At 44.9% G+C, this 81452-nt stretch carries 91 protein-coding genes, 1 tRNA gene, 2 pseudogenes and 3 riboswitches (1 of these 97 only partly in view); of the genes and pseudogenes, 14 read left to right on the top strand and 80 right to left on the bottom strand.

What is annotated here, in order from left to right; translation table 11 throughout:
* Nucleotides 1-70: 70 nt before the first annotated feature.
* Complete coding sequence (gene budA, locus G6R30_RS02245; RefSeq protein WP_213821056.1) at nucleotides 71-778, bottom strand: acetolactate decarboxylase; 708 nt, start codon at nucleotides 776-778, stop codon at nucleotides 71-73.
* A 267-nt stretch (nucleotides 779-1045) separates the two neighbouring features.
* On the bottom strand, nucleotides 1046-1207 hold the full coding sequence (locus tag G6R30_RS02240) for a hypothetical protein (protein ID WP_213821054.1): 162 nt from the start codon (nucleotides 1205-1207) through the stop codon (nucleotides 1046-1048).
* Between the two features lie 121 nt (nucleotides 1208-1328).
* Between G6R30_RS02240 and G6R30_RS02235 the strand changes: the two genes are divergently transcribed.
* Nucleotides 1329-2879: a multicopper oxidase family protein gene (locus G6R30_RS02235; RefSeq protein WP_213821052.1), complete on the top strand. Its 1551-nt coding sequence runs from the start codon at nucleotides 1329-1331 to the stop codon at nucleotides 2877-2879.
* A 199-nt stretch (nucleotides 2880-3078) separates the two neighbouring features.
* Here the strand turns inward: G6R30_RS02235 and G6R30_RS02230 are convergent, their stop codons facing one another.
* Nucleotides 3079-4104, bottom strand: a complete 1026-nt coding sequence (locus tag G6R30_RS02230; protein ID WP_213821050.1) for a YdcF family protein — start codon at nucleotides 4102-4104, stop codon at nucleotides 3079-3081.
* Between the two features lie 209 nt (nucleotides 4105-4313).
* Here G6R30_RS02230 and G6R30_RS06320 point away from each other — a divergent pair.
* Both G6R30_RS06320 and G6R30_RS02225 read left to right on the top strand, forming a co-directional pair.
* Nucleotides 4314-4495 (top strand): annotated as a pseudogene (locus G6R30_RS06320) (ABC transporter ATP-binding protein); the annotation flags it as partial.
* A 120-nt stretch (nucleotides 4496-4615) separates the two neighbouring features.
* Nucleotides 4616-5365, top strand: coding sequence for a DUF1003 domain-containing protein (locus G6R30_RS02225; protein WP_213821048.1), 750 nt, complete (start codon nucleotides 4616-4618; stop codon nucleotides 5363-5365).
* A 208-nt stretch (nucleotides 5366-5573) separates the two neighbouring features.
* On the opposite strand, the gene G6R30_RS02220 is transcribed toward G6R30_RS02225, so the two are convergent.
* From G6R30_RS02220 to G6R30_RS02210, 3 genes are read right to left on the bottom strand one after another with little or no spacing between them, the layout of a single operon-like run.
* Complete coding sequence (locus tag G6R30_RS02220; protein ID WP_213821046.1) at nucleotides 5574-6419, bottom strand: alpha/beta hydrolase; 846 nt, start codon at nucleotides 6417-6419, stop codon at nucleotides 5574-5576.
* A complete protein-coding gene (locus tag G6R30_RS02215) occupies nucleotides 6416-6793 on the bottom strand; it encodes a DUF2255 family protein (RefSeq protein ID WP_213821044.1) in 378 nt (125 codons plus the stop codon). Before G6R30_RS02215 ends, G6R30_RS02220 begins: the two co-directional genes overlap by 4 nt.
* Before the next feature lie 47 nt (nucleotides 6794-6840).
* Entirely contained in the window at nucleotides 6841-7593 is a 753-nt protein-coding gene (locus tag G6R30_RS02210) for an SDR family oxidoreductase (protein WP_213821042.1), read from the bottom strand.
* 87 nt (nucleotides 7594-7680) lie between these two features.
* On the opposite strand from G6R30_RS02210, the gene G6R30_RS02205 reads away from it, so the two are divergent.
* On the top strand, nucleotides 7681-8118 hold the full coding sequence (locus G6R30_RS02205) for a MerR family transcriptional regulator (RefSeq protein WP_420798108.1): 438 nt from the start codon (nucleotides 7681-7683) through the stop codon (nucleotides 8116-8118).
* A 32-nt stretch (nucleotides 8119-8150) separates the two neighbouring features.
* Here the strand turns inward: G6R30_RS02205 and G6R30_RS02200 are convergent, their stop codons facing one another.
* The 11 genes from G6R30_RS02200 to G6R30_RS02150 form a co-directional block, all read right to left on the bottom strand.
* Nucleotides 8151-9182: a zinc-binding dehydrogenase gene (locus G6R30_RS02200; protein ID WP_213821040.1), complete on the bottom strand. Its 1032-nt coding sequence runs from the start codon at nucleotides 9180-9182 to the stop codon at nucleotides 8151-8153.
* Nucleotides 9183-9251: 69 nt separating this feature from the next.
* On the bottom strand, nucleotides 9252-9656 hold the full coding sequence (locus G6R30_RS02195; protein WP_213821038.1) for a cupin domain-containing protein: 405 nt from the start codon (nucleotides 9654-9656) through the stop codon (nucleotides 9252-9254).
* A gap of 2 nt (nucleotides 9657-9658) precedes the next feature.
* A complete protein-coding gene (locus G6R30_RS02190; RefSeq protein WP_213821036.1) occupies nucleotides 9659-9976 on the bottom strand; it encodes a carboxymuconolactone decarboxylase family protein in 318 nt (105 codons plus the stop codon).
* A gap of 187 nt (nucleotides 9977-10163) precedes the next feature.
* Nucleotides 10164-11003, bottom strand: a complete 840-nt coding sequence (locus G6R30_RS02185) for a DUF1129 domain-containing protein (RefSeq protein WP_213821035.1) — start codon at nucleotides 11001-11003, stop codon at nucleotides 10164-10166.
* Nucleotides 11004-11156: 153 nt separating this feature from the next.
* Entirely contained in the window at nucleotides 11157-12500 is a 1344-nt protein-coding gene (brnQ, locus tag G6R30_RS02180; RefSeq protein ID WP_213821033.1) for a branched-chain amino acid transport system II carrier protein, read from the bottom strand.
* 259 nt (nucleotides 12501-12759) lie between these two features.
* Nucleotides 12760-14097: a branched-chain amino acid transport system II carrier protein gene (gene brnQ / locus G6R30_RS02175; RefSeq protein ID WP_213821031.1), complete on the bottom strand. Its 1338-nt coding sequence runs from the start codon at nucleotides 14095-14097 to the stop codon at nucleotides 12760-12762.
* A 289-nt stretch (nucleotides 14098-14386) separates the two neighbouring features.
* The gene (thiT, locus tag G6R30_RS02170) at nucleotides 14387-14956 is read right to left on the bottom strand and encodes an energy-coupled thiamine transporter ThiT (RefSeq protein ID WP_213821030.1); all 570 of its coding nucleotides are present in this window, start codon (nucleotides 14954-14956) and stop codon (nucleotides 14387-14389) included.
* Nucleotides 14957-15031: 75 nt separating this feature from the next.
* Nucleotides 15032-15129, bottom strand: a riboswitch (TPP riboswitch).
* Nucleotides 15130-15194: 65 nt separating this feature from the next.
* Complete coding sequence (locus G6R30_RS02165) at nucleotides 15195-15842, bottom strand: TetR/AcrR family transcriptional regulator (protein WP_213821028.1); 648 nt, start codon at nucleotides 15840-15842, stop codon at nucleotides 15195-15197.
* A gap of 33 nt (nucleotides 15843-15875) precedes the next feature.
* A complete protein-coding gene (locus tag G6R30_RS02160; RefSeq protein ID WP_213821026.1) occupies nucleotides 15876-16973 on the bottom strand; it encodes an ABC transporter permease in 1098 nt (365 codons plus the stop codon).
* Nucleotides 16970-17692: an ABC transporter ATP-binding protein gene (locus tag G6R30_RS02155; RefSeq protein ID WP_213821024.1), complete on the bottom strand. Its 723-nt coding sequence runs from the start codon at nucleotides 17690-17692 to the stop codon at nucleotides 16970-16972. The genes G6R30_RS02160 and G6R30_RS02155 overlap by 4 nt, the downstream gene beginning before the upstream one ends.
* A 119-nt stretch (nucleotides 17693-17811) precedes the next feature.
* Nucleotides 17812-18669 carry an alpha/beta hydrolase gene (locus tag G6R30_RS02150; protein ID WP_213821022.1) on the bottom strand — a complete coding sequence of 286 codons (858 nt, stop codon included), beginning with the start codon at nucleotides 18667-18669 and terminating at the stop codon, nucleotides 17812-17814.
* 256 nt (nucleotides 18670-18925) lie between these two features.
* Here G6R30_RS02150 and G6R30_RS02145 point away from each other — a divergent pair, with 256 nt between their 5' ends.
* Both G6R30_RS02145 and G6R30_RS02140 read left to right on the top strand, forming a co-directional pair.
* Complete coding sequence (locus tag G6R30_RS02145) at nucleotides 18926-20269, top strand: MFS transporter (RefSeq protein ID WP_213821020.1); 1344 nt, start codon at nucleotides 18926-18928, stop codon at nucleotides 20267-20269.
* A 91-nt stretch (nucleotides 20270-20360) separates the two neighbouring features.
* Nucleotides 20361-22046 carry a glycoside hydrolase family 13 protein gene (locus G6R30_RS02140; RefSeq protein ID WP_213821018.1) on the top strand — a complete coding sequence of 562 codons (1686 nt, stop codon included), beginning with the start codon at nucleotides 20361-20363 and terminating at the stop codon, nucleotides 22044-22046.
* Nucleotides 22047-22092: 46 nt separating this feature from the next.
* Here the strand turns inward: G6R30_RS02140 and G6R30_RS02135 are convergent, their stop codons facing one another.
* The 8 genes from G6R30_RS02135 to G6R30_RS02100 all read right to left on the bottom strand — a co-directional run bounded on the left by G6R30_RS02135 (nucleotide 22093) and on the right by G6R30_RS02100 (nucleotide 27872).
* The gene (locus tag G6R30_RS02135; protein ID WP_213821016.1) at nucleotides 22093-22485 is read right to left on the bottom strand and encodes a tautomerase family protein; all 393 of its coding nucleotides are present in this window, start codon (nucleotides 22483-22485) and stop codon (nucleotides 22093-22095) included.
* A gap of 69 nt (nucleotides 22486-22554) precedes the next feature.
* Nucleotides 22555-23022: a hydroxyethylthiazole kinase gene (locus tag G6R30_RS06260; RefSeq protein WP_213821014.1), complete on the bottom strand. Its 468-nt coding sequence runs from the start codon at nucleotides 23020-23022 to the stop codon at nucleotides 22555-22557.
* On the bottom strand, nucleotides 22994-23353 hold the full coding sequence (locus G6R30_RS06255; protein WP_213821012.1) for a hydroxyethylthiazole kinase: 360 nt from the start codon (nucleotides 23351-23353) through the stop codon (nucleotides 22994-22996). The genes G6R30_RS06260 and G6R30_RS06255 overlap by 29 nt, the downstream gene beginning before the upstream one ends.
* Entirely contained in the window at nucleotides 23350-24819 is a 1470-nt protein-coding gene (thiD, locus tag G6R30_RS06295) for a bifunctional hydroxymethylpyrimidine kinase/phosphomethylpyrimidine kinase (protein ID WP_213821010.1), read from the bottom strand. Before thiD ends, G6R30_RS06255 begins: the two co-directional genes overlap by 4 nt.
* The gene (locus G6R30_RS02115; RefSeq protein WP_213821008.1) at nucleotides 24816-25121 is read right to left on the bottom strand and encodes a hypothetical protein; all 306 of its coding nucleotides are present in this window, start codon (nucleotides 25119-25121) and stop codon (nucleotides 24816-24818) included. Before G6R30_RS02115 ends, thiD begins: the two co-directional genes overlap by 4 nt.
* Before the next feature lie 118 nt (nucleotides 25122-25239).
* A complete protein-coding gene (locus tag G6R30_RS02110) occupies nucleotides 25240-25905 on the bottom strand; it encodes an energy-coupling factor transporter transmembrane component T family protein (RefSeq protein ID WP_213821006.1) in 666 nt (221 codons plus the stop codon).
* On the bottom strand, nucleotides 25902-27296 hold the full coding sequence (locus G6R30_RS02105; RefSeq protein ID WP_213821004.1) for an ABC transporter ATP-binding protein: 1395 nt from the start codon (nucleotides 27294-27296) through the stop codon (nucleotides 25902-25904). The genes G6R30_RS02110 and G6R30_RS02105 overlap by 4 nt, the downstream gene beginning before the upstream one ends.
* 9 nt (nucleotides 27297-27305) lie before the next feature.
* Nucleotides 27306-27872, bottom strand: a complete 567-nt coding sequence (locus G6R30_RS02100; protein ID WP_213821002.1) for an ECF transporter S component — start codon at nucleotides 27870-27872, stop codon at nucleotides 27306-27308.
* 94 nt (nucleotides 27873-27966) lie between these two features.
* A riboswitch (TPP riboswitch) is annotated at nucleotides 27967-28056 on the bottom strand.
* Between the two features lie 128 nt (nucleotides 28057-28184).
* On the opposite strand from G6R30_RS02100, the gene G6R30_RS02095 reads away from it, so the two are divergent.
* Nucleotides 28185-28625, top strand: a complete 441-nt coding sequence (locus G6R30_RS02095) for a MarR family winged helix-turn-helix transcriptional regulator (protein ID WP_213821000.1) — start codon at nucleotides 28185-28187, stop codon at nucleotides 28623-28625.
* Between the two features lie 30 nt (nucleotides 28626-28655).
* Here the strand turns inward: G6R30_RS02095 and G6R30_RS02090 are convergent, their stop codons facing one another.
* The 5 genes from G6R30_RS02090 to G6R30_RS02070 form a co-directional block, all read right to left on the bottom strand.
* Complete coding sequence (locus tag G6R30_RS02090; RefSeq protein WP_213820998.1) at nucleotides 28656-30002, bottom strand: MFS transporter; 1347 nt, start codon at nucleotides 30000-30002, stop codon at nucleotides 28656-28658.
* Between the two features lie 275 nt (nucleotides 30003-30277).
* Nucleotides 30278-31798, bottom strand: a complete 1521-nt coding sequence (locus G6R30_RS02085) for a PH domain-containing protein (RefSeq protein WP_213820996.1) — start codon at nucleotides 31796-31798, stop codon at nucleotides 30278-30280.
* Nucleotides 31788-32258: a PH domain-containing protein gene (locus tag G6R30_RS02080; protein WP_213820994.1), complete on the bottom strand. Its 471-nt coding sequence runs from the start codon at nucleotides 32256-32258 to the stop codon at nucleotides 31788-31790. Before G6R30_RS02080 ends, G6R30_RS02085 begins: the two co-directional genes overlap by 11 nt.
* A gap of 83 nt (nucleotides 32259-32341) precedes the next feature.
* On the bottom strand, nucleotides 32342-33118 hold the full coding sequence (locus tag G6R30_RS02075) for a pyrroline-5-carboxylate reductase family protein (protein WP_213820992.1): 777 nt from the start codon (nucleotides 33116-33118) through the stop codon (nucleotides 32342-32344).
* A gap of 102 nt (nucleotides 33119-33220) precedes the next feature.
* Nucleotides 33221-34561 carry an amino acid permease gene (locus G6R30_RS02070; protein ID WP_213820990.1) on the bottom strand — a complete coding sequence of 447 codons (1341 nt, stop codon included), beginning with the start codon at nucleotides 34559-34561 and terminating at the stop codon, nucleotides 33221-33223.
* Nucleotides 34562-34666: 105 nt separating this feature from the next.
* Here G6R30_RS02070 and G6R30_RS02065 point away from each other — a divergent pair, with 105 nt between their 5' ends.
* Nucleotides 34667-35560 (top strand): LysR family transcriptional regulator, encoded by an 894-nt coding sequence (locus G6R30_RS02065; protein ID WP_213820988.1) that lies wholly within the window; start codon nucleotides 34667-34669, stop codon nucleotides 35558-35560.
* A gap of 39 nt (nucleotides 35561-35599) precedes the next feature.
* Here the strand turns inward: G6R30_RS02065 and G6R30_RS02060 are convergent, their stop codons facing one another.
* The 20 genes from G6R30_RS02060 to G6R30_RS01965 form a co-directional block, all read right to left on the bottom strand.
* The gene (locus G6R30_RS02060; protein WP_213820986.1) at nucleotides 35600-36121 is read right to left on the bottom strand and encodes an HdeD family acid-resistance protein; all 522 of its coding nucleotides are present in this window, start codon (nucleotides 36119-36121) and stop codon (nucleotides 35600-35602) included.
* 159 nt (nucleotides 36122-36280) lie between these two features.
* Entirely contained in the window at nucleotides 36281-37621 is a 1341-nt protein-coding gene (locus G6R30_RS02055) for an FAD-dependent oxidoreductase (RefSeq protein WP_213820984.1), read from the bottom strand.
* Between the two features lie 143 nt (nucleotides 37622-37764).
* A complete protein-coding gene (locus G6R30_RS02050; protein ID WP_010690891.1) occupies nucleotides 37765-38040 on the bottom strand; it encodes an HU family DNA-binding protein in 276 nt (91 codons plus the stop codon).
* A 181-nt stretch (nucleotides 38041-38221) separates the two neighbouring features.
* Nucleotides 38222-39532 (bottom strand): ribosome biogenesis GTPase Der, encoded by a 1311-nt coding sequence (der, locus tag G6R30_RS02045; protein WP_213820982.1) that lies wholly within the window; start codon nucleotides 39530-39532, stop codon nucleotides 38222-38224.
* Nucleotides 39533-39590: 58 nt separating this feature from the next.
* Nucleotides 39591-40781, bottom strand: a complete 1191-nt coding sequence (rpsA, locus tag G6R30_RS02040) for a 30S ribosomal protein S1 (RefSeq protein WP_213820980.1) — start codon at nucleotides 40779-40781, stop codon at nucleotides 39591-39593.
* 199 nt (nucleotides 40782-40980) lie between these two features.
* Complete coding sequence (gene cmk / locus G6R30_RS02035; RefSeq protein WP_213820978.1) at nucleotides 40981-41661, bottom strand: (d)CMP kinase; 681 nt, start codon at nucleotides 41659-41661, stop codon at nucleotides 40981-40983.
* A gap of 20 nt (nucleotides 41662-41681) precedes the next feature.
* Nucleotides 41682-42185: a peptidoglycan-binding protein LysM gene (locus G6R30_RS02030; RefSeq protein ID WP_213820976.1), complete on the bottom strand. Its 504-nt coding sequence runs from the start codon at nucleotides 42183-42185 to the stop codon at nucleotides 41682-41684.
* A gap of 70 nt (nucleotides 42186-42255) precedes the next feature.
* Nucleotides 42256-42843 (bottom strand): ECF transporter S component, encoded by a 588-nt coding sequence (locus tag G6R30_RS02025; RefSeq protein ID WP_213820974.1) that lies wholly within the window; start codon nucleotides 42841-42843, stop codon nucleotides 42256-42258.
* An 81-nt stretch (nucleotides 42844-42924) separates the two neighbouring features.
* A riboswitch (FMN riboswitch) is annotated at nucleotides 42925-43058 on the bottom strand.
* Between the two features lie 82 nt (nucleotides 43059-43140).
* Nucleotides 43141-43893, bottom strand: a complete 753-nt coding sequence (locus G6R30_RS02020; RefSeq protein ID WP_213820972.1) for a pseudouridine synthase — start codon at nucleotides 43891-43893, stop codon at nucleotides 43141-43143.
* 2 nt (nucleotides 43894-43895) lie between these two features.
* Nucleotides 43896-44603: an SMC-Scp complex subunit ScpB gene (scpB, locus tag G6R30_RS02015; protein WP_238476766.1), complete on the bottom strand. Its 708-nt coding sequence runs from the start codon at nucleotides 44601-44603 to the stop codon at nucleotides 43896-43898.
* On the bottom strand, nucleotides 44590-45390 hold the full coding sequence (locus G6R30_RS02010; protein WP_238476765.1) for a segregation and condensation protein A: 801 nt from the start codon (nucleotides 45388-45390) through the stop codon (nucleotides 44590-44592). Before G6R30_RS02010 ends, scpB begins: the two co-directional genes overlap by 14 nt.
* Nucleotides 45347-45703 carry a riboflavin biosynthesis protein RibT gene (locus G6R30_RS02005; RefSeq protein ID WP_213820970.1) on the bottom strand — a complete coding sequence of 119 codons (357 nt, stop codon included), beginning with the start codon at nucleotides 45701-45703 and terminating at the stop codon, nucleotides 45347-45349. The genes G6R30_RS02010 and G6R30_RS02005 overlap by 44 nt, the downstream gene beginning before the upstream one ends.
* Before the next feature lie 8 nt (nucleotides 45704-45711).
* On the bottom strand, nucleotides 45712-46599 hold the full coding sequence (xerD, locus tag G6R30_RS02000; RefSeq protein WP_213820968.1) for a site-specific tyrosine recombinase XerD: 888 nt from the start codon (nucleotides 46597-46599) through the stop codon (nucleotides 45712-45714).
* Entirely contained in the window at nucleotides 46596-47486 is an 891-nt protein-coding gene (locus G6R30_RS01995) for a CvfB family protein (protein ID WP_213820966.1), read from the bottom strand. The genes xerD and G6R30_RS01995 overlap by 4 nt, the downstream gene beginning before the upstream one ends.
* Nucleotides 47487-47563: 77 nt before the next feature.
* Nucleotides 47564-48010 carry a GatB/YqeY domain-containing protein gene (locus tag G6R30_RS01990; protein ID WP_213820964.1) on the bottom strand — a complete coding sequence of 149 codons (447 nt, stop codon included), beginning with the start codon at nucleotides 48008-48010 and terminating at the stop codon, nucleotides 47564-47566.
* 92 nt (nucleotides 48011-48102) lie between these two features.
* Nucleotides 48103-48291 (bottom strand): 30S ribosomal protein S21, encoded by a 189-nt coding sequence (rpsU, locus tag G6R30_RS01985; RefSeq protein ID WP_010690912.1) that lies wholly within the window; start codon nucleotides 48289-48291, stop codon nucleotides 48103-48105.
* Between the two features lie 154 nt (nucleotides 48292-48445).
* A complete protein-coding gene (locus G6R30_RS01980) occupies nucleotides 48446-48793 on the bottom strand; it encodes an MmcQ/YjbR family DNA-binding protein (protein WP_213820962.1) in 348 nt (115 codons plus the stop codon).
* Between the two features lie 12 nt (nucleotides 48794-48805).
* Nucleotides 48806-50032 (bottom strand): MFS transporter, encoded by a 1227-nt coding sequence (locus G6R30_RS01975; RefSeq protein WP_213820960.1) that lies wholly within the window; start codon nucleotides 50030-50032, stop codon nucleotides 48806-48808.
* A gap of 98 nt (nucleotides 50033-50130) precedes the next feature.
* On the bottom strand, nucleotides 50131-50772 hold the full coding sequence (locus tag G6R30_RS01970) for a DUF6198 family protein (RefSeq protein WP_213820958.1): 642 nt from the start codon (nucleotides 50770-50772) through the stop codon (nucleotides 50131-50133).
* 82 nt (nucleotides 50773-50854) lie between these two features.
* Complete coding sequence (locus G6R30_RS01965) at nucleotides 50855-51271, bottom strand: MarR family winged helix-turn-helix transcriptional regulator (protein WP_213820956.1); 417 nt, start codon at nucleotides 51269-51271, stop codon at nucleotides 50855-50857.
* 56 nt (nucleotides 51272-51327) lie between these two features.
* On the opposite strand from G6R30_RS01965, the gene G6R30_RS01960 reads away from it, so the two are divergent.
* The gene (locus G6R30_RS01960) at nucleotides 51328-51756 is read left to right on the top strand and encodes a GNAT family N-acetyltransferase (protein ID WP_213821061.1); all 429 of its coding nucleotides are present in this window, start codon (nucleotides 51328-51330) and stop codon (nucleotides 51754-51756) included.
* 40 nt (nucleotides 51757-51796) lie between these two features.
* Here the strand turns inward: G6R30_RS01960 and G6R30_RS01955 are convergent, their stop codons facing one another.
* The 3 genes from G6R30_RS01955 to hisS form a co-directional block, all read right to left on the bottom strand.
* Nucleotides 51797-52663: a YitT family protein gene (locus G6R30_RS01955; RefSeq protein ID WP_213820954.1), complete on the bottom strand. Its 867-nt coding sequence runs from the start codon at nucleotides 52661-52663 to the stop codon at nucleotides 51797-51799.
* Between the two features lie 261 nt (nucleotides 52664-52924).
* Complete coding sequence (gene aspS, locus G6R30_RS01950; protein ID WP_213820952.1) at nucleotides 52925-54709, bottom strand: aspartate--tRNA ligase; 1785 nt, start codon at nucleotides 54707-54709, stop codon at nucleotides 52925-52927.
* A complete protein-coding gene (hisS, locus tag G6R30_RS01945; RefSeq protein WP_213820950.1) occupies nucleotides 54709-56016 on the bottom strand; it encodes a histidine--tRNA ligase in 1308 nt (435 codons plus the stop codon). Before hisS ends, aspS begins: the two co-directional genes overlap by 1 nt.
* Before the next feature lie 406 nt (nucleotides 56017-56422).
* Here hisS and G6R30_RS01940 point away from each other — a divergent pair, with 406 nt between their 5' ends.
* The gene (locus G6R30_RS01940) at nucleotides 56423-57538 is read left to right on the top strand and encodes an SLC13 family permease (RefSeq protein ID WP_213820948.1); all 1116 of its coding nucleotides are present in this window, start codon (nucleotides 56423-56425) and stop codon (nucleotides 57536-57538) included.
* A gap of 37 nt (nucleotides 57539-57575) precedes the next feature.
* On the opposite strand, the gene G6R30_RS01935 is transcribed toward G6R30_RS01940, so the two are convergent.
* The 4 genes from G6R30_RS01935 to G6R30_RS01920 form a co-directional block, all read right to left on the bottom strand.
* Complete coding sequence (locus G6R30_RS01935) at nucleotides 57576-58163, bottom strand: uracil-DNA glycosylase family protein (protein WP_213820946.1); 588 nt, start codon at nucleotides 58161-58163, stop codon at nucleotides 57576-57578.
* A gap of 17 nt (nucleotides 58164-58180) precedes the next feature.
* The gene (locus G6R30_RS01930) at nucleotides 58181-59155 is read right to left on the bottom strand and encodes an amidohydrolase family protein (protein ID WP_213820944.1); all 975 of its coding nucleotides are present in this window, start codon (nucleotides 59153-59155) and stop codon (nucleotides 58181-58183) included.
* Nucleotides 59156-59263: 108 nt separating this feature from the next.
* Complete coding sequence (locus tag G6R30_RS01925; RefSeq protein ID WP_213820942.1) at nucleotides 59264-59449, bottom strand: hypothetical protein; 186 nt, start codon at nucleotides 59447-59449, stop codon at nucleotides 59264-59266.
* Between the two features lie 20 nt (nucleotides 59450-59469).
* Nucleotides 59470-59967, bottom strand: coding sequence for a YbhB/YbcL family Raf kinase inhibitor-like protein (locus G6R30_RS01920; RefSeq protein ID WP_213820940.1), 498 nt, complete (start codon nucleotides 59965-59967; stop codon nucleotides 59470-59472).
* Between the two features lie 139 nt (nucleotides 59968-60106).
* Here G6R30_RS01920 and G6R30_RS06250 point away from each other — a divergent pair, with 139 nt between their 5' ends.
* Complete coding sequence (locus G6R30_RS06250) at nucleotides 60107-60238, top strand: hypothetical protein (RefSeq protein WP_274381099.1); 132 nt, start codon at nucleotides 60107-60109, stop codon at nucleotides 60236-60238.
* Between the two features lie 273 nt (nucleotides 60239-60511).
* Entirely contained in the window at nucleotides 60512-60772 is a 261-nt protein-coding gene (locus tag G6R30_RS01915; RefSeq protein ID WP_213820938.1) for a hypothetical protein, read from the top strand.
* A 173-nt stretch (nucleotides 60773-60945) separates the two neighbouring features.
* Here G6R30_RS01915 and G6R30_RS01910 read toward each other — a convergent pair whose 3' ends face one another.
* The 12 genes from G6R30_RS01910 to G6R30_RS01855 all read right to left on the bottom strand — a co-directional run bounded on the left by G6R30_RS01910 (nucleotide 60946) and on the right by G6R30_RS01855 (nucleotide 68070).
* On the bottom strand, nucleotides 60946-61146 hold the full coding sequence (locus G6R30_RS01910) for a hypothetical protein (RefSeq protein WP_213820936.1): 201 nt from the start codon (nucleotides 61144-61146) through the stop codon (nucleotides 60946-60948).
* Nucleotides 61147-61499: 353 nt separating this feature from the next.
* The gene (locus G6R30_RS01905; protein ID WP_213820934.1) at nucleotides 61500-62633 is read right to left on the bottom strand and encodes a tyrosine-type recombinase/integrase; all 1134 of its coding nucleotides are present in this window, start codon (nucleotides 62631-62633) and stop codon (nucleotides 61500-61502) included.
* A 125-nt stretch (nucleotides 62634-62758) separates the two neighbouring features.
* Entirely contained in the window at nucleotides 62759-63229 is a 471-nt protein-coding gene (locus tag G6R30_RS01900; RefSeq protein ID WP_338018321.1) for a hypothetical protein, read from the bottom strand.
* Between the two features lie 215 nt (nucleotides 63230-63444).
* Nucleotides 63445-64872, bottom strand: coding sequence for a DUF5906 domain-containing protein (locus G6R30_RS01895; protein WP_213820932.1), 1428 nt, complete (start codon nucleotides 64870-64872; stop codon nucleotides 63445-63447).
* Nucleotides 64865-65653 carry a bifunctional DNA primase/polymerase gene (locus G6R30_RS01890; protein WP_274381100.1) on the bottom strand — a complete coding sequence of 263 codons (789 nt, stop codon included), beginning with the start codon at nucleotides 65651-65653 and terminating at the stop codon, nucleotides 64865-64867. The genes G6R30_RS01895 and G6R30_RS01890 overlap by 8 nt, the downstream gene beginning before the upstream one ends.
* 32 nt (nucleotides 65654-65685) lie before the next feature.
* Entirely contained in the window at nucleotides 65686-66009 is a 324-nt protein-coding gene (locus G6R30_RS01885) for a hypothetical protein (protein ID WP_213820928.1), read from the bottom strand.
* Nucleotides 66002-66187, bottom strand: coding sequence for a hypothetical protein (locus tag G6R30_RS01880; protein ID WP_213820926.1), 186 nt, complete (start codon nucleotides 66185-66187; stop codon nucleotides 66002-66004). Before G6R30_RS01880 ends, G6R30_RS01885 begins: the two co-directional genes overlap by 8 nt.
* A complete protein-coding gene (locus tag G6R30_RS01875) occupies nucleotides 66174-66434 on the bottom strand; it encodes a hypothetical protein (RefSeq protein WP_213820924.1) in 261 nt (86 codons plus the stop codon). Before G6R30_RS01875 ends, G6R30_RS01880 begins: the two co-directional genes overlap by 14 nt.
* Nucleotides 66427-66612 (bottom strand): hypothetical protein, encoded by a 186-nt coding sequence (locus tag G6R30_RS01870; protein WP_213820922.1) that lies wholly within the window; start codon nucleotides 66610-66612, stop codon nucleotides 66427-66429. The genes G6R30_RS01875 and G6R30_RS01870 overlap by 8 nt, the downstream gene beginning before the upstream one ends.
* Nucleotides 66613-66631: 19 nt before the next feature.
* Entirely contained in the window at nucleotides 66632-67240 is a 609-nt protein-coding gene (locus G6R30_RS01865) for a Rha family transcriptional regulator (RefSeq protein WP_213820920.1), read from the bottom strand.
* A 49-nt stretch (nucleotides 67241-67289) separates the two neighbouring features.
* Nucleotides 67290-67511 carry a hypothetical protein gene (locus G6R30_RS01860; RefSeq protein ID WP_114636129.1) on the bottom strand — a complete coding sequence of 74 codons (222 nt, stop codon included), beginning with the start codon at nucleotides 67509-67511 and terminating at the stop codon, nucleotides 67290-67292.
* A 364-nt stretch (nucleotides 67512-67875) separates the two neighbouring features.
* The gene (locus tag G6R30_RS01855) at nucleotides 67876-68070 is read right to left on the bottom strand and encodes a helix-turn-helix domain-containing protein (RefSeq protein ID WP_213820916.1); all 195 of its coding nucleotides are present in this window, start codon (nucleotides 68068-68070) and stop codon (nucleotides 67876-67878) included.
* A 150-nt stretch (nucleotides 68071-68220) separates the two neighbouring features.
* Here G6R30_RS01855 and G6R30_RS01850 point away from each other — a divergent pair, with 150 nt between their 5' ends.
* Nucleotides 68221-68868 carry a helix-turn-helix transcriptional regulator gene (locus tag G6R30_RS01850; RefSeq protein WP_213820914.1) on the top strand — a complete coding sequence of 216 codons (648 nt, stop codon included), beginning with the start codon at nucleotides 68221-68223 and terminating at the stop codon, nucleotides 68866-68868.
* Between the two features lie 107 nt (nucleotides 68869-68975).
* The gene (locus G6R30_RS01845) at nucleotides 68976-69710 is read left to right on the top strand and encodes a class I SAM-dependent methyltransferase (protein WP_213820912.1); all 735 of its coding nucleotides are present in this window, start codon (nucleotides 68976-68978) and stop codon (nucleotides 69708-69710) included.
* 249 nt (nucleotides 69711-69959) lie between these two features.
* On the opposite strand, the gene G6R30_RS01840 is transcribed toward G6R30_RS01845, so the two are convergent.
* The 11 genes and pseudogenes from G6R30_RS01840 to typA form a co-directional block, all read right to left on the bottom strand.
* Nucleotides 69960-70550, bottom strand: coding sequence for a hypothetical protein (locus G6R30_RS01840; RefSeq protein ID WP_213820910.1), 591 nt, complete (start codon nucleotides 70548-70550; stop codon nucleotides 69960-69962).
* Between the two features lie 542 nt (nucleotides 70551-71092).
* Nucleotides 71093-71662 (bottom strand): hypothetical protein, encoded by a 570-nt coding sequence (locus G6R30_RS01835; RefSeq protein ID WP_213820908.1) that lies wholly within the window; start codon nucleotides 71660-71662, stop codon nucleotides 71093-71095.
* Nucleotides 71643-71837, bottom strand: a complete 195-nt coding sequence (locus G6R30_RS01830) for a hypothetical protein (RefSeq protein WP_213820906.1) — start codon at nucleotides 71835-71837, stop codon at nucleotides 71643-71645. The genes G6R30_RS01835 and G6R30_RS01830 overlap by 20 nt, the downstream gene beginning before the upstream one ends.
* A gap of 646 nt (nucleotides 71838-72483) precedes the next feature.
* Nucleotides 72484-72756, bottom strand: a pseudogene (locus G6R30_RS01825) (site-specific integrase); the annotation flags it as partial.
* 7 nt (nucleotides 72757-72763) lie between these two features.
* Nucleotides 72764-73594 (bottom strand): GIY-YIG nuclease family protein, encoded by an 831-nt coding sequence (locus tag G6R30_RS01820; protein WP_213820905.1) that lies wholly within the window; start codon nucleotides 73592-73594, stop codon nucleotides 72764-72766.
* A 129-nt stretch (nucleotides 73595-73723) separates the two neighbouring features.
* Nucleotides 73724-74932: a restriction endonuclease subunit S gene (locus tag G6R30_RS01815; RefSeq protein ID WP_213820903.1), complete on the bottom strand. Its 1209-nt coding sequence runs from the start codon at nucleotides 74930-74932 to the stop codon at nucleotides 73724-73726.
* Complete coding sequence (locus G6R30_RS01810) at nucleotides 74925-76517, bottom strand: type I restriction-modification system subunit M (RefSeq protein ID WP_213820901.1); 1593 nt, start codon at nucleotides 76515-76517, stop codon at nucleotides 74925-74927. Before G6R30_RS01810 ends, G6R30_RS01815 begins: the two co-directional genes overlap by 8 nt.
* Nucleotides 76518-76544: 27 nt before the next feature.
* Complete coding sequence (locus tag G6R30_RS01805; RefSeq protein ID WP_213820899.1) at nucleotides 76545-79517, bottom strand: type I restriction endonuclease subunit R; 2973 nt, start codon at nucleotides 79515-79517, stop codon at nucleotides 76545-76547.
* A gap of 432 nt (nucleotides 79518-79949) precedes the next feature.
* Nucleotides 79950-80300, bottom strand: coding sequence for a hypothetical protein (locus G6R30_RS01800; RefSeq protein WP_213820897.1), 351 nt, complete (start codon nucleotides 80298-80300; stop codon nucleotides 79950-79952).
* Between the two features lie 472 nt (nucleotides 80301-80772).
* A tRNA-Ser gene (locus G6R30_RS01795) sits at nucleotides 80773-80862 on the bottom strand.
* Nucleotides 80863-80914: 52 nt separating this feature from the next.
* On the bottom strand, nucleotides 80915-81452 hold the final stretch of the coding sequence (gene typA, locus G6R30_RS01790; RefSeq protein WP_213820895.1) for a translational GTPase TypA. The gene runs 1304 nt beyond the window's last position; only the last 538 of its 1842 coding nucleotides appear in the window; its start codon lies beyond the right edge, outside the window; its stop codon occupies nucleotides 80915-80917.

Raw genomic sequence — 81452 nt, 5'->3', positions numbered from 1 at the left:
GTCTTGAGATAATTATACAGTGGACGATGCATAAAATCTGTCCATTTTATCAGCATACGAGCACTTTTTATTATGATTCAGCGGCATGGATAACCTGACTCAAATGGTCAAGATGACTGAGATCAGCCTTTTTATAATCTCGATTATTGACTGGTAATTTGACGTTCAGAGCATCTAAAATTTGGATGGATACTTCAACGTTCTTCAATTGGCTATCTAAAACATGCCCGCCAAAGTCCTTTTGATCAGATAAGAAATGCATGTGAAAGCCAGGTACACCAACGCCTTCATACAAACTTGGCGTATAGTAGCCAACCATGGTGCCCGAAACGTTATCTTGATTGAAAATCATTTGTTTTTTCGCAATTTCACCGAGTCCTGGATATGGCTTTTCAGATTTTTGAGCGGAACGTGTCTGTACATGCTGAAAGTCACCAGTGATCTTAACGGATAAAAACAAGTTCTGACTGCCGACTGCCTGAAGAATGTCACTTGATAAGTCCTCAAAAGACTGATTCTCATATTGACCAAGCACTTGGTATGCTGCTTGATGAACATCACCAAAGACAACGGGAAAGTCATCAGCGACTTCTTGCACTTGACCCTTACCATTGACTTGGTATGCTTTGCCATCCAAGAGAATTAATTCACCATCAACACCTGCACCCGTCCCAATGCCGGTATTGCCAGCTTTCAGCATGTCCTTAGCCGTGACAAAGCCGTCTAACAGGCTCTCAACAAGCATTTGCATGGTGCCAAATTGTGTAATTGATGACATGACTTTCTCCTTTTTTCAACGAACTTTCTGATGGTTGATTTTAGGCTTTTTAAAGCAAAAATTCAATCTTTATTTTCACCTGAATGCATCGTTTCATAAAATTGAAGAAGCGGTTCTTAAGCCAGTTGGTCAATTGTTTGATGCTGATTGGACATGCTGCCTTTCCTTCTTATTCAAAAAAACCAGTAGTGCGACAAGAGAATGTTCAATTAGAAAAACTGGCGATCACCTGTCAGCTATTATCGTTTGATTCGCAATGACTGAGTCTTAACAACCCTTCTTATTGAAAATCAACGCGTAGACTGAATTGGCGAGCATACCAAATCCCATCACGTACATGGCGAGCATATCCTGCATGCTGGCAACCAGATAAATGGTGCAAATCCAAACAATGGCCATAATGAAATGATAAATCCGATTAAGTGACATAAGACTCCCCTTTATTTTCATATTACGAATATTTCGATTCGCTGACTAAAATTATCATAGCACAAATTCGTGCAAGATTAGAACAATTCTTGTATACTGACGGTAATAGAGGAGGAATATGATGACACAATCGAAAAAGCCGATCTATACAGACTATTTTTTTAACGAATCAGCCTATGACTACCATGATGGTGGTTACGTCCCTTTGGAGAAATACGATTCACCAACCATGCCACTTAACATTCCGGCAATCCTAAAGCCGGATAAGGAAACCGATACCGACGTTTGGTTGACCGTCCATGCACAACCTGGTGAAACCCAGATTGTACCTGGTCCAAAGACCAAGACCTGGGGCTACAACCAAAGTCTCCTTGGCCAAACCATCGTCTTTAAGAGTGGCAAGACCTACCACGTGACGCTGAAGAACAGCCTGCCTGAACTAACGACTTTCCACTGGCACGGTTTGGACGTTCCCGGTCCCTTCATCGATGGTGGCTGCCACGCCCCCGTATATCCTGAACAAGATAAGGAAATCACCTTCAAAGTCGACCAACCAGCCGCCACGACCTGGCTACACGCCCACCCATGTCCATTAACTGGCTGGGATGTCTGGCACGGACTCGCTGCCATGGCCTATGTGACAGACGAACACGAGGAAAGCTTACCGATCCCTCACAACTACGGCGTTGATGATATTCCCGTTGTCTTGCAAGACCGCCGATTCCATGAGGATAACCAGTGGGATTACGATGCCGACTACGATCCTGATGGAACCGCTGGTCCAACGGCCATGTTGAATGGAACCGTTAATCCAGAATTCGACGTCACGACCCAGAAGCTGCGCCTTCGTTTCTTAGACGGTTCCAACCGTCGCGAATGGCGTTTGCACCTTTCCGATGACTTGGTCATGACCCAAATCGCTTCGGACGGTGGCCTCTTACCAGAACCCGTCCAAATGACGAAATTCATGATTACCTGTGCCGAACGTGCCGAGTTCATCATTGACTTTAAGGACTACAAGCCTGGTGACCAAGTCAGCCTTTACTCAGACGAGATGCCAATCCTGACTTTTAACATCAAGGACTTGGCTAAGAATGACAGAGCCATTCCGGAACATTTGGCCGACACGCCATACGCCGATCCAGAACCAAATGCCCCAGTTCACCAAGTGGTGATGTCTGGAACGGATGAAGAGGTCATGTTAAACGGTAAGAAGTTTGGTATGATGCGGATTGATGACCGTCAAGAACTTGGCAAAGTCGAGTACTGGGATATCACGAACACCAACGATTGCTGCGGTGGGATGCTTCACCCTTACCACATGCACGGTGGTTCCTTCCAAATTGTTTCACGTAACGGTGAAGCTCCTTATCCGAACGAGCTAGGTTATAAGGATACGGTCTCAGTTAACCCTGGTGAAACCGTTCGAATCAAAATGAAGTTTAATTACGAAGGTGTCTTCATGTACCACTGTCACATCATCGAACACGAAGACGGCGGCATGATGGCCCAAATGCAAGTTTGGACCAAGGAAGAGCCTGAGAAGAAGTACGACTTGATGGCCATGGATACGTTAATGAACGCCCTTGCTGAAGAACGCGGCTGCAAAGTTAGCGAACTAAAGATTTCAAGCCTCGAATCATACAAGAAGATGGGCATGGACATGTGTTAATGGCCAATAGCCAATCTTAAAAAGCACGCCGAGAAAAATTTCTCAACGTGCTTTTTTGTGTGCTATTTTTTTTATTTGTGGTTTTCATACTTCCCAGTCATGGCTCTTCCCCTGACCGGAACGTAAGGAGGCAAGTGAACGATTCATGTGTCCAACATTTGCCCTTGACTGAGAATGGAGACGTTTTTCCGATAGCTTATCAAATAAAAATCAATGCACTCAACAAGACCATTAGCCCCGCCATGATCAGGTGGAAACGCTTGTGGTTGAGCAAAATCGCAATGTATTCGCGGATTAACGCGTTTGGCAGGAAGTAGGAAGAGGTCTTGGCACCAATCCCGTTAATGTCCAAGCCAACCAAGCGTGCGTAGCCTGCAGCCCGGAAAACGTGGTAATCGTTCGTCGCAAAGATCCCCTTTTTCAGGTCGAAGCCATGTTCATCCAACAGTTGCTTTGAAAAGAGCATGTTTTCATAAGTATTCTTGGATTGATCGTCAACCAAAATTTTATCTTCAGGAACACCCTGTTCAAGCGCGTAAGCCTTCATGGCAACACCCTCGGCAAGCTTTTCATCACCACCCTGTCCACTGGACATAACAATGGTGAGCATCCTGCCCGTCTGGTTAAACTGATTCTTTTGCAGATCAATGGCAGCTTGAATTCGGGAGCCCAGTAGTGGTGATACCTTGGTTCCGCCAATCAGTCCTGAACCTAAAACGATGGCGTATTCCTGGTCGGATTTTGGTCGGAAGACTTTGGTAATGACAAAGGACGTTAAGAAAGTCAGCACCCAAAAGACAAGATAAAGAACAAATAGAATTGAAATGTTCTGTAAAAAGGCAATTGGCTTCGAATTTGGCCAACAGGAATTTAACAGACGAAAGCCAGCTGGCACCGCAATTAAAAGAATACCAATAACCAAAGTCAACACGTTACCAAGTGAATGGCTTTCACGCCGCCAAACAATCAACCCGTTAAAGATAAAGAGATAGGCTGATGCCACGATAAGCAGAATGATTGGGATGGCAATCAGGGCCAGCAAAATTAAGTAAGCACTTTCCAAGACTGGCTGGTTAATCGCGATCATCGCAAGGCTCAGCGTCACAAAGTAGACAATTAAGGTAAGATTAGCCACCATTCCGCATAGTAAGCGGTAACGATTTTTTTGAATCAAACGGTGGGAAACATAGGTTAGGATGGCCGATAAAATCAAAGCAAAAATCATGGTCCAGCCACCTGGCTAAATAAACGAGACATAAACAGCTCCTTATTTCTTCGTAAGTCCATTATAAAGCATCGCTACCCCAATGATAACCATTGGTCAAAAAAAGATGGGCACCGGTCAAAGCATTCTAGAACCTTTCCTCGATTTCGTCTATAAGACGGTCAAGTATACTATATTGAAAGCAAGAGGACGGAATAGGAGGAAACGCATTGAATCAACCAAACATTCCCGGCCAAATCGAAGTTCGTGGCGGCCGAGTCCAGAATTAAAAAACATTAATGTCGATATTCCCCTCAACCAGTTCGTTACCATCTCTGGCCGATTGGGATCAGGTAAATCTCTCTGGCGATGGGCATTTTATTTTCCGAGGGGTTCCAGACGCTACTTAGAGGAGCATTTTAAGAAATTTGGACTTTTTTAATGAGAAACGTTCAATATTGATTGAGTTAGCGCTATAATAACTCGTAAACGTGTCGAATATGACTTTCGGCAAAAATGAAGGAGAGCCATCATGTCAGAAGAACAAACGGATCTGTTTAAGTGCTTAATCGACCAGGCGGAGTATGACTTTGCCGGTGGGGCCTTTTTGCATGAATTGGATCCTGAAACAAAAAAGTTGATTCTCGCGGATAATCCACAGGCATCGGATCAGAGCTTTATCTGCTCGGAACACTTGGTCAAGTACCGTTTGCAAAAGCTTGATAAGATGATCCAAGAGGATAAGAAAAAGAACAAGCAAATTCATCAAAAGATGCATCGCGTGCTTGAAAACGATAATTACAAGATTGTCGATGTTGGAAAAAAGCTTGAAAACACTTACACCCTTGGTCAAAAAATAGCAGATGGTGTCGCCCGTTTCGGTGGTTCCTGGCCCTTCGTCATTTCCTTTGTGGCCATTATGGTCGGTTGGATTATCATTAACGTGACCCATGTATTTGGCGCGAACTTCGACCCCTTCCCCTTCATTCTTTTGAACCTTTTCCTTTCCATGGTAGCGGCCATTCAAGCGCCCTTAATCATGATGGCACAGAACCGTGCCTCGGATTATGATCGGATGGAATCACGAAACGATTATCACGTGAATGAAAAATCAGAGGAAGAGATTCGCCTCCTTCATGCAAAAGTCGATCACTTGATCCAACAGGATCAGCCAAACACCATGCAAATTCAAAAGATGCAGATGGAAATGCTGGCCTCCATCAATGAACAACTCGCCTTGATGGTCAAAGAAGAAGACGCCAGAAAAAGCGAAACAAAGTAAGAAAAAAAGTCCGAACACTTCGATGGTGTTCGGACTTTTTTAGATTCATGAAAATTTTAGTACCTTCCCTTTATGCTGGATTTCACTTCAGGTTCTTTTACATGATTAGCATAGACCCTGGAGTGCACTTCAAGGCAAGGAGAAATTTTAAATTCATCAAAAAAACAGCCATTACGATGTAATGACTGCTTCGATTCGCTTGATTACGCTATTCCGTCAAGAATTGCTTTAACAACTCGTTGACTTCTTGATTCTCGTGTAACTTAGAGTGTTGGGCGTTCTTACCCGAAATCAACTTCTCCTGGTAGGTACTTGGTGATTGAACAAAGTACTTCAGCGACTTGGAAGAATTGTTTGGTACCGTCGAATCGGACTGAGTCGAGCCCGTACTGTTCCCGTAGATGTTGAGCACCTTCGTCGAGTTGTTTTGATAGTACTTTTCCAATCCCGCTAAGGCCTTGAAGGAGTCGGTTTCCTGACTTGGCTGTCCCTGTTCGTTCAATGACGAGAAAGCCGCCTCTTGACGGTTCAAACCGTTAAAATGACCAGCAATGTCAATCTCACGCTTAACCGCTGGCAACTGGCTACTCTGCTGCACATGATTCTTCAGATAGTAGACAATCGCCATGTTTCCCATCGAATGACCAATCAGGTTGACGGACTTGATGCCCTGCTCATGAAGTTGTTTCATGATAGTCGTCACCCACTGGTTCGTCTTGGCAAAGTCCGTATTACTATTATCGTTAAACTGAACCAGGTAAATCGGGTTCTTGTCACCCGCCTTGGCCTGACTTGAAAAGTCGACCTTGCCACTCTTTGAAACCGTAACGTTAATGGTACGGTTGGAGACCTTTTCCTTCATCAGGTAATTGTTCATCGACTTTTCAGCATTGCGTGACGAACCATAGCCGTGGAAGAACACGGTTGCTTCCGTTGGCTTGGGTTCATTGCTTTTCGCTTGGTTCTGCTGCTTTTGATAGAGTATTCCTACCAAAGCAAGCACTACGACAAGAATTGGAATCAAGATGAGTAAGATTCTTTTATATTTTTTCATTTATTATCTTTCGGTTGAATTTCAACAGTTGCCTGACGTGGTTGCTCAGCAATCATTGGCGCAACGTATGGGGATGGTGCGTATGTTGCCTGGTAGGCATCGTCGATTTTGCTTAGCAAGGGCGCATCGTTAATCGACTGGAAAGTCACGTTAAATTCCTGCCCAGCCGCTTGAATAATCCCCTCTTTATTGGCCATCGCGCTTTGATACCAAGAAGACTTCTTGCCGTTATAAGCACGAACGAACAAACGATTGTCCACAACAACTTCCCAAATCCAGGTTGGGGTTCCCGCAATCCCGTTTGCACGGAATGGTGCGATGTACAAGTCATCGGCTTGGTTAATGCGATTCAGTGTTTCGGTTGTCCAGTTCATTTGAACTTCCTTTCAAGAATAACCTGAAATAACAAGGCAATCGAAATTTAAATTTCTTGCTTCCGTGGACGAATAATCATCTCGTTAACATCCACATGTTCTGGTTGATCGACCATGTAGGCAACGGCGTTTGCAATGTCTTCTGCACGTAGTGAGTAATCCGCATCATTACCGAATGACTCAGATAAATTCTTTTCAATGGCGTCGTTACCAATTGAATGAATTAGTTCTGTATTCGTTTCACCTGGTGAAATGATGGCCGAACGAATCCCGTTCTGATTTTCTTCTTGCCGCAATGTTTCCATAATGGCACGCACGCCAAACTTTGATGCGGAGTAGGCGGCCCCGGCAGGCATGACGACGTGTCCGACAACCGAAGAAGTCGAAATAACCAGGCCACTCTGCTGTTTTTGCATTTGTGGTAACACAGCCTTGATACCGTTTAGTACACCAATCAAATTCGTGTCAAAGATACGCTTCCAAACCGAGATATCATAATTTGGATCTGACAATTGTCCAAGTGGCATCACACCCGCGTTATTAAAGAGTACATCGGCGCGACCAAAGTCCGCAATCGCCTGATCAATCACCGCTTGCACTTCTTGCGGTTGTGAAACATCCGCAGCCAAGTACTTCAAGTTTTCTGGATAAGCCACTTCCTTCGCAATTTCTTCTAAGCGTTCTTCCCGTCGACCGGAAATAAGGACTTTTGCCCCTTCTTGATTTAACTTCAGAGCCGTTGCACGGCCCATTCCGGAAGTTGCCCCCATAATAACCACAACTTTATTTTTAATTGCCATCAAAATATCTCGTTTCTTTTTCCATTAAATCTGTTAATATTATCTATAATAAACCCTAAAGTTGACTTTAGGTAAAGGGGTAATGACATGAAAATGACTATTGGTGAAGTATCAAAGAAATCAGGTCTGTCGATTTCAACGATTCGCTACTATGACAAGGAAGGATTGTTCCCTGATTTACAACGAACATCGGGTATTCGACAGTTTTCTGAACAAGAAATCAATGCCCTTGAGGTGATTGAATGTCTGAAAAAGTCCGGCCTCTCCATTCTCGAAATCCGACAATTTATGGATTGGACGACAGAAGGGGCAAAGACTTTTGCCAACCGGAAAGCGCTCTTTGAGCAACAAAAAATCGAAGTCGAACAGCAAATGGCTGAACTAAAACGCGTTTCGAACCTACTGAACTATAAATGTTGGTATTATGATGAAGCAATGAAACGCGGTTCTGAGAAAGAAGTTCGAGCCATCCCCTTCGATGAATTACCAAAGGCAATCCAAGAAGACTTTCCATTTGAACATTAAAAAAAGCGCCGATGGCGCTTTTTTTTAGTGCTTTAGAAGACCAACAAGGACTTGATTGCTTCGCGTTTGTCCATTGCTTCATAGGCCTTTTGGATATCCTTCAATTCGAATTGCTTCGTGAAGACTTTTCCAGGGTTAATCCGGCCATCCAAGACAGCTTGCAACAAAAGCTCGCGGTCATAAGTCGTCACGGCGGCAATACCACCACGTAGGCCAATGTTCTTCCAGAATAGGTTATTTGTGTTCATCATTGGGTCTTGTGGAATACCCACGCGACCAACAACGGCACCTGGACGACCTAACTGAACGGCAGTGGCAACCGCCTGTTCAGAACCGACACACTCCAAAACGGCGTCGGCACCAGCACCAGTCAATTCCATGACGTGGTCAATGGCCGCTTGGTCACGTTCTTCCACGATATCCGTTGCGCCAAATTCCTTACCAAGTGCTTGGCGATCAGCGTGACGAGACATCAAGATGATTCGCTTGGCACCACGCAACTTAGCTGAAATCACACCAGCCAAACCAACGGCTCCGTCACCCATGACAACAGCTGTGTCACCTTCCTTCACTTCGGCAGTCGCTGCGGCGTGGTAACCAGTGGCCATAATGTCTGACAAAGTCATGAAGGACTTCAATTGATCGTCCGTATAATCTTCTGGTTGTCCAGGAATCTTAACCAGGGCCCAATCGGCATTCTTAAAGCCGATGTATTCGGCTTGGTAACCAGTCGAACCACCCTTATTTGGATCCAGGCAGTCGCCATCAAAGCCGGCCAAGCAAGCTTGACACTTACCACATCCGTGGGTAAATGGCGCGATGACAAAGTCACCGAGCTTGACATTTGTCACTTCCGAACCAACTTCTTCGACGATTCCAATAGCTTCGTGACCAACCTGTGAACCGGATTCGCGCTTTGAAATGCCACGGTAAAACCACAAATCGGAACCACAAACGGATGCTCGAACCGTCTTAATCACGGCATCCTTTGGTCCTTGAACCGTTGGCTTTTCAACTTCTTGCATCTCAACCTGTCCAGGTTTAACAAAAACAGCTGCTTTCATGAATACTGCCTCCTTCTTTTCTTATATCCATTATGGACGTTTCATTGTCTCTTGTAAAACAACAGCCAATTACAACTTCGAATATTCCTCATCACTCACGGGTTCCAACCATTCTGGTGTTCCTGTGGTAATGGCGATGTGCTCAAACCAGGAATCAGCCTTTGCTCCATGCCAGTGCTTAATGCCGTCTTTTGTCACGATGACATCGCCCTGCTTTAAGGATTGGGCTGCTTTTCCTTCTTCCTGGTACCAACCTTCACCATCGGTCACCAGTAGAATCTGGTACCCGTCGTGATGGATGTGCCAGTTATTTCGAGCACCTGGCTCAAAGGTCACCGTACCAACCGAAACCTTTTCGTCCGGGCTTGTGGCTAGGGCCTTCAAAAAGGTATCACCCTCAAAAAATTTTCCATAGGGGTTGGCAATGCCCTTGCCAAAGATGCCACCTTTTTCCAATTCGTTAAATTTTGTCATACTTATTCACCATATACTTTCTTCAAAAGATTAAAAGAAGACCTACCCTTTGGCCAACCAGTGTAGAAGGCCAGTTGAGTAATCAAGGCTGCCATTTCTTTTTCGCTAACGCCGTTTTCTTTCGCACGGCCCATGTGGTGCTCCAACTGCTCAAAGGCACCCATCGCCATAAGCGCTGAGACCGTCGCCATGCTACGAGTCTTGGGGCTCAACGTATCATCCGCCCAAACCTCGCCAAACAAAACATCGTCGTTATACCTGGCAAAGTCAGGAGCAATCTTACCCAAGCGATCGCGTCCAGCCGTTACTTTTTCACTCATCATCAGCCTTCTAATGAAAATCCACTCTTTTTCAACTAAAACAATATCAGTCTAAACCCTCGAGTGCACTCGAGGTCAAGAATAAATACATTTTTCTTGCTACGAACATTTAATATCAATAACCAGCAGCCTATCTTTTCATATAAATAAAAAAACGAACATCCAACGATGTTCGTTTTTTTAATAATTAATCATGATCATTTAGCTTTTTAATCACTCGCCATGACACTAACCAAAAAATCAACAAGCCAAAGCCGAGCAGGATCGCAAGACCTAACTTCCCAAGTTTCGTTGCCATCATGCCTTCCATAAAGGGCAACCGGCTACCAATCCCAATCACTGCCTGAAAGAGAATGTAGTAATAAATTGGCCGATTAATGACCTCACTAGTCCTGGCATTCTTTTGATAAATCGCTAAAACAATCAATATCAGCACAATGGTTGCAATACCCACCCAACCATCAAACGAGAGTCGAAGAGCGGTTTTGAGCCAAAAAGAAATGGCAAAGGCAGGAAAAACCAAAATGATTCCGGCTATAGTGCTTAAGACAAGCTTCGCCCAGTTGGCCACCCTTATTTTTTGGAAACGATAAACCGCAGCGTCGATCGTCCAAGCGACGATACAAGCAGCGACGGTTAAATACAGGCCCGCCATCATGTAGGCACCGAGATCAACGACTTTGCCAGGAACAGAGATGGCAGGAATGAAGGCGATGGCCAGATAACCGAAAAAGACGTAAAAGAGCAGTTTAGCAAAGGATTCCCAGTGAATTGGCAGCTTTTTTAGTAGGACTGCAGCAGCCGCCTGCGGGTTCTTACCAAGGTAGTCGGCAGCCGACTGGCCATTCTTTTGCGCCTTCAAAATGTCCTGCAGGCTCTTTAACAAAAGCTCCTCCACTGCCTGTTCATCCTTTAACCAGGAAGTGGTGCGAGCGTAAAGCAAAAAATCATCGTAAAATTTTTGATTTTTTTCGCTCAGACCAGCTCGTAATTCGTTGTTGCGTTCAATCAGTTCGTTGATAGTCATTTGTTTTCCCATTTTGCTAGAAGATTTCAGCAGAGCAACCTTCTTTATTTCTTCTGTTTAGTTTAGCGAAAGCAGGCACTTCTGTAAAGCAAAGGCAGAAAAAAAGCCGTCCTGTTTGGAGACGACTTTTATAGCTAATACTTATAAGTGAACTTACTTACCAAACTCTTCTTTCTTCAAGAACTTCCACAGCAGTGCCAAAACAAGACCAACCAATGCTGGCAAGACCCATCCGAAACCTTCTGCAGCTAACGGCAGGTGTGACGTGTAGCCCTTGACCACGTTTGCAGCCCAAGCTTGGCTAGCCAATGGTGAAGCGGCCAAAGCATCCAAGAAAGCGGGTACTGTTACCGCAGCCATGACCCATCGATACATCAAGGCGTCTTGCTTCACCCACTTGTTGGCAACACCAAGCAGCGTCAAAGCCAAAGCAAAAGGATAAAGCAGCATCAAAACTGGCGCTGACCAGGCGATGATGTTGGTCAATCCGGCATTGGCCGTTACAAAGGAACCAAGTGCGATGACACGCAACCACCAGAGGTAAGAAACCTTTGGAAAGACACGGTGCAAATCTTGGGCAAAGGAAACGAAGAGCCCCATAGCCGTTGTAAAGACAGCCAGGGTCACGATAACACTAGTTGCCAAAACGCCGACATTACCAGCGTAATGAGTCACGATTTCTGAAAAAGCCGTTCCCCCATTCGCTGCCGCCTGCATGGTTCCGAGGGATGAAACACCGAGTAAGACCGTGGCGACATAGATTAACGACTCCATCACGATGGCGACCAAACCGGACTTTGCCAAGACTTTTGAAACGTTTGAGCCAGTGAAACCGAGTGCTCGAACCGCATAAACAACCGAAACGGCCAAGGCTAGCAAAGCCAAGCCATCCATTGTGTTATAGCCATCCAAAACCCCTTGGAAGGCAGGTTGGTGCTGATAGGAAGCAGCCACCTTTTGGCTCAAATCCCCCATTGGCATGACCAAGGCGAGCACTAGTACCAGCGCCAGCAAGGCCAAAAAGATTGGATTCAGATACTTGCCGACCCATTTCATCAAGTTGGATTGCTTGACCGTCAAAAGGTAGGCAAGCCCAAAGAACAAGGCCGAAAAGACCAGCATGGCGAGCTGTTGATCAGCTGCTGGCAACAAGGGGGCAACCCCCATGGCAAAAGCCGTTGCCGCCGTACGTGGCGTACCAAAAAGAGGGCCGATGGTAAAGTGGATGGCGACCAGCACAACCGTTCCAAACCAGGGAGCGACCGGCTTGGCAATATCGTAGACCGACTTTGAATCAGTCAGTGACACCGCAAGCATTGCCAAAAATGGTAAGAGTGCTCCCGTTAATAGGAAGCCAAGAACGGCTGGCAGCCAGTTATGACCAGAAAGCTGTCCAAGTTGGACCGGAAAGATCAGGTTACCGGCACCAAAGAACATGCCGAAGATGAGCGAAGCGACTAACAAGAGTTGCTTCGTTGATAATTTTTGCTTTTCCATTTGAAAAACTCCTTTATTTTTGTCAGCATAAGTTTTCGCCAATAAAAAAACCAGCTACGAAATTCGCAGCTGGTTTCAAACACATTCACTCAGCCGCCTACCCGATGATGGATAGGCAGCCCAAAAGATCAGCACCTATCCCTATGGAATAATAATGCTGATAATAATGGCTTGGTTGTTTTGGAATGAATGGGTCATTTGCTTACTCACTTAATTTGATAACTTTATTAAAACATGATGAGAAAATAATGTCAACATTTCAATCTTTTTTCTTTTGAATCCAGGCAATCAAAGTGGCGACCATGGCGCCAATAATCGCTGGCACTACCCAACCAAATCCTTGGGCAGCCAATGGAATTAGACCGTGATAAACACTAGCCACGGCCGCTACCCCATTCGTTTCTTTAAGTGGCGAAGCTAAAAGCCCATCTAAGAAGGCAGGAATGGCAATGAAGCCCACCACCGACCGGTACATCAGGGACGATTGCTTTACCCACTTGTTTAACACGGCCAGAATGGTCAGGGCCAAAGCAAAGGGATAAATGACCATCAGAGCAGGCGTCGAAAAGGCAATGATCTTTGTTAAGCCGGCGTTAGCCGTGATAAAGGAACCAATGGTAATCACTCGCAGCCAAGTCTTATAAGAAATTTTTGGGAATACCCGGTGTAAATCCTGTGAAAAAGAAGCCGAGAGGCCCATGGCCGTTGTGATGACGGCTAAGGTCACAATAACACCAGTCAAAATAATGCCGACATTACCCGTGTAGTGCACGATAATGGCGGATAGCGCCGTTCCCCCGTTGTCTGCCACTTTTAGGATGCCCAGTGAAGAAACACCAAGCAAGGCTGTGGCCACATAGATGAAAGACTCGAGCAAAATAGCGAAAAGGCCTGACTTTGCCAGAAGTTTGGGTACCTGATTTTCAGAAAAGCCCATGTTTTGAACGGCGTAAACAACCGAAACCGCAAAGGCCAACAGGGCCAAACAATCCATCGTGTTATAGCCCTCTAAAATCCCTTGAAAAGTCGCCGCCGATTGATAGGCACCCGTCACTGGCTGCTGCAAACTCCCCATCGGGAAAATGAGCGCCAGTAACAAGATAACTGCAATCAAAATCAAGAAAATGGGATTGAGGTACTGACCGACCCACTTCATGAGGTTGGATTCTTGCATCGTCAGTCGATAAACCAGCCAGAAGAAGAGTGCTGAGAAAATCACCATGGCCAACTGTTGATAGCCTGCCGGAACTAAGGGTGCCAGGCCCATGGCAAAGGCCGTGGCCGCCGTACGAGGCGTCGCAAATAATGGTCCAAGGGAGAAATGAACCGCAATGACCATCACGGTCGCAAACCAGGGAGCAACGGGTTTTGCAATATCAAAAACCGACGTTGATTTGGTTAAGGCCATCCCAAGCATCGCCAAGAATGGCAGGATGGCCCCCGTTAGCAGAAATCCTGCAACGGCTTGCCAAACATGGCCACCAGCTAACTGCCCTAATTGGACCGGGAAAATCAAGTTCCCCGCCCCAAAAAAGAGGCCGAAAATCAGTGACGTGATCAATAATAAGTCTTTTTTACTCGCTCGTTTTTCTTCCATCCGAAAACTCCTCATCCATAAACTTGACGACATTTGACCAAACAAAAAGCCGGCTGCAGAAGCAACCGGCTTTGTCATTTGACTCGCTCAGCTGCCCATCCATGATTTGGATAGGCAGGCCAAAAATCAGCTCCCTATCCTAGTGGATAACGACGCTGACGACGACGGCTAAATTCAAAGTCAAATTCTTGTTCATGGTCTTTCTCATTTCATTTGATAATCTTATTAAAGCAAAATGAGAGTTCCCTGTCAAGTAAGACCATCCAAGTGTTGGGACAATGAGCAAAGCTTAGGCAACCGTCACCATTTTTGGATAAACCCGAGCGATGATCAACAGCACAACGGCCGAAGCAATAAAGGATGGCAACATGTAGGAACCATTATAGAAAATCGAATAAAGCCAAACGCTTTCCCCCTTTGGTGCATACTGGCCAAAGAAAATAACGGCTGACAAGAGGTGGGCAAGGAAGCGCAAGAAGGAGCCGATGAAGACGCCAATCGTTAACCAAAGCCCAGCAAGGCCCAGCTTTTTTGCTGTAAAGGCCTTTTTGACCATTGGCACTGTCAGCGCAGTGAACCCAACTACGGTAAAGGCCAAGGGATAATCCATAAAGGCCTGAACAGGCGTTAAAATATAGGCCCCTAAGATAAGCTTGATCATACCAAAGAGGAAGCCCACGGTTAAGCCGCCCTTATAGCCATAGCGGTAAGCAATGATCATAGTGGGCACCATCTGGAATGAAATCGACCCTCCTTCGCCCCAGAGGCGCAGTGACCAGAAGCTCAAGACCACTGATAAGGCGGTGAAAAGCGCCACTTCGGTGATGAATCGTAAGTTTTGCGACTTTGTGTTCTGCATGTTTTCTCTCCTTTTATCTGCATGCTGGACCACAAAAAAACAACGTTCCGGAACAGCAAAAGCGAACGAAACGTTGTTTGTCTTTTCTGTTTTCCCTACGCGTGCGTTAACACAACAGGTTCGAAGAGTCGGCTTACGCCTCTCAGCTCAAATGAGCACCCCTAAACGGACGTTATTAATTTGTTGCCTTTATTATAGCCAGTCTGAACTGACTTTGACAAGGACTTTTTTCAAGACTTTAATCTGAATGCTGGTAAACAGCATTGACAATTACGTCTGTCATAGCCAGGATACGCTGTTCGACTGCTTCCTCGGACATTTTCAGGTGGAGCCGTTGGGTTTCCAAGAAGAGAAGAAGAAGTTGTGAGCCCACCAAGCGAAGGATGTCAACGCCTGACAAAGTTGCCTTTGGACCGGCGACTTTTTCAAGGATTTGAGTCAGCGACTGAAATTTATCTAAGAATACGGTTTGCAGACGCGCGATTAGCTGATCATCGACCATCACTTGTGAAAACAAGATGGTCAAGACATTGCCATTGGCGCAAATAAATTCAAAGCGATCCTTCAAAGCAAAGGCAATCAATTGTTCAAAGGAGTTCTTCCCCGCTTCTTGATTTAATTTTTGAATGAAGTGTTCCCCATACTGGGGCAAAAGATTTTCACTGGCAATGGCTAAAATTTGTTCAAGCAAGCCTTCCTTGTTGCTAAAGTATTTAAAAATAACCGCTTGACTCACGCCGGCTTCCTTTGCGACTGAAGCCGTCGAGGTGCTGGCATAACCCTGGTTGGCAAACAATTGAATGGCGGCACCCAAGACCTTTACTTGAGCGGGTGTCATTTTTTTATCATTCGTTAAGGCTAAAAAGTCCTGTACGATTTGATCCATAATAACGATCCTTTTTTAAATATTGTCTTTTAATTATACCTTACGATAACGACGCAAGCCAAAGATGTTCAGACCCGTTAAGGCAACCAAGAAGAAAACAAGGGCAAAGATTGGCCAAAGAATGGCTGAAAGGCCTTGCCCCTGCAAAACAACGGCATTCATGGCATCGGCTGCATACTTCATTGGCAAGATGTTACCAATTGCCTGGGCCCAAGAGGCCATCGAATCAAAGGGAATGATGCCAGAGAAAATCATCTGTGGCACAACAACGATTGGAATAAACTGGATCATTTGGAATTCCGATGCTGCCAAAGTCGAAACCAGCAAACCAAGTGCCAGTGCCACCATAGCCAACAAGACATTAATCAGGAACAAAAGCCAAACTGACCCAAGCACTTCAACGTGTAAGAGCGTAATGGTAAAGGTGACGATGACGGCTGTCTGTAGAACCGCAATCAAGGCATAAGACAGCATGTACCCAAAGACAATCTCTGAACGACGAACCGGTGTTGCTAGCAAGCGTGATAAGGTCCCCTTTGTCCGTTCTTTAAGCAATGAAATACCCGATATTAAGAAGACAAACATGAAGACGAAGAAGCCCATGAAGATTGGCATAATCGTATCAAAGAAGCTCGTGTCCTGATCACCGTAATTATACTTTTCAGATAAGAAGACACTGCTTTGTGCCGCTGCTTGCTGGCCATTTTGTGCCGCTAAGGTAACGTTTTGTTTAGTCATCGCGGCGACTTTGTTCTTGGTAAAAGTACCATTGACAGCCTGGCGAACCATGGCCGTCTTTGAGGCATCGGTATTGGCATAACGGATTTGATACTGATTCTCACCGGTTTGGGTTAAGACAGCATCGACTTTCTTGTCCTTTAAAGCCACTTTCGCCTTCTTTTCCGAAACATAGTTTTTTGTTTGAACATGACTTGTTTGGTTCAGGCTATCTGAAACAACCTGCTCAACGCGGACGGTTCCAATTTCAACTGATGGTGTCGAATTAATGGTAAAGACGTAGTTCAAGAGCGACAAAATCAAGACGGGGGCCAAAAACATCAAGGCCAAGGTCCGCTTATCTCGCATCATTTCCATCAAAATTCGTTTGGCAATCGCCAGTGTTCTTGTCATGACAGTTCCTCCTCTGCCTTTAAGAAGACATCTTCAATGCTTGGCACCCCGTATTGTGCTTCGAGCTTCTTCGGTGCATCATTGGCAATCACGTGTCCACCCATCAAGAGTGCGACACGGTCAACGAGTTCTGCTTCATCCATCACGTGTGTCGTGACTAAGATGGCGTGGCCCTCCTCTTTCATCTTATGAAGTTCCGCCCAAATTTGTCGACGGAGGGCTGGATCAATCCCGACGGTCGGTTCATCCAAAACAAGTAAAAGTGGGTTGCCCAAAAGCGCAATGGCCAATGAGAGCCGCCGCTTCATTCCACCCGAAAAGCCAAAAACATATTGATCAAGTGCTTTGCCGAGGGAAACGACTTCGGCGACACGATTGATTTCCTCATCAAGCCCTTCTTTTGAAATACCGTGCATTTCAGCAAAGAACTTTAAGTTGGCACGAGCAGTCAACGATTCGTATAGCGCATCGGATTGCGCCATGTAACCCATCTTCCCCAGCAACTGGCGCTGTGGCATAACTTCACCAAAAACGTAAGCTGTTCCAGCATCCGCCTTTTCAACACCAAGCGTCACGTTAATAACCGTTGATTTTCCCGCACCAGAAGGGCCGAGCAAGCCAAGGATCTCACCTCGGCCGAGGGAAAGGTCAACGTCTTTTAAGACTTTTAATTTGCCGAATGACTTGGCCACCTTTTCCAATGAGATAATTTTTTCCATAATGGACTCCTTTTTTAATTAAAGTGAGTGATTAGTCACTCACTAATATACACCGACTTTTTTATTTGTCAATAAAAACAATAAAAAAAAAGACGGCACAACGTCCGTCTTCTTGATGGTTACTTTGTTAAAAAGGCGAGCATGGCCGCATCGACTTCTTTATTTTCATGCAGCTTTGAATGCTGGCCATCAGCACCCGTAATCAACTTTTCTTGATAAGTTGACGGTTGTTGAACAAAATACTTCAACGACTTCGAGGAATTGTTGTAAACCGTTGTATCGTTTTGTCCGGATCCCTGGGAATTCCCGTAAATGTTGAGTACCTGGATCGCGTGACTTTGATAATAGTCTCTTAGTGGTAAGAGGCGGTTAAAGTAAGCACTTGCTGTCATCGGTTGGCCGTTGTCATAAAGCGCACTATTGGATTCTTTTTCCGAGACCATTAAGCCGTTATAGGTTCCGGCAAGGTCAATCTGCTTTTTAACAACGGGCAGCGTTTGATCATCCGCCTTGGCCGTTTTCATCAGATAGTAAGCAATGGCCATGTTTCCCATTGAATGGCCGACAAGGTTGACTTGATCGACCCCCTCTTTTTTCAGATTGGTCATAATGGTCTTCACCCAATCAGCCGTTTTATCAAAGTCCTGGTTCTTATTTTGATTAAATTGAACCAAAATCAAGGGATTCTTGTCTTTTTCGGTAATCTGCCGGCCCATGGTTACTTCGCCATCCTCAGAGACCGTCACATCCATCCGTCGGTTGGAATAGCCATTGTCAACAAGATACTGCGCCATTGATTTCTCGGCGTTTCGAGATGAGCCGTAGCCATGAAAGAAAACGGTCGCCGTCTTGCCTGACACCTGCGCCTTATTGTTGGGTGCTTGCTGGTGGGCAGAAAGCGACTCAAAGACTGCATAAGCAATCAACGCAAGGAAAACAAGGATCAGAATGGTCATTAAATGACTGTGTTTTTTCATGAAAAACCTCTTTTTCTACTTTCTCTACTGTTCATTATAACCCTTTTAGCAAAAAGCCGTTTGTGACAGCTATGAGGATGTTCCCCGTGATTTTGTTGCTTTTCAATGGGGCATTACAGTCATAAATGTCTCTTAACTACCAGTTAGGACAATTTTTTCCGGTAATCGTTCCTTCTCCTTGCCTTGTGAAAAGAAAGCGCTTACCTTAAGCCTGTACCAAGCAGACATTTCGTCGTAACAATCCATGAGGTGAATCATGACAAAAGAAAAAACAAACCCGTCGAAAAATCATTTACCGACGCTCTCCCAAAAGCAAATCTTCTTAATGACCTTTGGCTACTTTGGCACACAAATCGCCTTTGCCATGCAAACCGGTACGATGGGGCGAATCTTTCAAACCGTCGGGGCCGACCCAAACCGATTAGGTTTCTTCTTTATTCTTCCCCCACTAGCTGGTTTAATCACACAGCCCTTAGTCGGCTATTTTTCAGATAAGACTTGGCATCCCCGCTTTGGCCGCCGCCTTCCCTACTTGATTTTAGGGAGCCTGGTTGCCATGGTCGTTATGTTCCTATTACCCAACGCTGGTTCCTTTGGCTTTGGCTATGGGTCAACAGCAGCCCTGATTTTTGCGGCCGTGACCGTTTTGTTTATCGATCTTGCCTGTAACGTGGCGCAACAGCCCTTTAAAATGATCATTCCAGACATGGCCAATGAGAAACAGGCCCAAACCCTCTGGTCCCTGCAAAACGTTTGGGGTTCATTGGGGGCCTTAACCGCCTTTGGTGCACCCTTTCTCTTAACGGCCGTCGGTTTTGCAAACACCGCAAAAGTCGGAGAGGTTCCCGTCTCCGTCCGTGTTTCTTTTTACTTAGCAGCGCTCATTTTGGGCCTTTCGACCCTCTTCACCATTCAAACGGTTAAGGAGTACAGCCCAAAAGAAATGGCGATCTTCCACGAAAAAGCACCGGATGCCAAGTCAGAAAAAAGAACTTTTTGGGCCAACTTAAAAAGCGCACCAACCGTCTTTTGGTGGCTCGGTCTTGCCGCTTTCTTTGTTTGGATGGCAATTCCTTATATGTGGACTTACTCAACCGGTGCCCTAGCTGAACAAATTTGGCAGACCAAGAATCCGACGTCGGCGGCCTATCAAGCGGCTGGTAATTGGTTCGGACTGCTCCAGGCCATTTACTGCGCCGTCGCCATTATCTTTGGCCTCCTCTTTACCAAATTAACGAAGCGTCTTCGTCGCCCTATCTACACCATTTCCTTATTGCTTGGCGCCTTTGGCTTTTTATTGATCGCCATCGGTCACAGCAAAGCACTGTCCATTCTCGCCTTCGTTCTTTTTGGCATTGCTTGGATTGCCATCATCACCATCCCCTTCACCATTCTGACCAATGCCTTAGATGGCCAACACAATGGCGCACTACTTGGCTTTTACAACTGCTTCATCTGTCTCCCACAGATGATCGCTTCTTCCCTTTCCTTTTTCATTCTGCCAGCCCTTGGCGGTTCCATGGCCAACATGTTTTACCTCTGTGCCATTTTCTTTACCATCGGATCCTTGACGATTTGGTTGGTCAAAGACGAGCACTAAGCGGTAGACCTCAAGTCAAATCTCCGATATAATGGCAAGCAATTGCCTTAGAACAAAGCCGAAAATTCATCAAGTAATGGAGGATTTATTCATGACTGAAAATCAAATTAAATGGTGGCAAAAAGCCGTCGTTTACCAAATCTACCCCCGCTCCTTCCAAGACGCCAACCAGGACGGTATTGGTGACTTGAAGGGAATCATTTCCCGCTTGGACTACGTCAAGAAGCTGGGTGCCGATGTGATCTGGCTAAACCCAATTTACGCAACACCAAACGCCGACAACGGTTACGACATCTCTGACTACGAGGCCATCAACCCCGAATTCGGTACGATGGAAGAATTCGAAACGCTTTTGGGTGAAGCACACGCCCGTGGCATTAAGATTGTCATGGACTTGGTGGTCAACCACTCGTCTTCAGAACACAAGTGGTTCATCGAATCACGTTCTTCAAAGGACAGCGACAAGCGCGACTTTTATATTTGGCGTGATCCAGTTGATGGTCATGAACCAAATAACTGGGGATCATTCTTCTCAGGTTCAACTTGGAAGTTTGACGAGACGACTGGTCAGTACTACCTGCACCTCTTTGCCGAAGGTCAGCCTGATTTGAACTGGGAAAATCCTGAAGTTCGTCAGTCCGTCTTTGACATGATGAACCGCTGGGTCGACAAGGGAATCGACGGTTTCCGCATGGACGTGATCTCCCTTTTGTCAAAGCCTGAAGGCTTGCCTGATGGACCTGTTTCAAAGGATGCTCACTTCGCCAACTCAAACGACATGGTCGCAAACGGCCCACACATTCACGAATACATTCATGAAATGCGTGAAAAAGTCTTGAACAACGCCGATATCATGACGGTTGGAGAAGCTTCCAACGTTGATATCGAAAACGCCAAGCGTTATGCAGCAAAGGACGGTTCCGAGCTGAACATGGTCTTCCAGTTCGAGCACATGGAACTGGACAACAATCCAAACCCTGCACTAGGACGTTGGGATGATGCCCCACTTCCTTTGACAAAGTTGAAGGCCAACTTGACGAAGTGGCAAAACGAGCTTGAAAACGTTGCCTGGAACTCACTCTACTGGCAAAACCACGACCAGTCACGTGCTGTTTCTCGCTTTGGTTCTGATGCTCCTGAATTCCGAGTTAAGTCCGCCAAGATGCTGGCAACGATGCTTCACTTTATGCAAGGTACGCCATACATCTACCAGGGTGAAGAAATTGGAATGACCAACGCCAACAACTTTGGCTGGGACGACTACGACGATATCGAAATCAAGAATGCCCGCAAGTACCTCGTACAACGCGATGGTCTCTTGGATGATGATACGATGCTTCGCTACGTTCACTACAAGGGTCGTGACAACGCTCGTACGCCAATGCAGTGGACGGATGGTGAAAACGCCGGATTTACAACTGGAACACCTTGGTTGAAGCTAAACGACAACTTTGACAAAATCAACGTTGACCAGGCTTTGGCTGATGAAGGTTCCATCTTCTACCACTACCAAAAGCTGATTCAATTCCGACATGATTTAGATATCGTGACAACTGGTCACTACGAAGTGCTCGACTTGAATGATGACGAAGTCTACGCCTACAAGCGTGTCCTTGATGACGAAGAACTTTTGGTCATCAACTCATTTGCAGAAGATGCCATTGTTCGTGACTATAACGTACCGGAAGATGCCGAACTGCTCATCTCTAACTACAAGGACGACGCGGGCAAGGATCTTCGCCCTTACGAATCAAAGGTTTACCGAATTAATAAGTAAGAAAAAAAGCCGCTCAGCTTATCACTGAGTGGCTTTTTATATACTCTTACAATTCTCCATTCAAGAAGTGGTTCTTTCCCTTACCGAAGGACCAGTCTTCGGCATGGTTGGTGACAAATGAGATGATGACGTCTTCTGGACGAACCCCTGCCTTTTCTTCCAATACGGCAACCAATTGCTTAGTAAAAGCCTTCTTAGCTGGCATTGGTCGTGGCGTCGACAAAATCGTAAAGAACAACGCCTTGGCTGTTCGTTCGTAACCCAACCCAACGTCTTGGAAGTTCAATTCGTAGTCTTCGTGCTGCGTCACAATTTGGAAGCGGTCACGGTCTGGCAAAGACAATGTTTCCTTGGCAACGTCAAAGGACAATTGCATCAAATTCTTGATTTCTTCAGGCTTGTATTGACCCTTAATCATATCGATTTTCATTAATGGCATGGTGTGCTCCTTTTGATTTTCCTAATTAACTCTAGGTTATCACAAGTACGATTGGGCAAACATAAAATTTTATGAACGCGCTAGCTCTACTTTTCGGATATGGGCAAAGTCCAATAACTCCTGATCAGATAAATTGGTCAGTTTATCCATCAATGCCATCTTGAAAGAAGCTGGTCCTTGAACCTTATCTTCTTCCATAACTAAGTCTGCAGCAACCGGAAGAATTGCTGCCACCTTTACCAATTCCTCAATCATCGTACAATGTGCTAATCCAAGAGCTAAAATACCATCCAAAGCATCCCCCATTCCAACGTTTTTTGCTAAAAACGGATGACCATTGGTAATTTGAAAAACTTGTTGGCCATCTCTAATAGTGTCGACTTTTCCTGAAATAACGACCCAGGCCTTCGATTGCGCAGCAAATTTTAAAGCTGTTTTCACACTATCAGCTTCACTGGTTGAATCAATTCCAAGATGAGACTGCTCACCAGTCAATAATGCAGCAATTTCACTCAAGTTGCCTCGAATCACTTGCATTGAAACTTTCTCTAAAAGTTTCCCTTGCCTGCGCCTTCCTTAAAGGAGATGCTCCTACCCCTACTGGATCAAAGACAATTGGTTTACCATGTTGGTTGGCCGTTTGGCCAAGCTGAATAAGGCGCTGATGACTAGATTTGGTAATGGTGCCCATGTTCAAGTCAATCGCAGCAGAAAGTGGCACTAAATTGGCATCATCTTGGTAATCCTCCGCAATCAGCGGTGAACCGCCTAGGTATGAAATCACATCGGCCACCAGCTGTTCAGTTACGTGATTACCGTTCATGATCACCATGGCGGGCTTTGTTTGAATATCTTCTAAAATGCTCATGTTGCTTCTCCATGTTTAATTAATTTTTTGACAGTTTCGATTAAATGATCACTATTAGTAATCGCTGAGATGACTGCCAGGCCATCCGCACCAGCTGAATAAACAGCTACTGCATTCTCTTCGTTGATTCCACCAATGGCAATGACCGGCACCTTGACTTGATTCTTGATGGCTTTCAAGCCTTCCAAGCCAATTGCTGGCTTAGCATCGGTTTTCGTTGTCGTCTCGTAAACTGGCCCGACGCCGATATAGGTAATCTGTGCTAAGTCTTTTTTACTCTTTTCTAATTCCTGCATAGTTGAAATCGACAAGCCAATTAAAAGCTCAGGAGCTCTTTCTACAATCGCTTCAACAGAAGTATCGTCTTGTCCGACATGCACCCCGTCCGCCTTTGATAAAATCGCTAAGTCCACGTCATCATCAATAAAGAGGAGAACCCCATATGCTGCACAAAGTCCTTTTAGCTTTCTAGCAATTTCAAGGCGCTTTTCAAAGTCAACTCGCTTCTCCCCTTTTTCGCGATACTGAACGACAGTCATCCCCGCCTGGCAGGCTTCTTCGACAAGGCCTAAAAGCTTCTGTTCATCATATTGAACATTCCCTAGTCCAATGACCAATTGCCGACTCAGTGATTCCCCTGTCAATGACTCACGCACTTTTTCAGGATTCTTCCAAAGGCCATGGTTGAGCGAACCATGGCCATGGCCAGTAAACAATGGTTGAGGTAAGATAGCATTCATATAGTCATTAGCAGCAATAATCGCTGATTTCAAGGAACAGCCTTTAGCCAATAAAGAAATGATGGCTGCAGAGAGTGTATCACCCGTTCCATGCTTGCGTGCCGTATTGACTTTTTCACCTGTTAACACGAAAGTTTCAGAGCCTAATAAAGCAAAATTGTATACTTTCTCTCCGGCAAGATGACCACCCTTAACCAGTACATTGGGCACACCGAGGGCTTGGATCTTCGACGCTGCCTTTTTCATCTCTTCCAAGTTCCCAATCGACATTCCCGACAGAAGTTCGGCTTCGGGAATGTTTGGCGTTACAAGTAATGCTCGCTTGAGCAAATCCTCCTTCATTGTCCTGACGCCATCTTCGTCAAGAAGCGGCGCACCACCTTTGGCCACCATGACTGGATCGACAACCAAGTTCTTAATCTTATACCGCGAAACGTTTTTAGCTACTTCTTTAACCCGTCGTTCATCAAAAAGCGCACCGGTCTTAGCTGCCCGAATTTCAAAGTCAGCCATGATCGACTCAAACTGAGCCCGTACGACCGATTCATCAGCTGGGTAAGCTCCCTGCACACCGAGTGTGTTTTGTGCAGTAAGTCCAACAACAACGCAGGTTGAAAAGACTTCAAAGGCTTGCATCGTCTTCATATCGGCTTGCAATCCTGCCCCACCACCAGAATCAGAACCAGCTATAGTCAAAACCGTTGGATACTGTCTTTTCTCACTCATGCTTTTTCCTCGATTGACTGTGCAAAGAAATCATTTTCAAACTGAACGCTTTGGTAAAAAGCAGTTAACCCACGCGTCTGTTCCTCTTCACTGACTTGTTCAGCTTGTTCTTCCAGAACTTTCATGAAATCAACGGTCAGTTGTCCATCCGTTTTCTTATAAAAGTCAAACCATGGATAGTAAGGATTACCCAAAAAGGTTGGCATAGCATCCTGCATAATTTTCTTAAACTGTTCAATAAAAATCATTTTCTTTTCCTCTTCTTGAATTTCTGTAATTAAAAACGCCCCTGGCTGTGCCAAGAGCATTCTAAAATGAGCATTTGTACTCAGACTACTCCCGACGGCCGTTCTAACGGTTTCCGGTTCAATGGGTATAATCTCAGCACAAGGCACCCCAGTCGTGATTTTGTTTTGAAAACTAATATGGTAAATAGCTCATTGCAACACTTACTATTGCAATGAGCGCAATCCAGTAAAAGCCAATTTTCTTAAATGGATACTGCTGATAAGCACTTCGCTTTGCTCCTTCTTGAAAGCCGTGAGCCGTCATGGCCATCGCCAGCGATTCAGACCATTGGATGGCTTGAATCAGAGCTTTAAAATATAAGGTCGGCTGATACCAGCGAAGGGTCACCCCACGCATTTGGCTGGCCGCTTGGATATTTTGAAAGGCCTGTTTGAACCGTGGCATAAAGTTCAAAGCAGCAAGCATTCCATAAATAAAGGTGTTTGATAAATGCAGATTTTGCTGAAGTGATTGAAGTAAAACCGCTTCCTTTGTCCCGTTTACCAGCCAAGCACCAAGGAAGATTAAGACGATAACACGTGATCCCATAACAAGGCCGGTGTGTAATCGCATGGCTAAGTCTCCCTGTGCATAGAGATAAAAGGACCAAAAGGATCCAAAACTTGGAATGATGGCAACCAACCAGTAAGTGCCATAACGTTTCCATGCAATTTTTCGATAAATGACCAACGCATTAAAGCAAAGCAGCAAGATCAAATTAAAGGACAGGGAATTTGTCAGCACGATTTCAAGTGAAAGGAAAAGTGCTAAAAACAAACGTTGACTGGCGTTCATCATATGGCAACGACCTCCTCATCCACAAACTCTCCGTTCTGAAGAGTCAAGTGTCGATTCACCAAACTTGCGAGTTGATCAACCTGGTGTGAAACCACCAGTAACGTGATGTTCAGATTGTCTTTTACCTCTGTCATTAGCGCTAAGACGGCACGAACTGATTCGCTATCTAAACCAGCAAGTGGCTCATCCAATAAGAGTACTGGACTTGCCATCACCACCATCAGCAACAGCTGCAGCTTCTTTTGCTGTCCACCAGATAGCGTGTAAACTGAACGATTCGAAAGGCCATCCAATCCAAGTGTCGAAATGACTTTTGAGACTTTTTCATCCGTCCAGTACAGTTTTTGATAACTCTGTTGCCGAACCTGCTGAATCTCTTCTTCCACCGTTATGTTTATAAACTGATCCAGTGAATTCTGGAAGAGCATGGTCACCTGACGATAGTAATCCTTTTTCTTCCACTTAGAAAAGTCATGTCCAAGATAAGTCATGGACCCGTCCGCCTTTAAAAGTCGCGCGAGCACTTTCAAAAAGGACGATTTACCAGAACCATTGGGCCCCGTCACCAATGTCCATTCACCTGCAGTAATTGCCAGTTCTACTTGATGAATCAAATGCCGCTGATCATTTTCAATCGCAACATTTTTTAAATCAAACAAAACAGGACGATTTTGCTTCTTTTGAATTCGAACTTCTTTTCTTTCCTTCTTCTTTGGCCACTGTTCTTTCTCAACTGGTTCGAAGTGACCTGAAGCAAAAGAATAAAAGGCAGTAATCTTATCTAGATAACCATGGTCATCGTGATCAGAAACCAAAATGGCATAACCTTCCTTGGCAAGTGATGCAAGAAGCCCCTGCAGGTCCGCACGTGATGCTTGGTCGACTGCTGCAAATGGTTCATCTAGCAAAAGATACTTGGCTCCAGTTAAGAGCACCTCGGCAAGGGCGACTTTTTGTAGTTCGCCACCTGACAGTTCCGATAACAAACGCTTTCTAAAGTCTGAAAGGCCCACACGTTCTAACACCTCATCAATTTTTTCAGACATCTGTTTAGGGTCAACTGATAGATTTTCCAAGGTAAAAGCAAATTCCTCTTCCACGGTTTGCATGACAAACTGTTCTCTTGGATTTTGAAAAAGTAATCCGACTTGCTTGGCTCGATCATTGGCCTTTTCTTCTGCCAAAAGGCAGCCATTAATTGAAGAAGAACCAGAAATTTTGCCACCATACTGTGGGTAAATACCGGCCAAAGTTTTTAGCAAAGAAGACTTTCCACAGCCCGATGGCCCCATTAACAAGACGAAGTCTCCTGACTCAAGGCTAATCGAAAAGTCAGAGAAGAGCTGCTTTTCACGATAGGAAAACGAGAGATTTTTAACCATAAGTGGCATGACAACCTCCTAGTCAGTGTGCGTTTGCATGAACTTTGAACGGTCTAATAGCTTTTCAATCCCCTTCACCAAAACACCTGAGAAGAAGAAAATCGAAAGGTAGCGGACGACAAAGAGTACAACTAACATTCCAAAGTGATAATGACCATATCCTGAATGGAAGAACTGCCAAACAAAGGTAACAACCGTCCCCGTCAAAGTCGATAGCCAGAGGCTAGTTGACCCTTTCTTATAGCCAGTCAGCGTAAATCCGAGTTCTGATCCGGCTCCTTGAACCATACCAGAAATCAAAGTCGCTGCTCCCCAATAGCCACCGAGAAACATTTCGCCAGCAGCACCAATCATTTCAGCTAGCAATGCGGTTCCTGGCTTCTTTAAAAGATAGGCAGCCAAGGGACCAGCCATCATCCAAACGCCGATGGTTAGTTCACCGGCGAAGGCTTGCAACCCAATCACGGTCAGGCCACCTGAAATAATCTGATACAGCGGGTCCATCAAAAAATAGATGACCGAGAAAATAATCCCAATCAATGCCAACAAAATGGCGTCCCGTAATTTCCACTGTGTATTCTTCATGCTTATCCTCCTTTTTTGTCAGGGGGAACCATTGACAACACTTGCCAATAAAAAAATCACTCGTTTGGACGGAATCCAGCACGAATGATCTCAAAAAAGCTTGTGCGAAACTCCCTACGCTGGTATTAACCAACAGGTTCAATGGGTCTTATCTCAACCGAAAACGGTACCCCAGTTCTATATGCAATTAAATACAAGCAAACTATAGCAAGAAGTTAGCAAACAAACAAGTTTTTATTCTAAAATGACTTGAAAATAAAATCAATAAATCTTATATTGTAAGTATACTTATCGGACAAAAGGAGTCCAATCATGCCATCCAAAGATTTAATTACCGCCTTCCAAGAATCGACTTCGCAGGACTTTTTTGCTCTCTATACGGACTGGCATCGCCAAATGAAGCGGCAATTACGTCCCCTTCATTTGACACACCCACAAGTGCAAGTGTTGGCTGCCCTTCAGGCACTCACGTTTGAAGAAGAAGAAATTACACAAGTCATGGTCGCAAAAAAAGCTAACATCGATCCGATGACAGCTTCTGCAATTATCACAAAGCTTGCGCGGGAAGATTTGATTGACCGCTTCCCTGGTAAGAAAAAACTGCGAACAAAGGCTTTGCGGATTAACGAAAATGGACAAGAACAACTGAGCCAAGCCTTGGCCCTTTTGCATGACTTTGAAAAAGACTACTGGAAAGACCAAAATCCCAACCGCCAAGCATTGATTCAAGCGGTTAAAAAAGATTTCAATTAAAAGAGCTAAGCCTTCGCTTAGCTCTTTTCTTTATTGATTCGTTTGGTTGGCCGCCACTTCCACAGCACGTAATTGCTTTTCCTTATAAACCAAGGCAATGAGCAAAGCGATGGCGAAAACGGCAGCTGCATAAATGACATTCGAGCCCATCTGCCAACCATACTGGTTAACCAAAAGCCCAATTAAAGCAGTGGCAATCGTTTCACCAAAGATGTACTGAAAGAAGCCCATAAAGCCAGTGGACAGGCCCAGTGCATAGTTTGGAACGGCTTCGTTAACCATTAATCCAACGAGTGAAAGTGGCGTATAGATCAACGTCCCCATCAAGAAGAGAACGATCACCAAAAGCAGCTGGTTCTCTGAAGTAAAGTAAAGGACCAAGCATGCGAGCATGCCAATTGAAGAAATCAAGCAGATGAGTGCCCGGCGGCCGTTTAACAGGTCGGACAAGGCGCCCAACGCAATCACACCTGGCACGGCCGACAATTCAAAGATACCAACAAACCACTTGGCCCAAGTGACAGAAAATCCCTTTGTTGGCAGGTAAGAAGGGATCCATGACAAGATGCCATAACGAACGATGTAAATCGACATCGAAGTCAGGGTCACTAACCAAACCACACGATTCAACAAGATGCTGTGCAAGAAAATTTCACCAAAATTCGGCCGGGTCTGCTGACTTGCTCGTACTCTTCCCTGCCCATCGACCTCCACGTAGCCCGTCAACGTGCCAATATCAGGCAAGCCCACACTCTCTGGCGTATCGGTGTTAATGAGCAGCATCAGTGTGGCAATCGTTGCGGAAACGAAAGAAGCAACAACGAAAACCATGGTTAAGGAACCAGCAAATAGAAAAGTCGCGACTTGAATCGATGCGACACAGAGGAAAGCACCGGCATTATGGGCAGAGGCCCAAATCGAAAAGATGGAGCCGCGGTGCTTCTTTGAAAACCAAAGGGAAATTTGCCGCTGACAGGCCGGTGCCCCCATCGATTGTGTCACCGCAATCAATAACATCAAAAGCAAAATCACAAAGAAATTCTGTGTAAACCCAATCAGCAAGTTGAAGAAAGCCGATAAGTAGAGGCCAATGGCCAAAAACCAGCGGGCATTCAAGCGATCAACGAGGGCGCCCATGAAAATCTTGGCGATTCCGTAGCCCAAACCAAAGGTCGATAGGATAAGACCAATTTGGCCCAGATCAAAGCCATAGGCCTTCATAATGTGTACCTGCTCGGTCGTAAAGACCAAACGAATAATGTAATAACCGATGTACGAAAAGGACGTTGCCAGTAATACACCGATTTGACGACGCTTGTAGGCGGCCAACTGCCCGCCCCTGACTGACTGCTGAACAGTCTTCTTCCATGCAAACATAATTTTTTCCTCATTTCTGATAGTCGAAAGAGGCTTGGGCTGGTCGATTGGATTGCTGACCGGCTGATAGCCCCTAAATGCTGAAGGGCCTTTCACCCTTAACCCTAATTAAATTTTAGATAGTATTTTAAAAATTGTCAAACATATTTCCGCCTAAATGACCGATATTTATTAAATGTAAGCATTATCATTTAATTTTTATTAAGTATGAAATTGCTAAAAGGATCAAAAAGTAAGAATTTTTTAGGGTAGATTCTCGATTCTTTTTAAAAAAATTATTTTCTTTGATACTCCTGATAAATGGCTTTGGCCTCTTTTAAGGGCAAATAACGGCATTCAACAGAAGAAACATCATTATCCGAGCGAATCAGAACCATCAGATGAGCCCGTTGATTTGATAAGGAAAGCCAAAAGGATTGCGAAAGCGTCATCGATTGAATACGATTCCATGGCACATAGACCGTTTTCTTATCAAACAAGTGGGCCGTCTGCATGACGAGCACCCGACCATCCAAAATGGTGGTCGTTCCCGTCACCTTTCCCTTGTAGAAACCAGCAGCAAACACCAGCGCTGACAACAAAATAGCGAGGAGAACAGTTATCGGATTGCAAAAAAAATACAGGGTCCAGCCCAGTAATAACCACAACCAGAGAAGCCCGTTACGGCCCATTGTTAACGATTGATACCAGTCCTTGGAGTGAATGTGTAGGTTTTTAGGCGCCACCAGCTCTGGTAAAAAGCGATGAGCAACGGAAGCGGCGGTTTTCATTTTGACCAGTGGTAATAACGTTGGTAAGCGCTTGGCCACTTCATCATCGCCATTTCGATCCGTGATGATTCGTAAACGAACGGTGGCCAATCCCAGTAAGTTTCGCCATATATTTTGTTCAATCTGCAGGCTTTGGATACGACTTTCTGAAAGTGACAGTGAGCGAACCTCGAAGAGTCCACGTTGAATGTGCAGGTGATGGCCCTCTTTTTTCACAGTAAAGCCGTAGTACAAAATCACGGTTTTGATAATGTTGAAGATAAAGAGGAGCAGCAAGAAAGCTAACACAAGCGCAATCACGATGACAATGCCAAGGGCCGTCATTTCTGAGAAAATCTTGGAATAAAGTTCCCCATTATGATCAATCCGCGAAATCAAACCAAAAACCAGGGCAAACTGCAAAAGCACTTCTGGTGCCGTAATCGCGTACAGGAAAAGCGAAAAAGTCGAGGCTCGGAAAGCACGTTTCTTCGGCTCTTCGTTCGCATCCGCAGCCGACTGAAACATGGCGTGTGGTTGCACTTCTTTTGCCAACTGATCAAAGTCATAGCGCTTCTTTTCGTCAGCAACCGCCACAATCTGCCGCAAATCATCCAGTGATTGAGTAGGATTTTGATGCTTTTGTTCCAATACCCAAGTCAACCAATTAGGAATCACTGGTAATTTGATTTGATTGGACCGTTCCCCACCATGACCAGCAGAATCAACGGAGATTTTTTCCAAACGGAAGGGTTTTAGGAAAAACCACTGAGACCGGTGAATGTTTTGTATTTTATCGTAGGGCAAGTGCCGCCAATGTTTATGAATAATTCCTGAGGTCAGAACCAACTCGTTTTCCGTCAACCAGTAGCGCTGCTTAGCAAAATCAAGGATTTCAAAGCCTGCCCAGAAAAAAGCGGCAATGAGCCACTGCCACCATGTAAGATGTAAAAAAGCCAACATCGAAATCACGGCAAGGATCAGGGTCTTACCATCCAACACCAGCTGCTCGATAAAAGCGAGTACGTGAAAATGTCTAGGCTTCACGGCGCGCCTCCTTAGCCAAAAGCATCACGCGATCTTTAAAAGCCTGTGCTTCTTCTGTTAAGAGTGCCTCGACTTCGTGGTGGGAACCACCGGTGACCAAGACGACTTTTTGAAGGTGGAAGAGTTGCAGCAATGGGCCCTGATCCAAATCGACGTTTTGAATACGGTCAATGGGGATGGCGATTAAACGACGAAAGAAAAAGCCCTTCTGAATTTCAACGCTGTGCTCGTTTACGCGGTAGTGGTAGACCGCATAGCGGTAGTGGACAAGAAAAAAGCCAAACACAACCGCCAGCAGGGCCAAAATCACGAGCAGGCTCATCAACCACTTTGGCATCGTCCACTTGAAAAAGAGCGGCAAAAGCCAATTCAAGGCGGCCAAGATAGCAGCGAGGGTCAGGGCCGAAATGACCTCCATCACATACCAGACGGTTTTCATTTGCTTGGGTAAGTTCTTCATCCTTATTATCTCTTTCTAATTCACACAAATAAAGCGCCACTACACGATCACTTTTCTTTAAAAATTATAAGTGCACTTATCTATTATCCCTTGTCAGCAGCCAAAATAGCCGCATGGACGGCATGTCGGAAACCGTGTTCATCAAGTGCTAGAACACCCTGAATGGTTGTCCCACCAGGCGATGTAATCTGCCCCTTCAGGTCCGCTGTTGAGCGATCCGATTCTTGTGCAAGCACCGCTGTTCCTCGAACAACCGAGGCGATCAAGCCGGCCGCTTTCTCACGATCCAAGCCCTTCGACACCGCGGCATCTTCCATTGCATCCATCAAAACGTCAATGAAGGCTGGTGAACAGCCGCCAACTACTCCGGCGATGCTTAATTGTTCCTCTTTGACGATTAAGACGTCTCCCAAGCTCTCTAAGAGTCCCTTTACCAAAGTCGTCTCTTCCTCCTCCCCTGCTTCAGAAAGCGCAAGGGCGATGGTTCCTGCATTAACAGCGACTGGAATATTGGGAATAAAGGGATAAATGGCATTCTGTGGTGCCACGGTTTTTAACGAAGCCGATGAAACGGCGGCTGCTGCAGAAAGGACAACGGTCTTGGCAGGTAGTCCCGCGGCAACTAAGTCCGCAAGGACCGAAACCGTCGCCTTAGCCGGAACCGTTAACATCAGCAAGTCGAGGTCGGCTGCGACAAAGTCCTTTTGTTCAGTAAAGGAGTCAATGCCCAATGCCTGCGCCTTTTTGGCATTTGACGTCTTGGCAACTACCGTTAAATCAGCCAATAAATCCTGACGTAGCATCCCTTGTACAAGAGCGGTCCCCATATGTCCTAATCCAACAACACCAACCTTCATCATGTACCTCCAAAAGAATTTCTTGTTATTATTTTAGCATAAATGCCTGATTGACTAAGGCAAACAGTAAAAAAGTCGATGACCAGCAGGCCATCGACTCTATTCTTATACTTTTTTGATATAGGCCAAAGCCGACATGACCAGCAGCCAGACAATCGCCAGGATTGTCGTGAACATCGTCGCCTTTGACAGCAACATCAGCACAAAGATCAAGGCTAAGAAAGCAATGGTCAGATAGTTGGAATTTGGCGCAAAGGGTAACTTAAATCCTGCTACGCGAGCGACTTTTCCAGCCTTCTCCTGCTTCTTATAAACCACGTGTGTGACCATTAGGGCCATGTAAATGATTAGGAAGGCAGCAGAAGCCGTTGATGAAATCAAGCTAAAGGCATCCGTTGGGAAGAAGTAGTTCACCACCACCGAAAGACCGACAATCAAAGTCGAGATATTGATGGCGTTTCGTGGAATCTGATTCTTATTCAATTGCCCGTAGCGAGACTTAGGACCAGCCAACGAATAAAGCATCCGACCCGTCGTAAAGAAGGCTGAGTTAATGGCCGAAGCCGCCGCCGTCAAAACAACGAAGTTAATCAAAGCCGCTGCTGACTGAACCCCAATACCAGAAAAGACCTGAACGAAGGGTGATTCACCAGCCATGTAGTTCGTCCATGGCTGAATGATCATGATGGCGGACAAAGCCCCAATGTAAAAGATCAAGATTCGAAAGACAATCGAATTAACTGCTCGTGGAATCGTTTGCAGTGGATCCTTGGTTTCTGCGGCCGTTACGCCGACAAATTCAACACCCAAAAAGGAGAAGAAAGCCATTTGGAAGGCTGCTAGCAACGTCTTACCATGGTTGGCAATCAGGCCGTGTGACCAAAGCGTCGAAAACTCCGTCTTTCCCATGTCCGTGTGCACTTGGCCAAAGGCCAAAATCAAGCCAGTCACGATCATGGCGATAATGGCCGTGACTTTGATCATTGAAAACCAGAACTCGGCCTCACCAAAGGCCTTCACGGCGATCACGTTGACAAGGTACAAAACGACCAGGAATAACAATTCCCATGGCCAGGTTGGCATGCTTGGGAACCAATAATGCATATAAGTTCCGATGGCCGTTAATTCGGTCATGGCAATGACAATCCAACCAATCCAATAGGTCCAGCCAAGCACAAAGCCGGCCTTTTTCCCTAAGTACTGAGTCATAAAATCAATGAAGACAGGCTTCGAATCATCTGAAATCAGCAATTCACCCAGCGCCCGCATCATCGCGAAGACAAAGAGACCCGTAATAATATAAACCAACAAAATTGCTGGTCCGGCCTTTTCAATCGACGAACCCGCTCCCAAAAAAAGACCAGTTCCGATTGTCCCACCGAGGGCGATCATGGCCACGTGTCGGTGCGATAGTGTACGGGCAAAGCCCTGTTGTTCTTCTGCCATACGATGACTCCTTTTCATTTCCTCTCTTGTAGTTTATACTGACTTTATAAATAAGTAAAACTAAACCTTTTCAATTTAAAGTGAAAATAATTCATCGAGGTTCCTATGAAAATCTTTACTTACCAAATCTTTGCCTCGGTTGCCGAAACCGCCTCTTTTAAAAAGACCGCCCAGCAGCTGCATATCACCCCTTCTGCCGTTTCTCACGCCATTGCCAGCATGGAAAACGAACTGGGCCTGCCACTGCTCATTCGCAACCGTTCCGAAATGGTCCTTTCGCAAGCAGGAAACGAATTGCTGCCAATGGTCGAGCGTCTGCTCAACGAAGATCGCCAGATTCATGCCCGTGCAGCCAAGATTGCCGGGCTGGCCGGCGGGACCCTTCGAATCGGCGCCATCTCTTCGGTATGTATCGCCTGGCTGCCAACCATCATTCGCCACTTTAAAAAGCAATATCCCGACGTGAGCATTACGATCGTCCAGGGGTCCTTTCGAGAAATCGAACAAGGTGTCACCCAAGGACGCATTGATTTAGGCTTCTCTGCCAATCAGAGCGGGCAACACGTGGATGCCCACTTCTTAATCGACGACGAAATCAAATGTCTCACACCAAAGGACTTTCGCCCGAAGAACGGCCATTCGATTTCGCAGTCCGATCTTTCAGGCCAACACTTTATTTTACAACGTGCCGACTATGATTCGGATACCAAAGTCGCCCTGGATGAATTAGATGTCAAACCACAGGCCATCAATTATTCCATCGATGATCAATCGATTCTTGCCATGGTGGAAGCCGACCTTGGCTGGGGAATTCTGCCGGATCTGGCCTTAACAAGGTTGTCCGGTGAAGTCAGTGCCTACCCCTTTGAAAAAGGCTATTTCCGACACCTCGGGCTCCTAACGAACTCCTCGGCGAAAAACGATCCACTTGTTCAGGCGATGAAAGCAGAAATTCTCAACTACATCGCTGAATTTCAAACAAAAAAAGCGTCCGTTTAAAACGGACGCTTTTCATTTGAAAAGATTCAACCGGTTATATTACCAAGCCCTGGCAATTAACAAAACACCGAAGGCAAAAAGATAAAAGGCAATCAGCAAAACCATCACCGTTGCAGCTAAAATTGGTGAGAATAGCAAAATCAAACCAAAGAGCAACGAAATTAACCCAAGCACAACGGTCCAAAAGGACTGCGCCTTCGTCAATGGGCGAACAAGTCGAGCCATGTAGATTTCAAAGATGGCATCCCAGATAAACCAAATGGCAAAGAAGACACCAATCACCGAAACACCGGCCACCCAGTGGAAAAGGAAGAGAACGGCGATAACCAGGTCCAATATAAAGGTGGCCAGCCACCAGCCAGAACTTGCCTGAGCCAATTGTCGATCCGTCCAGGCTTCATAACCCACGATAAAAGCATGAATCAAAGCTAAGAGACCAAATAGATAACTTAATGAAACCAAAGAAGCCAAGGGCTGATTCACCATCAGCAAGGCCATAATCACGAACAAAGCACCGACGGCCATTGTCCACCAATTGCGTTCATTTCGATTTTCTTGCATGCTAGCACCCCTTTTTTAACGATTAATGAACGATGGTCGAACTTCCTTCAAAAAAGCCTACCAAACGCTCATCTTTACCCTCATTGTAGTCTTCATTGGACCATTTGTTAAATCAAAAAAAGACCAGCATTTGTGCTGACCTTCCCTGTTTTCATTTACTTACTTTGCTGCCTTGGCAGCCGCTGCCATGGCAACGGAAGAAACGTAGTTAATTGGCTGCCCGAAGTTAGGCTGGAAGAAAAAGTCCGTCATGGCCAATTGGTCAATCGTCATCTTGTTCTCAATGGCTAGTGACACAACGTTTGCTGCCTGCGAGATGTCGTGCTTTGACAAGAAGGCGGCACCAACAATCCGCTTTGTCCCCTTCTCCCAAGTCAACGATGCCTGGACCGGCGTTGTGGACAACATAAAGTCTGGTCGGTAATCTTCTTTAATCGTCACCGTTTCGGCATCAACGCCCTTAGCAGCTGCGGCTTCAACCGTCAGACCGGTTGCTGCGTAGGCCAAGTCGTAAAGTTCCACGGCAGAAGTTGCTTGGGTTCCTTGGTAAGCAACCGTGTTCTTTTCGATGTTTTTACCAACAAGGACACCTTGGCGGACCGCATTGGTTGCCAATGGGATGTAGTCATAACGGCCCGTTGGATTGTAAAAGACCGTCGCCGCATCACCCGCCGCAAAGACACCAGAAACGGAGGTTTCCATGTATTCATTGGTTTCAATAGCACCGTTTGAAAGCATCTTAACCTGCCCCTTAAAGAGCACCGTGTTTGGTAAGAATCCAATGCCTAAGATGGCGATATCGGCTTCATAAGAGCCCTTATCCGTATTCACCTTGATGCCCTTGTCCGTTTCCTCAAATGATTCAACCATTTGGTTTAAGGCAAGCTGCACACCGTGTGCTTGATAGGCATCTTCAAAGACCCGTGAAAAGTCGGCTGACGTGTTCTTAGCCAAGACGCGGTCCAGGCCATCAATCAACGTCACCTGCTTGTCGTTTACAGACAACTGTTCGGCCAACTCAGCTCCGATATAACCCGCACCAATCACGATGGCTGACTTGATGTCGCCCGTGACCTTTTTCAAATCATTGGCATTATCCCAGTTTTTTGAATCAAAGACTTTGTCAGAGTAGATACCAGGCAAGTTCGGCTTAATCGCCTTTGAACCGGTTGTGATGACAAACTTATCGTAATCAGCAGCCTTCTTCTTGTTCGAGTCCAAGTCTTGGTATACCAAGTGCTTAGCAGCCAAATCGGCCTCCACCACTTCGGTTCCCATATGCATCGTAATGCCTTGGGCATTCAATGATTCGGGTGACTCATAAAACATCTTTTCTGGTGATGAAACATGATTACCAATCCAAAGCGCGATACCACATGAAAGGAAAGAAACCGTTTGGTTCTTTTCAAATACGTCGATCTCTGCGTCAGGATGTTCCGCCTTAATCTGCTTAGCGGCGAAAACGCCGGCGTGTGTTGCACCAATCACTGCTACTTTCATGAAAAACTCCTTTTGGTATGCTTTCATTACATTTGTTAATTTAATTATACAATCGTAACAAAGTTTGTCAACAACTTCACGAATATTCACAAGGGTTTTGTAAACAACAAAAAAAACACCCCGGAGGGTGTTTTTAGAAGGTTTTACTTAACTGCTTCCTTCAATGCCTTACCAGGCTTGAATGCAGGAACCTTTGATGCAGGAATTTGGATTTCTTCCTTCGTTTGTGGGTTGCGTCCCTTACGGGCTGCACGTTCACGAACTTCGAAGTTACCAAAGCCAATCAATTGAACCTTTTCGCCCTTCTTCAAAGCGTCTTCAATTGATGACAATACGGCTGCAACAGCCTTATCAGCATCCTTCTTAGTTAAACCAGTCTTCATTGCGACTGAGTCGATCAATTCTTGCTTGTTTGCCATTCCTAATCTCCTTGCAAAAAATTAATTTAGAATACCTGTCAACGTGACAACCGTTAGCAGGCTGGGAACGCTACCGTAGCAACTTCCATATGACAAGCTTAGCACAACTAAATTAAAATGTGTAGGAAAAAACGTGAATTTAATACTTGAAACCTGAATTTAATCGACTTCTAGAGCAAAATTACTTCCGCTGTCGGATAATTAGCTTGATTGGCGTACCTGAGAAGTCAAAAGCGGAGCGAATCTGATTTTCCAGGAAACGTTGATAAGAAAAGTGCATCAATTCAACGTCGTTGACAAAGACAACAATCGTTGGTGGTGCAACCGCGACTTGGGTCGCATAGTAAACACGCAGACGACGGCCGTTATCAGAAGGTGCTGGGTTGGTTGCCAAAGCATCCATCAACACATCGTTTAACATGGATGAAGAGATTCGCTTCTGGTGGTTTTCGTTAACCGAAAGAATCAAATCTGGCAAGCGATCCAAGCGTTGCTTGGTTTTCGCCGATACAAAGACAATTGGTGCATAATCCAAGAACTTAAAGCGATCACGAATGATGTTTTCAAAGTCTTGCATCGTGTGCGTGTCTTTTTCAATCGCGTCCCACTTGTTGACAACGATGACAAGGGCCTTTCCCGCATCGTGTGCATAACCAGCGACGTGCGTATCCTGCTCACGAATCCCCGTTTCGGCATCCAAGACCATCAAAACAACTTCGGAGTCGTCAATGGCCTTCATGGCACGCATAACGGAATACTTTTCCGTGTTTTCGTAAACTTTGCCTCGCTTACGAATACCGGCGGTATCGACCATGACAAACTCGTCGCCTTCCGCTGTCATAAAGCGCGTATCAATTGCGTCACGAGTCGTTCCCTCGACGTTTGACACGATCATTCGATCTTCACCCAAAATGGCGTTGACGATGGATGACTTGCCAACGTTTGGTCGACCAATGATGGAAAAACGCACGGCTTCATCATCTTGAACGGCCGCTTCATCAGGAAAATGCTTCACGACTTGGTCTAACACATCACCCAAGCCGATTCCGTGAGAACCAGAAACTGGGTACGGATCGCCTAATCCGAGTGAATAAAAGTCATAGATATCCGCCCGCATTTCGGGGTTATCGACTTTGTTAACCGCTAAAACAACTGGTTTGTCCGAACCATACAACAAGTTCGCAACCGCCTGGTCATCAGCAGTCAGCCCTTCACGGCCAGATACGACCATGACGATAACGTCAGCTTCATCAATGGCGACCTCGACCTGGCCACGGATTTCAGTCAGAAACGGCGCGTTCCCCATTTCCAATCCACCCGTATCAATGACGCGAAAGTCATAGTTCAACCATTCTGCTCGAGCATATAAACGGTCACGAGTCACTCCTGGCATGTCTTCGACAATGGCCATTCGTTCTCCAACGATTCGGTTAAAGAGCGTTGACTTACCGACATTTGGTCGGCCGACAACAGCTACAACTGGTGCTGCCATAATCTGCTCCTTTCTTTTCAATAAAAAAAGACTGGCAAGCCAGCCTTTTTATGTCATCTTACAACTTGTCGCCGAAGATGTCACCCAAAGTAGCGGCACCTTCATCGTCTTGTTGGTAAGCTGCAACATCGGCACGTGAAGCACCGTTTGAACCTTCGTGATCTTCACGCTTGTTAGCAGGCTTTTCTTCCAAAGCCTTCATTGACAATGAGATACGTTCTTCTTGTGGCTTAACGTCCAAGACCTGTACCTTCACCTTGTCACCTGACTTCAAAACGTCAGCTGGGTTTTCAACACGCTTGTGTGAAATTTGTGAAACGTGAACCAAACCTTCAATACCAGGGAAGATTTCAACGAATGCACCGAAGTCCTTGACACGCTTAACCGTTCCTTCAAGAACAGTACCAGCAGGTGCCTTTTCAGCAACTTCGTCCCATGGTCCAGGCTGTGTTGCCTTGATTGACAATGAGATGCGGCCACGTTCAGTGTCCAAGGCCAAAATCTTAACGTTAACCTTTTCACCCTTTGACAAAACGTCAGCTGGGTTCTTCACACGGTCGTGTGAGATTTCTGAAACGTGAACCAAACCATCAACGCCGCCCAAGTCAACAAAGGCACCGAAGTCAGTCAAACGAGCAACCGTTCCTTCAACAACTTCGCCAACGGCCAAGCGTGAGAAGGCTTCTTGCAACTTTTCAGCACGTTCTTGGGCTGCAACAGCCTTACGTGACAAGATCAAACGAGCCTTAGCAGGATCGATTTCGATCACTTCGGCCTTGATGTCTTGACCCTTGAATTGGTTCAAGTCAGAAACGAATCGTTCGGCAACCATAGAAGCTGGCACGAATCCACGGATTCCTGCAACGTCAACAATCAAACCACCGCGAACGGCGTTCAATACAGTGGCGTCAACAACGTCACCTTCAGCAAATGAGAGCTTTTCCCATGCCTTGCGTGCTTCCAAACGCTTCTTTGACAAGAGGTATGCAACCCCTTCCTTGTCAGACGTTACGTTCGAAACAACAACCGTTTCGATTGAGTCTCCGACCTTCAAGTCGTCGGCCAAGTTAACGCTACGGTCGTCAGAATACTCACGCGCTGGCACAACTCCTTCTTCTCCGGTATGCAAACCGATAACTGCTTGGTTATCGTTGTCGATGGCCAAAACTTCACCAGTTACGACATCGCCCACCTTAATTTGATCAGCACTTTCCAGAGCTGCTAGTAATTCGCTGTTAGTATCATTCATGACGTCAAACGTCCTCCTACATTTACACTTATAAGAGTATTTTATCAGAGCTCCCCCTTTTTTCCTAGTATTATTTAGAAAAAAATACAGAGCGCCCCTTCATCTTCTTTGCTTAAAAGACAAAAGAAAACGTAAACACACACTTATTACTACTATTTTAGCAGGAAAGCCCCGTTGACCGCAAGAAAAAAGCACCGGCTTATGCCTGGTGCTCTTCGATAATTTTTTTAATTTTTGCCACCACTTCATCAATACCGATGCCAGTCGTATCGACTTCAATCGCATCAGCCGCCTTGGTCAATGGTGAAATAGCGCGGTGTGAATCCTTATAATCGCGGGCCTTAATTTCATCCTTTAAGGTTTCAAGGTCGACTTTCATGCCCTTTTCCTTATTTTCCTTATAGCGACGAGCCGCACGCTCATCAACGGAAGCAATCAGAAAAATCTTGACCTGCGCATTTGGCAAAACGGTTGTCCCGATGTCACGACCGTCCATGATCACCGGGTTCTTTTCCGTCATGGCTCGTTGCTTTTCCACCATGTCGGAACGAACGGCGCCGTATGACGACACGAGGGAAACGTTGTTGGTTACCTCGGTTGACCGAATCGCTTCCGTCACCTCTTCACCGTTCAAGAAAACTTTTTGGACGGGTTGCCCTGGTTCAAAGTCGATTTGGATCGTTGGCAACAGAGCCGTAATCCCGGCCTCATCGCCATAAGAAAGACCCGCCTTCTTCGCCGCAACCGTCACTGCTCGATACATGGCCCCTGTGTCCACGTATACAAAGTGGAGCTGGCTAGCCAAAATCTTAGCAATGGTTGATTTACCAGCGGAAGCTGGGCCATCAATGGCAACTTGGAAAAAAGCGGGTTTTGTCATGATTCATTTACTACTTTCAATTACTTAATCTTCAATAATTGGCCTGCGTACTGTGAGTAGTTTTGAACCGTCAAACCAGGGTTCAAATTCACAATGTTAGCAGGTGAAGTATTGTGGGTAATGGCGAAGTTATACAGGGTTTGTCCTGCTGCCAAAACCGCCGTGTCGGCGTTGGCCGTTGCGGCTGCATCTTGGTTATCAGACGACGTTGCGGCCGTTGATGAGCTCATCGAATCAGACGATGACTGTGCCATCGCACTTGAATCAGAAGAAGCAGAAGATGATGCCTTTGCAGCACTCTTGCTACTTGATGATTTCGTGCTCGTTGCTGTCGTCGTTGACTTGGTCAACTTTGGCTGGTTCTTCACCATGCCATAAACTGGCGCTGATGCCAGCAAAAACATGGACAAGAAGACCAAGAAAACTAATAAACCACCGTAGTTCTTCTCTTCGCCTTGCTTCTTTTCTTTTTTAGGTCCGTCAAATCGGTTCTTTCGTGAAAGAACTGCACCTTCGTTATTCATTGGGTATGCCTCCAATTTCTTCGTATTTTTAGTCTAACACGAATCGGCCCACCCGTTTAATAACCTTTTCTTAAGGTCGCAACGTTTTCTTAAAAGGTGCCAATGCTTTGGCCACAGCCAGACTGGCAAGGGCCCAAACCAATCCCTCAATCAAGTTAAAGGGCAGCACCATTCCCCAAAGGTAAACACCGACCCCGATAAACTTGGCGATGTCAAAATGTGCCAAAGAGGAATAGAGCGGAATGCCCCATACCAGGTTGACAACAATGGCCACTACCGTCATGAAGGCGGTTGCCAATAGAAAGCCGATGACTTTTTTAATGATCGGACGGGCCGGCTTAATACCGGGTAGCTCAATCGTGATGGCATAGGCCAAAAGAAAGGCCCAGGCAACCAGAAAGTTCATCGGCATGCCAATGTAAGTGTTCACCCCCTCGTTAAACAAAACGAGTTTTAAGAGGGTTCGCACAACTAAGAGCAGGCTAGCTGATCCCAGACCGTACCAGCTAAAGGCTAAGAAGGCTGGCACGATGGAAAAGTCAATCTTTAAAAAGGATGCTGCCGGCAGAATCGCCACCTTAGGGAAGATGGTCAAAGCGAAAGAAATCGCCGTCAGTGCCGAGAGGATGGTCAACCTTTTTGTCGCGTGATTCGTCATTTTATACTCCTTTTTTGACCATAAAAAAATGGCCTTGATCTCACGCGGGGCAAAATAAAGGCCAGTCAAAAAAAGACTGTCTTTAAACTTCTTTATACCCGACTGTACGGTCGGCTCTGGATTCTCACCAAATCAGCTGCAAAAGCAGGTCGCGGGCTTATCAGTTAGACTGCATCACCGCCGGTTGGGATTTTCACCCGACCCCGAAGTTCTATTCAATTGAACGTTTTCTAGTTTAGCACAGGCAAATAAAAGTGCAAGAAAAAAAGGCATATTTATGCCCATTTGTACTCTTAACTACTTCCGACGAAGGTAACGGTAATCCCCGTTCTTTAGTCGCTTCACTTCATCGTGTGACAGGTCCCGGTAATCGCCGGCCTGCAAGCCCAACAAATCTAAGAAGGCATAACGGTCACGACGTAACTTGTCGACCGGATAGCCGACTTTTTGCAGCATATCCTTTACCTGGTGGTTGCGTCCTTCGTGGATCGTCAACGTGATAAAGGAAACCTTGCGGTCCTGATCGACTTTTTCAATGGCAACACGGGCCGGTGCGGTCTTCTTCCCATTCAGCATAATACCACGCTTTAAGGGTGCCAAATCAGCCAAGTTCGCAATGCCCTTGACCTTGGCCGTATAAACCTTGTCGACCTTGCCCTTCGGGTGCATGAGCTGGTTGGCCAATTCCCCATCGTTGGTCATGATCAAAGCGCCCGTCGTGTCATAGTCCAAGCGGCCCACGGGATAAACTCGGGCGTCAACATCGGTTAACAAATCAACCACCGTCTGCCGTCCTTTATCGTCGGATGCCGTTGTAACCACCCCACGTGGCTTGTTTAGGAGGTAATAGACCTTCTTTTCCGAGCCATCGAGTGGCACGCCGTCCACCTTGACTTCGTCGGCGGACGTTACCTTGGTCCCAAGCTTTGAAACTTGTTGCCCATTAACCGCCACACGCCCCTCTAAGATTAACTTCTCAGCTGCCCGTCGTGAGGCAATACCCGCTTGAGCAATGACTTTTTGTAAGCGTTCTTCCTTGCCTGCTGTCATGGTCAGCTCCTCTCATCCTTTTCTGCCGGCTCCTTTGAATGAGCCGCTTCTGTTGCTTTTGGTTCAGCCGTCGACTGATCTTCTGTCGACTGTTTTTCTGTCGACTGCACAGCAGCCGGCCTTTCCAATCGCTTATCACCATCTTCATCGATGTCATCAAAGAGCGCCAGCTCATCTTGTTGCTCATCTGACAAAATCACTTCTTGAATATCAGGCAGCTCCGGTAAATCCGCCAAAGAACCCAAACCAAAATAATCCAAAAAGTCCGGCGTCGTGCCATACAAAATTGGCCGGCCGACTTCTTCTTTTCGACCCACGCCCTCAATCAGTTGATGGAGTTGCAGCTTCTGCAAAGTGCCGGCTGAACGGACACCTCGGATCTGATCGATTTCAACACGGGTAATTGGCTGCTGATAGGCGACAATCACCAATGTTTCTAATTGTGGTTGTGTCAGCTTCGTGTTAACGGGTAAGTCGAAGTAAGAGGAAACCAGCTTTCCGAAGGCCGGTTTTGTCACCAGTACGTAACGTCCGTCCGCCGACCGGATGGTCAATGGCCCCTCGTTTTCGTTTAGCTTCTGCCACAACTCGTCAACAAGGCCCGGGATCGCCCCTTTTTCATATTCCGTTAGCTTTGCTAATTCTGCGGCCGACAGGCCATCTTCGCCCGCTACAAAGAGCAGGGCCTCAATTTGATCACTCGCGTTCATGCTTCACCGCTTTAATTAAAATTTCATCCTGTAAATCCGCTTGCCAAATGGTCAGCTTCTTTTCCTTTGACATTTCTAGTAAACCAAGAAAAGTCATGACCAAACGGTCAACGTAGAAAAGCCCGTCGAAAAGCTCCGTAAAAGTCAACGAGGCCTTTTCAGGCAAAGTCGATAGTTTGCGTTCAATCGTTTGAATGCCATCCCCAATCGTAAAGGATTCCGACCGAACCTGACGCGTCCTTGGCACCAGGTCTTGCTGGCGAACCAGCACATTGTTGAAAGCAAGCTGCAAATCGACTAAGGATAAGCCAGGCGCAAGGGCCAACTGCCGTTCTTCCTCTGGTAGCTCGTCGGTCAAAGCCGGCCGACCAAAGGATTGCATCCCCACTTCCTGACGCTCGTCAAAGAAAGTCGCCGCCTGCTGAAAACGCTGGTAGACCAGCAGGCGATTGATCAGCTCCTGCTTGGGATCCAAGCCCTCTTCATCCGTCAGTTCTTCTTCGACTTCGGGCTGTGGCAGCAAGTCGTTTGACTTGAGGCGAATCAGCTTGGCCGCCATCACCAAGTATTCCGCTGCCACATCCAGCTGCATCGCTTGCTGATCCTTGATGAAAGCCAAATACTGCTCCGTCACCTGGGCAATTGGCAGTCCCAAGATATCCATCTCGTGTTTTTTAATCAGGTGCAAGAGCAGGTCCAGTGGCCCCTCAAAGTCCGTGATTTTAATTGTTAAATCCGCTGGCTTAATAGTGCTTTCTCCACTTATCAATGGCAGTTTGGGTGTCAAAGGTCCCCATTAACGTCTTGTCCGGGTGTTGTTCCTGCAAATCGGACAACATTTGTGACTGGGTCGCCTTTTTAGGAGAACCCGGTGTCACAATCACACGACGTACCAAAATCACCTTGTCTTGATAAAACTCATAGCCTAAAAGGCCAGTAATCGGATCGTGTGGTTCGTCTTGAAAGAAATAAAGATAGAAATCATCTTCTTGATAAGTCGCCATGACTTCGTTTAGATGATTCATATCCTTTAGTTCAGGTACCAAAGAAAAAAGGCCCATAATGGTCTTTTCATCGTCTGGTCGAGGTTGAATTAACATATGCCCTCCTAAGCGCGGGGATGAAACTGGTCATAGACCTGAGTCAGCCGTCCCTTTGAAATATGGGTGTAAATCTGTGTGGTTGAAATATCCGAGTGGCCCAGTAGTTCCTGGACAACACGCAAATCAGCACCGTTTTCTAGAATGTGTGTGGCAAATGAATGCCGTAAGGTGTGGGGCGACACATCCTTGTGAATCCCTGCCTGAGCAACCAGCTGCTTGATTAAAAGCCAGACACCCTGTCTGGAAATGGGGCGACCGTGATCATTTAAAAAGATCTGGTCCGCCTTTTGCTTCTTTAACAGTTTTGGCCGACTGTCACGTAAGTAGGTGTTCAGCCAGTCGATGGCGACTTCGCCAACGGGGATGATTCGCTCCTTATCCCCTTTTCCAATCGTTTGAAGCAGGCCTAAATCAAGGTGCAAGTCATCAAGTGTCAGATTGACTAATTCCGAGACACGGAGCCCCGTCGCATACAAGAGTTCGAGCAGGGCTTTGTTTCGAATACCAAGTGTCGTTGTCAAATCAGGTACAGCAAGCAAGCGGTCGACCTCTTCAATGGTCAAAACGGCTGGTAAGTGCTGGGCCTTCTTGGGTGGTTTGATGGTTTGCATCGGATCGTGTGCGACCAAGCCCTCCTTTTTCAGATAGGCAAAGTACTTTCGCAAGGTCGTGACCATCCGGGCAATGGAAGAATTCGCACGTCCAGCTGCACGTAACTGGTTTAAAAAGGTCAAAATGACGAGATGGTCCACGTCATCCTTGCTCTTTTTTTGCTCCTCTAAGAAACGAGCAAAAGCGGTTAGGTCTTGCTGATAGGCCTTGACAGTGTTTTGGGACAGACCCCGTTCGACCTGAATCACCCGCAGGTAATCGGCCATGTCCGAGCTGATCATTCGCCCGCCAATCCTTTATCGGTTAAGCGAATCCCGTCATCCACTTGCTCAATCAGCCGTTCCTTATAAAGTCGTCCCAGCGCACGTTTGAACTGTGACTTAGAAAAGCCGAATTGCATCTTAATGGACTCGGGATCGGACTTATCATTAAATGGCAGGAAGTGTTCGGGCTTGCGCTTCAATTGGAGCAAGAGGAACTGTGCGTCCTCATCCATGACCTGATAAGCCAATGGCTTCAGTGACAGGTTAATGACCCCGTGCTCGTTAACTCCAAGGACACGGGCTTCGACGACCTCACCGAGGCGTGGTTCGATTTCGCGTTGGGATGGATGGATAAAGCCAAGGCAGTAGTTATCTGTCAAAACCAGTGTTCCAACCAGCTTATTGCGATAAACCGTCGCTTTGATTTTGTCACCCTTCTTAATGCCGGCACCCAAACGGGCCTGGCGCGATACAGCCTTGACGATGTCTTGCTGTGCGGGCTTTCCCCAGAGACGGCCCTTGTTATCTTCTTTAATCGTGAGAAGCAAGCGATCGCCCTTTTTAGGCCATAGATCGTGGATTGTTGGCAAATCATCAAGGGAAACGACGAGGTCCTTATTTGCTAAGCCAATGTCGACAAAGACACCCAAATCGGAACGGCCCTGCACGACTTTGCCCCAGGCGTACTGATCTTTTTGAATATCGGGTACAGCCTTGGTAATTTGCAGGCGGTGATCCTCGTTTTGGTAGGCAAAGCCGGTCACGTAGCCGCCAAGTTTCAGCGGCTTTTCCAGCTCGTCTTTATCAATTTCATAGGTGTGCCCACCGTCGACCTGCGCGTAAAAGTAGGCGTCGTTTTCGTCGGTTACCTTCGCCTTAATGATCTGGCCCAATCGTTCTTCCATGCTTTTCTCCAAACTTCCGATTCAATAAGTCAAAAAAGTGGGTTGCCCCACCTTCTCGTCTGACTCCTGTTCAACTATTAGTTCGCTAATGCTTGCTTGACCGTGTCAGCAACCACCTTACCATCGGCACGGCCCTTGGTTTGAGCAGAAACAATACCCATCACCTTACCCATGTCCTTTGGTGAATTCGCACCCGTCTTTTCAATGGCAGCGGCAACGACCTGCTTGATCTCTTCTTCTGTCATTTGAGCAGGTAAATACTTGGCCAAGACATCGAGTTCAGCCTGTGTGGCTTCGGCCAAGTCATCACGTCCGCCTTCTTTAAATTCAGCGATTGATTCCTTGCGCTGCTTCACTTCGCGGGACAAGACGCTGAGTTCTTCTTCTTCCGTCAAGTCATGTCCCACGTTAATCTGTTCGTTCATCACGGCGGACTTAATCTGACGGACAACGCCCAAAGTCTGCTTGTCCTTGGCCTTCATGGCCGTCTTCATGTCTTCTTGCACCTGTGCTAATAAGCTCATTTCACCCACTCCTTTTAGAAAGTTTCCATATAGTTATAGTTTACCACGAGGGCACAAAAAAAACGCCACAAAGTGGCGTTTTTACAAACGAATTAACGCTTGTTCTTCTTCTTGTTGCGCTTACGTGCAGCTTCAGACTTCAACTTACGTTCTACTGAAGGCTTTACGTAGAATTCGCGCTTTCGGTATTCTTGGAGAGTACCGTCCTTAGAAACACCACGCTTGAAACGGCGCAATGCATCATCCAAAGATTCATTCTTGCGAACAATAACCTTTGCCATGTCGATTCCCCTCCTTCCTGGCATCTTTTTTCGTCGAAACGATATGCACTTGAACCTTGTTATTATCTCAAGGCCCCATTCGAAAGTCAAGCAAAACTTCAGCTTTTCGCTGGAGTGAACCGTCCGGAAGAGAAACCGACAAGAACTTCTTTCATCACTTCGTCAAGGTCGCACTTTCCTCAATCATCTTTGCTAATTCTGCGGAAGTGACCGCTGTTTGATTCACTCGGACTGTATTCCAATGTTTCTTATTCATGTGATAACCGGGGAAAACACCCGCTAAATCACGCATCTCTTGCCCATGTTCCGGCGTCAATTTCAAATCAATGAGCAACTGCCCATCTTTTTCAAAAACCATGGCGATCATCTTGTGATTGCGCTTTTGCTTAATCACTGACCAGAGGATTTTTTCCTTGGAATTTCCACCGTTAAAAGGATAGTCGACATAGCCCTGACAATGAGCTAGGGTAAAATCAATCAGTTCTTCTCGAGTATAAGACATCTTGTTCCTTGTTTATGCGGCTTGGTGTGAATGACCAGCTTTTGTTGATTGACCATCGTTTTCATGCTTACCTGGTCGAAGCATGGCCAAAAGAATGACCACTGCCATTACCAGAATTAACAGGCCATACAAGCCAATCCCGGGGTTGGTTCCCTTCAATGGCGAAAACGCCCCCAGGAAGGAAACGATGGCTGGGGCAAAGGCCGTTCCAACGTTGCAGCCGACTAACAAAATCGAATTGGCCAGTCCATCAGCTGACTTTGGAATCCGATTATCAATCGTGTCAAAGACGTAGGTACCCGCCAACGGGTAAGCAAAGCCGATAATGGCAACGGCCAGTGTGAGCACCCACAAGTTTGTGGCGTAATTCATCAAAAGGGTTCCGATTACCATGCAGCCCAGGCCTGCCAGTAAAACATAACGGCGCAAGGCTTTGAAGGCGGTCCCAAACAAAAAGCCCATGGCCATTGAGGCCAGCGTATAGGCAGTGATGATGAAAGCAGCCGTCGTCCCGTCACCCATGTGGTTTGAAACGACAACCGAAGGGGTCAGCACGTTGACAATGGCCATGCCAATGGTCAAGGTGCCACAAAAGACCGAGGACCAAATAATTGGCCATGAGAGTTTTGGCTTGGCCTCATTTGCCTTCTTGGCCTTTTTTGAAAAGTGGTACTCCGGCACGACTTTCCAAAAGCCTGCCAATACCACGAGAATAAAGGCGTAAGCCAAAAAAGAAGTCTGCCAGGAGATATTCAATAAGAGACCGGCCAGCAAGTTAATGATGCAAATGCCGATTGGTTCAAAGGCCGAGCGTTCACCGAGCATCTGGGCCTGATCATCCCCTTCATAATAGAGGTTAATCAGGGTAATGGCCAGTGAATTGGTCATTCCAATTCCGATCCCAAAAACAATACGAGCTAACAAAACGAGCCAAAGGTTTGACAAAATGGCTGGGGCAATCCCTGCCAGCCCCATCAGCAGCATCCCGAGTCCAACGACTTTTTTAATGCCGAACTTAGCTGCGATTTGACTGGAAAAAAGTAAAATAATGAAGGCCGGGATTTGTTGAATCGTGGCCACCATGTTCACTAAGGTGCTTGGGTAATTGGAAAAGGCGCGCTGCATCGCTGGTAGCGCGGGTGAAATCGCTGTCCCCGAAGTAATAATCAGGGAAACAGCCAGAATCCAAAAACGGTGTAACGACGTCTTCGGGTCCCATTGTTGTCGATCTTTTGACATTGGGCACTCCTTTCAACTGTGTCTACACCCTTATTGTACCCCTCTTTTAAACAAGTGTTAAATGCTTCGCAAAGTCAAAAGTTCAGGTAAACAAGCGGCTAATAATGGCGAAAGGAAGGAAAGGCAAAGCGATTGAAAAAGGCAATGCACTCCCCGTTACAAAACAAAGCCAGCACCGTCCCAATCTGAATTCCAACAAAATGACCCGTCACAATAAAGGCCAAGAAAATGAGCAAAATGGCTGGCAAAAAGGCAAGCAATTGCCCCTTCCAAACATTGCCAGAAAAGAAGCGACTCGCCAAGATATCCGTCAAGTAATCCGTTGGGTACATCCACAGGTTGGCCCGTTGGTAGAAGGACGTACCGAGGCAGACAATGAGAATACCGAGTACGACAAGTATCAGTTGCCCCACCCCACCCGTGAAAAAGCGACGGAGAAAGAAAAAGGAAAGGGCAAAAGCATGGATGAGTTCACCAAAAAAGAAAACAAAGAGCACCGAACCAGCAACGTGCCGCCAAGACACAAGTGGTAAAAGAAAAATATTAGCGATAATGACCAAAAAACCAATCAGCATGATTGTGGCATTCAAAGGAGCGTGGAAGACCTGTGATAAACCGAGAGAAGCCGCCGTCCACATACCGTTTCCCGCACCAGAAATAATGCTCAACGCGTTACCAAAGGTCACGAGTAACAAACCAATAATAAAAAAGACGACTCGTGTTGTTTGCCGATTAATCATTGTTTTTTCACCATGTTGTTAACGTCCTTTCTCGTTTTTATAGCGTACACTTTAGTTGCATATGCAACATAACCCTGCTAAACTAGAGGCATTCGTCATCGACTTTGGCAAGTAACCGTCGCAGTTCTTTCTGCTCCGTCGTTGTCAACTTGGTCATTTTTTCGTGAATATATTCTTTTTCGATTTTTTCGAGGAATTGATAACTTTCCCGCCCCTTTTCAGTTGGGAACAGTTGCTTGGCCTTTCGATTGCCAGGCCCTGCGACTTTGTCAATGTAGCCCCGCTCGTCTAGCTTACGTAAGGCTCGGCTCAAGGTAGTTTTGTCGACCCGTACCAGTTCAGCAAGAGACGATTGCGTTAAGCCTTCGTTTTCGACAATTCGAATCAGGTACAAAAACAGGTTGTTTTCGAGCTGATACTTTTTGGCTGCCTGGTTCATTGACGTGGTGGCCGTGCGCGAAATGGCCCCCATTTGACGGAAAATTTCAAATTCAATCATCATTGTCCCCCACTGTTGTATTTGCAACATTAAGTATACAAGAAAGGTGCCCTGCCATTTGGCAAATCAAGCAATTAAACGAACTATCCGCAACCGACTTTTTCGCCATGGAAAAGCTGCGAATCGATACCTTCGTCGTCGAAAAAAAGCGACTTTACCATGACCTTGATGACATCGATTTAAAAGCCGACCACCTCAGCTATATTGAAAACGGGCAATGCCTGGCCTACGCCCGGATTTTTGAAAACGGGGATGCCATTCACTTTGGCCGAGTTGCCACGGCTCTTTCAGCCCGTGGTCAGGGCTATGGTGGCGAACTAGTCCGGCGTATTTTAGCTTTTTGTGCTGAAAAGTGGCCGGAGCGCCCCATCGAGATTGAAGCCCAAGAACAAGTCGTGGGTCTCTATGAAAAATTCGGCTTTCAAGCCGTTAGCCCCCTCTTCATACTCGAGGGAACACCCCACCAAAAAATGATTAAAAAATAAAAACGAGTCCAAGTAATCCTTGGACTCGTTTTTTTGAAAATTAAGGTTCTGGTTCAAAGAAACGGCCACCCGTGTGCTCGACTTTGGACTCGGAGTAAAAGGCATGGGGATCCACCTCGTGAATCGCCTCACGCAAATCACCCAGTTCGTGCTGGGTGACAACCGTCAAAAGAACGGCCTTATCCTTTCCCGTGTAGCCACCGTGAGCAGAATCAATAATGGTCACCCCACGGCGCATCTTTTGCTGAATGTGTTCACACATCATCTCAGGCTTGTTGGTCACAATCATCTCTTGGATTTGTTGTTGGCGGGTGTAGAAGACATCAATAAAGTGGGCCGACACCACGACACCAATAATCGAATACAAGGCGTACTGCCAACCGTAGGTCAAGCCTGCCCCAACCATAATCAATGCGTTAAAGGCCAAATTGACCGAGCCGACTTTGGTATGGAACTTCATTTTAAAGAGCATCCCGATGATGTCTAAGCCACCGGTTCCAACCCCAAAGCGCAAAGCCGTTCCAACGGCCATCCCGTTCAACGCACCACCAAACATGGCACAGATCAAAGGATCCGGTGTCAGCACAATCGATGTGGAAAAAACGGGCACGAACAGTGCCGATAAAATGACAGCCAAAGCCGTAAAGACTGCAAAGCGCTTGGAAAGTTTCAAAGCCGCAATCAGCAGAAGTGGCAAATTGGCCGCAGCGATTCCCCAAGAAACAGAGACACGGCCGTGGGTCAGGGTGTCAATTAGCTGGGCCAGTCCCGTGAAGCCAGAAGAATAGATGTGGCCGGGCTTCCAAAAATAGTTTAGGGCGATGGCCAAGATGACCCCGTATAAAACGGCCCCCATGAACTGGTGATAGTAATAGTGATCTAACTTTTTTTCGATTTTTGCAATCATTGTCTTGTGCTAAGTTAACTTGGGCGAAAAGCCTTTTGTCCCTAGCAGAGATTTGACCAAATGGCAGCCTGGTCCTTGGCTGATTCACGGGCGAACCGTGAACTACCCTTATATTCTAACAAGATTGGCTGAAATGTGGCCATAAAATTGCAAAATGTCGTCATTTTGTTTGAAATGTCACGCAGCAGCCAAATAAAAAACGCGCCCATTCGGTCGCTAGGACCGCCATGCACGCTTTTTTTCTTTTTTTAATAAGTCCACTTAGCCTTTCGAAACTTCTTCATCAGCTTCCAATCCCAGTTCAGCCAATTGCTTGGCATCAACGGGGGTTGGCGCTTCCGTCATTGGTTCGGTAGCCTTCGAGTTCTTAGGGAAGGCAATCACTTCACGAATGTTATCCTGTCCGGCCAAGAGCATGGCCAAGCGATCCAAACCAAGGGCGATCCCTCCCATTGGTGGGAAGCCGTATTCCATGGCTTCAAGCAAGAAACCAAAGGCTTCTTCTGCTTGTTCATGCGTAAAGTCCAAGGCACGCAACATCTTTTCTTGAATGTCCATGCGGTGAATACGGATGGAACCTGAACCCAATTCGTAACCGTTCAAGACCAAGTCGTAAGACTGGGCGTGGGCCTTGTGAGGATCTTCTCCCTCATTCAGGTAGTGCAAGTCCTCTTCGTTTGGCATCGTGAATGGATGGTGAGCGGCAATCCAACGATCAAAGTCTTCGGAATACTCAAACAATGGCCAATCAACGATCCAAGCAAAACGCCAAGGCGTCGTCGTATCAATCAGGTTCAATTCCTTGGCCGTCAAACGACGCAAGGCGTCAAGTGAGGCTGCCACAACATCGGCACGACCAGCACCAAAGAGCAAGAGGTCGCCGACTTTGGCATCGGTTGCAGCCAACAAGTCCTTGGCCGCCTTTTCGTCAAAGAACTTGGCGATTGGTCCGGTCAAACCGTCGTCGGCAACCTTCATCCAGGCCAGACCCTTGGCACCGAAACGTTCGATGTATTGGCCAAGCTTGTCGATGTCTTTACGTGAGTAGTGATCAGCAGCGCCAGGTACAGCCAAAGCCTTCACAACGCCCCCATCCTTAACAGCATTGGCGAAGACACCAAATTCAGAATCCTTGACAACGTCTGAAAGGTTTTTGATTTCAAATGGAATCCGCAAGTCTGGCTTGTCCGTTCCGAAGCGATCCATTGATTCTTGCCAAGTCAATCGCTCAATATCTTCTAACTTCAAGTCGAAGTTGACAACATCCTTCATGATTTGTTGAACCCAGTGACCGACAAGTTCTTGAATTTCTTTAGCATTCAAGAAAGAAGTCTCCAAGTCCAGCTGTGTAAATTCTGGCTGGCGGTCACCACGCAAATCCTCATCACGGAAACAGCGGGCAATCTGGAAGTAACGGTCAAAGCCAGCTCCCATCAGCAACTGCTTAAAGAGCTGTGGTGACTGTGGCAAGGCATAGAAAGAACCGGGATAGATACGCGATGGCACCAAATAATCACGGGCCCCTTCCGGTGTTGACTTAGCCAAGTATGGCGTTTCGATGTTAATAAAGTCGTGCTCTTCCATGAAACGGTAGGCAGAAGACATAATCTTTGAACGCACCCGCAAGTTGTGTTGCATTTGTGGGCGGCGCAGATCCAAATAGCGGTACTGAAGCTTCAGTTCTTCCCCAGCGTTCACATTATCTTCGATATCAAAGACAGGGGTCTTTGAATCGGCCAAGATTTCAGCCTTTGACACCTTCACTTCGATGCCACCCGACTTGATCTTGTCGTTTTTTTGTCCGTCCGCACGGGCTACGACTTGGCCTTCGATGGCCAAAACGAATTCGTTTCGAGCCTTCTGAGCGACTTCGAGAGCAGCGGCTTGATCAGCTGAAAAAGTCAACTGCACGATGCCTTCGCGATCACGCAAATCGACGAAGACCAATTCACCAAAATTACGGCGCTTCTGCACCCAACCAGCCAATTTCACTGTCTGACCGATGTACTTTTCGTCCACTAACCCTGCATAGGTTGTCCGTTCCATTATTCTGCCTCCTCTGCCACTAATTCAGCCATGACAGCTTCAATTTCTTCTTCAAGCTTTGCAATATTCATGGCCGCTTGCTTCCCAGTGACCATGTCTTTTACCTTCACCTGCTTAGTCTGGGCTTCTTCATCACCGATTGTGATCACGAAGCGAGCCTGACGACGGTTGGCCGCCTTGAACTGTGCCTTCACCGAGCGACCTGAAAAGTCCAAATCGGCCGAGAAGCCGAGGTCACGCAACTTCGTCGCCAACTCCAAGGTCAGCGCCTGATTGTCATCCCCAATGTGTGCCAAGTAAAAGTCCAATTGAGCCGGTGCCAGATTCAACTGATTTTGTGCCGTTAACAAGGCAATCAGACGTTCCACGCCAAGTCCAAAACCAATTCCCGGCGTTTCTGGCCCACCGAATTCTTCGACCAAACCTGAGTAACGACCACCACCAGCAATCGTTGCCGCCCCCTTCAAGTCGGGATCGGTCGTCATGACCTCAAAGATCGTATTATTGTAATAGTCAAGGCCACGAACCATTGATGAATCAATTTCATATTGGATTCCCAAGTCATCCAGATAGGCCTTCACGGCTTCAAAGTGAGCCTTTGATTCTTCTGACAAGTAGTCAAAGATCGTTGGTGCCCCTTCAACAATGGCCTGATCCTTTTGATCCTTTGAATCAAGCACCCGCAAGGGGTTCTTTTCCAAGCGCGTCTTAGAATCCTCGGATAGTTCGGCTTCGTGTGGCTTCAAGTAATCAATCAGGGCCTGGCGATAAGCGGCGCGTGATGCTTGGTCGCCCAAGGTATTCAGGGCGACTTTTAGATCCTTTAGTCCAAGGGAGGCCAAGAACTTCACAACCATCGTGATCACTTCGGCATCTAAGCTTGGCGCAGTCGAGCCAAAGGCTTCCACACCAATCTGATGGAATTGGCGGAAGCGGCCAGCCTGTGGCCGTTCGTAGCGAAACATTGGGCCCATGTAAAAGGCCTTATAGGGCTTTTCTTGTTCCGGGCCAAAGAGCTTGTTTTCAACAAAGGCACGGACAACACCGGCCGTCCCTTCAGGACGCAAAGCCATGTGACGGTCACCCTTGTCGGCAAAGTCATACATTTCCTTTGTCACGACATCAGAAGTATCCCCTGCTGAACGGGAGAAAAGGTCGAAGGACTCAAAGATGGGCGTCCGGATTTCCCCGTAACCGTAACGGGGAAAAATCATGCGTGCCTGCTGTTCAATCTTTTGCCATGCAAGAACGTTTTGCCCAAAAATATCGGCCGTTCCCTTTGGCTTTTGAAAAGTTGCTTTTGCCATGTGTTGTCATCGACGCCTCTGCGTCGCCTCCATCTAATTTATCGAGCAAATAACGAAAAAAGCGCCCTCAAGAAATGCTGTCTAACAACATCTCCTAAGGGCGCTTTGGCGCGGTACCACCTTACTTTCGTGTGCCGTGCACACGCTAGGTTTCCCTTAACGCGGGAAAACGGCTGGGTTAACAGCGCCTGTGTAGGTGTCTTGAGCAAAGCCTCGCCCGACTCTCAGCAGCCGTCGGGTCTCTTTTTCGAGGGGGTTTGCTCTTTCCCTACTCATCGGTTATTCGTTAATTTCATTTTAGCAGTTCCAAGGAGCATGTCAATAGGTATTCCTTTGGATTCGCCCCAACTTTCGTTATAATGAACCTAACAAAATTCACTTTTCAATCAATCAAAAGGAGGTCTTGATGAAGAAAATCATCCATCAATTAACGCGGGATGGCCTTTTCCTTTCGACCAGCATCCTCGTTCTCTTCTTTGCCTTACTCGGTCGTGTCCAATGGGCAAGTATCTCTTGGCCGACAGTCGAGTCACTACTTGCCTTGCTGGGCCTTGTCACACTCTTCCAATCGCTAGGCTTGATCGATGCCTTAGCTGACTTTTTCATTGAAAAGGCCAAGACGACCCGCTCACTCGTCTGCGCCCTCTACCTACTGACCTTCTTCTCGGCCATGGTGGTCACAAACGATGTCGCGATTTTAACCTTTTTGCCCCTTACCTTTGCCCTGGCCAAAAGAGTGCCTTTCCCGACTGTCAAAGTCGCCGCGGCAACTACCAGCTATGCCAACCTGGGATCGGCGATTTCGCCACTTGGAAACCCACAAAACATCTTTTTGTTGGCCCATTACCAAAAGGGCTTCGCTGAGCTGTTTTTACCCGGCACGTTGCTCCTTTTCTTAGCACTCTGTTCCCTTCCCTTTTTCATCAAAATGGTGCCAGAGAAAAGCATCCAACCGATTGAACAAAAGGCCCAGATTCGTCCGTTCAGCACCTTCGATCGTCTCCTTCTTTTTCTGGCGTCAATCCTTGTTTTGCTTAGCCTGCTGTCCCAATCGAACCTGCTTGGTGCACTGGCCATTGTTTTTTTATTGATCTTTCACTTCGATTCGACCGTCCTAAAAGCAATTGATTACGGCGTGGTCCTTTCGATTTTAAACTTTTTCTTGCTCGTCTCGGTCCTGATTGGCTTGCCCGTCGTGCACCAACTATTGCAAGAACTCGGTTCTGAAAAGCATTCCCTGTTCATGACCGCTACCCTATCGAGCCAGTTCATTTCAAACGTACCAGCGGCTGCGCTTCTAGCACCTGTCACCAAACAATTCACCGCTCTTTACCTCGGGGTTTCCATCGGTGGATTCGGTACTTTGCTTGCTTCCCTTGCCAACCTTTTGGCCTTCCGTCAGGTCAAAGAAAACGTCAAAGCAGGGGTTCAACGGGACTTTTTCATCGTTTTTACCCGCTATAACCTTTTTTTCTTAGTGTTTGGCATGCTACTTGCCCTTCTCTACTTAACCCTGACATAAAAAAAGCAGCGACATCGATCGCTGCTTTTTTGCTTGTTTAGTCCGTCGTTTTTTGTGGACCAAGAATGTCTCGAACTCGTTTTTGCAAAGCCGGAACAACTTCTTTCTCATACCAGGGATTCTTCGCTAACCAAATGTTATTTCGTGGTGATGGATGAACAATTGGAAAGTATGTTGGCCAGTATTCCTCGTAGTTCTTGATCGTGTCGGTAATCTTAGCAGAAGACTTAAGGTGCAGGTAATACTTCTGTGCATAAGAGCCAACTAGAATCGTCAACTGCCGATCGGCCATTCGATCAAGCAAGCGTGGATGCCATTTTTCGGCAATGCCCTTGCGAGGTGGCTCGTCGCCAGACTTGGCCTTGCCCGGATAGTAAAAGTCCATCGGAATAACGCCAATGTCCCCTGAATCGTAGAACTCTTCCTTACTGACTCCCAACCACTCACGGAGGCGGTCACCAGAGGCGTCATTCCACATAATCCCAGATTCCTGGACCTTCAAACCGGGGGCTTGACCAATGATCACAATTTTCGCCGTTTTCGGTGCAATAAAAATCGGATCCCAACCCTTTTTTGTATAGTCCTGATTCATTGGATCAGCTTTTATTTCATCATGAATCGTCATCCTTCTCCTTCTTCCTTTTAATTAATCAAGGCTGGATCAACGGCTTCAGCAGCGGCTTTGACCGCACGGTCCTTAAAATAGATCCGGTCTGCATTGTGATACAAGACATCCGCCAGCTCATCTTCTGAAAAAAGGTCACTGGCTGAAAGCCAGTTGGCTAAGTTCTCATACGAATTAAAAGTGGCCGACCATGGGGAATCCGTTCCCCAAATCAAGCGTTTAGGCCCTAACAACTCCTTGGCTATGGCAACGGCTTCGTGACACTTTGGATAAGGAAAGTCCGTCTCGCCAATAATGTCTTGGATTGCCGACAAATCAGTCGCAATATTTGGATGTGGCGCAAAGAGTTCCAGCGCCGCCCGCAGGCGATAAAGATGATCAGCAGCAGGAAAAGATAAATGGCAGACGACAAAGTCCATCAGCGGATAGCGAGCCGCTAAATTAGCGATGGCTTCCGGCTGATAGGAAATCTGTTCAGAAGATCCGTAGTCCACCGTCACGGTAAAACCAGGAAAGTCGGCTAAATAATGAAAAATCTGCCCGACTTTGGCATCGGTATCTAAGCGAAAGGGCTTTTCTGAATGGTAGCCGTGCAAGCCACCACCCTGCGAAATTTCGAACTTAATGGCACGAAAGCCAAGATCTTCGACATGCCGTTTCACGATGGCCAGCGCATGATCAGCAAATGGGTCAACCGAAAAGGCGGCAATGAAACGTTCTGGGTACTTTTTTACCATTTGATAGCTATAGTAATTTTGATAGCCATTTAAGGAGCCCTGCAGCAAAACGGCCTTTTCAACGTCTGCTTGATCCATTAATGACAGCGCCGCTTCGGCCGTAAAGGAATCGTCACCAGCGCCCTTTGGAACCAGCTGAATCACCGTTCCATCATCCCAGATGGCTTTTCCATCGCCGAGAGCGTTCAAGCGGCCCTTCCCGTTTAACCCGGCAATTGTTTTGACGAGATGTAAGTGTCCATCAATTTTCTTCATGACTTTCTCCAATCCTTTTCAAACCCAATTGTACACTTTCTGCTTGCCTCATCCTACTCGTTCCAGCAATTAAAAAGTCGAACCATTTAGTCCGACAAGTAAGTATACTTACATTAAGTAAGCGGCGTTATAAATCAATAGCAAAGCACCGAGAGCAAACAGAAGCGTCCCCCAGAGCAATTGTGAAATCACGGAACGATCGCCGAAATAAAGGCGCAGCAGTGGTGCTGTGCTTCCAAAAATCAAAACAATAATTCCTAAAATAACCAGTCCAAGTCCAACAATTGCGAGCATGGCCTTTCCTCCCTTTCTGTCTATGCTTTCGCCAAAACTGGAACCGCTGTTTGTGCTAAGACGTGTCCCTTCATGGCTTTTAGTAGATCGTTTAAGTAATAGCCTTCCGTTAAGTTCAGCTTCTCATCAAGTGCATAGACCGTTAACGTATAGTCGTGGTCCTTATCCGGTGGCATCGGTCCGCCATACCGGTACACGATGCGCTCGCTATAGTCTGGGTAGAACTTCGAAGCAAAGCTATTGCTGTCCTGGCAAATCGACTGATCCTGCCGACTTGCATCGGCTGGTATCGACGTAACCGGACCAAAGTTCGTTGCTAGCCAGTGAATGAATGGGAAGCCACAAACCGGCACGGCATCGTAATCGATGAAGGTGACAACCAAGTCCTTGGTTCCGGCTGGTAAATCACTGATCGAAATTGGTAACGAGCAAACTGGCACGCCCTCTTCTTTATCTTGGTCAGCAGCATATTTTCCGAACTGATCAGGCAGATAGCCATCAAATTGCTTAAGTTTCATGGAAAGCTCCTTTCCTTCTCTTCTATTCCATTCTAACAGCTTGAAAAAGAAAGTAAAACTGAGCAAGGGGCTGTTGCACGTTGCAAAAAGTGCTATGCTAATCGTAGAAATCAGAATGGTAATTTGTTAGGAGGTTTTCATGACAACAGAAGAGGAAAAAGAGGAAGAGAAGAAGGCCGACCAGTTAACGCCCTACCACAAGCCTTGGTTTATTTTAATTGCTGTCATCGCCGTTATTAGCATGATTGCCTACGTCGCCTTTTTAGCTTAAAAAATAGAAGTTGCTTAAAAAGCTGTTGCTAGAATGGTCGCAAAAAAATAAGACAAAAGTGCATAGCATTTAATCGATATAGCAAAAGGGTTCGCTCCAAGCAATATAAATCCTATAAAAGAGCCTAATTATTCAACTAATGTCGGGTATTGTAATTGATAAAGATTTTGTAAGTGAAAACGGACAGATAAACGAAGAATTATCTCACATTGTGATAGAAGATTTTTCCAAAGCTATTAAGTACATTTCGCACTTCATGAAGGGTATTAAACTATGATATTAAGAGAATATGATTGGGTAAAACTAAAAAATGGAAGCACTGGCGTCTTAGTCGATTTAGCCAACAAAGAACATGGTTATTTTATTATTGAGATAGATTGGCCTGGAAAGCCAGGTCACGTTATTGACTGGGATGGCATTTTTCCAAAAGACATCAAGAAGGTATTGACGCCCTACACTCCTTCTTTAGAGGCTGGTCAATACTGGTCCGACGAAGAGTTTTATGATTGCTTAATAGCCGATATGACGAAGTAGGCGTGATAAAATTAAAAGTAAAAAGGCCTCTATGTATTTCGTATTGGATATATTGATAAACTTAAATTGTTATAGCTACCGTACAACTTTCTTGACTGGTTATCGGAAAAGTCCCGGTCTTTTTTTATGCATAAAAAAAGCACTCACAAATAAATGAATGCTTGCATACTTTATTAAATAAATTCGATTGACTTCATATCTTTTGTATAAACCATGTGACCCGTATCGCCATCCTTTAATGTGATAGCATCTCCTGGTTCTTCGTTGTCACCATCAGGATTCCAACAGAAATACATTCCCGTAACAAAAGAACCATCTTTTTTAGTAATCTTAACATTCTTATCAAGATATTGATTTGGATTATCTACTTTCAAAATATTCTCCTATTAATCTAAGCAAACTAAGTATTATTTATAACTAATTATACATTTTTCATATTCTTACACAAAGTACTTATGATTTAAAAAGCCCTACTCATTCAAGTAAGGGCTTTTATTTTTTGGGTGACTATAAATTGCTATCGGCAATACACTATTGAAAAAGGTAAGGTTTTATATGGTTCTTGGATCTTAATATATAGATATTGCTTTTTCTGTCTTTTAGGAACAAAAAAGAGGATTGGAAGTTCATTCTTCCAATCCTCTTTTTATATCAAGGAGATAGCGGAATTCCAAAAAAGCCTGTCATATCAACGTTTTACGGGTTTTGTGTTAATTTATGTGTTATTTTATTCTAGTTTTGGGACGATACCATCAAGGACGCTTGCTGTTTTTTCGCTGGCCTCTTTGGTCACTTCACTATAAATATCTAGCGTAATGGAGGCGTCAGCATGACCTAGATAGGTTTGTGCTTGCTTAACGGTTGCACCACGTTCAAGAGCAAGAGTTGCCCACGTATGGCGTAGCCCATGAGGTGTTATCCCCTCAGCCACGTTGTAGCGTTTCTTAACGTCATCCATCCACTTTTTAGGCCTGGTCGGCTGTACAAAATGGCCTTCAGTATTAAAAACAAAGTCATTTGGCTTTTTATAACTACTTTCATCATAGTAGCTGGCTAGTACCCTGACCATGTCAGAGGCTATCTTAATTGTTCGATAGCTTGCAGACGACTTTGGATCTTTCAAATACCCTACACCGTGTAGGCCTCTCCCTATGGCTTGTTCTATGGTTATATAGCCACCATCAAAGTCTACATGCTTCCACTGTAAGGCTATTAGCTCCTCTGACCTCATACCAGTGAAAGCGGCCAGCCTAAGTAAAACATAAGCCTGCCTGTTAATCTGGCAATATTGGCTATCAAGCACCTCAACAAACCGCCTAAACTCTTCAAGGTTCATGGCCTTCTTTTTCTTCTTGGTTCGTCTCTCTCTTGGGAAGACAACTTTGGTAAATGGATCTACAGCTATCATGTCCAAACGTACGGCCATATCTACCACCTTACGAAAGTACAGCACCGGCTTTTTATACTTGATAAGTTTGGCCTGCATTGTGGTAAGATACTTCTGTAAAGCTATAGGGGTGATTTCATCTACTGGAGTATTACCCCATACAGGTAAAATGTGTATATCAAAGTAGCTTAGTACTTTGTTAAGCGAGCTTTCTTCTACAGTGCTTTGGTAACCATCTAGCCAAAGTTCATAGAGTGCTTTGACTGTTAGAACGGCCGGGCGCTCTTTTTTGTTGTACTCACTTTCTCCAGCCTTAAACAATACTTTTTCATTATTAAACCAGTCTCTTGCAACTTTCCGGGACAAGAAGCCACGCTTTTTGACTCTTGCTCTCGTACCGTCAGGATGTTTACCAAGATACCCTATTACCTCCCAAGTCTTCCCGTCCTTTGTATTCAATTCTTTTAATTGCATTGCTTACCTCCGATAGCGGGGATGCTATCAAAACAAGCAAAATAAAAGGCGTTGAAAGCTATAGCAATCTATAGACACTCAACACCTTTATATATTGCCACACCATCCCCCAACTAGTACATAGCCTAATTACTCATGCTATAAATACGTTCAGCTTCTTCAAGTTCTTCATCCGTAACTTTTAACCGTGCTTTGCGTATTTGCTGACGGTCATAGATAGCCCACTTTTCTGACTCTGTCAGTGGCTTTCTTGTTTTGTCGCCATTACTCAATCTGTCCACGTCATACCCCAACTGTTTGAGTAGGTCTCTAAATGTCTCCGCCTCTTCTTCGGCATAGATCGCTTTATTTTCGTGTAGCTTGGCATAGTATCTAAAAAAGTGTGCGCTTTGATAAAATTTGTTCATTAGCCACTTTTGGTAAAGGATAATACCAGCCATCACGGCCAATAAAATTGCTATAAAAATGTTCATCGTATTCCTTTCTTGCTTTGGGTCAAAATGTGCTGTTTTTTGTGTCAATTCGAAAATCGATGTATCCGTTGTGACTCTAGGCATACAAGCTCTTTGTGTCGTTTTGTGTCGGTTTTTCGCCACTTCTCTCCTCTATATATGTTTCTATTACCTCCCTCTCTCTTTATTCAATTACCTTTCTATATACTCAAAACCTAACACTTATAACACAAAATATAGTTAAGACTTAGAGTAACAAGGGTTTTCAGGTTTCAACTTTGGGCACATTCGTGGCACGTTGACGTCTCTTGAGGTCTCTTGCCAGTTTGCCTCTGACACGAAAACGTGCACAATCGCTCTTAAACGTACTTTTCGAGGTCTAAACCTAGCCAGCTAAATTGTGGATTATTTGAGTCTCCCTCTGGATGAAGGCGGGTTCGTGTCTCTAAATACCCATTTTGTGCCAATTTTGTGTCAAAACTCTTCTTACTCATTTTCGACTCGATTTTATTATCTCTAAGCCAATCTTCAAACCGTGAAAAAGCGACTCGCTTCGATATTCCGCCGGTATATCCTTCTTCTGTCTCTCGCCGTGCTTCTAGTAAGAAAGAGGCTACCAAGTCCTGACTGTTCGCCCAGTCCTTTGTTGTTTCTTCAATTTCATTACTAACCGTCAGCTTCATGTTAGCCTTGGCTGTTTGAAAGGCAGTAATGCACTCAATAGCAAAGCCTCCCAGCTCCTTGATTGCTTCGGACTCATTCCATAAGGTCGCCCGGTGTTTGGCCTCTTTCGGGTTGTCTCGTACCTTAGGGGCTACAACAGGCACTAAGTGCATGCGCTGGACTAAGGCAGAGCTAACCGATAGCTTAGGCTTGTTGTTGCTTGCAAAGATAAGTAAGGCGTACAGCTCAACACTAATTGAGTTAGATCCTTTACCCTCGACTTCTACCAAGTCGCCCCCTGATAGAGTTTTTAGAGCGTCTGGCATGTCGATACGGGTGTCGGGTATGTCTAGGTGGATATTAGCTAACTTGTTGATTAGGTCAACCGTCCCAAAGCGGGCGCTCTTGCCATTGCTACCGGTCAGCGTGTCGATGTCCTTGGCTGTGATGTTAGCCTGTCCGATAAGTGGCTTTACAATCTTATCCACAAAATAACTTTTACCACTGCCACCCGTTTCATCTAACAAAATTGTGATGGTGTTAAAGGTGTGCTGTTCGGGTATAAAGGCATAACCGATAATCTCCTTGAGATACTGCCAAGAGTTGCCGAATAGATAAGCACCCCATGCGTTAATATTGGGGGAGGTCTGCCCCGGCTGTGCTTCGATATTATGCCCGTTGATCAAGTAGTCTTCTTGTTGGTTGGCCACGATTTCGCCATTATTCAGCATATAAGTTCCATTTTTAAAGGCCACCCGGTCGGTCTTTTGTTTTTCAAAGGGGTTATAGCTTTTTTGCGCCTGCACTAGCACCGTCTTAGCCGTGTCTTCCATCTTGCGGACGGTATAAAATTGTTCCGCTTTGAGATATTGAAAAGCCACCCGCTTAGCTTGCTCTAATGCTCTGTTACGCTTGACCTGTTCCCAGTTAATACCGTTGTAGAGGTAATAATTCATATCATCCCCAAAAGGAACAACGGCCATAGGGTTATCTTTTAGGATCGTGTCAGCAAGTTTTAAATAGTTGACGGCGGTAGGCTTGCCGTCTTCATTGCAAATCAACCAGGCCGGCTTGTCAGTCCGTTCAGCTAAAAAGTTCTGTTCAAGTTGCTCTGTTTTACCCATGAAGTGCCTCCCTCTTTCGTTTTGCCTTAGCAATTTCACGCTTTAAAACGCTTGTATAGACCTTTTCCAACTCATCATAGCTAAGTGGTTCAAGGCTTCGGTCATTGGCTACCTCGGCAATCTCTAAGGCCTTGCGTGGGTGTAGCTGGTAAGACAGTAGCCAACCAATGAGGCTAGTCGCTTGGTCGTTTCGTTGTCCTGTATCAAAACCATTAGCAATCATTCCCCAGCGCTCCGCCACGCTATAGCGGGCATGGCGTTGGTTGTTTTGCTCCTTGCTGTTGGCTTTGTTTTGGTCTAATTCATCCACCCACTGCGGTTTATTCTGGAGTGTTTCCAGTTCGGTGGTTGCTTTGTACTCGTTGCCATCAATTACAGACGGGGCAACAATCACACCACCACTATTTAACAGGTCTAGGCCATCCATGGCGCTTATTAGTCGTTGCTTAGTCTCTTTATCTTCACACTTATAAAAAACGTGCCAGCCACCTCCTGCGGTATTTTCTAGGTAGGTGTTTGATATGGTGGCAAGGTCAACTCCTCGACTGTTCAAGAAGTCCTTTAGACTATGCAGGCCGTCTTTTCCATGTTGGTCAACGTCCACCACCACCAGAGGCGAACGGTCTAGGTCAATGCCCACATTACCGCCCTTGTATTGGGGATGCTCTGCTAACCATTCGGCCAACTCTTCCCAGTGATTAAAGCTATTCTTATAGCCACCGCCTTCACTGTTGTACTTAGTATTAGGTAAAGCCATGAACACATAAGCGCCAATGTTCATATAGGACTTAATCGCTTCTACTTTGTTGTTATTCATTCAAAGCGCTCCCTGTGTTGTTCTAGCCCCGCTACACGCTTCTGGTAGCTCCTAACGTTATTCTTCATCATGTTCAACGTATAAAAATACTCGTCACTGCTTACAATCTTGTACACGCCACCCTTTGCATTCCTCAAACTACCAACTAAACATCCTTGGTCTGCTAGGTGGCTTAGGATCGTGTATAACCGTCTTTCCGGTATTCCTACCTTCTTAGCCAATACAGGCACTTTAATAGCGTTCTCCTGTCCTTGGGGCAGTGCCATGTATACAGCTTTTTCTCGTGCTGTTAGTTGCTCTTGGTGTCGTGCGTTAGTCATTGTTAGCCTCCTCTTTCAGTCGCTCTAATAGCTCCACCAATCCCTTTTTATTGATTACCTTAAATGTGTGTCTATCCTCATCAATAGCGAATATAGGCGTATCAGATAGAGCGTTAAACTCTTTTAACTGATCAATAGTTAGTAATACCCCTGCGGTGTATTCTCTAATCATCGCCATTAACCGCCTTTCTAGCTTCTTCCGCCCTCTCGATTTCGTCATCTAGTGCGTTCAGTTCGCCAATTAACTCACTAACGGCCAAATCGAGTAGTTTAATCACTTTCTTTTGTGGTGTGGTCGTTGTGATTTTTCCAAGTTCATCAGATAATCTTTGGATATAGTCAGAAAACAGTAATAGTCGGCTTTGTGTTTCAAACGTTTCATCTACTAAATTTAATAAAATATCGTTGCTATTTTGTTTAGTCATTGATCAAGCCCCCCTCAACTTTCGCCACTTCTGGCGAATAGAAACCGTTTATTGTTACTGTTTGTGTGTTTTTCATGTTAAAATATAGCCAAATAGCCATTAAAAAAGGCGTTTTTTCCAAGTCATTCCCGTCGGTCGCCAAACTTTCAGGGGATGTCTTTTTTTGTGCCTTTTTCATGGTCTCTGGCTCTCCTTTCTTAAATATCAGCCAGTAGCTTCTTCTTGATGTCTTGGTAGTCGTTGCCGTCCAGAATAAACAGGGCAATGTTCTGCTTGACTCGTTCCAAGCGCTCCTTTTGGTCGTTGTCTAGTGCCTCTTCTGGGCTATTCACACCTTTAGCCTTTTTGAGTTGCTTGGGTGTCATCCCCGTGGCGTACTTATAGGCTAGTTGGTGGTAGTTACTATAAGCGTGGGGATCATCAGGTAACTCTGCCTTGATCGTATCGGCCAGTCCAATATTTGCCCGCTTATTGAGCTCTCGGCTTAGCTTTGCTTGGTCTAGTTCCTGCTTCATGCTGTAAAAAGCATTAACCAAAGCATCCTTAAAATCTAAAACTTGTTCGGTGTTTCTTAAGTAAGTAATAAGCACGGTTGCTTGTCGCTCGTTATACTTCCAAACTTTTTGTTTTTGCCCACTGTCCATAGCTCGGATTTCAAATCCGACCTTGCCAAACTTTTCAAGGCGTTCCTTATGTGTTCTTGTTAGTCGGTTAATACTGTCCAAATCAACCCCACTAAATTCAGCAATTACTTCCGCTGTTGTGTAAGGTTCATCTTTCAAACCCTTGTAATAAACCAATTCCATTCAGTCGCTCCTTTTATTTAGCGTTTTCAAATCGCTAAAATAACTTGTTTTAACTAAGCTGGTCTTTTGTCGTATCTTCCAAAGTAGCCAAGTCAGTTAGAACATTGCTAATCTTCGTTTGAGCCAGTCGCATAGATAGGATTAGCTCCTTATGGCTTGGTTCAAGTCCCGGCATTTTAGATCCGCCTAAAATAGTTTCAGCCTTGTGTAGTTCGTCTTGGTAATAACCAATCGAGCTAAGCACGTCCTTGGTGTAGTCCCTGTTATCCATGCTTATCATCCCCTCTTAAACCTTATTCTTTCGTGACCGCTTAGCTTCATTCTCTGCTACTGTGTAGCCCGCCACATAGCCAACTACTCCAATACATACCACTGTTACCAGCGTTGTCACAATATTCCAAAGCTCCATGTCATCCCCTCCTAATACCAGTTCTCAATCGCTTGGTCAATTTCGTTACGATCGTACCGTTTGCCAAAGTCTGTGACCTTTGCATGTACTCGCCCAGTGTCAATGAGGTGGCGCTTAAACGTCCCTTGGGCTATATTGCAATACTTGGCCGCTTGTTTCCAATTAAGCCACCTAGGCCACTCTGTGACTGTCTGTGTTGTTTGTTCCATGCTCTGCGCTTACCTCCTTACAGCTTTTGATATAACCACTCGTTAAGTGCGTTATAAGTCTTGTCGGTCACGTATTCGCCTGTTCCGTTTAAAACACGGTACAAGGTAAAGCGTGACAAGTTTGTCTGCTCTGCTAGGTCACTCACTTTTAAATTAAGTTCGCCCCGCTGTCTCTTAATGGCCTTGGCCATATCATTACTAATTACTGGCAATGTTGTGCCTCCTTATAAAAATTCAACAATTTGTTTAATAAACAAAATAAATATAGCACCGTCATCAATATAAATCAACAAAAAGTTTAATTTTAGATAAAAATATAATCATTTTGTTGTTATTAGCTATTTTTAATTTATAATTAAGCCATGAACAGAATTAAAGAATTAAGAAAAAATAAACATATAACCCAAGGAGAACTTGCGGACTACTTGGGTATTTCAACCCAAGCTATTTCACTTTACGAAAGAAACGAACGTGAACCAAAGCTAGCAACGTGGCAAAAACTTGCGGACTTCTTCGGAGTTGGTGTTGGATATTTACAAGGACTTACAGAAATTAGAGATACCCACAAAAGCGGAATGGGTAGTTTGGTAAGTGAAAGTGCTGAAGAAGCACTAGCAAACTTATCCAACTATGTAAATGAAGTAGGAACTGAACATTTTAGAGAAGAAATGGCGATAAACGGTGCCGAGGCGGACTCAAAGTCTCTTACCCCTTTTGTTAATTTGTACCAAGAACAGCAAAAAGATGAGTTTGAAGATGATTTTAGTTTAGACCAACATATAACGTCCCTAAGCCAACGAGCTGGAATAATGGAGATAATAAACAGCGTTTTTGAACTAGCTTACTTGCACACAGATAATTCTGATAAGGCTCTTAAAAAAATACGTGCATTAACAAGAGCAATGACTACTAACGTCCTTATGGCTGAGGGAGAACCCCGCGGACATGGTATGGATGAACTAGCACAACAAGCCAAAGAAAATATAAAAATACTTCTCAAAGAAAATTAATTTTGTACAAATAAAAAAAGCCCGCTTGGGGCTTACGTGATACAAAGCGCCTTGATTAGTAAGGCATGTTCTCCCCCTATTGGGGATGAAAGGATATTTTTAAAATAATGATTAAACAGCTAAAGAAAAAAGGCCTCGATGCACCTTTAGTACCATTCTTATATATTTTAGGGGGCATTCTTGCAATGGCCTACGGCATTGCCTTTCATAAATACTACGATGGTTACATGTGGACAATTTTATACGGCGTTCTGATGATTTTTGCAGGCGCTATCTTTATAAACACCTCCATTAGAGGCAAGCACAAGATATGGAATAGTATTTTATCCAAAATAACAATTGATCCTAATTCAAAGGTTCTTGACTTAGGTACTGGTCATGGAATGGTCTTGCTAATGTTCGCTAAACTTTTATCAGGTAATGGTCACGCTACAGGTATTGACTTGTGGCGCAACTCTGACCAGTCTGACAATAGCCTTCACAATACTCAAAATATTATTAAGCAACAGCACTTAACCCATATTGCTGACGTCAAAACGGCGAACATGATCAGCCTTCCTTTTGCAGATAAAAAGTATGACTATGTCGTATCAAGTTTAGCCATCCACAACATAAAGCCGGCTTCCGAAAGAGTACATGCACTAGAAGAAGCTGTACGTGTTCTTACTGACAATGGTTCTCTAATCATTGTAGACACTGGCCATCACAAAAAAGAGTACATAGACGTGCTCACTAGCTTGGGTCTTGAAGTCATAGAAGCTAAAACATACGGTGTATCTGGCTGGTGGACAGGTCCATGGATGCCCACCTATTCCATCATCGCAAAACGAGCCCATTCATAAACTATGTAATTAGCCTACTCAGACAAGTAGGCTTTTTATTTTGGGGATGTACACAAAACTACTTTTATCACTGTACCCTATTTGTAGTTTTTCGAAAAAATGCAGGCTTTTGCAGACAGTAGCAACTACTGCAACCGTTCTAACAATGTCGTTGTCGTTCTGAACGATAACGAATTGGCATAAAATCAACCGTTCCAACCACTGCTCTATTTTGGGAATCTGGTTTGTGACTTTTTAGGTGTGACCTTGTTAATCTTTTTCATACACCTTTTTACCATGTACTCTTATTGCTTCCGACCATTGCGCTTTAATGGCCTTGTCATGCGCTTTCTTTCTCTTTCCGTAAAGTGCATATAGATTATTTAATTGTCGGCCTATGCTACATATTTCATCCATTTTCTTATTGTAAGTAGCCCAGTGCATCCCTTTCGGCCGTTTTGGTGTATTGTACAATCTATAAGCTAGATCACAGGCTAATAGATGGCCTAAGCCCATATAACTGTTGTACAAACCTGGATCTAGGTTGTTAATAAGATTTAGCTGTTTATCGTGTAATGCCATAATTTTAGTGAAAGTGTGACGTCTGGCTTTATTATCTTGCCCAGCGTAATACAACCCCGCACACACTCGGCATATTACTGCCTGCCCTACTTGATATAGTGCACCTTTTCGTTTCTCACAGTAAGGACAAACAAGCCAAAAACGTTTACCGCCATAATTAGGTTTAGTTGTTGCTAAAGCTATCTTGTGACCTTGCCATTTAACAAGATGAGCACGGGGATGTTTGCTAAAGTCTAGTTCCATGATATTTAGTTTTGGATAACTTGTATTTTTTTGCATTGCAACCCTCAATTTGTGTCTAAAACAATAGTCAAATTTTGTAACCTTGTTGCACACTTTTTAAAGCTCTTTAGTCTACTATCGTTATTATATCAACCTCTATAAGCCTGCAACCCTGTAACTTTTAGGGTGCAACCTTTTGCAACCATCAGCCAAAAAGGTTGCAACACTTTTTGCAACGTTGCAACGCTATTTAAGTGCGTGATCAACCGTATAGGCATAGCTATATAAGCCTTTCAACACTGCAAAATACTGCAATAGAATGCTAGGATTTATGTTAAGAATTGTTAAGGTAAAATGTTGGAAAATGTTGGAGTAAAATGCTGGAAAATGCTGGAGTAAGTGCTAACATTTGCTAACCTAAATGAACGCTTTTTAATGACAGGTTTTGACAGGTTTTCATGTTAGGTTTTGTTAGGTTTTTAGTAAAAAATAACTGAGGTTTTCTGAGGTTTAGGCATAGGTTTTAATAGGTTTTTAAGGCAGGTTTTAGCAGGTTCATAGGCACAAAAATAGCCCTACTCGTTTGAGTAAGGCTTTTCTTATTCATACACTTTAAACATGTCATCGTAACTAATGGCTAGCGTATATGTCTTTTTGTTTGGGGCATCCTCTTCGTGCTTATCAATAAAATAAAATCCGTTGCTTATATAAAAGTCAACTGGATCGGGTAAGCTCTCAACCATAACACCAGCAAAAGCTATCCCGTATTGTGCGCCTACATCCAGTAACATCTTAAAAATATACTTCAGAATAGCTGTCCCAAGATGTAGCCCATCTAACCCATTACCAAATTGAAAGGGCTTATTAACAGATAGATGGTCTATGTTGATCATTGGCAACGACTTCATCCCACTAGCATCCCCAAATATTTTTTCACGGTTTGCATCAGCAAAGGAAGCAGAGCTACTTGAGGTTGATAGGGCAAACATTCCAACTAACACATCATCAAGATAAACAGCGTTTAGGCTGGTTATATGTTTTCTCTCTAGGTCTTGGTAATCATACTTAACAAACTCATCAAGCCCGGCCACTCCACAACTATAATTATCTAGTTGTTTTGTATCAATCAAACCAGAAACAGAACATACTTTAAATCCTAATTGTTCCATTTTCTACCAATTCTTTAAAGCGCTTTACACCCTCATCAGATTTAGCAAAGCTAGCCTTAATCTTAGCTACATTTTTTTCTTGTTCAACCTGTGTAGGGTGGAAGATCTTACGGTACTGTTCAGCTTGTGCCTTGTTATCTAAATCAAAAACAACATGCTTGTTATCAATAATCATAGTAACCCCCTTATACGTTACTGTTGCCAGAAACAAAGTAAAGGTATAAAAAACATCGTTCCTACACCTATCTATAAATAAATAATACAAGGAAGTCATACAAAATGTAAAGCTATTTTTTAATCGTTTTGACGTCTCTTGACGGTCATTGACGGTCAAATAAGCGTAAAAGATAAATTGGTATAGTCGCTATATAGTTAATCATTGCCCGCTATTCAAGGTGTAACCATCCCCGTTACATACTTGCTACTTTGTAACGTTGCCATTTTTGGCAATGTTTCCCCACTGATGGGGAACGGTCTAAATTAAACTTAGGTCGTTAAGCTACCCCCTTACTTCATACCTTACGCTTTGTCGGTCTAGGTTTAATCTAGGTCGTTAAGCTAGCGGCAATATGCAGACCCCTTTAATCTTTTTGGGGATGTTTAGCGTTTCTGCCGCTTCTGGCAAAAAGTAAAGGGGTTGTATCTTGCCACTTCCTCCAATCTATGCAATGCCTTCTGTTTAACTGTTATCTGTACCGACTCTACCTCGGTTCAGGTTCGAACACTTTAGAAAAAATACAAGTGTAGTTGCAACTAATGTTGTCAAAGGGGTGTCTATTTTGGACACTCCTTTTTGTTTCCTACATTTCCGGCGAACGTGTCAGCAGGTCTTGTTGCACAGGCTTTAAATATAATGTATTTGCTTTACTAGTCTTTTTATCATGAATAAAGGCCGTGTGTTTAACAGAGCCATCTGGATTATAGACATCGGATTTCTTTAACGTCATCACATCACTCACCCGCAGTAGGGTGGCTTTGCCAACTTGAAAGATGGTGTAGTTACGGCGCCCTGCCCGAAAACTATCTAATAAGGTGTCTTGTACCATTTTTAAAACGTTAGAGTCCTTGATCGGAAGGACAATTTGTTGAACCATAGTTAAATTACCACCTTTCAAAGGTCACTTTATTGTTAGTTAAACGAGCTAGTATTTGTATCTTTTTATATAATGCATCTTTAGAAAAATTAACGTAGACATGATATTTACTTGAGTCTATAGCTTTAGTTAATTTAGTACCTTTCCCTGACACGCGCTCTAGGGTTCCTATTATTTGTACAGTATTGGGTTCAGTAGAATTTATTAAATCCGTTAATTTAGATATCTCTGATGACAGAACAAGTGTAGATACTAACTTAGTAAAGACGTCTCTGTAAGAGCTTCCTGTATAATGCTGTCCGCCAAATAAAATCGATATAGTATCGCTGTTGGGAGTAGGGTCTAACCTATCAAATTCAGTATCATCACTAGCAAATAAGTCAATATTTGCGATATCTATCAATACCCTTTCAACTTTCGATAACAATGATAAGGCAGAAAATTGGCTTAATTTATCAATATAGCTCTGATTACCTTGGGTATTATTATCTAGTTCGATTTCTGCTCGTTTCATTTTTTCAATTATTTTTCGTTCTAGCAGATCTAATTGTGCTTTTGATAAATGGCCATCTTCACGTCCAAAAAATATTAACTTGTTCCACCACGGCTTATTAATATAGTGTTGCTGAAGCCTATTAAAAATAGCATTTGATGCTTGACCGATATATCGTTTATCATCACCTAACAATATATAGATTCCAGGTTTTTTAGACTCATCAATCAACTGAATGCTAGCTAAATCATCTTTATTCGCAATGACCACAAATGATGGTTCGTCATAGAATATTGAAATGTTATCATTACCTGACTCTCGATTGATAAATATGTGATTGGGCATGTGGTCATCGACCTCGTTTTTTAAGTACTATTATACCACCTAACAAAAAACAACCCCTGTTATCTAACCAGTAGATAACAGGGGTTGTTTTAATAGGATTCGTTAGGGGCGATAATGTAATTATAGACCCTATACAAACATCTTTTGTAAAAAGCCTTTTTTCTGTTCTTTGAATAGATCTAACTTACGTTGATGAAAAGCGATAGTGTCATCTAGAAGTTTGAAGAACGAACCGATTTTTTCTTGCTCAAGATATGTTGGAAACATAATATTCATTTCAGACAATTGATTAAAACTCAGTGTATCTCTGACGCCACCTTCAGAAAGGCGCTGACGTTGAGCATCAAATGATGCGGTCTTAAACCAATTCCAGAGAAATCCATCGTTTAATACTTTTTTTGTTGAGAAAGATACGTATAAAGGTGACACAACAGATATCTCATCACCTAAATATTTATAAGCAATTGACCCTACATTGATACGAGAAGGATTATACGCGAATTGTTTTTCGCGTATAACATAGTAATTCGATAGATCAGCACTGGCAACAGAGTAGTCTTCAAATTGATCGGTTTGCTTTGTAAACCCAGTTTTATTAGATACGCTTTCCACATTTATAACAGATAAATTTTTATTCTTCTCACTGTTTTTATTTAACAAATCACCTAACTTACGCTCTTCCCAATCGTCAACAAACCCCGCAAAGCGCAATTCAGGAACTTTTGCCCCATTTTTAGGGAACATTTTTTGCAAGAAACCTTTTTTCTGTTCCTTAAGCAAATCTAACTTACGCTGATGAAGAGCAATAGTATCGTCTAACTGTTTAAAGAATGAACCGATTTTACTCTGCTCTTCAAGTTTAGGAGTTGAAAAGTTCATCATAGAAAAGTCTTTTCCTGTAATTTGATTTATAGTGGCTCCCAAACTTTTATGAATTTCTTTTTGAAAATTAGTAGTACTCAATAATGCATTAATATAATCCCCATTTTCTCCTCGAAAAGCGGACATAAATGCGCCGATTACTGTATTAGGCATTTCTTTGGTAACAATAGCGTGTTTCCCAATTAAAGATCTACTTCCATTTCGTACAACTACAATAACATCACCAATTTTTACATTATTTGAATTGACGATATGAGGATTGACATAGACATTATCAGCATCAATAAGTTGATCATTTTTTACATTCGATGATCGTAAAACAAATGTTCCTTTATCTTGTACATCAGTTGGACTATATGTTAATCCAGAATAGCTAGAAGTTACATCGGTTAACTTACGCTCTTCCCAATCATCACTATAACCATTAAAGCGAACTTGAGGCACATTATTACTCATGCTTGCCTCCTAATAATTGCTTAGCTGATTCGATGATCGGCTGACTATCGTCTGTGACTGCTAAATCATTAATCATCGCTAATAAGTCTGCTTCGCTTTGTTCAATGTTTTGGTTAACATCACCTAGCTCCTGGCTAACCGCAACCAAATCCACCGGTTCTTCTTCTTCAAATGTATCCACATAACGGGGAATATTGAGGTTGAAATCGTTTTCCTTAATCTCTTCAAAGCTGGCAACGTGCGCATACTTATCAACATCTTCACGCTTTAAGAACGTCTCCACAATTAAGTCCACGTCTTCTTGGCGCAACTTGTTATTATTCTTCTGCTTTTCAAAGCCCTTTGAAGCATCAATAAAGAGCACATCATCAGTGGTACGGTTCTTTTCCAGAATCATAATAATGGTTGGAATACCAGTGTTCGTAAAGATTTTTTCAGGCAGCCCAATTACCGCTGAAATGTTGCGATTTTCTAGTAATTCTTGGCGAATACGCCCTTCGGCGGCACCACGGAACAAGACCCCGTGTGGCAGAACAATTGCCATACGTCCATCTTGCTTCAAGTGATACAAACCATGCTGTAGGAACGCAAAGTCAGCCTTTGATTTAGGCGCAATACCGGACTTGAAACGCGGGTCATCTTCTCGGTTCGTGTTATCCCACTTCAGTGAGTAAGGGGGGTTGGCCATCACGGCATCAAACATGCGGGGACTATCCACACCACTTTGGACCCCGTCAGGCCAATCTGAACTCAAAGTATCTGCATTACGGATATTGATATCATTATACTCAACCCCGTGCATCATCAAGTTAATCCGGCCTAAGTTATAGGTTGTTGTGATAACTTCTTGCCCGTAGTACTTAATGGCCCCACGAACGCCATCATTTTTCATATATGAAGCAGTCGTCAAAAGCAATGAGCCTGATCCCATGGCTGGGTCATAGAGGCTGTAAGTTGGCATCTCTTCACGACCGGCCGTTAAGATACGGGCCATAATATCTGATACTTGGTGTGGCGTATAGAACTCGCCGGCCTTCGCACCAGAATTTGCCGCAAACATCCCAATCAAGTATTCGTATAGATCACCGAGCACATCGGCATCTTCATCCAATTCGATTTGGTCAATCAAACTAATCCAATCCATCAAGGTCTTCGTACGCGTTTGCGTATTACTCCCAAGACGGTTTGAAGCCAAGTCCATGTCGTCAAAGATTCCTTCAAAAGTTGCCTTAGCGCCTTGTTGAATCTCTTGGTTAAAATGAACCAGCGCATCCGCCACGTTCGTAATGTTGAATTGATCCACATTAATGGCCGCTTGCCAGTCGCTAAAGAACTCACCCGGTTGGATGACATATCCTAACTTTGTTTGCATAAAAGCAGCCGCTTTTTCTGGGTTTTGTTTCCAAACTGATGCCCAAGTTTCACCACGCAACTGGCTATCCAACCATGTTTGAGCTTTTTCAGATAGAAACTTATAAAACATCAGACCAAAAATGTAGTTCTTATATTCAGAAGGTTCAATCTTACCGCGGGTCTCGTTCAATGTTTTCCAAATTAATGCTTGTTTATCTGCTGTTAATGCCATGTTTAGCCCTTTTCTATAATAAATAATTTATTTTTTGGTGATTTTAGCAAAGTAGTTCAGTAGTGACTCTTCAAAGTCCGCTAGCTCAAAGAAGCCAATGTCCAAGCGACTCTCTAAGTCTTGTAAATATTGATTCAGCGCCGTGTTATCAACTAACGCGATGCCAGGGCGGTATAGCTCGTAAGCTGCTAGAATATCGTTCCCATTGTAATCATGGTCGGCTGCCCACTTGTAAATTTTTAAGTCTTGTTGCGCAGTGCGGATCGCCTTACGGACTGACTTGAGTGTTTCAGTCGTAAAATGCTCCTGATACTCCCCGTTCTCAATGCCATCTAAGACTTGCCCAATCTCTTCACGATTATCTTGATCTAAGGGCTGTACATGCTCTTCAACAGCGGCACGGTTGGTAACACTGGTTTCATCCATATACGCATTCAATAAATCGACTAGTTTATCGTAATCAATAATTTCATTCGCAAATGATTGCAACACCAGCTTGATATTCGTTAAATCAACTTGCTTGTCCGGTGGCAAAACCTCGTTGACATCGTTCATGCGCGCCTGCAGTGAGCTGAGCTGCGTGGCACTCTCAATGCCTAGTGTAATAGGTCCATCCGGTCCATCAACAGTGTTTCCCAAAACGTACCCTTGTTGCACTAGCTGTTGGACTTGCGAGTTGACTTGTGCCGCTGTCACGGCAAACTCGACTTGTTCCTTTTCAGAACGTGGCATCTGTGAAAAATCATCGCCTGCTAACTGCTGCAAACGCTTGATTTGAGGGTTCAAGTCGATAATTTTATCAGCGGCCTTAGGCGCCAAAATTCCGTCATCAAACAACTCTTTTTGTTCCTGATCATCCGGGGTATTACCCGCATCCGCTAAGGTATCATTGCCCCCTTTGGTATAGATAACCAACGCATCCTTGACTTTTTCTTCCATCACCGCACCCTGACGATAAAAACGCACTTTTCCATGCGGTTTAGCTGTCTTATCAATCGTCCGGTTAGTTCGTGACATTGCTTGAATCAGGGGCCCTTCACCCAAAATCTTATCCATGTAGATGATATTAACGAATTTTGAATCAAAGCCCGTTAATAATTGATCTGACACAATAATCAAGTCCAATCGATCGGCATCATTACCCTTGTTATAAGGTTTCTTACGGGCAATGCGCTTGGTCATATCATTGAGGTACGCCCGTTGTGGGTCCTTGTCCTCTAAGAAATTGCGGGTTTGGTAGCGATCCATATAGTCTTGCATCGCTTGCTTTAAAGCAGCTTGTAAGTCTGACGCCCCCGTTCCATTGGCTTCATCGCGAGAATACGTCATAGCGACCCGTAATTCAGGGGCTAGTTGCTTAAAGAGACTGTAATAAGAAGCAACGGCTTGCTTACCTGATACGGCTAACATACCTTGGAATTGATTCGGCTCACGGACCCCCATGTTAATCGGTCCGCTAGCATTCGTAGCCCAATTACGCTGAATATCTTCCACAACAGCTTTTCGGAATGGCAGGCTGGCATACACTTCTTTTTCCAGTTCCTTTTCCGTTAAATCACTATCCATATTGTGTTCAAAATCAGTCTCATAATAGGTCACATCAAAGCCAAGCACGTTACCGTCACCGATAGCGTCCTTGATCGTATAACGGTGTAAACGCGGCCCAAAAATATCATAAGTTGAAACATCCTTAGAGGTTTTCACGTCATGTACTTCGTCGCTATAAAAATTAGGCGTCCCTGTAAACCCAAACCAAGTGGTTTTCGGTAAGGCCTGTTTAATTCGGCTGACGGCATCACCACTGGCTGATCGGTGGGCCTCATCCATTAAAATAACCATCCGCTTATTAGAGGCTAGACCTGATTTAATGGCCTTATCCAAGCCTTGTACCGTAATCAAATAGATATGGGCCGTGTTATCGTGCTTAAGAGCACGCTTTAGTTCACTCCCATTCACCACTTGAATCCGATTTTCAAAGGTCTTATAGGCAAAGGATTTAAAATTCTCATAGGTCTGATTAACTAAGTCAACCCGATCCACAATAAACAAAACATTTTCAACCCTAGGTCGTGAAGCAAGTAGTTGCGCCACTTTAAATGATGTGACCGTTTTACCAGAACCAGTGGTGTGCCAGACATAGCCCCCTTCTTTTTCAACTAAGTCATTTTGATCCATTTCACGCATACGATCTAAAATTTGACGGGTTGCTTGAATTTGATATGAGCGCATGACCATTAAATTATCGTTGGCTGCATCTGGAATCATATTCACGGTTACTAAGCGGTGTAAAGCTGGAATACCCATCACCCCATGAATAAAGGTCATTGTATTCGTGACATCCTGACCCGCGTCATCACGCCAGCCAAAGACAAAATCACGGTTGTAAAAGTCACTATTCTTTGGTCTTGCAAAATAGTGCGCTGAATTTTGTGATAGAACAAACTGGACTTGCACAAAAGAAAAGAGTCCCGTGTACATACCGTCACCGTCATACTTTTGGAACTGTTCAAACGCATTCCATTGGTTTTGCAAGGACTCATCTTTTTCTTCAATATGAGCAACCGGTAGCCCATTAATCAGCAACATAATATCAATCCGGCGCTTAGAACTTAGACTAGTTGCTAAATCCGTGAACGTAATTTGGTTAACGACTTCATAACGTGAATGTCCACCAGCCACTTCATCACCATAGAAAATCTCGAGTTCCAGCTGTGTGCCATCATCACGATTCAATGGGACGGTTCCAACACCACCCGCACCCGCCAACATGAGTTGTGCATCATACGGCGTTTTATTTTTTGCCAGTTCCAACTTCACTTGTTCAAACTCATTATCAGATAATGGGGTGTCTTCTAGTCGTTTACGATTGTTGGCATTCAGAATATCTCGCCAGTGGTCATATAGTCGATCAGCCGGTACACCAGAATATTCTTTCAGGTAGTCCCAGCCTTCACTCTGTAGTTTTTCAATCACAGCTTGTTCAAATTTATCTTCCGCCATTTATCTGCTCTTCTTTTCTTTTTTTATTTGGAACGATTTACCAAAACGCTACTATTTGTTGGGTTTAAGTTGTCAATCCACCTTGCTTCTAGGTTCAGGTTGTTTTTTTCGTCACCTTTTTTTCACCATAATCCTGATTGCAAATCGTCAGTAAATCCTTTAAATCTTATTGCTGGTGTATTCTCATTCATTTATTACACTCCTAGATTCCTGTTACCTTAGCTAATCGTATAGTTTTCAGAATATCAAAGCAATAGAATTTTGTTAATCTTAATAAATAAAACACCTACCGACTAATCCTTTCCATAGCGTATATATTTACGCGCTATTACAGACTTTTTTAACTATTTACGTCCAATCATACTAGAACAAATTAAAAAGCCTATACGGGCTTTATATGGCGTATTTATTTAAGGTTTGTTGCCTCTAGTATTACTTCATCATAATCAATTTACCGCCCTTGGCTCTTTCTGATAACTTGATCGACTTGGCCAACCTGTTCAGCTCGTTGTTGACCTCTTGTATCACGGCCGTAGGCGCTACTATGTTGTAATACTCGCCAAAAGGTTTACGGTACTTGTAGTGGTCGTGTTGCATTTGTACGATTTCAGAGGGTAGAGTGGCCACATACGGGTCAAGCGTCCGATGTATTTCTTCCCACAAGTTACAGTTCTCTTCTGCAAAACGATTATTAAAGCCTGCCCGTTTTAATTGTTCGATGTTCTCCAACGTCCAGCCATTGCAACCGGTAAAGTATTCTCGGAGTATTTCCCTTTTGTTCATGTCATCCCCCACAAAGACTTTTAAGACAATTATACAGGACTTATCTGACGCACTGGTTCGGTGCACCAGCGTGTTTGAAAACACGGAGGTCTGTAGGTTTGTGGATGTAAACACACCGCAAATATAACAGACGTAGTTGTTAGTTGTCCACTACTGGACAATTTGGGGATGATTCATTTTCTGCCACAACTGGCAGACTTTCTTGATTGTCTTTGTTAGATACTAAAGTACCAAATCAGTACCGCAGATACAGGTTCAACTCAAATTCGGCGTATTTGTGCTAAAAATGTGTTATTTTGCAAAATAAAAGACGGCACAAAGGCCGTCCTCGATAGCATCCCCGCTATAAAAAAATGTGTTAAAAATGTGTTATTTTGCTTGCAATCTATAGCAATTCATAGCAACCCTAAAAAACAAAAAGAGGTCAAGACCAGGCTTTTTGAGCCCTCTTGACCTCTCTTGAAATGTCTCAAGGAGATAGCGGGATTTGAACCCGCACACCGCCATACGACGGCTCGACGGATTTCGAGTCCGCTGCAGTACCAGATTGTGCCATATCTCCATTAACCGCCCTAAGATTATATCATGAATAATCCAGGGCGAACAAGATTTAGTTACTTCTTCTTGCGCTTGGCAGCCTTTTCACGCTCACCAGTGTTCAAAATTTCCTTACGGATTCGAACATTTTCAGGCGTTACTTCGACGTATTCGTCATCGTTCAAGAATTCAAGCGATGCTTCCAAGTTCATGTCGCGTGGTGTCTTGATTGAGGCCGTTTGGTCCTTGTTCGATGAACGAACGTTAGACTGTGGCTTCATCTTCGTAACGTTAACGGAGATATCGTTATCACGGGCGTTCATACCCACGACCATACCTTCATAAACATCAACACCGGCACCAACGAACATTTGGCCACGATCTTCAACACCCATGATGGCGTAGTTGGTCGTTTGTCCTTGGTTAATTGAAACCAAGGCACCGTTACGACGGCCTGGTTCCCAATTCTTAACCATTGGACGGTATTCTGCATACGTGTGGTTATAGATACCATAACCGTGTGTTGCCGTCATAAATTCAGTTGCGTAACCAATCAAACCACGTGAAGGCGCCATGTAAGTCAAACGAGTTTGACCGTTACCAACGGATTCCATG

This window comes from Fructobacillus parabroussonetiae, assembly GCF_018437265.1.
Lineage (GTDB): Bacteria > Bacillota > Bacilli > Lactobacillales > Lactobacillaceae > Fructobacillus > Fructobacillus parabroussonetiae.
Note: the sequence above shows the minus strand (reverse complement) of the source record. Positions and strands in the feature narration are given on the sequence as shown.

Coding starts and splice junctions, on each gene's coding strand:
- G6R30_RS01805 (WP_213820899.1), bottom strand. CDS start 79,517: ATGGCGGAAGATAAATTTGAACAAGCTGTGATTGAAAAACTACAGAGT.
- G6R30_RS01915 (WP_213820938.1), top strand. CDS start 60,512: ATGATATTAAGAGAATATGATTGGGTAAAACTAAAAAATGGAAGCACT.
- G6R30_RS06260 (WP_213821014.1), bottom strand. CDS start 23,022: ATGCAAGTGATTCGAGGCAACTTGAGTGAAATTGCTGCATTATTGACT.
- G6R30_RS02160 (WP_213821026.1), bottom strand. CDS start 16,973: ATGACAAGAACACTGGCGATTGCCAAACGAATTTTGATGGAAATGATG.
- G6R30_RS01860 (WP_114636129.1), bottom strand. CDS start 67,511: ATGGATAACAGGGACTACACCAAGGACGTGCTTAGCTCGATTGGTTAT.
- xerD (WP_213820968.1), bottom strand. CDS start 46,599: ATGATCAGCTCGGACATGGCCGATTACCTGCGGGTGATTCAGGTCGAA.
- G6R30_RS02075 (WP_213820992.1), bottom strand. CDS start 33,118: ATGATGAAGGTTGGTGTTGTTGGATTAGGACATATGGGGACCGCTCTT.
- G6R30_RS02030 (WP_213820976.1), bottom strand. CDS start 42,185: ATGAATAACGAAGGTGCAGTTCTTTCACGAAAGAACCGATTTGACGGA.
- G6R30_RS02110 (WP_213821006.1), bottom strand. CDS start 25,905: ATGATGAACGCCAGTCAACGTTTGTTTTTAGCACTTTTCCTTTCACTT.
- G6R30_RS01835 (WP_213820908.1), bottom strand. CDS start 71,662: ATGGAACAATTAGGATTTAAAGTATGTTCTGTTTCTGGTTTGATTGAT.
- G6R30_RS02165 (WP_213821028.1), bottom strand. CDS start 15,842: ATGGATCAAATCGTACAGGACTTTTTAGCCTTAACGAATGATAAAAAA.
- G6R30_RS02025 (WP_213820974.1), bottom strand. CDS start 42,843: ATGACGAATCACGCGACAAAAAGGTTGACCATCCTCTCGGCACTGACG.
- G6R30_RS01935 (WP_213820946.1), bottom strand. CDS start 58,163: ATGACGATTCATGATGAAATAAAAGCTGATCCAATGAATCAGGACTAT.
- G6R30_RS01895 (WP_213820932.1), bottom strand. CDS start 64,872: ATGGGTAAAACAGAGCAACTTGAACAGAACTTTTTAGCTGAACGGACT.
- G6R30_RS06250 (WP_274381099.1), top strand. CDS start 60,107: ATGACAACAGAAGAGGAAAAAGAGGAAGAGAAGAAGGCCGACCAGTTA.
- G6R30_RS01930 (WP_213820944.1), bottom strand. CDS start 59,155: ATGAAGAAAATTGATGGACACTTACATCTCGTCAAAACAATTGCCGGG.
- G6R30_RS02195 (WP_213821038.1), bottom strand. CDS start 9,656: ATGACAAAATTTAACGAATTGGAAAAAGGTGGCATCTTTGGCAAGGGC.
- G6R30_RS01875 (WP_213820924.1), bottom strand. CDS start 66,434: ATGACTAAACAAAATAGCAACGATATTTTATTAAATTTAGTAGATGAA.
- G6R30_RS01920 (WP_213820940.1), bottom strand. CDS start 59,967: ATGAAACTTAAGCAATTTGATGGCTATCTGCCTGATCAGTTCGGAAAA.
- G6R30_RS01850 (WP_213820914.1), top strand. CDS start 68,221: ATGAACAGAATTAAAGAATTAAGAAAAAATAAACATATAACCCAAGGA.
- G6R30_RS02105 (WP_213821004.1), bottom strand. CDS start 27,296: ATGCCACTTATGGTTAAAAATCTCTCGTTTTCCTATCGTGAAAAGCAG.
- G6R30_RS01830 (WP_213820906.1), bottom strand. CDS start 71,837: ATGATTATTGATAACAAGCATGTTGTTTTTGATTTAGATAACAAGGCA.
- G6R30_RS02150 (WP_213821022.1), bottom strand. CDS start 18,669: ATGAAAAAACACAGTCATTTAATGACCATTCTGATCCTTGTTTTCCTT.
- G6R30_RS01810 (WP_213820901.1), bottom strand. CDS start 76,517: ATGGCATTAACAGCAGATAAACAAGCATTAATTTGGAAAACATTGAAC.
- thiT (WP_213821030.1), bottom strand. CDS start 14,956: ATGCAGAACACAAAGTCGCAAAACTTACGATTCATCACCGAAGTGGCG.
- G6R30_RS02135 (WP_213821016.1), bottom strand. CDS start 22,485: ATGCCATTAATGAAAATCGATATGATTAAGGGTCAATACAAGCCTGAA.
- G6R30_RS02230 (WP_213821050.1), bottom strand. CDS start 4,104: ATGATTTTTGCTTTGATTTTATCGGCCATCCTAACCTATGTTTCCCAC.
- G6R30_RS02095 (WP_213821000.1), top strand. CDS start 28,185: ATGCCATCCAAAGATTTAATTACCGCCTTCCAAGAATCGACTTCGCAG.
- G6R30_RS02080 (WP_213820994.1), bottom strand. CDS start 32,258: ATGAAGAACTTACCCAAGCAAATGAAAACCGTCTGGTATGTGATGGAG.
- G6R30_RS02050 (WP_010690891.1), bottom strand. CDS start 38,040: ATGGCAAACAAGCAAGAATTGATCGACTCAGTCGCAATGAAGACTGGT.
- rpsU (WP_010690912.1), bottom strand. CDS start 48,291: ATGGCAAAGGTTATTGTTCGCAAGAATGAATCTTTGGATGATGCATTG.
- G6R30_RS01940 (WP_213820948.1), top strand. CDS start 56,423: ATGAAGAAAATCATCCATCAATTAACGCGGGATGGCCTTTTCCTTTCG.
- G6R30_RS02020 (WP_213820972.1), bottom strand. CDS start 43,893: ATGACAGCAGGCAAGGAAGAACGCTTACAAAAAGTCATTGCTCAAGCG.
- G6R30_RS02070 (WP_213820990.1), bottom strand. CDS start 34,561: ATGGCAGAAGAACAACAGGGCTTTGCCCGTACACTATCGCACCGACAC.
- hisS (WP_213820950.1), bottom strand. CDS start 56,016: ATGGCAAAAGCAACTTTTCAAAAGCCAAAGGGAACGGCCGATATTTTT.
- scpB (WP_238476766.1), bottom strand. CDS start 44,603: ATGAACGCGAGTGATCAAATTGAGGCCCTGCTCTTTGTAGCGGGCGAA.
- G6R30_RS02185 (WP_213821035.1), bottom strand. CDS start 11,003: ATGACTATCAACGAACTGATTGAACGCAACAACGAATTACGAGCTGGT.
- G6R30_RS02055 (WP_213820984.1), bottom strand. CDS start 37,621: ATGAAAGTAGCAGTGATTGGTGCAACACACGCCGGCGTTTTCGCCGCT.
- G6R30_RS01925 (WP_213820942.1), bottom strand. CDS start 59,449: ATGCTCGCAATTGTTGGACTTGGACTGGTTATTTTAGGAATTATTGTT.
- G6R30_RS02005 (WP_213820970.1), bottom strand. CDS start 45,703: ATGTTAATTCAACCTCGACCAGACGATGAAAAGACCATTATGGGCCTT.
- G6R30_RS01800 (WP_213820897.1), bottom strand. CDS start 80,300: ATGAACAAAAGGGAAATACTCCGAGAATACTTTACCGGTTGCAATGGC.
- G6R30_RS02155 (WP_213821024.1), bottom strand. CDS start 17,692: ATGGAAAAAATTATCTCATTGGAAAAGGTGGCCAAGTCATTCGGCAAA.
- G6R30_RS02100 (WP_213821002.1), bottom strand. CDS start 27,872: ATGAAGAATACACAGTGGAAATTACGGGACGCCATTTTGTTGGCATTG.
- G6R30_RS01815 (WP_213820903.1), bottom strand. CDS start 74,932: ATGAGTAATAATGTGCCTCAAGTTCGCTTTAATGGTTATAGTGATGAT.
- G6R30_RS01990 (WP_213820964.1), bottom strand. CDS start 48,010: ATGAGCTTATTAGCACAGGTGCAAGAAGACATGAAGACGGCCATGAAG.
- G6R30_RS02220 (WP_213821046.1), bottom strand. CDS start 6,419: ATGAAAAAATATAAAAGAATCTTACTCATCTTGATTCCAATTCTTGTC.
- G6R30_RS01965 (WP_213820956.1), bottom strand. CDS start 51,271: ATGATTGAATTTGAAATTTTCCGTCAAATGGGGGCCATTTCGCGCACG.
- G6R30_RS01820 (WP_213820905.1), bottom strand. CDS start 73,594: ATGCCCAATCACATATTTATCAATCGAGAGTCAGGTAATGATAACATT.
- G6R30_RS01975 (WP_213820960.1), bottom strand. CDS start 50,032: ATGTCAAAAGATCGACAACAATGGGACCCGAAGACGTCGTTACACCGT.
- brnQ (WP_213821031.1), bottom strand. CDS start 14,097: ATGGAAGAAAAACGAGCGAGTAAAAAAGACTTATTATTGATCACGTCA.
- thiD (WP_213821010.1), bottom strand. CDS start 24,819: ATGAGTGAGAAAAGACAGTATCCAACGGTTTTGACTATAGCTGGTTCT.
- G6R30_RS02145 (WP_213821020.1), top strand. CDS start 18,926: ATGACAAAAGAAAAAACAAACCCGTCGAAAAATCATTTACCGACGCTC.
- aspS (WP_213820952.1), bottom strand. CDS start 54,709: ATGGAACGGACAACCTATGCAGGGTTAGTGGACGAAAAGTACATCGGT.
- G6R30_RS02215 (WP_213821044.1), bottom strand. CDS start 6,793: ATGAACTGGACAACCGAAACACTGAATCGCATTAACCAAGCCGATGAC.
- G6R30_RS01995 (WP_213820966.1), bottom strand. CDS start 47,486: ATGGAAGAACGATTGGGCCAGATCATTAAGGCGAAGGTAACCGACGAA.
- G6R30_RS01955 (WP_213820954.1), bottom strand. CDS start 52,663: ATGATTGCAAAAATCGAAAAAAAGTTAGATCACTATTACTATCACCAG.
- G6R30_RS02240 (WP_213821054.1), bottom strand. CDS start 1,207: ATGTCACTTAATCGGATTTATCATTTCATTATGGCCATTGTTTGGATT.
- der (WP_213820982.1), bottom strand. CDS start 39,532: ATGGCAGCACCAGTTGTAGCTGTTGTCGGCCGACCAAATGTCGGTAAG.
- G6R30_RS01890 (WP_274381100.1), bottom strand. CDS start 65,653: ATGAACATTGGCGCTTATGTGTTCATGGCTTTACCTAATACTAAGTAC.
- G6R30_RS02065 (WP_213820988.1), top strand. CDS start 34,667: ATGAAAATCTTTACTTACCAAATCTTTGCCTCGGTTGCCGAAACCGCC.
- G6R30_RS01905 (WP_213820934.1), bottom strand. CDS start 62,633: ATGCAATTAAAAGAATTGAATACAAAGGACGGGAAGACTTGGGAGGTA.
- G6R30_RS02140 (WP_213821018.1), top strand. CDS start 20,361: ATGACTGAAAATCAAATTAAATGGTGGCAAAAAGCCGTCGTTTACCAA.
- G6R30_RS01845 (WP_213820912.1), top strand. CDS start 68,976: ATGATTAAACAGCTAAAGAAAAAAGGCCTCGATGCACCTTTAGTACCA.
- budA (WP_213821056.1), bottom strand. CDS start 778: ATGTCATCAATTACACAATTTGGCACCATGCAAATGCTTGTTGAGAGC.
- G6R30_RS02200 (WP_213821040.1), bottom strand. CDS start 9,182: ATGAAAGCAGCTGTTTTTGTTAAACCTGGACAGGTTGAGATGCAAGAA.
- cmk (WP_213820978.1), bottom strand. CDS start 41,661: ATGACAAAACCCGCTTTTTTCCAAGTTGCCATTGATGGCCCAGCTTCC.
- G6R30_RS02090 (WP_213820998.1), bottom strand. CDS start 30,002: ATGTTTGCATGGAAGAAGACTGTTCAGCAGTCAGTCAGGGGCGGGCAG.
- G6R30_RS01970 (WP_213820958.1), bottom strand. CDS start 50,772: ATGATTAATCGGCAAACAACACGAGTCGTCTTTTTTATTATTGGTTTG.
- G6R30_RS02190 (WP_213821036.1), bottom strand. CDS start 9,976: ATGAGTGAAAAAGTAACGGCTGGACGCGATCGCTTGGGTAAGATTGCT.
- rpsA (WP_213820980.1), bottom strand. CDS start 40,781: ATGAATGATACTAACAGCGAATTACTAGCAGCTCTGGAAAGTGCTGAT.
- G6R30_RS01865 (WP_213820920.1), bottom strand. CDS start 67,240: ATGGAATTGGTTTATTACAAGGGTTTGAAAGATGAACCTTACACAACA.
- G6R30_RS01980 (WP_213820962.1), bottom strand. CDS start 48,793: ATGTCTTATACTCGAGAAGAACTGATTGATTTTACCCTAGCTCATTGT.
- G6R30_RS01885 (WP_213820928.1), bottom strand. CDS start 66,009: ATGACTAACGCACGACACCAAGAGCAACTAACAGCACGAGAAAAAGCT.
- G6R30_RS06255 (WP_213821012.1), bottom strand. CDS start 23,353: ATGAGCATTTTAGAAGATATTCAAACAAAGCCCGCCATGGTGATCATG.
- G6R30_RS02235 (WP_213821052.1), top strand. CDS start 1,329: ATGACACAATCGAAAAAGCCGATCTATACAGACTATTTTTTTAACGAA.
- brnQ (WP_213821033.1), bottom strand. CDS start 12,500: ATGGAAAAGCAAAAATTATCAACGAAGCAACTCTTGTTAGTCGCTTCG.
- G6R30_RS01870 (WP_213820922.1), bottom strand. CDS start 66,612: ATGAAAAAGGCACAAAAAAAGACATCCCCTGAAAGTTTGGCGACCGAC.
- G6R30_RS01840 (WP_213820910.1), bottom strand. CDS start 70,550: ATGCAAAAAAATACAAGTTATCCAAAACTAAATATCATGGAACTAGAC.
- G6R30_RS02205 (WP_420798108.1), top strand. CDS start 7,681: ATGAAAATGACTATTGGTGAAGTATCAAAGAAATCAGGTCTGTCGATT.
- G6R30_RS02225 (WP_213821048.1), top strand. CDS start 4,616: ATGTCAGAAGAACAAACGGATCTGTTTAAGTGCTTAATCGACCAGGCG.
- G6R30_RS02060 (WP_213820986.1), bottom strand. CDS start 36,121: ATGCAAGAAAATCGAAATGAACGCAATTGGTGGACAATGGCCGTCGGT.
- G6R30_RS02210 (WP_213821042.1), bottom strand. CDS start 7,593: ATGGCAATTAAAAATAAAGTTGTGGTTATTATGGGGGCAACTTCCGGA.
- G6R30_RS01880 (WP_213820926.1), bottom strand. CDS start 66,187: ATGGCGATGATTAGAGAATACACCGCAGGGGTATTACTAACTATTGAT.